The sequence below is a fragment of the Mesorhizobium sp. B1-1-6 genome, from assembly GCF_006443035.1.
GTDB lineage: Bacteria > Pseudomonadota > Alphaproteobacteria > Rhizobiales > Rhizobiaceae > Mesorhizobium.
The window spans coordinates 165,774-278,569 of record NZ_VFWR01000002.1; the positions used below are offsets into that span (position 1 = coordinate 165,774).

Annotated in this window: 104 protein-coding genes and 1 tRNA gene (2 of these 105 cut by a window edge); 44 read left to right on the forward strand and 61 right to left on the reverse strand. The window is 63.7% G+C overall.

Going from position 1 to position 112,796, the window contains the following annotated elements; translation table 11 throughout:
* Together proB and obgE are read right to left on the reverse strand one after the other, a co-directional pair.
* Positions 1-235, reverse strand: partial view of a glutamate 5-kinase gene (gene proB, locus FJ979_RS04425; RefSeq protein WP_140517608.1) — the 5' end (the start) only. It extends 905 nt beyond the left edge of the window; 235 of the gene's 1,140 nt are visible here — the first part of the coding sequence; it begins with the start codon at positions 233-235; its stop codon lies beyond the left edge, outside the window.
* A 7-nt stretch (positions 236-242) separates the two neighbouring features.
* Positions 243-1,274, reverse strand: coding sequence for a GTPase ObgE (gene obgE / locus FJ979_RS04430; protein ID WP_140580121.1), 1,032 nt, complete (start codon positions 1,272-1,274; stop codon positions 243-245).
* Positions 1,275-1,403: 129 nt separating this feature from the next.
* Here obgE and FJ979_RS04435 point away from each other — a divergent pair, with 129 nt between their 5' ends.
* Positions 1,404-2,273: an endonuclease/exonuclease/phosphatase family protein gene (locus FJ979_RS04435; protein WP_140493018.1), complete on the forward strand. Its 870-nt coding sequence runs from the start codon at positions 1,404-1,406 to the stop codon at positions 2,271-2,273.
* A 79-nt stretch (positions 2,274-2,352) separates the two neighbouring features.
* On the opposite strand, the gene FJ979_RS04440 is transcribed toward FJ979_RS04435, so the two are convergent.
* The 3 genes from FJ979_RS04440 to FJ979_RS04450 form a co-directional block, all read right to left on the reverse strand.
* Complete coding sequence (locus FJ979_RS04440) at positions 2,353-2,940, reverse strand: GNAT family protein (protein WP_181168619.1); 588 nt, start codon at positions 2,938-2,940, stop codon at positions 2,353-2,355.
* A 137-nt stretch (positions 2,941-3,077) separates the two neighbouring features.
* A complete protein-coding gene (gene rpmA, locus FJ979_RS04445; protein WP_140493012.1) occupies positions 3,078-3,347 on the reverse strand; it encodes a 50S ribosomal protein L27 in 270 nt (89 codons plus the stop codon).
* Positions 3,348-3,447: 100 nt separating this feature from the next.
* Positions 3,448-4,116 carry a 50S ribosomal protein L21 gene (locus FJ979_RS04450; RefSeq protein ID WP_140517511.1) on the reverse strand — a complete coding sequence of 223 codons (669 nt, stop codon included), beginning with the start codon at positions 4,114-4,116 and terminating at the stop codon, positions 3,448-3,450.
* Between the two features lie 574 nt (positions 4,117-4,690).
* On the opposite strand from FJ979_RS04450, the gene FJ979_RS04455 reads away from it, so the two are divergent.
* Positions 4,691-4,780: transfer RNA gene (locus tag FJ979_RS04455), tRNA-Ser, on the forward strand.
* Positions 4,781-4,924: 144 nt separating this feature from the next.
* Here the strand turns inward: FJ979_RS04455 and FJ979_RS04460 are convergent.
* The 4 genes from FJ979_RS04460 to FJ979_RS04475 form a co-directional block, all read right to left on the reverse strand.
* On the reverse strand, positions 4,925-5,380 hold the full coding sequence (locus tag FJ979_RS04460) for a hypothetical protein (RefSeq protein WP_140580123.1): 456 nt from the start codon (positions 5,378-5,380) through the stop codon (positions 4,925-4,927).
* Positions 5,381-5,423: 43 nt separating this feature from the next.
* The gene (locus tag FJ979_RS04465; RefSeq protein ID WP_140580314.1) at positions 5,424-8,633 is read right to left on the reverse strand and encodes a type I restriction endonuclease subunit R; all 3,210 of its coding nucleotides are present in this window, start codon (positions 8,631-8,633) and stop codon (positions 5,424-5,426) included.
* A gap of 409 nt (positions 8,634-9,042) precedes the next feature.
* The gene (locus tag FJ979_RS04470; RefSeq protein ID WP_140580124.1) at positions 9,043-10,407 is read right to left on the reverse strand and encodes a restriction endonuclease subunit S; all 1,365 of its coding nucleotides are present in this window, start codon (positions 10,405-10,407) and stop codon (positions 9,043-9,045) included.
* Positions 10,404-11,957, reverse strand: a complete 1,554-nt coding sequence (locus FJ979_RS04475) for a class I SAM-dependent DNA methyltransferase (protein ID WP_140580125.1) — start codon at positions 11,955-11,957, stop codon at positions 10,404-10,406. The genes FJ979_RS04470 and FJ979_RS04475 overlap by 4 nt, the downstream gene beginning before the upstream one ends.
* Before the next feature lie 485 nt (positions 11,958-12,442).
* Between FJ979_RS04475 and FJ979_RS04480 the strand changes: the two genes are divergently transcribed.
* Positions 12,443-13,045 carry a hypothetical protein gene (locus tag FJ979_RS04480; protein ID WP_210241462.1) on the forward strand — a complete coding sequence of 201 codons (603 nt, stop codon included), beginning with the start codon at positions 12,443-12,445 and terminating at the stop codon, positions 13,043-13,045.
* 549 nt (positions 13,046-13,594) lie between these two features.
* Here FJ979_RS04480 and FJ979_RS04485 read toward each other — a convergent pair.
* From FJ979_RS04485 to FJ979_RS04495, 3 genes are all read right to left on the reverse strand, one after another.
* The gene (locus FJ979_RS04485) at positions 13,595-14,161 is read right to left on the reverse strand and encodes a hypothetical protein (RefSeq protein WP_140580127.1); all 567 of its coding nucleotides are present in this window, start codon (positions 14,159-14,161) and stop codon (positions 13,595-13,597) included.
* Positions 14,162-14,429: 268 nt separating this feature from the next.
* Positions 14,430-14,792 (reverse strand): hypothetical protein, encoded by a 363-nt coding sequence (locus tag FJ979_RS04490; RefSeq protein ID WP_140580128.1) that lies wholly within the window; start codon positions 14,790-14,792, stop codon positions 14,430-14,432.
* Positions 14,793-14,827: 35 nt separating this feature from the next.
* Positions 14,828-15,424 carry an Arm DNA-binding domain-containing protein gene (locus FJ979_RS04495; protein WP_140580129.1) on the reverse strand — a complete coding sequence of 199 codons (597 nt, stop codon included), beginning with the start codon at positions 15,422-15,424 and terminating at the stop codon, positions 14,828-14,830.
* A 113-nt stretch (positions 15,425-15,537) separates the two neighbouring features.
* Here FJ979_RS04495 and FJ979_RS04500 point away from each other — a divergent pair, with 113 nt between their 5' ends.
* A complete protein-coding gene (locus tag FJ979_RS04500) occupies positions 15,538-16,263 on the forward strand; it encodes a recombinase family protein (protein ID WP_140580130.1) in 726 nt (241 codons plus the stop codon).
* 581 nt (positions 16,264-16,844) lie between these two features.
* Here the strand turns inward: FJ979_RS04500 and FJ979_RS04510 are convergent.
* The 8 genes from FJ979_RS04510 to recQ all read right to left on the reverse strand — a co-directional run bounded on the left by FJ979_RS04510 (position 16,845) and on the right by recQ (position 24,691).
* Positions 16,845-17,300, reverse strand: coding sequence for a terminase small subunit (locus FJ979_RS04510; protein ID WP_140580131.1), 456 nt, complete (start codon positions 17,298-17,300; stop codon positions 16,845-16,847).
* A 45-nt stretch (positions 17,301-17,345) separates the two neighbouring features.
* A complete protein-coding gene (locus FJ979_RS04515; protein WP_140580132.1) occupies positions 17,346-19,631 on the reverse strand; it encodes a hypothetical protein in 2,286 nt (761 codons plus the stop codon).
* A 4-nt stretch (positions 19,632-19,635) separates the two neighbouring features.
* Positions 19,636-19,947, reverse strand: coding sequence for a hypothetical protein (locus tag FJ979_RS04520; protein ID WP_140580133.1), 312 nt, complete (start codon positions 19,945-19,947; stop codon positions 19,636-19,638).
* Positions 19,944-20,138 carry a hypothetical protein gene (locus tag FJ979_RS04525; RefSeq protein WP_140580134.1) on the reverse strand — a complete coding sequence of 65 codons (195 nt, stop codon included), beginning with the start codon at positions 20,136-20,138 and terminating at the stop codon, positions 19,944-19,946. Before FJ979_RS04525 ends, FJ979_RS04520 begins: the two co-directional genes overlap by 4 nt.
* A 125-nt stretch (positions 20,139-20,263) precedes the next feature.
* On the reverse strand, positions 20,264-20,464 hold the full coding sequence (locus FJ979_RS04530; RefSeq protein ID WP_140580135.1) for a helix-turn-helix domain-containing protein: 201 nt from the start codon (positions 20,462-20,464) through the stop codon (positions 20,264-20,266).
* Between the two features lie 102 nt (positions 20,465-20,566).
* Positions 20,567-21,181, reverse strand: coding sequence for a hypothetical protein (locus FJ979_RS04535; RefSeq protein WP_140580136.1), 615 nt, complete (start codon positions 21,179-21,181; stop codon positions 20,567-20,569).
* A gap of 89 nt (positions 21,182-21,270) precedes the next feature.
* On the reverse strand, positions 21,271-22,545 hold the full coding sequence (locus tag FJ979_RS04540) for a site-specific integrase (protein ID WP_140580137.1): 1,275 nt from the start codon (positions 22,543-22,545) through the stop codon (positions 21,271-21,273).
* 304 nt (positions 22,546-22,849) lie between these two features.
* Positions 22,850-24,691, reverse strand: coding sequence for a DNA helicase RecQ (gene recQ / locus FJ979_RS04545; protein WP_140580138.1), 1,842 nt, complete (start codon positions 24,689-24,691; stop codon positions 22,850-22,852).
* A 189-nt stretch (positions 24,692-24,880) separates the two neighbouring features.
* On the opposite strand from recQ, the gene FJ979_RS04550 reads away from it, so the two are divergent.
* The gene (locus tag FJ979_RS04550) at positions 24,881-26,302 is read left to right on the forward strand and encodes a coniferyl aldehyde dehydrogenase (RefSeq protein WP_140580139.1); all 1,422 of its coding nucleotides are present in this window, start codon (positions 24,881-24,883) and stop codon (positions 26,300-26,302) included.
* 238 nt (positions 26,303-26,540) lie between these two features.
* Here FJ979_RS04550 and FJ979_RS04555 read toward each other — a convergent pair whose 3' ends face one another.
* The 7 genes from FJ979_RS04555 to FJ979_RS04585 all read right to left on the reverse strand — a co-directional run bounded on the left by FJ979_RS04555 (position 26,541) and on the right by FJ979_RS04585 (position 32,196).
* Positions 26,541-26,879, reverse strand: a complete 339-nt coding sequence (locus tag FJ979_RS04555) for a cupin domain-containing protein (protein ID WP_140525007.1) — start codon at positions 26,877-26,879, stop codon at positions 26,541-26,543.
* 10 nt (positions 26,880-26,889) lie between these two features.
* On the reverse strand, positions 26,890-27,654 hold the full coding sequence (kduD, locus tag FJ979_RS04560) for a 2-dehydro-3-deoxy-D-gluconate 5-dehydrogenase KduD (RefSeq protein ID WP_140580140.1): 765 nt from the start codon (positions 27,652-27,654) through the stop codon (positions 26,890-26,892).
* On the reverse strand, positions 27,651-28,499 hold the full coding sequence (gene kduI, locus FJ979_RS04565) for a 5-dehydro-4-deoxy-D-glucuronate isomerase (protein WP_140580141.1): 849 nt from the start codon (positions 28,497-28,499) through the stop codon (positions 27,651-27,653). The genes kduD and kduI overlap by 4 nt, the downstream gene beginning before the upstream one ends.
* Positions 28,500-28,521: 22 nt before the next feature.
* Positions 28,522-29,298 (reverse strand): FadR/GntR family transcriptional regulator, encoded by a 777-nt coding sequence (locus tag FJ979_RS04570; RefSeq protein ID WP_140525004.1) that lies wholly within the window; start codon positions 29,296-29,298, stop codon positions 28,522-28,524.
* 8 nt (positions 29,299-29,306) lie between these two features.
* Entirely contained in the window at positions 29,307-30,587 is a 1,281-nt protein-coding gene (locus FJ979_RS04575; RefSeq protein WP_140518247.1) for a TRAP transporter large permease, read from the reverse strand.
* Positions 30,588-31,139: a TRAP transporter small permease gene (locus FJ979_RS04580; RefSeq protein WP_140493500.1), complete on the reverse strand. Its 552-nt coding sequence runs from the start codon at positions 31,137-31,139 to the stop codon at positions 30,588-30,590.
* Positions 31,140-31,218: 79 nt separating this feature from the next.
* Positions 31,219-32,196, reverse strand: a complete 978-nt coding sequence (locus FJ979_RS04585; protein WP_140492983.1) for a TRAP transporter substrate-binding protein — start codon at positions 32,194-32,196, stop codon at positions 31,219-31,221.
* Positions 32,197-32,559: 363 nt separating this feature from the next.
* On the opposite strand from FJ979_RS04585, the gene FJ979_RS04590 reads away from it, so the two are divergent.
* Entirely contained in the window at positions 32,560-34,050 is a 1,491-nt protein-coding gene (locus FJ979_RS04590) for a mannitol dehydrogenase family protein (protein WP_140518246.1), read from the forward strand.
* Positions 34,051-34,103: 53 nt separating this feature from the next.
* Here the strand turns inward: FJ979_RS04590 and FJ979_RS04595 are convergent, their stop codons facing one another.
* The 7 genes from FJ979_RS04595 to FJ979_RS04630 form a co-directional block, all read right to left on the reverse strand.
* Positions 34,104-34,511: a F0F1 ATP synthase subunit epsilon gene (locus tag FJ979_RS04595; RefSeq protein WP_140492977.1), complete on the reverse strand. Its 408-nt coding sequence runs from the start codon at positions 34,509-34,511 to the stop codon at positions 34,104-34,106.
* Positions 34,512-34,625: 114 nt separating this feature from the next.
* Positions 34,626-36,212, reverse strand: a complete 1,587-nt coding sequence (atpD, locus tag FJ979_RS04600) for a F0F1 ATP synthase subunit beta (protein WP_181165201.1) — start codon at positions 36,210-36,212, stop codon at positions 34,626-34,628.
* A 70-nt stretch (positions 36,213-36,282) separates the two neighbouring features.
* Positions 36,283-37,167 (reverse strand): F0F1 ATP synthase subunit gamma, encoded by an 885-nt coding sequence (locus tag FJ979_RS04610; RefSeq protein WP_140492974.1) that lies wholly within the window; start codon positions 37,165-37,167, stop codon positions 36,283-36,285.
* 46 nt (positions 37,168-37,213) lie between these two features.
* A complete protein-coding gene (gene atpA, locus FJ979_RS04615) occupies positions 37,214-38,743 on the reverse strand; it encodes a F0F1 ATP synthase subunit alpha (protein WP_140492971.1) in 1,530 nt (509 codons plus the stop codon).
* A complete protein-coding gene (locus FJ979_RS04620) occupies positions 38,743-39,303 on the reverse strand; it encodes a F0F1 ATP synthase subunit delta (RefSeq protein WP_140492968.1) in 561 nt (186 codons plus the stop codon). Before FJ979_RS04620 ends, atpA begins: the two co-directional genes overlap by 1 nt.
* A 235-nt stretch (positions 39,304-39,538) precedes the next feature.
* Positions 39,539-39,934, reverse strand: a complete 396-nt coding sequence (locus FJ979_RS04625) for a DUF4345 family protein (RefSeq protein ID WP_140518245.1) — start codon at positions 39,932-39,934, stop codon at positions 39,539-39,541.
* Positions 39,935-40,029: 95 nt separating this feature from the next.
* The gene (locus FJ979_RS04630; RefSeq protein ID WP_140580142.1) at positions 40,030-40,725 is read right to left on the reverse strand and encodes an aspartate/glutamate racemase family protein; all 696 of its coding nucleotides are present in this window, start codon (positions 40,723-40,725) and stop codon (positions 40,030-40,032) included.
* Between the two features lie 62 nt (positions 40,726-40,787).
* On the opposite strand from FJ979_RS04630, the gene FJ979_RS04635 reads away from it, so the two are divergent.
* The gene (locus FJ979_RS04635; protein WP_140580143.1) at positions 40,788-40,994 is read left to right on the forward strand and encodes a type II toxin-antitoxin system prevent-host-death family antitoxin; all 207 of its coding nucleotides are present in this window, start codon (positions 40,788-40,790) and stop codon (positions 40,992-40,994) included.
* 6 nt (positions 40,995-41,000) lie between these two features.
* Here FJ979_RS04635 and FJ979_RS04640 read toward each other — a convergent pair whose 3' ends face one another.
* A complete protein-coding gene (locus tag FJ979_RS04640; protein WP_140580144.1) occupies positions 41,001-43,184 on the reverse strand; it encodes a primosomal protein N' in 2,184 nt (727 codons plus the stop codon).
* 90 nt (positions 43,185-43,274) lie between these two features.
* Between FJ979_RS04640 and fsa the strand changes: the two genes are divergently transcribed.
* Positions 43,275-43,931: a fructose-6-phosphate aldolase gene (gene fsa, locus FJ979_RS04645; protein WP_140518241.1), complete on the forward strand. Its 657-nt coding sequence runs from the start codon at positions 43,275-43,277 to the stop codon at positions 43,929-43,931.
* A 73-nt stretch (positions 43,932-44,004) separates the two neighbouring features.
* Here fsa and FJ979_RS04650 read toward each other — a convergent pair whose 3' ends face one another.
* From FJ979_RS04650 to leuS, 3 genes are all read right to left on the reverse strand, one after another.
* Complete coding sequence (locus tag FJ979_RS04650) at positions 44,005-46,566, reverse strand: DNA translocase FtsK (RefSeq protein WP_140580145.1); 2,562 nt, start codon at positions 46,564-46,566, stop codon at positions 44,005-44,007.
* A 263-nt stretch (positions 46,567-46,829) separates the two neighbouring features.
* Entirely contained in the window at positions 46,830-47,408 is a 579-nt protein-coding gene (gene lptE, locus FJ979_RS04655; RefSeq protein ID WP_140518239.1) for an LPS assembly lipoprotein LptE, read from the reverse strand.
* Entirely contained in the window at positions 47,395-50,019 is a 2,625-nt protein-coding gene (gene leuS / locus FJ979_RS04660; RefSeq protein WP_140524996.1) for a leucine--tRNA ligase, read from the reverse strand. The genes lptE and leuS overlap by 14 nt, the downstream gene beginning before the upstream one ends.
* A 153-nt stretch (positions 50,020-50,172) precedes the next feature.
* On the opposite strand from leuS, the gene FJ979_RS04665 reads away from it, so the two are divergent.
* The 3 genes from FJ979_RS04665 (at position 50,173) to FJ979_RS04675 (ending at position 52,357) form a co-directional block, all read left to right on the forward strand.
* The gene (locus tag FJ979_RS04665; protein WP_140524995.1) at positions 50,173-50,835 is read left to right on the forward strand and encodes a YggS family pyridoxal phosphate-dependent enzyme; all 663 of its coding nucleotides are present in this window, start codon (positions 50,173-50,175) and stop codon (positions 50,833-50,835) included.
* Between the two features lie 46 nt (positions 50,836-50,881).
* Entirely contained in the window at positions 50,882-51,073 is a 192-nt protein-coding gene (locus FJ979_RS33430) for a type II toxin-antitoxin system Phd/YefM family antitoxin (protein WP_348640413.1), read from the forward strand.
* A gap of 234 nt (positions 51,074-51,307) precedes the next feature.
* Complete coding sequence (locus FJ979_RS04675; RefSeq protein WP_140524993.1) at positions 51,308-52,357, forward strand: aldo/keto reductase; 1,050 nt, start codon at positions 51,308-51,310, stop codon at positions 52,355-52,357.
* A 154-nt stretch (positions 52,358-52,511) separates the two neighbouring features.
* Here the strand turns inward: FJ979_RS04675 and FJ979_RS04680 are convergent, their stop codons facing one another.
* Complete coding sequence (locus tag FJ979_RS04680; protein WP_140580146.1) at positions 52,512-53,417, reverse strand: LysR family transcriptional regulator; 906 nt, start codon at positions 53,415-53,417, stop codon at positions 52,512-52,514.
* Positions 53,418-53,541: 124 nt separating this feature from the next.
* On the opposite strand from FJ979_RS04680, the gene FJ979_RS04685 reads away from it, so the two are divergent.
* Together FJ979_RS04685 and FJ979_RS04690 are read left to right on the forward strand one after the other, a co-directional pair.
* Entirely contained in the window at positions 53,542-54,723 is a 1,182-nt protein-coding gene (locus tag FJ979_RS04685) for an MFS transporter (protein ID WP_140580147.1), read from the forward strand.
* 58 nt (positions 54,724-54,781) lie between these two features.
* The gene (locus tag FJ979_RS04690; protein WP_140580148.1) at positions 54,782-55,816 is read left to right on the forward strand and encodes an aldo/keto reductase; all 1,035 of its coding nucleotides are present in this window, start codon (positions 54,782-54,784) and stop codon (positions 55,814-55,816) included.
* 231 nt (positions 55,817-56,047) lie between these two features.
* On the opposite strand, the gene FJ979_RS04695 is transcribed toward FJ979_RS04690, so the two are convergent.
* Positions 56,048-56,320, reverse strand: coding sequence for an usg protein (locus FJ979_RS04695; protein ID WP_140492921.1), 273 nt, complete (start codon positions 56,318-56,320; stop codon positions 56,048-56,050).
* A 304-nt stretch (positions 56,321-56,624) separates the two neighbouring features.
* Here FJ979_RS04695 and acs point away from each other — a divergent pair, with 304 nt between their 5' ends.
* Together acs and FJ979_RS04705 are read left to right on the forward strand one after the other, a co-directional pair.
* Positions 56,625-58,580: an acetate--CoA ligase gene (gene acs, locus FJ979_RS04700; protein ID WP_140580149.1), complete on the forward strand. Its 1,956-nt coding sequence runs from the start codon at positions 56,625-56,627 to the stop codon at positions 58,578-58,580.
* 8 nt (positions 58,581-58,588) lie between these two features.
* Positions 58,589-59,329, forward strand: a complete 741-nt coding sequence (locus FJ979_RS04705; protein ID WP_140492915.1) for an MOSC domain-containing protein — start codon at positions 58,589-58,591, stop codon at positions 59,327-59,329.
* 1 nt (position 59,330) lies between these two features.
* On the opposite strand, the gene FJ979_RS04710 is transcribed toward FJ979_RS04705, so the two are convergent.
* The 3 genes from FJ979_RS04710 to FJ979_RS04720 form a co-directional block, all read right to left on the reverse strand.
* On the reverse strand, positions 59,331-60,593 hold the full coding sequence (locus FJ979_RS04710; protein ID WP_140492912.1) for a cyclopropane-fatty-acyl-phospholipid synthase family protein: 1,263 nt from the start codon (positions 60,591-60,593) through the stop codon (positions 59,331-59,333).
* A gap of 365 nt (positions 60,594-60,958) precedes the next feature.
* Positions 60,959-62,437, reverse strand: a complete 1,479-nt coding sequence (locus tag FJ979_RS04715) for a TadE/TadG family type IV pilus assembly protein (RefSeq protein ID WP_140580150.1) — start codon at positions 62,435-62,437, stop codon at positions 60,959-60,961.
* A gap of 287 nt (positions 62,438-62,724) precedes the next feature.
* A complete protein-coding gene (locus FJ979_RS04720; RefSeq protein WP_140524987.1) occupies positions 62,725-63,594 on the reverse strand; it encodes a transglutaminase family protein in 870 nt (289 codons plus the stop codon).
* 213 nt (positions 63,595-63,807) lie between these two features.
* Here FJ979_RS04720 and FJ979_RS04725 point away from each other — a divergent pair, with 213 nt between their 5' ends.
* Complete coding sequence (locus FJ979_RS04725; protein ID WP_140580151.1) at positions 63,808-64,482, forward strand: HAD-IA family hydrolase; 675 nt, start codon at positions 63,808-63,810, stop codon at positions 64,480-64,482.
* A 60-nt stretch (positions 64,483-64,542) separates the two neighbouring features.
* Here the strand turns inward: FJ979_RS04725 and FJ979_RS04730 are convergent, their stop codons facing one another.
* A complete protein-coding gene (locus FJ979_RS04730; RefSeq protein WP_140518225.1) occupies positions 64,543-64,761 on the reverse strand; it encodes a DUF1674 domain-containing protein in 219 nt (72 codons plus the stop codon).
* A 118-nt stretch (positions 64,762-64,879) separates the two neighbouring features.
* Between FJ979_RS04730 and htpX the strand changes: the two genes are divergently transcribed.
* The 4 genes from htpX (at position 64,880) to purH (ending at position 70,953) form a co-directional block, all read left to right on the forward strand.
* Positions 64,880-65,893 (forward strand): zinc metalloprotease HtpX, encoded by a 1,014-nt coding sequence (htpX, locus tag FJ979_RS04735; RefSeq protein WP_140580152.1) that lies wholly within the window; start codon positions 64,880-64,882, stop codon positions 65,891-65,893.
* Positions 65,890-67,272, forward strand: coding sequence for an RsmB/NOP family class I SAM-dependent RNA methyltransferase (locus tag FJ979_RS04740; RefSeq protein WP_246679273.1), 1,383 nt, complete (start codon positions 65,890-65,892; stop codon positions 67,270-67,272). The genes htpX and FJ979_RS04740 overlap by 4 nt, the downstream gene beginning before the upstream one ends.
* Before the next feature lie 249 nt (positions 67,273-67,521).
* Positions 67,522-69,246: a heparinase II/III family protein gene (locus FJ979_RS04745; RefSeq protein WP_140580154.1), complete on the forward strand. Its 1,725-nt coding sequence runs from the start codon at positions 67,522-67,524 to the stop codon at positions 69,244-69,246.
* A gap of 90 nt (positions 69,247-69,336) precedes the next feature.
* Positions 69,337-70,953, forward strand: a complete 1,617-nt coding sequence (gene purH, locus FJ979_RS04750; RefSeq protein WP_140580155.1) for a bifunctional phosphoribosylaminoimidazolecarboxamide formyltransferase/IMP cyclohydrolase — start codon at positions 69,337-69,339, stop codon at positions 70,951-70,953.
* Between the two features lie 139 nt (positions 70,954-71,092).
* Here the strand turns inward: purH and FJ979_RS04755 are convergent, their stop codons facing one another.
* A complete protein-coding gene (locus tag FJ979_RS04755; protein ID WP_140518061.1) occupies positions 71,093-72,469 on the reverse strand; it encodes an MFS transporter in 1,377 nt (458 codons plus the stop codon).
* A gap of 254 nt (positions 72,470-72,723) precedes the next feature.
* Positions 72,724-77,556, reverse strand: coding sequence for an NAD-glutamate dehydrogenase (locus FJ979_RS04760; RefSeq protein WP_140580156.1), 4,833 nt, complete (start codon positions 77,554-77,556; stop codon positions 72,724-72,726).
* Between the two features lie 136 nt (positions 77,557-77,692).
* On the opposite strand from FJ979_RS04760, the gene FJ979_RS04765 reads away from it, so the two are divergent.
* A complete protein-coding gene (locus FJ979_RS04765; protein ID WP_140580157.1) occupies positions 77,693-78,256 on the forward strand; it encodes a peroxidase-related enzyme in 564 nt (187 codons plus the stop codon).
* 126 nt (positions 78,257-78,382) lie between these two features.
* On the forward strand, positions 78,383-78,706 hold the full coding sequence (locus FJ979_RS04770) for a YciI family protein (RefSeq protein WP_140492873.1): 324 nt from the start codon (positions 78,383-78,385) through the stop codon (positions 78,704-78,706).
* A gap of 3 nt (positions 78,707-78,709) precedes the next feature.
* Here FJ979_RS04770 and FJ979_RS04775 read toward each other — a convergent pair whose 3' ends face one another.
* Positions 78,710-79,324 carry a LysE family translocator gene (locus tag FJ979_RS04775; RefSeq protein ID WP_140580158.1) on the reverse strand — a complete coding sequence of 205 codons (615 nt, stop codon included), beginning with the start codon at positions 79,322-79,324 and terminating at the stop codon, positions 78,710-78,712.
* 383 nt (positions 79,325-79,707) lie between these two features.
* On the opposite strand from FJ979_RS04775, the gene FJ979_RS04780 reads away from it, so the two are divergent.
* Positions 79,708-80,334 (forward strand): DUF1062 domain-containing protein, encoded by a 627-nt coding sequence (locus FJ979_RS04780; RefSeq protein ID WP_140492870.1) that lies wholly within the window; start codon positions 79,708-79,710, stop codon positions 80,332-80,334.
* Between the two features lie 61 nt (positions 80,335-80,395).
* Here FJ979_RS04780 and typA read toward each other — a convergent pair whose 3' ends face one another.
* Positions 80,396-82,225, reverse strand: coding sequence for a translational GTPase TypA (typA, locus tag FJ979_RS04785; RefSeq protein ID WP_140492867.1), 1,830 nt, complete (start codon positions 82,223-82,225; stop codon positions 80,396-80,398).
* A gap of 253 nt (positions 82,226-82,478) precedes the next feature.
* On the opposite strand from typA, the gene FJ979_RS04790 reads away from it, so the two are divergent.
* Entirely contained in the window at positions 82,479-82,706 is a 228-nt protein-coding gene (locus FJ979_RS04790) for a hypothetical protein (protein ID WP_224684559.1), read from the forward strand.
* An 87-nt stretch (positions 82,707-82,793) separates the two neighbouring features.
* On the opposite strand, the gene FJ979_RS04795 is transcribed toward FJ979_RS04790, so the two are convergent.
* On the reverse strand, positions 82,794-84,077 hold the full coding sequence (locus FJ979_RS04795) for an MFS transporter (protein WP_181168541.1): 1,284 nt from the start codon (positions 84,075-84,077) through the stop codon (positions 82,794-82,796).
* Positions 84,078-84,151: 74 nt separating this feature from the next.
* Between FJ979_RS04795 and FJ979_RS04800 the strand changes: the two genes are divergently transcribed.
* Positions 84,152-84,769 (forward strand): TetR/AcrR family transcriptional regulator, encoded by a 618-nt coding sequence (locus FJ979_RS04800; RefSeq protein ID WP_140566696.1) that lies wholly within the window; start codon positions 84,152-84,154, stop codon positions 84,767-84,769.
* Positions 84,770-84,813: 44 nt separating this feature from the next.
* Entirely contained in the window at positions 84,814-85,407 is a 594-nt protein-coding gene (locus tag FJ979_RS04805) for a hypothetical protein (protein ID WP_140554860.1), read from the forward strand.
* Positions 85,408-85,522: 115 nt separating this feature from the next.
* On the opposite strand, the gene FJ979_RS04810 is transcribed toward FJ979_RS04805, so the two are convergent.
* Positions 85,523-85,690, reverse strand: coding sequence for a hypothetical protein (locus tag FJ979_RS04810; RefSeq protein ID WP_140492852.1), 168 nt, complete (start codon positions 85,688-85,690; stop codon positions 85,523-85,525).
* A gap of 308 nt (positions 85,691-85,998) precedes the next feature.
* Here FJ979_RS04810 and FJ979_RS04815 point away from each other — a divergent pair, with 308 nt between their 5' ends.
* A complete protein-coding gene (locus FJ979_RS04815; protein WP_140518068.1) occupies positions 85,999-86,916 on the forward strand; it encodes an SMP-30/gluconolactonase/LRE family protein in 918 nt (305 codons plus the stop codon).
* A gap of 23 nt (positions 86,917-86,939) precedes the next feature.
* Complete coding sequence (locus FJ979_RS04820) at positions 86,940-87,146, forward strand: 4-oxalocrotonate tautomerase family protein (protein WP_013892236.1); 207 nt, start codon at positions 86,940-86,942, stop codon at positions 87,144-87,146.
* A 3-nt stretch (positions 87,147-87,149) separates the two neighbouring features.
* Here the strand turns inward: FJ979_RS04820 and FJ979_RS04825 are convergent, their stop codons facing one another.
* The 8 genes from FJ979_RS04825 to FJ979_RS04860 all read right to left on the reverse strand — a co-directional run bounded on the left by FJ979_RS04825 (position 87,150) and on the right by FJ979_RS04860 (position 94,481).
* Entirely contained in the window at positions 87,150-87,680 is a 531-nt protein-coding gene (locus tag FJ979_RS04825; RefSeq protein WP_140492845.1) for an NADPH-dependent FMN reductase, read from the reverse strand.
* A gap of 30 nt (positions 87,681-87,710) precedes the next feature.
* On the reverse strand, positions 87,711-88,331 hold the full coding sequence (locus tag FJ979_RS04830) for a pyridoxamine 5'-phosphate oxidase family protein (RefSeq protein WP_140492842.1): 621 nt from the start codon (positions 88,329-88,331) through the stop codon (positions 87,711-87,713).
* Between the two features lie 23 nt (positions 88,332-88,354).
* Positions 88,355-89,029 (reverse strand): septation protein A, encoded by a 675-nt coding sequence (locus FJ979_RS04835; RefSeq protein WP_140492839.1) that lies wholly within the window; start codon positions 89,027-89,029, stop codon positions 88,355-88,357.
* Between the two features lie 51 nt (positions 89,030-89,080).
* Entirely contained in the window at positions 89,081-90,916 is a 1,836-nt protein-coding gene (ftsY, locus tag FJ979_RS04840) for a signal recognition particle-docking protein FtsY (RefSeq protein WP_140580161.1), read from the reverse strand.
* A gap of 12 nt (positions 90,917-90,928) precedes the next feature.
* Positions 90,929-92,254, reverse strand: coding sequence for a tRNA (N(6)-L-threonylcarbamoyladenosine(37)-C(2))-methylthiotransferase MtaB (mtaB, locus tag FJ979_RS04845; protein WP_140580162.1), 1,326 nt, complete (start codon positions 92,252-92,254; stop codon positions 90,929-90,931).
* A complete protein-coding gene (dapF, locus tag FJ979_RS04850) occupies positions 92,254-93,138 on the reverse strand; it encodes a diaminopimelate epimerase (protein WP_140518073.1) in 885 nt (294 codons plus the stop codon). Before dapF ends, mtaB begins: the two co-directional genes overlap by 1 nt.
* A 72-nt stretch (positions 93,139-93,210) precedes the next feature.
* Positions 93,211-93,372 carry a DUF1328 family protein gene (locus FJ979_RS04855; protein WP_140518074.1) on the reverse strand — a complete coding sequence of 54 codons (162 nt, stop codon included), beginning with the start codon at positions 93,370-93,372 and terminating at the stop codon, positions 93,211-93,213.
* Between the two features lie 89 nt (positions 93,373-93,461).
* Positions 93,462-94,481 carry an MBL fold metallo-hydrolase gene (locus tag FJ979_RS04860; protein ID WP_140524971.1) on the reverse strand — a complete coding sequence of 340 codons (1,020 nt, stop codon included), beginning with the start codon at positions 94,479-94,481 and terminating at the stop codon, positions 93,462-93,464.
* Positions 94,482-94,610: 129 nt separating this feature from the next.
* Here FJ979_RS04860 and FJ979_RS04865 point away from each other — a divergent pair, with 129 nt between their 5' ends.
* The 3 genes from FJ979_RS04865 to zapE all read left to right on the forward strand — a co-directional run bounded on the left by FJ979_RS04865 (position 94,611) and on the right by zapE (position 97,017).
* Positions 94,611-95,054, forward strand: a complete 444-nt coding sequence (locus FJ979_RS04865; RefSeq protein ID WP_140492821.1) for a hypothetical protein — start codon at positions 94,611-94,613, stop codon at positions 95,052-95,054.
* Between the two features lie 136 nt (positions 95,055-95,190).
* Complete coding sequence (locus tag FJ979_RS04870) at positions 95,191-95,730, forward strand: protease inhibitor Inh/omp19 family protein (RefSeq protein WP_140492818.1); 540 nt, start codon at positions 95,191-95,193, stop codon at positions 95,728-95,730.
* 27 nt (positions 95,731-95,757) lie between these two features.
* Entirely contained in the window at positions 95,758-97,017 is a 1,260-nt protein-coding gene (gene zapE, locus FJ979_RS04875; protein WP_140566682.1) for a cell division protein ZapE, read from the forward strand.
* A gap of 21 nt (positions 97,018-97,038) precedes the next feature.
* Here the strand turns inward: zapE and FJ979_RS04880 are convergent, their stop codons facing one another.
* Positions 97,039-97,467, reverse strand: coding sequence for a GNAT family N-acetyltransferase (locus FJ979_RS04880; protein ID WP_140492811.1), 429 nt, complete (start codon positions 97,465-97,467; stop codon positions 97,039-97,041).
* Between the two features lie 236 nt (positions 97,468-97,703).
* Here FJ979_RS04880 and mdh point away from each other — a divergent pair, with 236 nt between their 5' ends.
* From mdh to lpdA, 12 genes are all read left to right on the forward strand, one after another.
* Positions 97,704-98,672 carry a malate dehydrogenase gene (gene mdh, locus FJ979_RS04885; protein ID WP_140492808.1) on the forward strand — a complete coding sequence of 323 codons (969 nt, stop codon included), beginning with the start codon at positions 97,704-97,706 and terminating at the stop codon, positions 98,670-98,672.
* Between the two features lie 30 nt (positions 98,673-98,702).
* Entirely contained in the window at positions 98,703-99,896 is a 1,194-nt protein-coding gene (gene sucC, locus FJ979_RS04890; RefSeq protein WP_140492804.1) for an ADP-forming succinate--CoA ligase subunit beta, read from the forward strand.
* Between the two features lie 4 nt (positions 99,897-99,900).
* Positions 99,901-100,272: a cupin domain-containing protein gene (locus FJ979_RS04895; protein WP_140524969.1), complete on the forward strand. Its 372-nt coding sequence runs from the start codon at positions 99,901-99,903 to the stop codon at positions 100,270-100,272.
* Between the two features lie 3 nt (positions 100,273-100,275).
* A complete protein-coding gene (locus FJ979_RS04900; protein ID WP_140566676.1) occupies positions 100,276-100,773 on the forward strand; it encodes a DUF1579 family protein in 498 nt (165 codons plus the stop codon).
* A gap of 83 nt (positions 100,774-100,856) precedes the next feature.
* Positions 100,857-101,162: a hypothetical protein gene (locus tag FJ979_RS04905; protein WP_140492797.1), complete on the forward strand. Its 306-nt coding sequence runs from the start codon at positions 100,857-100,859 to the stop codon at positions 101,160-101,162.
* Complete coding sequence (locus tag FJ979_RS04910; RefSeq protein WP_033838548.1) at positions 101,089-101,505, forward strand: PIN domain-containing protein; 417 nt, start codon at positions 101,089-101,091, stop codon at positions 101,503-101,505. The genes FJ979_RS04905 and FJ979_RS04910 overlap by 74 nt, the downstream gene beginning before the upstream one ends.
* A gap of 26 nt (positions 101,506-101,531) precedes the next feature.
* Positions 101,532-102,434, forward strand: a complete 903-nt coding sequence (sucD, locus tag FJ979_RS04915) for a succinate--CoA ligase subunit alpha (RefSeq protein WP_140518080.1) — start codon at positions 101,532-101,534, stop codon at positions 102,432-102,434.
* Positions 102,435-102,572: 138 nt separating this feature from the next.
* Positions 102,573-105,557 carry a 2-oxoglutarate dehydrogenase E1 component gene (locus FJ979_RS04920; RefSeq protein ID WP_140566674.1) on the forward strand — a complete coding sequence of 995 codons (2,985 nt, stop codon included), beginning with the start codon at positions 102,573-102,575 and terminating at the stop codon, positions 105,555-105,557.
* A 47-nt stretch (positions 105,558-105,604) separates the two neighbouring features.
* On the forward strand, positions 105,605-106,891 hold the full coding sequence (gene odhB / locus FJ979_RS04925; protein WP_140580163.1) for a 2-oxoglutarate dehydrogenase complex dihydrolipoyllysine-residue succinyltransferase: 1,287 nt from the start codon (positions 105,605-105,607) through the stop codon (positions 106,889-106,891).
* 86 nt (positions 106,892-106,977) lie between these two features.
* The gene (locus FJ979_RS04930) at positions 106,978-107,436 is read left to right on the forward strand and encodes a hypothetical protein (protein ID WP_181168550.1); all 459 of its coding nucleotides are present in this window, start codon (positions 106,978-106,980) and stop codon (positions 107,434-107,436) included.
* The gene (locus FJ979_RS04935) at positions 107,433-108,188 is read left to right on the forward strand and encodes an SDR family oxidoreductase (protein WP_140554849.1); all 756 of its coding nucleotides are present in this window, start codon (positions 107,433-107,435) and stop codon (positions 108,186-108,188) included. Before FJ979_RS04930 ends, FJ979_RS04935 begins: the two co-directional genes overlap by 4 nt.
* Before the next feature lie 26 nt (positions 108,189-108,214).
* Complete coding sequence (gene lpdA / locus FJ979_RS04940; protein WP_140566666.1) at positions 108,215-109,618, forward strand: dihydrolipoyl dehydrogenase; 1,404 nt, start codon at positions 108,215-108,217, stop codon at positions 109,616-109,618.
* A 557-nt stretch (positions 109,619-110,175) separates the two neighbouring features.
* On the opposite strand, the gene FJ979_RS04950 is transcribed toward lpdA, so the two are convergent.
* Both FJ979_RS04950 and FJ979_RS04955 read right to left on the reverse strand, forming a co-directional pair.
* Complete coding sequence (locus tag FJ979_RS04950; protein WP_140580165.1) at positions 110,176-111,243, reverse strand: TraB/GumN family protein; 1,068 nt, start codon at positions 111,241-111,243, stop codon at positions 110,176-110,178.
* Positions 111,244-111,417: 174 nt separating this feature from the next.
* Complete coding sequence (locus FJ979_RS04955; protein ID WP_140580166.1) at positions 111,418-112,356, reverse strand: tyrosine recombinase XerC; 939 nt, start codon at positions 112,354-112,356, stop codon at positions 111,418-111,420.
* A gap of 282 nt (positions 112,357-112,638) precedes the next feature.
* On the opposite strand from FJ979_RS04955, the gene rimM reads away from it, so the two are divergent.
* A protein-coding gene (rimM, locus tag FJ979_RS04960; RefSeq protein WP_140492758.1) for a ribosome maturation factor RimM crosses the window boundary here: on the forward strand, positions 112,639-112,796 show its 5' end (the start). Its footprint extends 442 nt past the window's final position; only the first 158 of its 600 coding nucleotides appear in the window; it begins with the start codon at positions 112,639-112,641; the stop codon falls past the right edge of the window.

The following is a 112,796-nucleotide window of genomic DNA, read 5'->3' on the forward strand; positions in this document are numbered from 1 at the left end:
CGGCCGCCTGGCTCTCCTCGAGCTTCAGCGCCCTTTTTCCAAGATCCAGAATGGTCCGGCCCAGCGCGATGGCGCCCGACGACACGACCAGGATTTCCGCGCCGCCTTGAGCCAGCACGGCGATGTCGTCGGCCAGCGACGCCAGCCAGTCGCGCTTCAGCCCAGCGGTGCGGTCGACCAGAAGCGCCGAACCGATCTTGACGGTGATGCGTCGGTATTTCTTCAGCGACTGCACGGTCATGCTATTTTTCCCAGCGCGTGTCGACCGGCGCCGCGATCGCGTCGCGCGCTTCGGCCACCACCGCCATCAGCGCGCGCAGCACCGCTTCGACCCCTTCGCCGGTGACCGCCGACAGAAGCATCGGCGCACGGCCGGCGGCGCGCTTCAGCGACGCGACCTTCTTCTTGCGCTCATCCGCATCAAGCGTGTCGACCTGCGAAAGGGCCAGTATCTCGGCCTTGTCGGTCAAGCCATGGCCATAGGCTTCGAGTTCGGCGCGCACGGTCTTGTAGGCCTTGCCGGGGTTCTCCTCCTGCGCCGACACCAGGTGCAGCAGCACGCGCGTGCGCTCGACATGGCCAAGGAAGCGATCGCCGATGCCGACGCCCTCATGCGCGCCTTCGATGAGGCCGGGAATGTCGGCGATGACGAATTCGCGCGCATCGATGCGTGCCACCCCCAAGCCCGGATGCAGCGTGGTGAAGGGATAGTCGGCGATCTTCGGCTTGGCGGCGGTGACGGCGGCGAGAAAGGTCGACTTGCCGGCATTGGGCAGCCCGACCAGCCCGGCATCGGCGATCAGCTTCAGCCTGAGCCAGATGTTGAGCTCCTCGCCGGGCTGACCCGGATTGGCGCGGCGCGGCGCCTGGTTGGTCGAGGTCTTGAAGTGCTGGTTGCCGAAGCCGCCATTGCCGCCCTTGGCCAGCAGGAAGCGCTGGCCGACCACGGTGAGGTCGCAGATCAGCGTCTCGTTGTCCTCTTCGAACACCTGCGTTCCAGCCGGCACTTTCAGCGTGACGTCGGCGCCCTTGGCGCCGGTCATGTTGCGGCCCATGCCATGAGTGCCGGTCTTGGCCTTGAAATGCTGCTGGTAGCGGTAGTCGATCAGCGTGTTCAGCCCGTCGACCGCTTCCAGCCAGACGTCGCCGCCGCGGCCGCCATCGCCGCCGTCCGGTCCGCCAAACTCGATGAATTTCTCGCGCCGGAACGACACGGAACCCGCGCCCCCGTCGCCGGAGCGGACATAGACCTTGGCTTGATCGAGAAATTTCATCGGACAGCAGTTTCTTTATTGGCCTTGCGGCATTGCTCTAAACCTTGCGCCTTGCTCTAAACCAAGGCGCGGCGAAGGGCGAGGCCGTTTTGTGACAGTGGCCGCGTGGGGTTGGCCGGAGATGTCGGCATGAAGCTTGTAACCTACAACATCCAGTACGGCATCGGCCTCGATGGGCAGTACGATGTCGGGCGTATCGCCGACGCCGTGCGCGGCGCCGATGTCATCGCGCTGCAGGAGGTCACCCGCAACAATCCCAGGAACGGCGGACGCGACATGGTCGCCGAGATCGGCGAAGCGCTGCCCGACTATTTCGCCGTCTATGGCAGCAATTTCGAGGCCAATATCGGCTCGCGCATCGAAAACGGCCGCGCCATCACCACCACCTTCCAGCTCGGCAACATGGTGTTGTCGAAGACGCCCATTCATCTGTCGCGCAACCTGCTCCTGCCGCGCAGCCGCAGCTTCGAGATGATGAACTTCCAGCGCGGCGCGCTGGAGGCGCTGATCGAGACGCCGCTTGGTTTCATCCGCTTCTATTCCATCCATCTCGATCACCGCAGCCCGGTCGAGCGCGCCAGCCAGATCCAGTTCCTGCGCCGGCGCCTGTTGAACTATGCGCTTGAAGGCGGCGCGCTGTCCGGCGTCGCCGAGATCGGCCTGCCGGAACTGCCGCACCCCGAGGCCTTCGTCGGCATGGGCGACTTCAACATGCTGGCCGGATCGCCCGAATATGTCGAACTCGCCGGCCGGCCGGACCACGAATTCGGCATGCCGCTGACCGCTGATTTCGCCGTCGACGCCGCCGTGCGCCTCAATGTCGCCGGCGACGATCTCGTCAGCTGGGTCGACCCCAAGGACCCCGGCAATACCGACCGCCACAAGCGTATCGACTATATCTTCACCAGCGCCTCGCTTGCCCGGTCGCTGAAGCGCCTGTGGGTCGACCGAAAGGCTGTTGGCTCGGACCATCTGCCGGTATGGGCCGAACTGGGCTGAGCCCAAATTCTCGATCTGGCCGTACCCGATATGTGTTGAGATTCAGGTCAGGCCGGCCTCACCTGAATATCGGCACACATTAAAAATGCACCCAGTTGCGCAGGCTGGTCCATGTCTTCCGGTCGAGGCGGTAACGTTCGACCGGCACCTGGCCGGCGACGATCGAGTTCAGCATGCCCTGGCCGGCGTACTGGAACCCGCATTTGTGGATCACCCGGCGCGAGGCCGGATTGATGACCCGCGTCGAGGCATGCAGCACCTGGATGTTTGTCCGCTGGAACGCGAGATCGACCAGGGCGTGCGATGCCTCGGTGGCGAAGCCGCGCTTCCAGTAGGGTTCTCCGATCCAGTAGCCGAGCTCCAGTCCGCGGTCGGTGGTGTTCAATCCGGCGCAGCCGACGAAGCTTTCGGTGCCGGCCAGCGTCAGCGCATAGGCGATGCCGGCGCGGCGCGACTTGGTCATGGCCAGGAAAGCGCGTGCCTCGGCCTCGCCATAGGGATGCGGCATGCGCGCCAGCATCTCGGCGACATGACGGTTGTCGGCGAGCTCGACCAGTTGCGCGATATCGCTTTCGCGCGGAGCCCGCATCACCAGCCGCTCGGTGGCCAGCACCGGGCAATCGATTGCATAACTTTCGTCTTCTGAGTCTTCCGCTTCGGCAACCATGTCAAAGTCCTCCAGGCACAAGAAAAAAGGGAGATGGAAACCCATCTCCCCTGATCCTTTTCCTGGCTTTGCCAAACCTTCTGGCTTCCAGACACCGGTTCCCGAGATGGGCTGCCGGTGTTGTGGTGCGGAACCGGCTACTCCGCTGCTTTGGTAATCGGGTTGACCGATACGTAGGTTCGGCCGTTGGCTTTTTTGTTGAACGTCACGGCGCCGGCTTCGAGCGCGAAAAGCGTATGGTCGGTACCCATGCCGACGTTGACGCCGGGATGCCAGGTGGTGCCGCGTTGACGAATGATGATGTTGCCCGGGATGACGGCTTCGCCGCCGAACTTCTTCACGCCCAGACGCTTGGAATGCGAGTCGCGACCGTTGCGCGACGAGCCGCCAGCTTTCTTGTGTGCCATCTAACTAACTCCGATGCGCCCAGGGGCGCTTGAATGGTCTTATGAACGCGTTCGCGTTCCGTTTCAAGTCCGATCCGGCGACGTTTCGCGCCGGTTCGCCTTACTTCTTCGCCAGTTCCTTGGCCTGCTCGCGCCAGTCCTTGATCTGGTCGGCGCTGAACGGCATGTTCTCGTCGATCTTGGCCACATCCTTCTCGGTCAGCTTGGCGAGCTGCGCGAAGGTGATGATGCCCTGTTCGTTGAGATCCTTGGCGGCGACCGGGCCAATGCCCTTGATCACGGTCAGATCGTCCGGCTCGCCCTTCGGCGCCTTGAACAGCGGCGCTGCCGCGGTCTCGGCCTTTGCCTCTTCCTTCGGGGCGTCCTTCTTGGCCTTGGCTTCCTTCGGCGCCGCGTCGGCGGCTACCTCGGCCTTGGCTTCCGCCTTGGCAGCGGCCTTCTTGGCCGGCTTGGCGCCACCCAGCAGGATCTCGGAGATCCTGACCGTGGTCAGCAACTGGCGATGGCCGATCTTGCGGCGCGAATTCTGGCGGCGGCGCTTCTTGAAGGCGATGACCGTGCGGTTCTTGCCCTGCTCGACGACCTCGGCGGTGACAACCGCGCCGTCGACGAACGGTGCGCCGAACGTGACATTCTCGCCCTCGCCATGCGCGAGCACGTGGCCGATCTCGACGATATCGCCGACATTGGCTTCGACTTTTTCGATCTTCAGGAGATCGTTGGCGGCGACGCGATACTGCTTGCCGCCCGTTTTGATGACTGCGAACATTTTTTGCCTTTCGCTGTTCGGTCGGCCTCGATGAACCGCCTGTGGCGGTTCGGCCGTCTTTTTGTCAGTCTGCGGGTTCAAAAAACAAGCGGCGCGGAAGAACCCTCCACGCCGATTGCGCGCTGTCCCTAACCGAAGGTTTGTTGCGAGTCAAGGCAAACGGCCAGATTCTCAGGGCAACGAATCCGGGCTAACGGGTTCCTTCGGAGCTTTCGTCGGCGCGCTGTTGATGGAGCCTTGAACGGAAAAACCCGCTTGTGCGGCGGGTCCCTGGCGCAACTCAGCACCATAACCAGATCTCTACCATAGTTGCCTTCATCCCGTCAAGAAAAAATTCCTATCAGGAGGTCGCCGGCACCGCCGGACTGGCGTCCCTATGCCTCGTTAATCGGAGTTCGAAATCTTGGCCGGTTTCCTGGCCGGCGCAGTGTCCGGCATCGTCTACCGCGGTCGGGACGGCGTCGCTCCGGGCCAGCCTCTGACGCAAGCTGAGTTTCCAGCCGATTTGGCCTTGTAACCTGCCCGTTCAGCCGTTATCTAGTGCGCCGCGCCGGCAACGGCTGACCATGACCGCGGAGAGGTGGCAGAGTGGTCGAATGCACCGCACTCGAAATGCGGCATGGGTGCAAGCCCATCGGGGGTTCGAATCCCTCCCTCTCCGCCATTGATCTTCCATAACGTTTTGTTTTTGTTTTGGTTTTCGGGATAGGTCGAATTCGGCTCCCACTCCTGTTCCTACTTTACTGTCGCGTTGTACGCTGTTTTTTGCCATCAACCGCGACAGCCTGCCGCACCCTCAGGGCAGCAGTTAGCTTCGTTTCAATGCGCCTTGTTCAGACAGCACCGCTTCCGCCTGCTCGATGGTCTCGTACACGCCCCCCAGCGAGGGATCATCCTGCTGGCAAAGAAAGGTGGCGTAACCCGCAATCTGGCCTTCCAACCTGATCGGAACGATCCAGACAGGCCAAACGCCGTCCGCACCAGTCTCGACCTGCCGGTCGCAATACGCACGTCGCCACTCGCCATATTCCTCGGACGTAAGATCTGCACCGGCATCGATCTGCGCGACACGTCGTGATTTCCACGAGAGATTTAAGCCCTCAAGATCACCGTCGAACTGGTCGACCGCAGGAAAGGGGCAGAAGAAATAGCCGATCCTGCCCTGCGTCCGAAAAAGGAACGACCATCGTTCATCATTGTTGCGGGTGGCGGTCGCTCGGTTCCACGCGATACGCTCCAGCCTTTGCCGTTGAACGGTGTCCATTGACTTGCGGAACTCCCCTTCGGCTTGCCTCGTACGGCTAACCCTATTTCGCCGGAACCATCACTTCGCGCAGAAGCGTTTCCGCCTGCGCCAGCACGGTCTGCACAGCCTCCTGTTCGAGGTCAGGCGGGTAGCCGTATTTCTTCAAGATGCGCTTGACCAGCACGCGCATGCGGGCGCGGGCTGTCGCCTTGTGCTGCCAGTCGACGGTCGCTGACCCGCGCATCTGCTCGACAAGCTCATGGGCGATGACGCGCAATTGGGCACTGCCCATTGCTTCGACGGCACTCTCATTCTCGGCAAGGGCGTCATAGAAGGCCAATTCTTCCGGCGAAAGTCCATGTTCCTCCCCGCGTGCGGCGGATGCCTTGATGTCTTTCGCCAGCGCGATCAGTTCTTGGATCATTTCCACCGTCGAGATGGCGTTGGCATGGTAGCGGGAGACAGCCTCTTCCAGCCGTTGTGAAAAAGACCTTGCCTCCACCACGTTTGATCGCGACCGGCTTCTGATTTCGCCGTTGAGGAGCTTCTTCAGGGCCTCCAGCGCAAGGTTCTTCTTCTCCAATTTCTGGATATCGGCCAAGAACGCATCCGACAGGATCGAGATGTCCGGCGACTGGATGCCGGCCGCCTTCAGTATGTCCACGATCTCGGCATTGGCGACGGCTTGGTTCAACAATTGCTCCACAGCGAAGCTCTTGGCCCGGTCAGACATCTTGCCGGTGGCCGTGGTCTTGACCAGCGCAGCCCGGACGGCCTGAAAGAAGCCGACCTCGTCACGAATGGCTCGTGCCTTGTCGCTGGCCGACGCCAGTGCATACGCTTTGCTCAGTTCCAGCACGGCGTCAGAAAAGCGGCGGTGAGCCCTTTTCTTGTCGTCCGCGCTCGTGAGCTTGGCAGCCTCCTGCTGCTGCCATTTCAGTATCCAATCGATGGCATCCGCCAGCGCGACGAGCCGCTGCTGAGGCTGGCCACTAATCCCGAGGCTATAGTCGTGGCCATGAAACATGCCGCGCACGACCTCGTACTTCTCCATCAGGACGGCGACGGCTTCCTCCTCGTCGATGCCGGTCTTTTCCTGATCGGACTGGGTGTACTGGCCAAGCGCGTTCTTCAGGTTCTGGGCGATGCCGATGTAGTCCACGATCAGGCCGCCTGGCTTGTCCCTGAATACCCGGTTGACGCGCGCAATCGCCTGCATCAGGCCGTGGCCGCGCATCGGCTTGTCGATGTACATGGTGTGCATGCAGGGCGCGTCGAAGCCGGTCAGCCACATGTCGCGCACGATCACCAGCTTGAGCGGATCGTCGGGGTCGCGGGCTCGCTTGGCGAGGTCGTCGCGCCGCTTTTTGTTGCCGATATGCGGCTGCCATTCCAGCGGGTCGGATGCCGAACCGGTCATGACGATCTTGATCGCGCCCTTGTCGTCATCGTCGGAGTGCCACTCGGGCCGCAGCGCGACGATCTGCTTGTAGAGGTCGACGCAGATGCGGCGGCTCATGCAGACGGCCATCGCCTTGCCGTTCATGCCGGCGATGCGGGACTCAAGATGTGCGACCAGATCGGCGGCGATCTGCGACAGCCGCTTTTCGGCACCGACGAGCCGTTCGACGGTCGTCCATTTGGCCTTCTGCTTTTCCTGCTCCGATAGCTCGTCGTCTTCTAGGATGGCCTCGATTTCGGCGTCGATGCGCGGTTTCTCATCCTCGTCGAGTTCGATGCGCGCCAATCGGCTCTCATAGAAGATCGGAACGGTCGCCCCATCCTCCACCGCCCGGCTGATGTCATAAACGTCGATGTACTCGCCGAAGATCGCGGGCGTGTTCACGTCATCGGCCTCAATCGGAGTGCCGGTGAAGCCGATGAAGGAGGCGTTGGGCATCGCTTGCCGGATGTAGTGCGCGTAGCCGTAGCGGCGTTTGCCCGTCGCCTTGTCGAGCTTGGCATCGAAGCCATACTGGCTGCGATGCGCCTCATCGGCGATCACGATGACGTTGCGCCGGTCGGTCAGCATTGGAAAACTCTCCTCCCCGGCGTCGGGAGAGAATTTCTGCACCGTGGTGAAGATCACGCCGCCAGACGAGCGATTGAGGAGGCGGCGCAGTTCGTCCCGGCTGTCAGCCTGCTCCGGCTTCTGGCGGATCAGGTCGCGGCACAGGCTGAAGGTGCCGAACAACTGATCGTCGAGGTCGTTGCGGTCGGTCAGCACCACCAGCGTAGGGTTCTGCAACTCCTTCGACCGCACGATGAGGCCGCCGAAGAAGGCCATCAGCAGGCTCTTGCCGGAACCTTGCGTATGCCAAATCACGCCGATCTTGCGATCACCGCCGGGACGAGCCGCTTCAACGGTGCTGGCGAGCGCCTTGGTCGCGCCGTGGAACTGATGGTATCCGGCGATGATCTTGAAGGGCCCCTCGCCCCTGTCGCCAAAGACGATGAAGTCACGCAGCAGGGACAAGAACCGCTGGCGGTCGAACACGCCGCGCAACAAAGTTGCCATCTCGCGCGGGCCATGCGGCGTGAAATCGCCATCCGCGCCCGTGACCGTGCGCCAGGGCATGAAGCGCTCCTCGTCGGCGGTCAGCGAGCCGATACGGGCCAGCACGCCGTCTGAGGCGAGCAGCACCGCGTTGGTGCGGAAAAGTGACGGCACCTGCGCCTTGTAGGTCTGAAGCTGGTTGAAGGCAGCGCTGATGTCCGCTGTCTCGTCTCCTGCGTTCTTCAACTCGATGATGACAAGCGGCAGGCCGTTAACGAACGCGACAATGTCGGGCCGGCGCTTGTGGCGGCCCTCAACCACGGTGAACTGGTTCGTCACCAGCCAGTCGTTGTTGTCCACATTGTCGAAATCGATCAGCCAGACCTTGTCGCCCTTGATTTCCCCGTCGGCCACAACGAACTCGACATCGACGCCTTCGGTGAGAAGGCGATGGATGCGTCGGTTTTCCTCGACCAGCGATGGCGTGACCGTCACGAAAAGCTGCTTGATGGCGGACGCACGCGGCTCGGCCGGGATGTTGGGGTTCAGGCGTTCGACCGCAGCCGTCAACCGCGATGTCAGGATGGTGTCGGAGTAAGCCTCACGCTCCGGCGCGGAGCCGTCGGGCGCGATCACGGCAGCAGGTGCGTAGACGTAGCCAAGCTCCTCGAAAATGGCGATGGCAGCATCCTCGACGATATCCTCGCGGAAGCCGGACCGGGAGTAGTCGGCCTCGATCTGCTCGTAAACGATGTCTTTGCCCCCCGGCCCCATCACGGCGGGCTCCGGCCGGCAAGCGCGTCCAGGATGCGATCCACTTCCCCAATGGTTTCGGGCACGAACCTGAGTGCGTCCCCTCGGTGGAGACGGTCGAATGTCTTGAGCGCGCTGTGCCGCCCGTAACGCCGGTTGCCGCTCCCATTGTCGGTCGAGTATGTTTCGCTGCCAGGGCGCTTTTCTGGTCGGAGCCCGCTTAACCTTGATAGGTCCACGCCATCCGCCTCACACCAAATCTGAAGCTTACTGTCAGGCTTGACGATGATGGCGACCTCCATCGGATCAGCGCCGGTTCTTGGCAGCAGGTACCGACGGGCGTGAACATTCTGATGGCCGGAGCCGTGAATCGCAGCGTCGCAATCAAGGCGGTCTTGGCAGTATTTCTGCAGCGCTGATTGGGGGGCCATCACTGGGCCGCCTCAAGCCGTCTTTCGGCCTCGCGGAGGCGAATTTCGCCTGACATCAGCTTTGGCAGCAGCAAGTCACGAGTGGCCACGAGAATACGGTTCTGGTCGCTATTTGACGACGACAGCTCTCGCATCGGCATGATGAAGTTCTCGAATGAGCGTTGCACCTCCGGCGAGGGAACTGCGAGGGCAAGTGCACCAAGTGATGCGGGACTTAGTTCAGTCTGCCCCGTTGAACCCTGTCCCATTCCTGCAATCACGTCTTCACTGGCCTCTAGAAACAGCGATACAAGGGCAGGTGAGATTTTTGTGCCGTCCACCCTGCAAATCGTTACATGGCTGTCGGCCGTGGCAGGCCCTGGCAATTGTCGCACGGTGGCAACGCGACCAAGCGTGCCAACTCCCGTGGAGTTTACCAGCACGTCACCCAATTGAAGCAGCCGGTCTTTTGGCACTGGCCTGTCAGCTCCGTGCTGACGAGCGAAGCTGAGGTCGACACTTCTATCGCGTATGCATCGCTGGTTAACAACCGGGATACCTTCGTCTGCGTACTTTGGTGCCAGACCACGCTTTAACATGGCAGTCACCGACGATATTTGGGCCAATCGCCATCCCTTCGGAAGCCCATTTTCATCCATGAGCGTTGGAAAAAGATCTGCCAGTTGTCGCGCCACGTTGGGATCGACGACCAGGCCACCCATGATGACGATGGGATCGGTCGCGCCCTCGATCTTCCGGCGTGTCGGGCCGAAATCCACAAACCAATCGCAGAAGATGGCCTGCGCCATCGCCTCCAGCGTTTCGTTTATGCGGCGGTTCAGTTCGATCTTGTCGTCAAGATCGTCGAGCATGGTTGCCATTTGAGTTTGCAGTTCAAACGGCGGCGTAGGAACGGCAATCCGTTTGATGATGCCCTCATTCAGGTTCGGCATTGTTGCGCCGATGGCCTGCGCCCGTATCCATGCAACCGCTTCTGGTGACGAAAGGAAATGAGAGAGGAAGGCTGGAAGGAGCGAGGATTGTTTTCCTCGGACCCGAAGCCGGATAGCTCCGGTCCCGCATATGGCGCCGGCATCCTCTTCACGAACGATGGCCGTCTGGCCGGTAGCTTGTGCTCCCCGTCTCGCGAACAGGATGTCACCTAGAACGAGCTTATGCTTCGAAAGGCGGTCTGCCGTCGCACGAGCCACTCTCGGCAAAGCATCAGGCACGATCCGTCGGTCTTTAATAGCTTCCGTCGGAACAACAGCCACACCGTCCTCGACATAGTCGTATGAATGCAGTTGTGAGCCAAACGGGCCGGTTTGCAACTCGACAATACCTTCACGGCAAAAATCTCCAATGAGCTTTTGTGGGTAGCTCATAACAACATTCCCAATGACTGCTCGATTCGCTCTTCCAGCGCTCGCCCTTCTACGAACTGTTCCTGTAGTCGCTCCCGCAGTTCCGCGAACTTCTCGGCGAACGATATGCCGTCATCTTCGATGTCACCCGCGCCGACATAGCGTCCGGGCGTCAGAATGTGTCCGTGCTCGCGGACCTCAGCCAGCGTGGCGGATTTGCAGAAGCCAGACTGGTCGACATACTCGGCCCAGCCTTTCGCCGCCCGTGTCTCTGGCTTGGCTCGCCAGCGATGGTAGCCCCCTGCGATTTTGTCGATATCCTCGGCGCTGAACTCACGGCGCACGCGATCCACCATGAAGCCCAACTTTCGGGCGTCGATGAACAGGATTTCGCCGCGCCGGTCACGGTGCCCATTGGCGCTCTTGTCGCGCGCCAGTATCCACAGGCAGGCTGGGATTTGCGTTGAGAAGAACAACTGCCCCGGCAGGGCGACCATGCAATCCACCACGTCCGCCTCGACCATCGCCTTTCGGATGTCGCCTTCGCCGGACTGCTGCGACGACATCGAGCCGTTGGCCAGCACCACGCCGCCCGTGCCACGCGGGGCGAGATGGTGCAGGATGTGCTGGAGCCAGGCGAAATTGGCGTTGCCCTTGGGCGGGGCGCCATATTTCCAGCGGGCATCGCCCGCCAGCCGCTCCCCACCCCAATCCGAGATGTTGAACGGCGGATTGGCGAGGATGAAATCGGCCTTCAGGTCGGGCAGTTCGTCGCGGTGGAAGCTGCCCTCGTTGTTCCAGCGGATATCGGCATCAATCCCCTGCACCGCGAGGTTCATCTTGGCCAGTCGCCACGTCGTGTGGTTGATCTCCTGTCCATAGACGGCGATGTCATGCTGCCGCCCGCCATGCTCTTCGATGAACTTTTCCGACTGCACGAACATGCCGCCGGAGCCACAGCACGGATCGTAGACGCGGCCCTTGTAGGGTTCGAGCATTTCGACCAGCGTGCGCACGACAGAACGGGGCGTGAAGAACTCGCCGCCGCGCTTTCCTTCCGAGCTGGCGAAGCCCGACAGGAAATACTCGTAGACCCGCCCAAGCAGGTCTTTCGCCTTGTCGGTGCCGTCATGCATGCCGATGTTGGAAAACAGGTCGATCAGTTCGCCAAGCATCGTCTTGTTCAGCGTCGGGCGGGCGTAGTTTTTCGGAAGGACGCCCTTTAGCCCTTCATTCGACGGGGCCTTCTCGATGGCCTCCATCGCCTCGTCGATCAGCTTGCCGATTTCAGGTCGTTTGGCACTGCCTTGCAGGAATGGCCAGCGGGCCTCCTTCGGCACCCAGAACACGCTTTCAGCCAGATATTCCTCGGGGTCTTCCGGATCGGCGTATTCGTCCGCCGCGAGCTTCGCCCGCTGCGCCTCGAAGGCGTCGGAAATATACTTGAGGAAGATCAGACCAAGCGCAACGTGCTTGTATTCTGACGGCTCCAGATTGCCACGCAGCTTGTCCGCCGCCTTGAATAGCTCCGCCGTGAATGCCAGATCGCCGTTGCCGTTGTTGCCAGCCATGTGGCCCCTCCCTGAAGCACTCGTCCGATACCTACCGACGGACATGTGCAATCGCAACCAGTCTGACGGACATTAGTTTCCCAAGTCCTGCTGGTCCTCCTATTGATGAACGGTCACAACCTGTGCCTTCAGAAGGGAAGCCATCAATGAACGGCTCAACCCCAGCGATGCTGGTTCAACGGACAAGCCTCTTCCCGCGCGTTTTTCGCCAACGAAAGCTATTCCATCCAGGAAAGCGCCCGGCGCAGCGCTAGTCTGCCGTCTTGGGAAGTCGTCAAGAGCCGCCCAGGCCACCGCGCTCTTCATAGTTCCTGTGTTCCTCGCCTGACTGAATCCAACATTGCGACGGCCTCCTCGGCGCTAACAAATAAACCCCTTCTGGGGTTTTCGCTTGACGAACCGCCATTAAAAACCCTAATTGGGGTTCAATGACGGGCGAATCGACATATCGGCGAAAGGAGATGGAACTAGCGGCTTGGAACGCGATGAGCTACCGAGCCAATGAGCCGGACGCGCAGATGCCGCCCCGTGTGTTCCTCAATCGGATAAAGCGGCTTCTTGACCTTGACGACGATGTAACCGCCCCGATCTTCCCAGTGAGCGCTGCGGTCGGCAGGGGCAAGTCAGCCGAATACACCCAGTTCAGCGTTTTCCTCATGGTCCTTGGGCTGTATTTCATCGATTCCGGTTTGACCCAAGGCGATGCGATTTACATCCTGCATAACCTAGAGGCGACGCTTCGGGAGCACTACGAGAAAGCCCTCGAAAAGTCAGTTTTGGCGGAAGATGGGAACGACGACACACCGGTGTTCTTCCTGCTTAGGAAAGCCGAGTTGCGCGAGTGCTGGTCGGACCTTGAAGATGGTCCTCTCTTTCTCAATCCGCGCTTTTGCTACGGGCTAAACGAGTTAGATGATGCAATGCGCGAGCTGGGCCGCAATGATCCGACGCGATTGGTTATCCAGATTTCCGACCTAGCCGTGATGGTTCGGCGCTATCTCAGCCGCAACAAGATCGTCGACATGGTCAAGCAAGCTTCGGAGCGGGAATTGAAGAAAAAAGGAAACGCCGCCAAGCCCGAAGGCTGACGGCGTTTTCAAGATCACCGGCGAAGTTGACGCTTCGCCAGAAAGTTCACCCCGCGTCGTCCACGGCGCACAGAAGAAAGGAGAGACAGCATGATCTGGCAAATCATCCGGAGATTACCGATAGCCGCCTAACGGCGGACTAGGCCACGCTGCCCCCTTCCATAAGGGGTAAAAGAGATAGCGTCGGAGCGTCCATAGCTTCGGCGCTTTCGTGCGTTCATATAGCAATCGCGGTCGATTCCGTCTATAGGGGATGGGAAGCTAACTCTCGCTGAAGCCATAAGAACTAACAGGCTGGAAGCTTCATCCGCCAGCAAGAAACCGCTGGTGCCGGCCCCGTCGATGAGCCGAATTTTGTCGGCCGCTTCAAAAGTCATCAAACACGAATGCGTCTCGCCCGCCGTCGCCCACCCTGCCATGGTGGCGAAGTCCACGTCGAGCCGCGATTAGCTTCGCATCATCGAGCGCAGGATCGCCTGAAGATGTTCTTCCAGATCAAGTTCGCCGCGAGCCTCGACGGCGAGCAAATATTGACCAAGATCGTTGCGGCTAGTCCAGTTGGTCTGACGGTACCATGATGCCTATGGACGAAAACATCTCAGTCTCTTTGACAGTCCCGTACACATGCACGACGTAGAACATGTCGGCGGGCGACCGAGACTTGAACATGTTGAACGTTTGAAAACCCTGTTGCTCAGTGTGCGGATAGGCCGAACCGACGAGGCGCTTTACATACTCAGCCACTAACTTCCCGCGTGCGAAATTGCCGACCACAGAACACATCTTAACGGAAGCCCCCAGATAGATGCCTTCGGACAGCGACACGACCACGGGATTGCCCGCCAGCGACGAAGCGACCCATCCCGCTATGACCTTCGTATTCGGGTCCGACGCACCACCAAATCGCTGCAGGTCGTCCACTGAAAGCTTCTTTTTCGCTTCGGTTTCCAATAATTCCGACGTGCGAGCGAAATTCGATCTTGTTTGAAAACAAAACCCGTCGAAGGCTAGAACAAGATCACGAGCAAGGTCGGTTTCTTCAGCCGCTGCCGCGTGGCTTACATCTGTCAGTGCCATGGTTGCAATCAGAGCGACCGAGGAGATTAGCTTCTTCATCCACACCTTGCCCTACTTCTCCAGCACATCCGCAGCATCAAACGAGCCACGAAGGCCGCGCTCGTTGGCATGGAACATGCCACGTTACAAGACAGAACAATTTGAATGTCAAAATGCCGCGCCGTACGATGGCCGCTCCTGGCTGCGGGTTAAGCGCATCGCTGGCCGAAAGCGCCGAAAATCACATCGAGCGCCGGAACATGGGGCCCCCCAACGCCACCCCACCCCGGCCGCCGACAAACCCCGGCGGGCCGGTTACTGGGGCGCTTCACAACTCGTCCCTCGGATAGAGCCGCGCAATCTCAGCCGGTGTCAGATCGTCGAGTGCGACGAGCGCCGGGCCGTCGTGACGAAACACCATCAGCGACCGCTTGCCGTCGACCGTGCCTTTAAAGTCTGCATGGGTGCGTCGCCAAGCAGCCTTGAGGCCCTCGTCGCGCTCGATGATGTGCGGGGTTATCCCGGCAGCGTGCAGAGCCACGAAGCTCCCTTCCTGGACGTGAACTGGGATGGTCGCCATCGCCACCAAGTCCCGCTCCGTCACCGCCGTGCCGAGCGCTTTTGCCACCGCCTCAGCATCCTTACCGAAAGCCTCCAGAAAATCACCGCGGCGCTGCAAAATCACGTTCATCCTGTGTTTCGTCGCTCAACGTTCGAACCGGCGCGCTAAGCTTCACGGTCCGCGATAACCTGTAGATGGGTTGGCAATGGCTTGGCCGGCCGACCGACGCGGCGTTTCTTTGGCAGTTCGGATTTAGGCTGGGCTGAGTTCACGACGTCGCCCAAAGGTTCGTCGGCGGTCTTAAGCAGTGCGTCAATCTGCCGTTCTAGCAACCCCGCAAGCTCCGGTTTTCGGGACCGCAACTCTGCGAGGCGTGCATCGATACCGGCGCCATCGTTGCCACGCTTGGCGAGCGTGGCCGAGGCGGCCAGCGCAGCCTTCTTGGCCGCCTTCTTGGCGTCAATTGGGTCGATGCCTTGGGAAAGCTGGACGCGTACCTTGTCAGCGGCAAGGCGGGCGGCCTTGAGGCCCACCGAGACGGTCGAGCCCTTGCCAGTGAAAGAGCCCAAGCCCAGCTCACGCTGCTTGCCATTGGCGGCGCGATAAATGAAAAGCCATGACTTCGCGCCGGTCGGCGAGACGAGCAGCCAGAGATTGCGGCCGTCGCCGTAACGGCCAGGAGCCGGGCTACTGGCCTTGAGCGCCGAAGCGAGACGGGCGGCGCGGTCTTTGGAAAAAACCGTCTGGTTCCCAAGTTTCATGACATCAATTGCCTCCTCGTTAGAACAATTCTGTAAACGCGTTAAAGGGCCTTTACAAGCGGGTCGCCGGCCTCGTATACAGAACGCACGTTAACACGTTTACAGAGGCGACAATGACCGTTTACGCCTACACCCGTGTCTCTACCGCCAGACAGGCGAGCGAGGGCGAAAGCCTCGATGTGCAGCAGCGCCAGATTAGCGGCTATGCACTCATGCACGGGCTCACAGTCGACGAAACCGTCATCGAGGAAGGTGTGTCGGGGTCGGTCCCAGTTTCGGACCGCCCGGCAGGCGCGACACTCTTCGCCAAGCTGAAGGCCGGAGACGTTGTGATTGCCGCGAAGCTTGATCGCCTGTTCCGCTCGGCGCTCGACGCACTGCAAGTCGTCGACGACCTCCGCAGCAAAGGAGTTAAGCTGCATCTGATCGACCTTGGCGGCGACATCGCCGGCAACGGCTTGTCGAAGCTGTTCTTCACCATCGCCAGCGCATTTGCGGAAGCCGAACGGGACCGCATCCGCGAACGCATCAGCCAGGTCAAGGCGGACCAGCGCGAGCGCGGCCGGTTCCTTGGCGGAGCGCGGCCATTTGGCTATCAGATCGCCGCCGACGGCGAGTTGGTCGAGGACGCAACCGAGCAAAGGACCATCGCCAAGATGCGCGCCCTGCGCGACGACGGCCTCTCCCTCCGCGCCATCGCCGAAGCCTTGGCCGAAGATGGAATTTCGCTTTCGCACGTGGCGGTTAAGAAGGTGCTGGAACGCAGCAGCGGCGGCGAGACAACTGCGCCGGAACAGACGGTCACAGCAGCGCAAGCGCCTCTCGGAAGTCGCTGGTAAGCCCTAACTCGCGGCGCTGCCGAGTACCGCCGCTCTTGACCTTGACGCTCAACGGGGGAACCCGGATTGCCTTGTTCAATAGGTGTTGCAGGTCACGCTGTTTCCAAAACGGTTGCACGTTGTCGTGGCGGGGGTCGTTCTTACCACCACGGGCGGCTGAGGCCCTCTAAATGGGAAACTGGGCATGCGTCCGTCTGATGGACCACACTGGTACGTCATTCGGTACCATGTGACCGGGCCGGGGATCACGTCAGCGATCAAGCCGCCCGCGTTGCTGGAACTGTCCAAAACCTGATACGGCCCTTTGCAAGTTGCAGCCGCTTGTTTCAGGCAGACGTTTGGCGAGCCGTTGCATTTGGCTTCTTGCATGACTTTGCCGCTTGGGCCTTGGATTGCCTCGCCCGATGAAACACACCCAGCAATTGCCAAAGAGGCTGCTAGCGCCAACAATGAAGTGGCAAATCTCATCTGCATGGCCGACAGCCCCCGTCTCACCGCGTTTTTCACAATAGGCAAGATTCGGGAAACGACCGCAAGACTTCCGCCAGATAATGGTTACTGCGCAGCGTCCTATCGTCTGCTTACTGTAGCGTCCCCTCGTCGTCGCGCTTCGGAGCAAACTTTGCCGTCCACTCCTCTAGGGTCATTTGCTTGACTTCACCGGGTTCGCGCATCGGGCGGCGGGGCATCGAGGCGACTTCGGCTCTATCGATGATCAGCCCGAGCAGCTTCGCTTTGCCCATAACAGCGGTCACGCCAGCGGCAGGGTTCTTCGTTGCCAGCGCGAGCTTGAACATAAGGTTAAGGTCTGCAACCAGATCGTCGACCGTAATCTCTGACCGCTTTGCGGCCTCAGCTCGCAACTCGTCGACTCGAGCCGCCACCTTAGGATTTCTTAGAAGCTGGGAGGCGCTGGCCTCGGCCGCATTGGCGCGCGCCGAGTAGCCAGCCTCCTTATAGGCGCGAGATTGGGAAAGGCCTTCGGCGAGGCCAAGGCAGAAACGCTCCTGCCGTATATTCAACCTGTCCTTCGGCATTGTGGTGCCATAATACCGCAACGGCAAAGATCGCGCTATAGCGGCCTAGTAACCGTGGTAGGCCTTGTCGTCCTGAGATGGTCCGTTTTCTTGCCCTGCTTGCCCCGCCTGACCCGCCACGCTGACCGACGGCGGGGATGGCGGGGATGGCGGGACTGAAATGCCAGCTTTCTCAGGAGGACGTATCGTCCAGGTCACCACACCGTCCTTGTTGCGACCCTCGTCATTCTCGATATGCCAACCGGCCTTTCGCATAACTGGCGCTTGGCGTTTGAGATGAACCGTGGTCAATCTTGCATTGGCGGGCCAGCCTTTCGGCAGCTTCTCGGGTTTCGTTACCACTTCCAGCAGAAGGGCTGCCGTGCCCTCGAACTCCTTTCCAAGAACTGCAACCGCCATGATGAACGGATCGGCTGTCAGGGTATCTGCTGCCAGTGACCCCTGCTTGGAAAGGTAGCGATCCAAACCACGAGTGCCCAACAAGCGATCCACAGCCGCAAGGATATCGGCGAAGTCAGCCATACGGGGTTTTCGGTCCAGACGGACAGAGGGAAGGATACGTTTCACACCCGCTGTCAGATCGAGGAGCGCGCCCAGAAGGCGAGGATGCACCGCATCCCACTTCGGCCACAAGTCGGTCTCGTTGAGCCGCTCATCGTCGGGTATGACCCTAAGATCGATAGACAGCAGCCGGTCCGCCAGATCGCCGCGAATCGCTCCAAGGTCGATGCCGTTTAGGATCACGCATCGCCTAAAGGCGAACACGTACAGCCCGCCATCGGTGTAGAGCCTGCGCCTCACGTCTCCATCGCCGGTTACAGCACGGCAAAGCGCGTCGGACAGCCAATCAGGCACGACTGACAGGTTATCAAGCCCGACCACCCATGAGCCGGACGCTGCAGTCACCCACGCCTCGACGTCGCGAGGCGGTTTGCGCAGCGGCACGGGTGATGGATCGATCAGTCTGGTGAGGACGCCCGAAAAGCTGCTTTTGCCCGCCCCCTGCTCTCCACCAAGCGAAAGGATCGGGTGCGGTATGTCGAAATACAGCGCCGCGACTAGCCACGCCGCCACAAGCGGTTTGTCTTCATCCGGGACATTTAGCCAATCCCAGAGTTCATCGAGCGAGCCGCCCCTCACCGGCTCCGGTAGCGCAGCTGTCACCTCGGTACGCTTGAACAGCACTGGCACATGGTCTTCGACGGACCAGCCGTCGCTGGTGACGACAACTGCCCGCCCGGTTCCATCGCCGAGGTCGAGCCATTGCGCCTCAGCGCATCGGGCAACCCGAATGTGCAGGACCTGCGGCTCATTTTCCTGTGCGATGCCTTCTAGCACGAGCAGCGCATCGGCCAACGCCTGCTGGGGAGCGGCGCGCCGGGTCCTCCGGAAATACTCACGGGACAGTTGGCTACGCAACGACATCTTTCCGCCGCGCAACATCTGCACCACCTTGGCACCGGAGCGCGGAACCCCGAAAGGCTCACCCTCGACGCTTATGCCGAGGTCGTACAGTTCCTCCGCGATCTTCACCAAAACGGTCGCCGCCGATGCTTTCGGCTCTTCGCGTTCTGCATTTCGGCCAGCACTCTCGGTATCAGGCTCCGCGTCAGGCTGCCTCACCTCTTCCGCCTCGGCCAGGATTGCCGCAAGATCACCATATTCCACCCCTTCAGGAAGGGCGTCGGCCAAGTCCCACCCCACAGGCAAGCCTTCCATCAGCTTGACCAAGCGAACCGATGCCGCTCCCGACTGGCGAAGCATCTCGGCCGCGTCACCAGCAAAGGCCGCGCCGGGAGCGTCGGCGTCGGGCCAGATAGTCACGCTGCGGTTGGCGAGCGGGCTCCAGTCGGCCTTCTTCGCGGACTTCGATCCGTTTGGCGGAGATACGGCTACATGGTCGGGGAAGAGTTTGTTCGCGGCCTCGGCCTTCTTCTCGCCTTCCGTGACGATGACCGGCGCGTTGGGTCGCCCAGCGAGGCGATCAAGCCCATAGAGGGGTCTAGGCTCCGGGAAGCCTTTGCATCGCCACTCGCGCCTGCCCTGTCTCTGGCAGTAGGTGAACGGTCTGAACTCCTTCGTCGGCTTCGCACCATTTACAGGGCGGTCGTAACGCGCGATTTGGCCGAGCAACCTCCCCTCGGCGTCGCGGTAGGCCCAGCTCACGGTAAGGGACGCGCCTTCCGGTCCCAAGCGTTCAATCAGGGCATTTGTGAGGTTCGGCGCGTTGGCCGGGACAGGGAGCATGGGTGCCCACTCGGCCTCAGATATGGGATCAAGTTTTCGACGTGCGAGCTCATCGCCCAAGGGTGCGAAGGGGTCATCGCTCATAGCGTTATGTCCCGTGGGCAACGCCAAGCATAGCGGCTATGCGTTTCGCCGCTTCCGATTGGCTGAGCTTGTGGAGATATGCCGCCAGCGCAACGACATCGCCGCCGGCATCTCCGGTGGCGAAGTCGGCCCAACGGCCCGTGGTAAGGTTGATCCGGAACGAGCCTACGCTGCGATCATTGCGGGTGGGGTTTCGCACGACATACTCGCGACCCTCAATGCGGCCACCGGGAACCCATCGGTCCAGCAGTGAAGGCAACACCGGGAGCGCGGCGCTATTGATGGCGACAAAATCGATGACGGCGCGCTTGCTCATTGCAGGCGCTCTAAAATCGCTTCACGGGCCGCCTCGATGCGGCCAGCGGACAGCAGGAAGTCGAGCAGGACCAGAAAGGCTTCGCTTTCCGCATAGAGCTTGTCCACATCGCGCTCGCGCAAATCGAGCAACGCCTGATATGTCTCAAGCCGCTTTTGCAGAAGCGTTTGATCTGGATCTGGTGCGCGCATGGCTCGGTTCTCCTTGGAAGGAGGCCGGCTTCTTGACGCGGCATCTAGCTGGACTTACGTTCCGGCTCGCCTAAGCCTGAAAACTGAAATCCGAGCCCGCCGGTAGCGACAAGTGCCGGCGGGTCTCAGGCTGCTTCGTTGCTGCGGTCAATCTCAGCGCGTGGAAGACTGTCGTGCAGGTGCTCTATGCTAGCGACCGAAATCAGGGTGCGGCGGCCAAGCTTGCGGACCTCCAGCTGACCAGCCTTGATCAGTTTGTAGATTTTGTCGTGCGAGGCCGGGATTGCCGCCTTCGCCTCTTTCACCGTCAGGAAGCGACGTTCCATATGACCGTCTCCAGATCAAAAATGACGGTCAATGATGACGACGAGGCAGCACGGAGTAACTAAACCTAATTTGCGTAATTATGTTCACCGGCGTCATCATGTTCACTGGCGTCCAGATCGCCTGACCAACGGTTCCGGTCGGTACTCCTTCCAGCATCGGTAGACGTACTCGCGCGATTTGCCATAAAGCTGCAGGGCCTCCTCGACGCCGGCTTCCACACCTCTGCCATCAAGCACGGCAGTCTCCACGATCCCAGCGATCTGCGCTCTGGTGTAGGTATTTTCCGGGCGACCTGCGCCGCGACGGCTGATTTCCGCGATGAAATACGTATGCGCAAGCGGGTGCCCACTGTTGGGAACGAAAAGCGCGGCTACCCCTTGAATGATGTCCCTCGGCGGATTTTTCGAGCGCAGAACCTCGGCCAGAGCCCATCGGCACTCATATTCGAGGAAGCTACCGCGTTCCGGGAAGCGATGTTGAGGAAGCCCCTCAGCCCCTTCTTCAAGCCAGCCTGTAAGGAGCAGCCGAGCCTTCTGCTCGCGGGATTTTAGGAAGTGGTGCCGGTAGGCATTCTCTTCAGCTTGCTTAATCGCTGCGATCTTGACCTCAATGGCCTCGAAACGGAGGATGTCACCCTTTGCGCGCGCTTGATCCCGACGCGCAACCAGCGCGGCAAAGGTCGTCGACTTGCCTTTCAGGGGCGGTTTCTTGCCCATGGACGTGTACCTTAACGCGCACCTCGGAGGACGCAGGAAGGCCAGCGGTGCAGGCCCGCGTTTCGGATCGCCGTCCTATCCTTGCGCGCTCATTCTGCCGTCGCCCTGCGCCGTCCGGCAAGCCGTATCACCTTACCCTTGGCGCCGTCGCTGGCAAGGAAGCTGGCCCACGCTTCCATCAGCTTACGGCGACGCTCCAGTGCGGTCCCGCGCCGGTAAGCCTGTTCGGCCTTGTCGCCGATGACATGCGCCAAGGCCGCCTCGGCCACCTCGCGCGGGAAATTTGTGCGGTCTCCCGCCCAGTCGCGGAAGGCACTGCGAAAGCCGTGGATGGTCGTCTGGTCCTTGACCCTCCAACGCCGCAGCAGCATTTCCATCGCAGCCGCCGAAACCGGGCGGCCCTTGCGCTGCCCGGGAAAGACATGGGGATTATCGTCGCGGCGCAGCTCGGCCAGTTCCTTCAATATCTCGAGGGCGCGTGGTGACAACGGCACCTCATGCTTGCGGAAAGCCTTCATGCGCTCTGCAGGGACAGTCCAGAGCTTCTTGTCGAGGTCCACCTCCGACCATTTCGCGCCGACCGTCTCCCCTGACCGAGTGGCTGTCAACAACGCAAATTCCAACGCCTTCGCATCCATGCCGCTGGCAGCTCGCAGCCGCTTCGCGAACGCCGGCGCGTCGTCGTAAGGCATCGCACGGTGATGGCCGCGCACCAGTTTCCTCGGCTTCGGCAACAGCGCGTCGAGGTGGCCGCGCCAAAATGCTGGGTTCTCGCCCTGACGCCAGCCCCTAACCTTGCAAAAGCTCAACACGCGCTCGATGCGGCCCCTGAGCCGCGAGGCCGTTTCCGGTCTGGTTTGCCAGATCGGTTTCAGGACGGCCAGTACGTCCTCAGTAGTGATCACGGAGACGTTGAGCTTGCGCAGGTTCTTGCAATAGTCGCCAGCCTGTTGACGCTTTCCCTTTGCTTCGCCGGGGCCAAGGAGTGTCGTCCGCCACTGCGCCCTATGCTTTTCGTTACGCCAGCCGGCTTCGCGGTCGGCGAGGAACAGCTCGATGGCTTCGCCGAAGGTCGGCTCGGCTTCCGTGCGGCTTTCGGCCAGCGGATCACGACCGGCGCTCAGCACTTCTCGGCATTTGCCGGCCTTGCCGCGCGCCGTCGCTAACGACACCAAACCGTTCCCATTGCCGTAGGGACCAAGGCCCATCTCGCGGCGTCTGCCGTCGCGGGTCCACATGAAAGTCCAAGACTTGCCCCCGGTAGGGCCGATCAGCAGATAGAGCCCACCGCCATCGGAGAGGCGGCCCGGCTTTGTGGCAGCCTTGATGGCAAAATCGCTCAGCTTATTGAGAGTGCGCGCCAAAGTTCGCTCCTACTTTCACTCCTACTTTTAAAGTAGGAAGATAGCGAATATTGGCTGACAACGAAAGATCGTCAGGTAGCGAAAAAGCCCAGGTTTCCTAGGTTTTCATACGACGACTGACAGTGACAGAATGGAATACGGCGGACTCCCTCTCCGCCATCCTGCTTCGCTCTTCGAGCTTCGCAGGAGCGGTTCAGTCAGCGGAGCGAAGCAGGGCGGGTTCGAATTTCTGCTTTGTAGGTCCGGAGAGATGGGTAACAGTTTACCCGCTGTAGCCTGGGCGTGACGCGCCAACCGGTTCAGCTCAATTCGGGTGATGTCCCGCGATTGCGCCCAGAAAAATCTCCCCGAACTCCCTAAGCTTTGCCGCTCCCACGCCATTCACCTCGGCGAACGCGTCGAGGTCGCGCGGGCGGCGTTCGGCCATGTCGATCAGCGTGCGGTCGGAGAACACGACATAGGCCGGCACCTGCCGCTCCTTGGCCAGCCGCAGCCGCAGCGCCTTGAGCGCGCCCAGCAGCGATGCATCCACACCCTCGGCGCTGGCGGCGGAGCCTTCCCCGGACCGCTTCCTGCCGCGCGCGAGAGGGTCCCGCATCTCGACGCGATAATGGAACGCAACCTCGCCGCGCCCGAGGGCGCGGCCGCTTTCGGAAATGGCGAGGCCGCCATGGCCGTCCGGATCCGGCACAAGGAATCCGCCGGCGACCAGTTGCCGGATAAGTGACAGCCAGACCGTTTTCCTGTGCGCCGCGCCGGCCCGGAAACTGGTCAGCGCTTGATGGCCTCTCGCCAGTACTTTCTCCGTCTCGTGGCCGAGCAGTATGTCGATGACATGGGCGGCGCCGAAGCGCTCGCCGGTCTGCGCGACTGCCGTCAGGATGATCCGCGCTTCCGCTCCGCCATCGGCGCGCGGCACCTGGTCGAGGCAATTGTCGCAATTGCCGCAGGGCGCTGCCTGTTCGCCGAAATAGCCGAGCAGGATCTGGCGGCGGCACTGTACCGCCTCGCAGTAGCCGATCAACGTATCGAGCCGGCGATGCCCGCGTCTCTTGTGTTCAGGTGATGATTCTTCGTCGTCGATGAACAGGCGCCGCATGCGGATATCGCCGAGCCCGTAGAGCATATGCGCCTCGGCTGCCCGCCCGTCGCGGCCGGCGCGGCCGATCTCCTGATAGTAGGCTTCGAGGCTGCCCGGCAGGTCGGTGTGGAAGACATAGGCGACGTCGGGCTTGTCGATGCCCATGCCGAAGGCGATGGTCGCCACCATGACGACGCCGGAGAGCGTCATGAAGGCGTTCTGATTCGCCTCACGCGCCTCCTTGCTCATCCCGGCGTGATAGGCGAGCGCGGTCACGCCGTTCTTCTCGAGGAAAGCCGCCATCTCCTCGGTCTTCTTGCGCGACAGGCAGTAGACGATGCCGCTTTTGCCCGCGTGACGCTCGACGAAGCGCAGCAACTGGCGCTTGCTGTCCTGCTTGGCCTCGAGGGCAAGCTTGATGTTCGGCCGGTCGAAACCCAGCACCACGGTTTCGGCGCGCCCGGCGAACAGACGCGCTTCGATATCGATGCGGGTAGCCTCGTCCGCCGTCGCCGTCAGCGCGATGATCGGCACTTGCGGGAAAATGGAGCGCAGCCGCGACAGATCCTCATATTCGCGCCGGAACGCCGGACCCCATTGCGAGATGCAATGCGCCTCGTCGATGGCGATCAGGCTGACGTCGAGCCTGGCCAGCGCGTCGAGCATCCGCTCCGTCATCAGCCGCTCCGGCGCGAGGTAGAGCAGGCGCGTCTGGCCGGAGGCGACACGGCGCCATGCCGCGACATTGGCCTCGCGCTCGATCGAGGAGTTGATCGTATCGGCTGCCACGCCGGCAAGGCGCAACGCCGCGACCTGATCCTGCATCAGCGCAACCAGCGGTGAGACGACGATGGCAAGGCCGCCCAGGACCAGCGCCGGAACCTGGTAGCAGAGCGATTTGCCCGCACCCGTCGGCATGACGGCCAGCACATGGCGTCCGCCCAGCAGCGCGTCCATGATTTCGGCCTGGCCGGGACGAAAATCGTCGAAGCCGAACACGTCCTTCAACACGCGTTGCTTGGGGTCTGGTGCATCCGGCGGAACGCTCGCCGTCGATATTGGCATCTCGCAATGGTCCCCGTTTGGCTGAGGCAACGTTCTTAAAGCGAAGATCGCCGGAACGCTATCCGCGGATGCGCGGGGTGGCATGTCCACCGGCCCCAATTCGTGCCTTCCCTTCCGACATCAGCACCCCTGCTGGATTCTCTCACGTGCTGCGATGTAAGCTTGCCCGGGACGACCAGGGAGAGAGCGATGCTGCAGACCAGACAGGATGCTCTCGGCGAACGCTTCAAGCAGCAGCGCGCCGCCTTCGAGGCGCAGCCCTTTCCGGGCCTCGATGTCCGCAAGGATCGCCTCGCCCGGCTGCTGGCGCTCACGGAGAGGCATGAGGCCGACATCTGCGCGGCAATCGACACCGACTTTGGCGGCCGCTCGGCTCATGAGACCCGCCTTGCCGAGCTGTTCGTGGTGCGGGCCGGCATACGCCACGCACTGTCCCACCTGAAAGGCTGGATGCGGGAACGGCGCGTCGCCACCACCTTGCCGTTCCTGCCGGGCAGGAACCGGCTCGTCGCGCAGCCGCTCGGTGTCGTCGGCATCGTATCGCCCTGGAATTACCCTTTCCAGCTCGCCGTCGCGCCGGTCACCGCGGCGCTCGCCGCCGGCAATCGCGTGCTGGTCAAACCCTCCGAATTGACGCCCGCCTTTTCAGCGCTGCTGGCGCGCCTGGCCGCCGAGCATTTCGCACCGGACGAACTCGGCGTCATCACCGGCGACGCGGAGGTCGGCAAGGCTTTCGTGTCGATGCCTTTCGATCACCTGCTGTTCACCGGTTCGACGGCCGTCGGCCGCCAGGTCGCACTGGCCGCCGCGGCCAACCTGACCCCGGTTACGTTGGAACTCGGCGGCAAGTCGCCGGCGATCTTCGACCCCTCATGCGACCTCGATGCGGCGGCGGCCAGCGTCGCCTATGGCAAGCTCCTCAATGCCGGGCAGACCTGCATCGCGCCGGACTACCTGCTGGTGCCCAAGGGACAGTCAGGCATCGTGGCAGAGAAACTCGCGGCGGCTATGGCGAAGCTCTACCCCAGCCTGCGCGACAATCCGGACTATACCGCCATCGTCAGCGACCGACATTATCAGCGCCTGCGGGCCATGATCGCGGAAGCCCGCGACGCCGGCGCCGATGTCACCGAAATCAACCCGGCCGGCGAGGCGTTCGGCGCCACAGGCCGCAAATTGCCGCCGACCCTGGTCAGGAACGCCGATCCCGACCTGCGGCTGATGCGCGAGGAGATTTTCGGGCCGGTGCTGCCGATCCTCGAATATGCCGGGATCGACGACGCCATCGCCCATGTCAACCGGGCCGACCGGCCGCTGGCGCTCTACTGGTTCGGGCGAGACGGCGGCAACCGGCAACGCATCCTGCACGAGACCATCGCCGGCGGCGTCACCATCAACGATTGCATGCTGCATCTGGTGCAGGAGAACCAACCCTTCGGCGGCGTCGGCGCCAGCGGCATGGGCGCCTATCACGGGGAATGGGGCTTTCGCACCTTCAGCAAGGAGAAGCCGGTTTTCCTGCAGTCGCGCTTGAGCGCGGGAAGCCTTCTGCGTCCGTCCTACGGCAAGACCTTCGAACGGCTTTTCGGCCTGCTCAGGCACATGACTTGAACGACGTGCACCGCCCGCCGCCGGCAACGCGATCACATGCCGGCGCGATCACATGGCGTCCGCGCGTTAAGCCTATCTTCACCATGATTCGGCAGGCTCCATTTCCTGCGGCCACGTTTCGAGTACCGCGGCGCGCAAGCGCCCAGGCAACAGACCCGCGCCTCTCCGGAGGCGCGGGTTTTTCATTTGGAAACAGCGCGTCAAAATGAGCATCCATCGCTCATCGCATGGCCGGCCCTCAGGCGAGGAAATCGGCGCGGTGCGGCGTAAAGCTGTCGACGAGCCGGCCGGCTTCGAGCGCCTTGACGCCGTGCACCAGGCCTGACGGCACGATGAAGCTGCCGCCTGTCTCGAGGATTTCGGTCCGGCCGTCGATGGTCACCTCGAAGCGGCCTTCGGCGACGTAGCTTGCCTGTACATGCGGATGCGAATGCAGGGCGCCGACGCCGCCCTTGTCGAAGGCGAACTCGACCATCATCAGTTCATCCGTGTGCAGGAGAACGCGCCGCCTGTTGCCGTCCGGCGTCGCCGTCCAGGCGCCCGCGCCGGCCTGCGAGAAGATTTTCGTTTCGCTCATCGCAATATCCTCATCGCGCCAGCCAGCCGCCATCCACCGGCACCACCGCGCCATGCATATAGTCCGACGCCGGCGCCAGCAGGAAGGCCACCGCATCGCCAACATCTTCCGGCCGGCCCCAGCGGCCGGCCGGGATGCGCGCCAGGATCGAGGCGCTACGGTCGGGATCGGCGCGCAGCGCCTGCGTATTGTTGGTTTCGATATAGCCCGGCGCGATGCCGTTGACGTTGATGCCTTTCGCTGCCCATTCGCAGGCGAGCAGCCGGGTGATGCCGAGCACGCCGTGCTTCGAGGCGGTGTAGGACGCGACGCGAATGCCGCCCTGGAAACTCAGCACCGAGGCGATGTTGACGATCTTGCCTTTGCGTCCGCCGGCAAGGACGCGCCTGGCAAAGCCTTGGCAGAGCAGAAAAGCCGTCTTCAGGTTGAGGTCGAGCACCTCGTCCCAATCGGCCTCAGAAAGGTCGATTGCATCGGCGCGCCGGATGATGCCGGCATTGTTGACCAGCCCGTCGAGCGGCCCGCTTTCGTCCCACACGCGCTCCAGCATCGGACCTGCGGCAGATGTGTCGGCAAGGTCGGCCGCGACCGCCTCGAACCGCCCGCCCGCCGCGGCGATCCTTGCGGCCGTCTCATCCATCGAGGAACGGCCGACGCCGACGACCATGCCGCCGGCGCGCGCGATCGAAACGGCGATGCCCTGGCCGATGCCGGTGTTGGCGCCGGTGACGAGGATGCGCCGACCGGTCAGGCTGAAGGCGGAAAGATCGCTCACCGCAGGTCTTCCATCGCAACCGGATCGACATCGGTGTAGTCGACATTGTCGCCGGCCATCGCCCAGATGAAGGCATAGCTGGAGGTGCCGGCGCCTGAATGGATAGACCAGCCCGGCGACAGCACGGCCTCCTCGTTGCGCATGACGATGTGTCGGGTCTCGTCCGGCTCGCCCATGAAGTGGAAGACGCGCGCCGTCTCCGGCAGGTCGAAATAGAGATAGGCCTCCATGCGCCGGTCGTGCACATGGCACGGCATGGTGTTCCAGATTGAGCCCGGCGCAAGTTGCGTCATCCCGACGACGAGCTGGCAGGTGGCCCCGTCGGCATGGATGAACTGGAAGATGGAGCGTTCGTTGCAGGCCTCCTTGCTGCCGAGATCGATACGCCTGGCGTCACCGATGCGGATCAGCCGGCTGGGAAAGGTTTGATGCGCCGGCGCGCTGAGCAGATAGAACTTCGCGGGCGTCGCCTTGTCGACTGAGGCGAATGACACGTCCTGCGTGCCCATGCCGAGATAGAGCATGTCGCGCGCCTGCAGCTCATGGAGCTGGCCGCCGGCTTCGATCCTGCCGGCCCCGCCGATATTGACGGCGATCAACTCGCGGCGATCGAGAAAGCCGTTCGTTCCGGTCGGCTTGATTGCCTCCAGCCGAAGCGCCGCGCCGGCCGGCATCGCGCCGCCGACGATCATGCGGTCATAATGTGTGTAGGTCAGGCTGATGCGGCCGGGCTGGAACAGGTCTTCGATATGGAAATTGTGGCGCAACTCGTCGGTCCCCATGGCCGCGGCGGCGGCGGGGTCGATAGCGAAGCGCGATGTGTAGTCGGTATGGTTCTGGCTCATTGCTGTCCTGACTTGAGATGGATCATTCGCCGCCGGCCGCCTTGACCGAGTCGGAATAATAGACCTGCCGCGCGTGCAGGCGCTCGCGATAGCGCTGCTGGCTGGCCGAGAGATGCGTGCGCATCGCCTCGCGCGCGGCTTCGGCATCGCCCGATGTGATCGCGTTCAGGATCACCAGATGCTCACGCTGCAGCCCGCGCTGATAGCTGTCGGACTGCACCAGCTCGGTCGACCAGGGCGAGGTCACGTCGCACGGAATGGCGCGCCGGCCGAGCACGTCAAGCATCTCGACATAGAACGGGTTGTTGGTGGCGCTGGCGATGGCGCGATGGAAGGCGAGGTCGGCCGGACCGGTCGGCTCGCTGGCGAGCAGCAGCCGTTCGAAGTCGAAGAAAGCTTCCTGGATCGCCGCCTCCTGGGCCGCGTTGCGGCGGATAGCGGCAAGCCCGGCCGATTCGATCTCGATGGCGAGCCGCACTTCGAGCACGTTGAGTGCGATCGAATCCTTGCTGCCCATATCGGCCGCGAGCGCCCCGAACATCGTCGAGATGTGCTCTGTGACGAAGACGCCGGCGCCCTGCCGCGGCTCGACCAGGCCATCGGCGGCGAGCTTGGCCAGGGCTTCGCGGATGACGGTGCGGCTGACGCCGAAGGTTTCGGTCAGCTGGCCCTCGGTCGGCAGTTTGTGGCCGGGCAGGATCTCGCCGGCCTGAAGCTGCCTGCGGATTGCCGCGACGACGGTCTCCGACAGTTTGGGTTTTCTCTCGACCCTGAGGTCGGTTGCGCTATCCAACGCCATGTCGTCCTCTATTTGAACACGCTCGGCAACCAGAGCGAGATGGCCGGAATATACGTCACCAGCCCGAGAACCACGATACCGGCGCCATAGAACGGCCAGATCGAGCGCATCGCTTCCCAGACCGTGATCTTGCCGACGGCGCAGGCGACGAACTGCACCGTGCCGACCGGCGGCGTGTTCAGCCCGATGCCGAGATTGAGGATGGTGATGACGCCGAAATGCACGGGATCCACGCCATAATGCGTGACCAGCGGCAGGAAGATCGGCGTGCAGATGATGATCATCGGTCCCATGTCCATGAAGGTGCCGAGCACCAGCATCAGGACATTGAGCAGCAGCAGCACGACGAGCGGATCGGTGGAGATCGCATTCATGCCGGCGATCAGCAGCACCGGCACTTTGAGATAGGCCATCAGCCAGCTGAAAGAAGCCGCCGTACCGATGATCAACAGCACCATCGAAGTGGTGCGCACGGCGCCCTTGGTGGCGTGGACGAAATCGCTCCAGCCCATCGAACGGTAAACGAGGACGGTAACAAGCAAGGCGTAGAGAATGGCGATGCACGAACTCTCCGTCGCTGTGAAGATTCCGGAGCGGACGCCGCCGAAGATGATGCCGATCAGGAGCAGTCCGGGAATAGCGATGAGCGCCAGCTGCCCGACGCGCGAAAAACCGGGGAAGGCCTCGACCGGATAGCCGCGGCTGCGGGCGACGAAATAGGCGGTGACCATCAGCGAGGCGGCGAACAAAAGGCCCGGTAGTATGCCGGCGGTGAACAGGTCGGCGATCGAAATCTTGCCGCCCCCGGCGATCGAATAGATGATCATGTTCTGCGATGGCGGCAAAAGCAGCGCGATCAGCGCCGCCATCGAGGTGACGTTGACGGCATAGTCGGCGCCATAGCCGCGTGCCTTCATCTGCGGGATCATCAGCCCGCCGACGGCCGCGGCCTCGGCCACGGCCGAGCCGGAAATGCCGCCGAACAGCGTGCCGGCGATGATGTTGACCTGGCCGAGACCGCCTCGGACATGGCCGACCAGGGAGCCGGCAAAGGAAACGATGCGCTGCGCGATGTCGCCGCGCACCATCAGATCGCCGGCATAGATGAAGAACGGGATCGCCATCAGGGAGAACGCGCTCATGCCCGACTTCATTTGCTGGAACACGACCAGGGGCGGCAGGCCGAGATAGAGCACGGTGGCGAAGGAGGCCGCACCGAGGCAGAACGCGATCGGCGTGCCGCCGAACATCAGCAGCGTGAAGACGCCGAACAGGATCCAGAGCTCCATCTAGGCCTCCTGCACCGCCGGCATCTCCGGCACGTCCTCGAGATTGATGTCCTTGTCGATATCGACGCCCGACCAGCGCAGCGCGATGCGCTCGGCCGAGAACAGGCAGATCAGCACGCCGCCGGCGACCAGCGGCAGATAGTCGAAGCCGCCCGGCAGCTCGAGCGCCGGGATGATGGTGTGCCAGGTCAGGCCGACAAGCTTGCAGCCGTACCAGACCATGCCGAATCCGAAGCCGAGCACGATCAGGTCGGACAGCGTGCGCAACGCTCCCTTGCTGCCTTTCGGCAGGACATAAAGCAGCACGTCGAACCCCATATGGTAGTTCTCCCGCACGCCGACGGCGGCGCCGAGGAAGATGAACCAGTTCATCAGCATGATGGCGCTGGTTTCGGTCCAGCTCGGCGACGAATTGAGCACGAAGCGGAAGAAGACCTGATAGGCGACGAGCGCGGTCATGGCGACCAAGCCGATGCCGGCCAGGTAGAGTGCCCCGTCGCAGATCCTCGAAAGCACGACGCTGAACCGTGGCGGCGCCGCGCTGCTTGTCATTGTCGCCATCTGATCCTCCCGATCGCCGGCCGGTCACGAAGGCGCGGGACGGCGTGCATTGCCCGCCCCGCGGCCGACTTCACTTGGTTGCCTGGACGCGGGCGGCGAGGTCCTTCAGCGCCGGCGTCGACAGGTATTTGTCGTAGACCGGCTTCATCGCGTCGATCAGCGGCTGCTTGTCGATCTCGCTGACCTTGACGCCTGCCTTTTCGACGATGTCGCGGGATTTCTTCTCCTGCGCGTCCCACAGTTCGCGCATCTTGACGACGCTGTCCTTGGCCGCCTGGCGCACGATCGCCTGGTCTTCCGGCGAGAGCTTGTCCCAGCTCGCCTTCGCCATCACCAGCACTTCCGGAACGATCTGGTGCTGGTCGAGCGTGTAGTGCTTGGCGACCTCATAGTGCTTGGCGGATTCGAAGCTCGGCCAGTTGTTTTCCGCGCCGTCGATGACGCCGGTCTCAAGTGCCGAATAGACTTCGCCATAAGCCATTGGCGTGGCGTTGGCGCCCAGTGCGTTGACCATGTCGACGAACACGTCCGACTGGATGACGCGGAATTTCATGCCCTTCAGATCGGCGATCGAGGCGATGTCCTTCTTGGTGTTGTAGAAGGAGCGCGCGCCGGAATCGTAGAAGGCCAGACCGACCAGGTCATGTGCCTCGAAAGCTTTCAGGATGTCGTCGCCGATCGGCCCGTCCATGACATGGCGCATATGTTCGACCGAGCGGAATATGTAGGGCAGCGACGGCACCGCGGTTTCCGGCACGATGCCGTTGAACGGCCCCATCGAGACACGGTTGAGGTCGATGACGCCGGTCTGGGTCTGCTCGATCGTGTCCTTCTCCTCGCCGAGCTGCGCCGAATGATAGACCTCGACCGAATAGCGGCCATCGGTGCGCTGCTTGATCAGCTCGCCCATGTATTTCACCGCCTCGACCGTCGGATAGCCGTCGGGGTGCGTGTCGGCCGACCGCAGCACGGTTTGCGCGTTGGCGATGCCAATCAGCAGCGAGCCGAACGCGAATGTAGCCGCCGTCAATTTCGAAAAATGCAACATGCTTTCCTCCCTTTTTCAAAAATCAAGGCGCCGGCTCAGAGCCGGCGCATCACCAGCCCGTCATCCCTGCTCAATCTTGGCCATTTCGGTCAGCATCCGGTGCGGGCGAGCGAGCGTGGACGCGCGTCGGTGCTAAGCAGCAAATCCGCATCTGTCAGTGCCACGGTGATCCTCCCAAGAGGCGCTATCGGTAGGGTCGCAAGGAAATAATGTCAACATACAAAAAATGGATTGTTGTATGATGACTTTGGATCGGCAACCGGCCATTGTGTGGGACGGCAGTGGATGTTACGCCGCTGCCGTTTCTCCTTCGCCGACCTTACGGGGCGGCTCCCAAAGGCCAATCGGGGACTTCGCACAGCAATGAACAGGCGTCTTTCGAAGGATACGATCACGACGTTGCCGGCGAGGATCGCCGTGCCGCGTTTTGATCGCGCATCGGTCACGCAAGGCATCGTGCATCTGGGGGTCGGCGCCTTTCATCGCGCCCACCAGGCAGCCTATGTCGACGATTGCCTGGCTGCCGGAGAAACGGATTGGGGCATCGTCGGCGTGTCGCTGCGCAGTGCCGAGACGCGCGATGCGCTGGCGCCGCAGGACGGGCTCTACACGCTGGCGATCCGCAGCGGGGGCGAGGAAAGTCTTCATGTCATCGGCTCCATCGGCGCGATGCTGGTGGCGCCGGAAGATCCCGCCGCCGTGCTGGCCGCGCTGACCGATCCGCGCACCCGCATCGTGACGCTGACCATCACCGAGAAAGCCTATCTGCGGGCCGCCGGCGGCGGGCTCGACGCAGCCCACCCTGATATCGCCCACGATCTGGCGAACCCGCATCTGCCGAAGACCGCGCACGGTTTTCTGGCCGAGGCGCTTGCACGCCGTCGCGCGACCGGCTTGCAGCCCTTCACCGTGCTCTGCTGCGACAACCTGCCTGCCAACGGGGCGACCTTGCACAGGCTGCTGGTGGAATTCGCCACGCTGCGCGATGCCAGCCTCGGTGAGAAGGGCGCTACCAGGCTTGCCGGCCATATCGCCGACGAGGTCGCGTTTCCCTCGAGCATGGTCGATCGCATCGTGCCGGCCACGACCGATGCCGACCGGGCGCGGATCGCTCTCGAGCTCGGCGTCGACGACGCCTGGCCGGTCATGACCGAGCCGTTCCGCCAGTGGGTGGTCGAGGACAATTTTCCGGCAGGCCGCCCGGCCTGGGAAAAGTTCGGCGTCACCATGGTCGGGGATGTCAGGCCCTTCGAGGACATGAAGCTGAGACTGCTCAATGGAGCGCATTCGGCCATTGCCTATCTCGGCCTGCTCAGCGGACACGCCACCGTCGACCGCGCCTTCGCCGATCCGGCGATCAGGCGCTTTGTCGATGCGCTGTGGGCCGAGGCAATCCCGACGCTGCCCACCGATGCCGGGCTGGATACCGCGAGCTATACGGCAGAGCTTGCCCAGCGTTTCTCCAACACAGCACTTGCCCACCGCACCGCGCAGATCGCCAATGACGGCAGCCAGAAACTGCCGCAGCGCATCATGGCCTCCGCGATCGAGCGCCTCCATTCAGGCGCCGCGCCCGGACATCTCATGCTGGCGGTTGCCGCCTGGATCGCCGCCTGCGAAGCGCGCGGCAAATCCCTGCCCGACGGCCATTTTACCGATCCGCTTGACATGCCGATGACGGCGATCATTGACCGGAATCTGCCCGCTGCCGAAACCGTCGCGGCAGTGTTCGATCTCGCCGGCTTCGCGACCGGGGCGCCTGAGCGGCCAGGATTGATGGACCTTGCGGCCGTCCATCTCGAGCAGTTGCGCCGTGGCGGACCGGCTCAGGCCTTCGCGGCATTGGGCATTTAAAAACAAAAAAGCGAGGCAAGGCCCCGCTTTTCAGTCGACTACTGGTGCCAGCCTCAAGCCGGCAGGATGGCGCCTTCCAGCGTGGTGAGCTGGCTGAGGAATTGTTCGGCCTTCGTGCGCGACCGGTCGTCCTTGGCGTCGGCGGCGTCTTCCCTGGCTTCCTGGATGCGGCGCGCGAGATCGGCGCGGTCGACATCCTTCACCGCGACAGCCGATTCCGCCAGCAGCGTGCAGCCGGCCGGAACGATGTCGGCGAAACCGCCGAAGACGACGTAACGCTCTTCACCGCCCGATGCGGCCTTCACCGTGACGACCCCCGGCTTGATCGTGGTCATGACCGGTGCGTGATGCGCCATGACAGTCATCTCGCCTTCCGCACCCGGAATGACGACTGCCTCGACCTCTGCGGAAACCAGCAGGCGCTCCGGCGAGACCAGTTCGAACTTGAAAGCTTCTGCCATGATCAATTTAGCGAGTAGGGAATAGTGAGTAGGGAAGTAGGGAGAAAGGGCAATTGCCCCCGGTCACCTGCCTGCCATTCACTACTGACTACTGACTACTCCCTATTCCCTTGATTAAGCCGCTTCAGCCGCGAGACGCTGTGCCTTCTCGACCGCTTCCTCGATGCCGCCGACCATGTAGAAGGCGGCTTCCGGCAGGTGGTCGTAGTCACCGTTGCAGAGGCCCTTGAAGCCCTTGATGGTGTCGGCGAGGTCGACCAGCTTGCCCGGCGCGCCGGTGAACACTTCGGCGACGAAGAAGGGCTGCGACAGGAAGCGCTCGATCTTGCGGGCGCGGGCCACCGTCTGCTTGTCCTCTTCCGACAGCTCGTCCATGCCCAGGATGGCGATGATGTCCTGCAGCGACTTGTAGCGCTGGAGGATCGACTGCACCTGGCGCGCGACGGCATAATGCTCTTCGCCGACCACCAGCGGGTCGAGCATGCGCGAGGTCGAATCCAGCGGATCGACGGCCGGATAGATGCCCTTTTCGGCGATCGAGCGGTTGAGCGTCGTCGTCGCGTCGAGGTGGGCGAACGAGGTCGCCGGCGCCGGGTCGGTCAAGTCGTCGGCCGGCACGTAGATGGCCTGCACCGAGGTGATCGAGCCCTTGGTGGTGGTGGTGATGCGTTCCTGCAGGGCGCCCATGTCCGTGGCGAGCGTGGGCTGGTAGCCCACGGCCGACGGGATACGGCCAAGCAGCGCCGACACTTCCGAACCGGCCTGCGTGAAGCGGAAGATGTTGTCGACGAAGAACAGCACGTCCTGGCCCTGGTCGCGGAAATATTCGGCGACCGTCAGGCCGGTCAGGCCGACGCGGGCACGCGCGCCCGGCGGCTCGTTCATCTGGCCATAGACCAACGCCGCCTTGGAGCCTTCGCCGCCGCCCTTCTTGTTGACGCCGGATTCGATGAACTCGTGATAGAGGTCATTGCCCTCGCGGGTGCGCTCGCCGACGCCGGCGAACACCGAATAGCCGCCATGCGCCTTGGCGATGTTGTTGATCAGTTCCTGGATCAGCACCGTCTTGCCGACGCCGGCGCCGCCGAACAGGCCGATCTTGCCGCCCTTGGCGTAGGGCGCGAGCAGGTCGAGCACCTTGATGCCGGTGATCAGGATCTGTGCTTCCGTCGACTGTTCGATATAGGCCGGGGCCGGCTGGTGGATCGAGCGCAACTCGACCGCGTCGACCGGGCCTGCTTCGTCGACCGGCTCGCCGATGACGTTGATGATGCGGCCGAGCATGCCCGGACCGACCGGCACGGCGATCGGGCCGCCGGTGTCGCGTACTTCCTGGCCGCGCACCAGGCCTTCGGTGGAATCCATGGCGATGCAGCGCACGGTGTTTTCACCCAGATGCTGGGCAACTTCGAGAACCAGGCGGTTGCCGACATTGGTGGTCTCGAGCGCATTCAGGATCGGCGGCAGGTGATCGCCGAACTGCACGTCGACCACGGCGCCGATGACCTGCCGGACCTTGCCGACGATGCCGGTGGCCTTGCTGGCCACGGCCGGGGTTTTTACCGCGGCGGCCCTGGTCGGCGCTGCCGCTTTCTTGGCCGGAGCCGCCTTCGCTGCTGCGGCCGGAGCCTTTGCCGGTGCCGCCTTGGCCGGGGCTGCCGCCTTGGGAGCCGCCGTCTTGGGGGTCGCTGCTTTCGCCATCGTCTTTACCCTTTTCGTCCTTTGTTTCTCGCGCGGTCGGATCGAGGTCGTTGACCCCGGGAAACCGCGCCTAGAGCGCCTCGGCGCCCGAAATGATTTCGATCAGTTCCTTGGTGATCTGCGCCTGGCGCTGGCGGTTGTAGGTGATCGACAGCTTGTTGATCATCTCGCCGGCGTTGCGCGTGGCGTTGTCCATCGCACTCATCTTGGCGCCCATTTCGCCAGCCGCGTTTTCGAGCAGCGCGCGGAAAATCTGCACCGCGATGTTGCGCGGAATGAGCTCGGACAGGATTTCACCCGGCTCGGGTTCGTATTCGTAGACGGCGCTGGCGCCGTCAGCAGCCTCGGCCGGAGCGGACGAAGCAGCGGCCGGAATGATCTGCTGCGCGGTCGGAACCTGGCTGATCACCGACTTGAACTGCGAATAGAACAGCGTGCAGATGTCGAAGCCGCCCTCATTGAACAGGTGGATGACCTTGCGGGCGATCGTGTCGGCATTGACGAAGCCGAGCGTCTTGACCTCGCGCAGGTCGATCCGGTCGAGGATCATCGACGCATAGTCGCGGCGCAGGATATCGAAACCCTTCTTGCCGACGCAGATGATCTTGACCTGCTTGCCGTCGGCCAGGAGCCTGCGGATGTGGTCGCGGGCAAGACGGGCGATCTGAGAATTGAAGCCGCCGCACAGGCCGCGCTCGGCCGTGCAGACAACGAGCAGGTGCACGTCGTCCTTTCCGGTGCCGGTCATCAGCGCCGGGGCATCGCCACCGCCGCCGATCGCCTGGGTGATGTTGGCCAGCACGGAACCCATGCGCTCCGAATAGGGGCGCGCCGCTTCCGCGGCCTCCTGTGCACGGCGCAGCTTCGCCGCGGCGACCATCTGCATCGCCTTGGTGATCTTCTGCGTCGCCTTGACCGAGGCGATACGGTTACGAAGGTCTTTTAATGAAGGCATGCTTCAAACCTGATCCCGTCTTGTCTCATCCGGACTGGCGCTTCGCTCAGGCGAAGGTCTTGGCGAAAGCGTCGATCTCGGCCTTCAGCTTGCCGCGCAGATCGTCCGACAGCGCCTTTTCCTTGCGGATGGCGTCGAGGACGTCCTTGCCGGCCGAACGCATGTGGCTGAGCAGGCCATGCTCGAACTTGCCGACCTGGTTGACCGGCAGCTTGTCAAGATAGCCGTTGACGCCGGCGAAGATCACCGCGACCTGCTCTTCCGTCTTCAGTGGCGAGAACTGCGGCTGCTTCAGGAGCTCGGTCAGGCGCGAACCGCGGTTGAGCAGGCGCTGCGTGGCGGCATCGAGATCCGAGCCGAACTGCGCGAAGGCCGCCATTTCGCGGTACTGCGCGAGCTCGCCCTTGATCGAGCCGGCAACCTGCTTCATCGCCTTGATCTGCGCCGAGGAGCCGACGCGCGACACCGACAGGCCGACATTGACGGCTGGACGGATGCCCTGGAAGAACAGGTTGGTTTCGAGGAAGATCTGGCCGTCGGTGATCGAGATCACGTTGGTCGGGATATAGGCCGACACGTCGTTGGCTTGGGTTTCGATGACCGGCAACGCCGTCAGCGAACCGTTGCCCATGTCGTCATTGAGCTTGGCGGCGCGCTCGAGCAGGCGCGAGTGCAGGTAGAAGACGTCGCCCGGATAGGCTTCGCGGCCCGGCGGGCGGCGCAACAGCAGCGACATCTGGCGATAGGCGACGGCCTGCTTCGACAGATCGTCGTAGCTGATCAGCGCATGCATGCCGTTGTCGCGGAAATACTCGCCCATGGTGCAGCCGGCGAACGGCGCCAGGAACTGCATCGGCGCCGGATCGGAAGCGGTGGCGGCGACGATGATCGAATATTCGAGCGCGCCGCGCTCTTCCAGCACCTTGACGAACTGCGCCACGGTCGAGCGCTTCTGGCCGACGGCGACATAAACGCAGTAGAGCTTTTCCTTCTCGGGGCCGTTGTCGTGCACCGACTTCTGGTTGAGCATCGTGTCGAGGATGATGGCGGTCTTGCCGGTCTGGCGATCGCCGATGACCAGCTCGCGCTGGCCGCGGCCGACCGGGATCAGCGCGTCGATGGCCTTGAGGCCCGTCGACATCGGCTCATGCACCGACTTGCGCGGAATGATGCCGGGCGCCTTGACGTCGACGCGCTTGCGTTCGGTCGCCTTGATCGGGCCCTTGCCGTCGATCGGGTTGCCGAGCGCGTCGACGACGCGGCCGAGCAGGCCCGGACCGACCGGAACGTCGACGATCGCGCCGGTGCGCTTGACGGTGTCGCCTTCCTTGATGTCGCGGTCGGCGCCGAAGATGACGACGCCGACATTGTCGGCTTCGAGATTGAGCGCCATGCCGCGGATGCCGCCGGGGAATTCGACCATCTCGCCGGCCTGGACATTGTCGAGGCCGTAGACGCGGGCGATACCGTCACCGACGGACAGCACCTGTCCGACTTCGGAGACCTCGGCCTCCTTGCCGAAATTCTTGATCTGGTCTTTCAGAATTGCGGAAATTTCCGCGGCGCGGATGTCCATCAGCCGACCTCTTTCAGTGCAAGCTTGAGCGAATTGAGTTTGGTTTTGAGCGACGTATCGATCTGGCGCGAGCCCATCCTGACCACCAGCCCGCCGAGCAGCGACGGATCGACGGTGACGGAGATGGAAACGTCCTTGCCGGCAACGCTCTTCAGCGCCGCCTTGAGTTCAGTCTGCTGGGCAGCGCTCAATTGGTGAGCCGATGTTACCTCGGCGGTCGTCTCGCCACGATGCTCGGCGGCGATCTGGCGGAATGCCCTGATCATGCCGGGCACGGCGAACAGCCGGCGGTTCTTGGCGACGACGCGCAGGAAATTGCCGGTCAGGCCGGTGATCCCGGCCTTGTCGGCGATCGCCGCGATGGCCTTGGCCTGGTCCTCGCTGGAGAACACCGGGCTGTTGATCAGCCGGGTCAAGTCGGCGCTGCCCGCGAGCATCGCCTCGAAACTGTTGAGGTCGGCTTCGACCTTGGCGACGGAATTCGCCTGCGATGCCAGTTCGAACAGCGAACCCGCATAGCGTTCTGCGACACCTGAGATTGGCGATGACGATTGGGCCACGGACCGTCTTTTCTCTTGTCTGACAGGCCGCAGATTGTTGGCGCGAGCGAAAACTCTGGCTAAATCTTTGACCTTACTGCATTTTTTCAAGCACGGAGGCGCGGCTTCCGCTATCCCCGGCCGAAAGTCGATTGCCGTCTAGCACAGGCCTTTTAAGACCGCAATGCGTCGTTCCGCATGGTTTTCAGGCACTATTGTCGCATCCGGGGACGAAGTCCCTGGATTGCCTGCGGATTCAGGGCAGGAAGCCGAAGGCAAAGGCAAGCGGCAACGCCGCCAGTGCCAGTTCCACGACGATGGAAACCCAGTTGAAGGGCGTGTTGGCGCCATCCGACATCATCGACAGCAACCGGCCGAAGGCGGTGAACAGCCAGGAGAAGCCGAGCGCCATGTAGATCAGCGGCTGCGCCAGCAGGATGCAGCACAGGCCGACGCCGAGATAGAAGCCCGACATGCGGCCGCGCCCTTCGGCGATCGCCGCCGCCTTCTCCGGCTTGACCTGCAAGCGCAGAATGCGGAAGGCAAGCCCCGGCGCCAGGAAAAGCACCAGGCCGAGCAGCACCGTGACGACGGCGCTCGACCAGGCCAGCCATTCGCCCTGGCTCACCGGCCATGGAAACGCAAAATCCATAGTGTCCCCTCGTAAATGCCGCTCTGAAATCGCGGGCATTCTAGCGGAGGAAAAGCCGCGCGCCAGATGGCGGCCAGCACTTTAGGCCAAACGCATCAGGAGAGCGCGAAGGCGACCGCCGCTTCAGCATGGATGCGCGTCGTGTCGAAGACCGGAATGTCGAAATCCTGCTGGCCGATCAACATCGTGATTTCGGTGCAGCCCATGATCACGCAGTCGACATTTTCATCGCGCAGCAGGCGGTTGATCTCGGCGATATAGGCGGTTTTCGATGGCTCGGTGACGATGCCCTGGCAGAGCTCGTTATAGATGATGCGATGGACCATGTCGCGTCCTGCCTGGTCCGGCACGATCGGCTGCAATCCATATTTGTCGGCAAGCCGGCGCTTGTAGAAATCCTGCTCCATGGTGAACCGCGTTGCGAGCAGCGCCGGGCGCCGCATGCCGGCCGCCTTGACCGCGGCTGCGGTGGCGTCGGCGATGTGGGTCAGCGGGATCGACACCGAGGCCTGCACCTGGTCGGCGAGCTTGTGCATGGTGTTGGTGCACAAAAGCAGGCCTTCCGCGCCGGCTGACTCGAGCTTGCGCGCGGCATCGACCAGAAGCGCGCCGGCGCCGTCCCAGTCCCCGTGATGCTGCAGCTCGGCGATCTCGGCGAAGTCGAAGGACCACAGCAGCAATTTCGTCGAATGCAGTCCGCCGAGACGCTGCCTCACGAGATCGTTGAGCAGGCGATAGTAGATCGCCGTCGATTCCCAACTCATGCCGCCCAGAAGGCCAAGGGTTTTCAAAACGGTTTCCTTTCCTTGCAGCGACTTATGATACAGTCCAAGGCGATGTTGAGGGCTACTCGATGAAAACAAAATCCAGCAGCAAAGCACGCAGCGAACTGTGCGCCGTGGTCGCTGAAGCCAGCAAAGGCAGCCCGACAACAATCACCAAGCGGGGACGCCCCGTGGCCATAGTGATATCGATCGAGGACGCCCGTCGACTCTATCCTGAAGAGTTTAGGCAACGTCCCGAACTGAAGGACACGACCAGCAATCCGCGCGAAAGCTGAGCGACCTTACAAAAAGCTCTGCGGATCAATGTCGACCTGCACCCGGACCGAGCCGCGCTGCTTCGGCCCGTTGGCGAGCATGGTCCGGATAAACCTTTGCATGTCGGCGCGGCGCTCGCCCTGGATCAGCAGGCGGAAACGGTGACGGCCGCCGAGCAGCGACAGCGGCGCTTCGGCCGGCCCGAGCACGAACAGGTCGGATGCCTCCGGCGCGGCACGGCGCAGGCCGCGTGCATGGCCCTCGGCTTCCGCCCGCGTCACCGCGCTGACGATGACGCCGGCCAGCCGGCCGAAGGGTGGCAGAGCCGCCCGCTCGCGCTCGGAAATCTCGCGCTCGTAGAACGCGTCGGCATCGCCGGAGACGATCGCCCGCATCACCGGATGGTCGGGCTGGAAGGTCTGCAACAGGCCGAGGCTCTTCTTGCCGGTGCGCCCGGCGCGGCCGGTCACCTGGCTAAGCAGCTGGAAGGTGCGCTCGGCGGCGCGCGGATCGCCATTGGCAAGGCCGAGATCGGCATCGACGACACCAACCAAGGTCATGTTGGGGAAATTGTGCCCCTTGGCGACGAGCTGCGTGCCGATGACGATGTCGGCCTCGCCATTGGCGATGGCTTCCAGCTCCAGCCGCAGCCGCCGCACGCCGCCCATCAGATCCGACGACAAAACGATGGTGCGCGCATCCGGGAAATGGGTGACGACTTCCTCCGCGATGCGCTCGACGCCCGGCCCGCAGGCGACCAGATGATCGAGCGTGCCGCATTCCGGACAGGCTTCCGGACGGCGCTCATTGTGCCCGCAATGGTGGCAGACCAGTTGGCCGCGAAAGCGGTGCTCGACGAGCCAGGCCGAGCAGACCGGGCAACCGAAGCGGTGACCGCAGACGCGGCACAGCGTCAGCGGCGCATAGCCGCGCCGGTTGAGGAACAAAAGCGATTGTTCCTTCCTCTCCAGCGTCCGGCGCATATGGTCGAGCAGCACCGGCGACAGGAAGCCGCCGCGCGCCGGCGGCGCGCGCCGCATGTCGATCGCTTTCAGGTCGGGAAGTGCCGCCTCGGCGAAGCGGGCGGACAGCACCGCCCTGGCGTAGCGGCCCTGGCTGGCATTGACGCGGCTCTCGACCGATGGCGTCGCCGATGCCAGCACCACGGGGAAGCCACCTATATGGCCGCGCACGACAGCCATGTCGCGGGCATTGTAGAAGACGCGGTCTTCCTGCTTGTAGGCGGGGTCGTGCTCCTCGTCGACGACGATCAGGCCAAGCTCCTTGAACGGCAGGAACAGCGCCGAGCGCGCGCCGGCCACGACCCGCACGCCGCCTTCCGCCACCTGCCGCCAGACGCGTTCGCGCATCCTCGGCGGCAGGTCGGAGTGCCATTCGGCGGGCTTGGCGCCAAAACGCTGCTGAAAACGTTCGAGGAAAGCGTGGGTCAATGCGATTTCGGGCAGCAGGATCAGCACCTGCTTGGCGCGGTCCAGTGCCGCCGCCACCGCCTCGAAATAAACCTCCGTCTTGCCCGAACCGGTGACGCCGTCGAGCAGTGCGACGTTGAAGCCGCCGCCCGCGACATTGGCGCGCAGCAGCCTTGCGGCTTCGTTCTGGTCGGGCATCAATTCCGGCGCGGCGTAGGCTGGATCAGGCTCCGCCACCACGGGCCGCGGCGGGATCATCACCGTTTCGAACACGCCTTGCGCCTTCAGCCCTTCGATTACCGTCGACGACACGCCGGCCGCATGGGCAAGGCCGGATCGCGTCCAGGCCAGTCCGCCTTCGGCCGTCTCCAGCACGCGGGCCCGCGCATCCGTCATCCGGTCCGGAACGGCCGCGGTTCGCTGCAATCCCTCGATCCACGGTTCCGGATCGAAGGCCTCCGGCGCCCTCAGCAGCATGCGCGCCACCATGCCCGGCGCCGACAGCGTATACTGCGCCACCCAGTCGACGAAACGGCGCATCGCCCGATCGATCGGCGGACAGTCGAAGACCTGTTCGATCGGGCGCAGCTTTTTCGCGTCGACCGTCTCGACCGCGCCGTCCCACACGATGCCGGCGACCTGGCGGGGGCCGAGCGGCACGCGCACGATCGAGCCCGGCACCACCCGCATGCCGGCGGGCACGGCATAGGTGTAGGGGCGTTCGGCCGGCATCGGCACCAGCACCGGTGCGGCTGCGACAAAGGGCGAATCTTCGATCATGAGGCGTGACCTTGCCCCGACTTTGCTCTAGATCAAAGGGCAACGCTGAACGTGCCTTCCCAAGCACGAGGAAATCGTCAGGAGACCGCCATGAAATTTTTTGCCGACACCGCCGACATCAAGGAAATCCGCGAACTGATTGATCTGGGGCTGCTCGACGGCGTCACCACCAACCCGTCGCTGATTCTCAAATCGGGCGGCAAGATCTCCGAGGTCACCAAGCAAATCTGCGACATCGTCGAAGGTCCGGTTTCGGCCGAGGTCGTGGCCACCGAATACAAGCAGATGATGGCGGAGGCCGAGGTGCTGGCCAAGATCGCGCCGAATGTCGCCATCAAGGTGCCGTTGACGCTGGATGGATTGAAGGCCTGCAAGACGATCCGCACCCAGATGAACCGCATGGTCAATGTCACGCTCTGCTTCTCGGCCAACCAGGCGCTGCTCGCCGCCAAGGCCGGCGCCTCCTTCATCTCGCCCTTCGTCGGCCGCATCGACGATACCGGCTCGGACGGCATGGAAGTGATCCAGGAGATCCGTCAGATCTACGACAATTACGATTTCCAGACCGAGATCCTGACGGCTTCCGTGCGCACCGTGAACCACGTCAAGCAGGCGGCGCTCATCGGCGCCGATATCGTCACCGCGCCGCCCGCGACACTGAAGGCGCTGGTCAACCACCCGCTGACTGACAAGGGCCTTGCCGCCTTCCTCGCCGACTGGGCCAAGACCGGCCAGAAAATCGGCTGAGCGAGCTTATATCCGACACGAAAAAAGGCCGGGCAACCGGCCTTTTTTCGTGCGCTGCGGATCAAGAGGCCGGTCAGTCCGTGCCGTCATCCTCAGCTGCGGTTACCGGCGGGCGCCGGCCCATGATGATCTCGCGCTTGCCGACATGGTTTGGTGCACCGACCAGACCCTCCTTCTCCATGCGCTCGACCAGGGACGCGGCGCGGTTATAGCCGATGCCGAGGCGGCGCTGAATGTAGGACGTCGAGCACTTCTTGTCGCGCAACACCACCTTGACCGCCTCGTCATAGCTGGTATCGCCGTCCTCCGACGCAACGGCGCCCTTGTCGAATACCGCGCCCTCATCGCCTTCGTCTTCCTCTTCCTCCTCGTCGGCCGTCAAGGTTTCCAGGTATTCGGGGCGACCCTGCGCCTTCAGATGCGCCACGACATGCTCGACCTCCACGTCGGAGACAAACGGGCCGTGCACGCGGGCGATGCGCCCGCCGCCCATCATATGCAGCATGTCGCCCTGACCCAGCAGCTGCTCGGCGCCCTGCTCGCCAAGGATGGTGCGGCTGTCGATCTTGGAAGTGACCTGGAAGGAAATCCGGGTCGGGAAATTGGCCTTGATCGTGCCCGTGATGACATCGACCGAGGGGCGCTGCGTCGCCATGATCAGGTGGATGCCGGCCGCGCGCGCCATCTGCGCCAGGCGCTGGATGGCGCCTTCGATCTCCTTGCCGGCGACCATCATCAGGTCGGCCATCTCGTCGACGATGACGACGATGTAGGGCATTGGCGCGAGGTCGATTTCCTGCTGCTCGAAGAGCGGCTCGCCGGTGCCTTTTTCGAAGCCCGCCTGCACTGTCATGACGACCGTCTCGCCGTTTTCGCGGGCAGCGGCGGCGCGTTGATTGTAGCCGTCGATATTGCGCACGCCGAGCCGCGCCATCTTGCGATACCGGTCCTCCATCTCCCGCACCGCCCATTTGAGCGCGGTGACGGCCTTTTTTGGATCGGTGACGACCGGGGTCAGAAGATGCGGGATGCCGTCATAGACGGAGAGTTCGAGCATCTTGGGATCAACCATGATCAGCCGGCATTCCTCCGGCTTCAGCCGGTAGAGCAGCGACAGGATCATCGTGTTGATGGCAACCGACTTGCCGGAACCGGTGGTGCCGGCAACGAGCAAGTGGGGCATCTTTGCCAGTTCGGCGATGACAGGCTCACCGCCGATCGTCTTGCCGAGGCAGAGCGCCAGCTTGCAGCCGGTCTTGCGGAAGCCCTCCGATTCGATCAGCTCGCGGAAATAGACGGTTTCGCGCGCCTCGTTCGGAAGCTCGATGCCGATGACGTTGCGGCCCGGCACGACGGCGACGCGCGCCGAGATCGCCGACATGGAGCGGGCGATGTCGTCGGCGAGACCGATGACGCGGGAGGATTTCACGCCCGGCGCCGGCTCGAATTCATAGAGGGTGACGACCGGACCGGGGCGAACATGGATGATCTCGCCGCGCACGCCGAAATCCTCGAGCACGCTTTCCAGAAGATCGGCATTCTGCTCGAGCCGCTCCTGCGACATGTAGAAGCCTTGTCCCTCCGGCGGCTGCTGCAACAATTCTTCCGAGGGGAGTTCGTACGTCTCGCCCGTCGCGGTCGGCACGATCCTGCCGACCAGTGGCGCTCGCGACGATGCGCGCGCAGCCGGAGCCGGGACGGCTTGCTCCAGACTTTGCGTGACCTGGGCCGGAAGGGCGTTGCTCGCGACGGCGGCAATTGCGGCCTTCGCCCGGGCTTGCTGCGGCACACGGTTCGCCGCCGTCTGAACCGCGGCCTGGTTGGAGTTGGCCGGACGGACATCCGGCGCGGCGGACGGAGCTGGCGACCCGGGAAGGCATTCGATGACACGGAACAACGCGGTCGGATCGGCCGTTGGCGCGGGGCGGTTGTCGGTCCGCTCGGTGACCACGGGCGCGGTCGTGCGTGCAACCGGAACGGCCCGGGGCGCGGGTGACGGGCCTTCGACCAAATAGGGCGCCATGACCTCGAAAAAGACGTGATCCGACAGATAGGGCCAGCGCACATTTTCGCGGCCTGTCGTCTTGACCGGGGCTGTCGCTGCTTGGGCGGACGCTGCCGGTGCGGACGCCCGCGCCGCCGCAGTCATCCTGTGGCCCGCAGGCGTAGCGGCGGCCCGCGCCTTTTCGCCGGCATGCCCTGACGGAACGGGGGCCGGGGCCGGTTGCACCACCGCTCTGTTGCCGACGGGCGGCCTGGCGGCGCCCGAAGAAAGGTTTCGGCTTGGTATCGGCGCCGATGAAGACGTCCCAGCCGCGGTGGATTGGCCAGGTGCCTGCGGTGCTGGTGATTCGCTTTGCTCGACGGCAATCGCCTCGTCCCGCGGACGGCGCGTGCTGGCTTCATAGTCCGGCGTGCGCGTAAACCGCACATTGGGCGCCAGGAAGAAATAGTCTTGCCAGGCAGGGCTTTCGTTGCCGCCGAGATCGACAGGGGATGGGGAAGGGCCGGCTCCTGCTGCTCTTGCCCGCTGGCTGTCCGCCTTGTTGTCCACACCCGTGAAACGCTTCACCCCGGGGTCATCGGGCGACGCTGCCTTCAATGAACTGACCCGAGGAAAACGCTTGGATTCCATGCTCAAGACTCACGCTGAAATGTCTGCTGAGCAATAGAGAGCGAGTGGTTAACAGTTGCTTCCCGTCGGCCCCCCAAGAGCGGCGAAGCGTGACTTTCACAGCGGTGTCGGACGATCGGATCCGTGCGGCCGATCGTCATCCCACGATCCTCAACACACCCGCGCGCTTCGGCTAAAGGCGAACGGAGAACCGGCTCCGGAGCCGTGGCAAAGGCGGCCTTCAGGCACCAGATTGTTATGCCACCATGAAACGGAGAGCGGCGCTAACCGGCCGTCTTGCCGTGCCGTGCGAGATCCTGGGCGATGGACAGTTGCAGCGCGTTGGCAAGCTCGCGCGCGGCGCGGTTCTCGGCATCGATCTGTGCCCGGTACGCGGCGAATTCCTGGCGCGGCCTGTCGAAGGACGAAGTGATCGCCCGCTTGCCGGTCGCGATCACCGCCCCGGTTTTGGCATCGGTCAGCCTGTAGCCGGCGGTCAGCGTCACCGAACCGGCGGTCGGCTCGTCCTGGTCGGTTCCGACCTGCACGAGCGCCGAGGATTCAACGGCTTCGGTCACGCCGAGGTCGAGCGAGTAGGCCGGCGATGCCGGTTCGCCGGCGCCGCGCCCAAATCCGAAGATCAAATTGTTGCGCACCTGCTGGCCGTAACGCGTCCTGACCGGTTTGATGGCGATCGACGCCAGTTCGGCATTGGCGCTCGAGCCGGTCGACAGCGGCGCGCTCGAGTAGAGCGGCCGCACCTGGCAGGCCGAAACGAGCGCAAGCGAGCCGACAAGGCCGGCAAGCGCGGCACGGCGCAGCAAACGGCTCAGCTCTGTCTTTTCCCGATCAGGCAACGACATTGACGATCCTCTGCGGCACGATGATCACCTTGCGCGGAGCCTTGCCTTCGAGCGCCTTCTGCACGAAGTCGAGAGCGAGCACGGCTTTTTCGACCGCACCTTGGTCCGCGTCGCGGGCAATTGTCAAATCCCCGCGCTTCTTGCCGTTGACCTGGACCGGATAGGTGACCTCATTGTCAACGACCAGCGCCGGGTCGAAGATCGGCCACGGCCGTTCGGCGACCAGATCGGCACCGCCGAGCGCCTCCCAGCATTCCTCGGCCAGATGCGGCATGATCGGCGCGATCAGGTGCACGAGCACCTCCACGGCCTCCCGGCAGGCGCCTTTGAGCGCGGTATCGGCCTTGCCTTCGGCCACGTCATTGAGCGGCGTGGTCAGCACGTTGGCGAGTTCATAGATGCGGGCGATGGCGCGGTTGAATGCGAGTTTCTCGATGTCCTCGCCGACCGCTTTCAGGATCTTGTGCGTGGCCTTGGAAACCGCCCCGGCTTCACCGCCACCGCCCGCTATGGGTGCGATGCCGGCCAGCGATTCGGCCGCGGTCGAGACCAGGCGCCAGATGCGCTGCATGAAGCGATGCGCGCCGGCGGCGCCATCGTCGGTCCATTCGACGTCGCGTTCGGGCGGCGAATCCGACAGCATGAACCAGCGCGCGGTGTCGGCGCCGTAGCCGTCGGTGATGTCTTCCGGGCTGACCGTGTTCTTCTTCGACTTCGACATCTTTTCCAGGGAGCCGATCTCCGCCGTCTCGCCCGTGGCGATCTCGACGGCGCGGCGCTTGCCGTCGACGTCCTCCAGCCGCACCTCGGTCGGCGCCAGCCAGCGCCCGTTCGATGCCGATCCCACGCGATAGGTCTCGTGCACCACCATGCCTTGCGTGAACAGGCCCTTGAACGGCTCGGCCAGGTCGAGATGGCCGGTCTCGCGCATGGCCCGGGTGAAGAAGCGCGAATAGAGCAGATGCAGGATCGCGTGCTCGATGCCGCCGATATACTGGTCGACGGCCAGCCACTCGTTCGCCGCCTTCGGGTCGGTCGGCTCGTTCGCCCAGGGCGCGGTGAAGCGGGCGAAATACCAGGACGAATCGACGAACGTGTCCATCGTGTCGGTTTCGCGCCGCGCATCCTTGCCGCATTGCGGGCATTTGACGTGCCGCCAGGTCGGGTGGCGGTCCAGCGGGTTGCCTGGGCGGTCGAACTCGACATCGTCGGGCAGCTTCACCGGCAGGTCTGCCTTCGGCACCGGCACCACGCCGCAATCCTCGCAATGGATCATCGGGATCGGGCAGCCCCAGTAGCGCTGGCGCGAAATGCCCCAGTCGCGCAGGCGGAAGTTGACCTTGCGCTCGGCCATCGGCCGGTTGCCGATCGTCTTCTGCTCCAGCAGCTTCGCCACCTCGTCGAACGCCCGCTCCGGCTTCATGCCATCGAGGAAGCGCGAATTGATCATCACGCCGTCGTCGACATAGGCTTCCTCGATGACCTGGAAGGTCTTGGGCTCAGCCCCTTCCGGCATCACCACCGGGATCACCGGCAGGCCGTATTTGTTGGCGAAGTCGAGGTCGCGCTGGTCGCCGGACGGGCAGCCGAAGATGGCGCCGGTGCCGTAGTCCATCAGCACGAAATTGGCGACGTAGACCGGCAGCGTCCAGTTCTCGTCGAACGGATGCACGACGCGGATGCCGGTGTCGAAGCCCTTCTTCTCGGCCGTCTCCAGCGCCGCCACCGAAGTGCCCATATGGCGGACTTCGTCAATAAAGCTCGCCAGCGCCGGATTGGTCTCGGCGGCCTTCCGGGCCAGCGGATGGTCGGCGGCGACCGCCATGAAGGAGGCGCCGAAGATGGTGTCGGGCCTGGTCGTATAGACTTCCAGCTCTTGCTCGCCGGCGACGGGAGCCGCCAGCGGCCAGCGGATCAGCAGGCCTTCCGAACGGCCGATCCAATTGTGCTGCATCAGCTTGACCTTCTCGGGCCATTCGTCGAGGCGATCGAGCGAATCCAGGAGATCCTGCGCAAAGTCGGTTATCCTGAAGAACCATTGCGTCAGCTCGCGCTGTTCGACCAGCGCGCCCGAGCGCCAGCCGCGCCCGTCGATGACCTGCTCGTTGGCGAGCACCGTCATGTCCTCCGGATCCCAATTGACCTTCGAGGATTTGCGCGTCACCAGGCCTTTCTCGACAAAGTCGAGGAACAGCATCTGCTGGCGGTGGTAGTAGTCGACATCGCAGGTCGCGAATTCGCGCGCCCAGTCCAGCGACAGGCCCATGACCTTGAGCTGCTCGCGCATGGTGGCAATATTCTGATAGGTCCATTCCTTGGGATGGACCTTGTTCTGCATCGCCGCGTTCTCGGCCGGCATGCCGAAGGCGTCCCAGCCCATCGGATGCAGTACGTTGAAACCCTTGGCCCGCTTGTAGCGCGCCACCACGTCGCCCATCGTATAGTTGCGCGTATGCCCGATATGGATGCGTCCCGACGGATACGGGAACATCTCCAGCACGTAGTATTTCGGGCGCGGATCATCGTTGTGCGCCTCGAACAGCTTCCTGTCGGCCCAGGCCTTCTGCCATTTGGGCTCTGACGCGCGCGGATTGTATCGTTCGGTTGCCATGGGACGTTTTTCACTTAAAAAGCATGCGGACTGCGGGCGACAGCTCGGCAGTCCATTGGATGTGGTCCGGGTGTTCACCATGGTTTGGCAAACCCGTCAACCATATGGGTATCGCGTCTGGAAAAAACGCGGTCAAAACAGCGGGATTTGGACATGGACGATGCCGTTCAGCAGTTTTTCGCGGTCAAGGCGCAGATCGCCGCCGCCGAGCGCGAAGCCCGGCGCGACGCTGGCGCGGTGACGCTGGTCGCCGTTTCCAAGACCTTTGACGCCGCCGACATCAGGCCCGTCATCGAGGCCGGCCAGCGCGTCTTCGGCGAGAACCGGGTGCAGGAAGCGCAGGGCAAGTGGCCGGCGCTGAAAGAGGCTTTCCCCGATGTCGAACTGCATCTGATCGGACCGCTGCAATCGAACAAAGCCAGGGAAGCCGTGGCGCTGTTCGACGTCATCGAGACGGTCGATCGCGAGAAGATCGCCGCCGAACTCGCCAAGGAGATCGCCCGACAAGGCCGGGCACCAAAGCTCTACGTCCAGGTCAACACCGGCTCCGAGCCGCAGAAGGCCGGCATCGAGCCGCGCGACGCCGTGACCTTCGTCGCCCGCTGCCGCGATGTCCACGGCCTCGCCATCGAAGGCCTGATGTGCATCCCGCCGGCGGACGAGAACCCCGGCCCGCATTTCGCCCTGCTGGAAAAATTGGCGCGGGAGGCAGGCGTCGCCAAACTGTCGATGGGCATGTCCGGCGATTACGAGACGGCCATCGCCTTCGGCGCCACCAGTGTCAGGGTCGGTTCGGCGATCTTCGGCAGTCGATAAAGCCGTCCGCCCTGGGTTGGCCCTGTCGTCTGTGAGTTCTAAGCCCATGATACACAGACGAACTGAACACATCTTGCGAGTTAAGCGAGGAGTAGTCTTCTTGAGCTGGCAGCTGCGGGACGCAAGAAACAACCTCTCGAAGCTGGTAAGACAGTCGCGCGAAAAAGGGCCGCAAACCATTACGGTGCGAGGGCAGCCATCTGCCGTGGTGCTAGCGGTTGAGGACTACGAACGGTAGGTTGGCGCAAAGCCCTCCCTTGCGCAATATCTTCTCTCCGGCCCCGTCTGGGATGACGAGTTTGTCGAGGAGGTCAATCGCCGCCCGAACACAATGATCCGAGCGGTCCATCTCTGACAAGTTTCTGTCACCGGCAAGATGGTCCAGTTCTACCGGCTGATTACGCCAGCGCTAGAAACGAAACGTACCGTTCCTATTTGATCTGTGTCATCACAAATCTTTGGAGCCTTCGCCATGCGTTACAACCAGCTTGGAAATACCGGCCTGTTCGTCTCCGAACTCTGCCTCGGCACCATGACCTTCGGTGCAGCCGGCCAGAATGCCCAATGGGGCCTGATCGCCAGTCTCGACCAGAAAGGCGTCAACGAGATCGTCGGCCGCTCGCTCGCCGCCGGGGTCAATTTCTTCGACACGGCCGATGTCTATTCCTTCGGCGAATCCGAGCGCCTGCTCGGCCAGTCGCTCAGGGATCTCGGCGTTGACAGGTCGAGCGTGGTCGTCGCCACCAAGGTTCACGGCGCCATGGGCGAAGGCCCGAACCAGCGCGGCTCCTCGCGCGGCCACATCATGGACTCGGTCGATGCCAGCCTGGAACGGCTGCAGCTCGATCATATCGATCTCTATCAGTTGCACGGAACCGACGCGGTGACGCCGATCGATGAGACGCTCAGGGCACTGGACGATCTCGTCGCCAGCGGCAAGGTCCGCTATGTCGGCGTATCCAACTGGCAGGCCTGGCGCATCGCCAAGGCGCTTGGCATAGCCGACCGCAAGGGCTTTGCCCGCTTCGAGACCATCCAGTCCTATTACTCGATCGCCGGTCGTGATCTCGAGCGCGAGATCGTGCCGCTGATCAACGAGGAGAAGCTCGGTCTGATGGTCTGGTCGCCGATGGCCGGCGGCCTGCTGTCCGGCAAATACGGCCCTGGTGCGCCCGGCAATGGCCAGGGCCGCCGCGCCTCCTTCAACTTCCCACCGGTCAACGAGGACCGCGCCTGGGCGGCGGTCGCGGTCATGCGCGAGATCGCCAAAAAGCATGACGTCAGCGTCGCTACCGTGGCACTAGGCTATGTCCTGGCCAAGCCCTTCGTGATGAGCGTGATCATCGGCGCCAGCCGCATGGATCAGCTCGAACAGAACCTTGCCGCCACGAACCTCAAACTTGATACCGATGATCTCGCCAGACTGGACGAGGTGAGCGCGCTGCCGGCCGAATATCCCGGCTGGATGCTGGAGCGGCAGGCGGCCGGCCGGCGGCCGGCGCCGTTCGTGCCGAAGGCCTGATCGCTTTTCGAGCTTGCTTCGAAGCCGCGTGCCTTAGGTACGCGGCTTCTCAGTTAGAGCAATTCCAAGAAAAGTGTGTGCGGTTTTCTGTCCAGAATTGCGTCAAAACAAAGAGTTAGAGCGGTTCGCCGTTTCCACGAAACGGTGAACTGCTCTAGAGGCGAACGGCCTCCGAGAGAAAATCGAGAAAAGCCCGCACCCGCGCAGGCAGATGCTTGCCCTGGCCGACATAGACGGCATGGGTGGCCTCCTCGTCGCCTGGGTTGAATTCCTCCAGCAACGGGACGAATGCCCCGGCGTCGATGTCCGGCCGGACATGCCAGCGCGCCAGCCTAGCGATTCCGCCTCCCGCCAGCGCGATCCGCCGCATCGCCTCGCCGTCGGTCAGCGTTGCGTTTCCGACAACCGGGACGATGACCGGCGCACCTGCCGCATCGACAAAAGGCCAGCCGTCTATATGCCGCGCAAAGCCGAAGGCCAGCATATTGTGACGCCCGAGATCGGCCAGCGTGCGCGGCGTCCCACGCGCTTCGACATAGGAGGGTGCCGCGACCAGCACCATCCGGCTCTGCCCCAGTTTGCGCGCTACCAGCCGTGACTCGCGCAAGGGCCCGGCGCGTATCGCCACATCGGCGCGCTCCTCCAGAAGGTCGATCACGCTGTCTGTCAGCACGGCGTCGACGGAAATCTCGGGATAACGCTCCAGAAACCGAGGCAGCAGCGACATCAGCCGGTGGTGGCCGAACGGCACGTAGCTGTTGACCCTCAACCGGCCGCGCGGCGCCGCCCCGGCGGCCGCCTCGCGCTCGGCCGCGTCCATGTCGGCGAGGATGCGCATGCCGCTGTCGTAGAAAGCAGTGCCTTCCGGCGTCAGTTGCAGCTTGCGCGTCGAGCGGGTGACCAGCCGCGCGCCGAGCCTGGCCTCCAGCCGCGCGATCAATTTGCTCACCGCGGACGGGGTCATGCGCAAGGCACGTGCCGCCGCCGAAAAGCTGCCCGCCTCGACGACGCGCACAAACACTTCGATCTCGCCGGAACGGTTGATGTCGGATCTCGCCATCTGTGAATCTATTTCACAGAAAGTATGCCTGGAGCAAGTCTGGTTCACATCGCATGGCCACACGATCTTCCCGGTCGGGGCGCGGCCTGGACAGGGCGCCCGTCACCGCCGAAGTGGAAACATCATGCCTCTCGCTCTCTATGCTCTCGCCGCCGGCGCCTTCGGCATCGGCGTCACCGAATTCGTCATCATGGGCCTGCTCATCGACGTCAGCAAAGATCTCGGCGTCTCGATCTCGGCCGCCGGCCAACTGATTTCCGGCTATGCGCTGGGCGTCGTCATCGGAGCACCTCTGCTGACGATCGCCACCGGCAACTGGCCGCGCAAGACGGTGCTTCTGGCGCTGATGGCGATCTTCACCATTGGCAATCTGGCCTGTGCGCTGGCGCCTGATTATTGGACGTTGATGGGCGCGCGCGTCATCACCGCCTTTGCCCATGGCACCTTCTTCGGCGTCGGCTCGGTGGTCGCCACCGGATTGGTCGCTCCCAACAAGAAGGCGTCGGCGATCGCGCTCATGTTCACCGGCCTGACCATCGCCAACATTCTCGGCGTTCCCTTCGGCACCTGGCTGGGCCAGGCTTTCGGCTGGCGCGCCACCTTCTGGGCGGTGACCGCGGTCGGTCTCGCGGCCTTTGCCGTCATCCTGGCATTGGTGCCGCGCAATCGGACAGCTCCCGAGAAGAGCGACCTGCGCGCCGATCTCGCCGTGCTGCGCCGCACGCCCGTCCTGCTCGGCTTCGCCATCACCGTGCTCGGCTATGCCGGCGTCTTCGCCGTCTTCACCTACATCGCCCCGTTGCTGACCGAGATCAGCGGCTTCAAGGAAGCGGCCGTTTCGCCGATCCTGCTCGTCTTCGGCGGCGGCCTCATCGCCGGCAATATCGCCGGCGGCAAGATCGCCGACCGCTGGCTGGTGCCGGCGGTGCTCGGCAGCCTCGTGGTGCTCGCCCTGGTTCTGGCGACCATGAGCTTTGCTATCCACAGCCAGGTGTTGGCCGTGATCTATGTCGGCCTGCTGGGCGCCGCCGCCTTCGCCACCGTGGCGCCTTTGCAGATGTGGGTGCTGGAAAAGGCCCAAGGTGCTGGCCAGAGCCTCGCCTCGTCCTTCAACATCGCCGCCTTCAACCTCGGCAACGCCGCCGGCGCTTGGCTCGGCGGCGCGGTCATTGCCCAAGGTCTTGGCCTGGGTTCGCTCACCTGGGTCGCCGCCCTGCTGCCGGTCGCGGCACTCGCCGTGGCGGGACTGGCCCTGCGTCTCGGCCGCGGCACCGCGCTCGGCGCGCCCGTCTGCGTCCGGTCGTGAAGCTCGCCGGCAAAGCCGGATCGATTCGACTTCTTTCAAAATCACAAGGAGTAAGAAAATGGATTATCGAAATCTTGGCGCATCGGGCCTGAAAGTGCCGGTGCTCTCGTTCGGAGCGGGAACCTTCGGCGGTTCCGGCCCGCTGTTCGGCGCATGGGGCAACAGCGACGCCAGGGAAGCGCGGCGGCTGGTCGACATCTGCCTCGAGGCCGGCGTCAATCTGTTCGACACCGCCGATGTCTATTCGAACGGCGCCTCGGAAGAGGTGCTCGGCGAGGCGATCAAGGGCCGGCGCGATGCCGTGCTGATCTCGACCAAGACCTCGCTGCCGATGGGCGACGGGCCGGCCGACTATGGTTCCTCGCGTTCGCGGCTGATCAAGGCCGCCGACGCCGCGCTGAAGCGGCTCGGCACCGATTACATCGACCTGTTGCAGTTGCATGCCTTCGATGCCGGCACGCCGATCGAGGAGGTGCTGTCGACGCTGGACGGCCTCGTGCGCGCCGGCAAATTGCGCTATGTCGGCGTCTCCAATTTCTCCGGCTGGCAGGTGATGAAGTCGCTCGGGCTGGCCGACAGGCACGGCTATCCGCGCTATGTCGCGCATCAGGTCTACTATTCGCTGGTCGGCCGCGACTATGAATGGGAGCTGATGCCGCTCGGCCTCGACCAGGGCGTCGGCGCGCTGGTCTGGAGCCCGCTCGGCTGGGGCCGCCTGACCGGCAAGATCCGTCGCGGCCAGCCTCTGCCGGAGAAAAGCCGGCTGCACGACACCGCGAGCTTCGGACCGCCGGTCGAGGACGAGCATCTCTACCGGGTCATGGAGGCCCTCGATGCGGTGGCGCAGGAGACCGGCAGGACCGTGCCGCAGATCGCCATCAACTGGCTGTTGCAGCGCCCGACCGTGTCGTCCGTCATCATCGGCGCCCGCAACGAGGAGCAGTTGCGCCAGAACCTCGGCGCCGTCGGCTGGACGTTGACGCCGGAGCAGATCGGGAAGCTCGATGCGGCAAGCGAGCTCACCGCGCCCTACCCTTATTTTCCCTACCGCCGCCAGGAGGCCTTCGCCCGGCTGAGCCCGCCGGCGGTTTGAGCGTGTCCGACCGCTAGAGCCGAAGGTTAGCGGGGCAGCGCCCCCCTCTGTCTTGCCGGACATCTCCCCCACGGGGGGAGATTGGATGTCACCTCGGCTTTCGCCAATTTCCAACGTGGAGGGATGGCGCTGTTAGCAAAGCTGCCGATCTCCCCCCACGTGGGGGAGATGTCCGGCAGGACAGAGGGGGGCGCCGTAGAGTGCCGACCTTACGGCCTCGAAGCAGCGACCCTAATGCAGCACGAATTCGCCGTCGACCTTGCGCCACTCGTTGGGCGCGATGAGCTTCTGGTGCGTGTAGCTGACCGAATGCAGCGGCCCCTCGAGCTTGGTCTTCCAGAACTCGATGAAGCGGATCAGCACAGGAAACTTCGGCGCGATGTCGTAGTCCTGCCATATGAAGCTCTGCAAGAGATGCGGATGGTCTGGGAAATGATAAAGGATATTGGCCGTGGTCAGGCCATAGCCCCGCAGCATCAGGTCCATTTCAAGCTGGTCGCGCATTTTTGCTCCCCGGGTTGATTCTCCTTCCTCCCAACAATGGATTGTGCGCGCGGTTGCTTAACCGTCTATTGATTTTTTCTTGATCGAAACTGGCTTTAGCACGCGAAAACATGAAGTTAGCAGCGGTCCGGTGCAAGTGCTGACAGCGGCCGCGGGCCCATGTGCGGCATCCCGCCGCGCAAACCCAACGTCTAATGTTGCCGTCATCGCGGAACTGTTAATAATGCGCGCGAATTCGCGGCCGCGTCGCCGCGATCCCGCTGGCGGTTCAAGCCGGCGTTAGTTTCGGGAGGAAAAGCAGGAAATGTCCGAGGTTCATGTCCACCGCGTTCAGCCGGCCTGGAAGAAGAATGCGCTGATCGACAACGACACCTATCTCAAATGGTACGCCGACAGCGTGAAGAATCCGGACAGGTTCTGGGGCAAGCACGGCAAGCGCATCGACTGGTTCAAACCCTTCTCCAAGGTCAGCAACGCCTCCTTCGACGGCAAGGTCTCCATCAAATGGTTCGAGGACGGCCAGACCAATGTTTCCTACAACTGCATCGACCGCCACCTGAAGAAGCGCGGCAACCAGACCGCCATCATCTGGGAAGGCGACAACCCCTACGACGACCGCAAGATCACCTACAATGAGCTCTATGCGCATGTCTGCCGCTTCGCCAACGTGCTGAAGAAGCACGGCGTCAAGAAGGGCGACCGCGTCACCCTCTATATGCCCATGATCCCGGAAGCGGCCTATGCGATGCTCGCCTGCACGCGTATCGGCGCCATCCACTCGGTCGTCTTCGGCGGCTTTTCGCCCGACGCGCTCGCCGGCCGCATCGACGATTGCAAGTCGACCATCGTCATCACCGCTGACGAGGGCCTGCGCGGCGGCAAGCCGATCCCGTTGAAGGAGAACACCGACAAGGCAATCGAGATCGCGGCAAAAGCCGGTACCAGGGTCGAAAAGGTGGTGGTGGTCCGCCGCACCGGCGGCAAGATCGGCTGGGCGCCGGGCCGCGACGTCTGGTACCACGAAGAGGCCGCGACCGTTAAGGCTGAGTGCAAGCCGGAGAAGATGAAGGCGGAGGATCCGCTGTTCATCCTCTATACGTCGGGTTCGACCGGCAAGCCGAAAGGCGTGCTGCACACCACGGCGGGTTATCTCGTCTACGTCTCGATGACGCACCAATATGTCTTCGACTATCATGATGGCGACATCTACTGGTGCACCGCCGATGTCGGCTGGGTCACCGGCCACAGCTACATCGTCTACGGGCCGCTCGCCAACGGCGCCACCACGCTGATGTTCGAGGGCGTGCCCAACTACCCCTCGCAGTCGCGCTTCTGGGAAGTCATCGACAAGCATCAGGTCAACATCTTCTACACCGCGCCGACGGCGCTGCGCGCCCTGATGGGCGCCGGCGACAATCATGTGAAAAAGGCGTCGCGCAAATCGCTGCGCGTGCTGGGGTCGGTCGGCGAACCGATCAATCCGGAGGCCTGGGAGTGGTATTTCAACGTCGTCGGCAACGCCAAGGTGCCGATCGTCGACACCTGGTGGCAGACCGAGACCGGCGGCATCATGATCACGCCGCTGCCGGGCGCCACCGACCTCAAGGCTGGCTCGGCCACGCGGCCCTTCTTCGGTGTCAAGCCGCAACTGGTCGACGGCGAGGGCAAGGTGCTTGAAGGAGCCGCCGACGGCAATCTATGCATCACCGAGTCATGGCCCGGCCAGATGCGCACCGTCTATGGCGATCACGACCGCTTCGTGCAGACCTATTTTTCGACCTACAAGGGCAAGTACTTCACCGGCGACGGCTGCCGCCGCGATGCCGACGGCTATTACTGGATCACCGGCCGGGTCGATGACGTCATCAACGTCTCCGGCCACCGCATGGGCACGGCCGAGGTCGAATCCGCATTGGTCAGCCACGACAAGGTTTCGGAAGCCGCCGTCGTCGGTTATCCCCACGACATCAAGGGCCAGGGCATCTACTGCTACGTCACGCTGATGGCCGGCGAGACGCCGAGCGAGGACTTGCGCAAGGAGCTCCTCGCCCATGTCCGCAAGGAGATCGGCGCCATTGCCACGCCCGACAAGATCCAGTTCGCACCCGGCCTGCCCAAGACCCGCTCGGGCAAGATCATGCGGCGCATCCTGCGCAAGATTGCCGAGGACGATTTCGGCGCCCTTGGCGATACCTCGACGCTCGCCGATCCGGCCGTCGTCGACGACCTCGTCGCCAACCGCCAGAACAAGAAAGGCTGACACCGGCCATGGCCGCGATAGGCAGCGTTGCCGAACTCTGGCGCTATCCGGCGAGTTCGCTCGCCGGCGAACGCCTGGAGACGATCGCGGTCGGCACCGAGAGCATCGAGGGCGACCGGATGTTCGGCCTGGTCGATGCCTCCGACAATGAGATCGCCCGTCCCGATCGCGAGCCGAAGTGGCACAAGGTGCCGCGCATCCGCACCCGGCTGACTGGCGACCGCAGGCTCGAGATCGCGATTCCCGGCGCGGATTGGCTGGCGGCGCCCGGCGCCGAAAGCGACCGTGCCGTTTCCGACTATCTAGGCTTTCCGGCCTCGATCCGTCCGTTCGGCCTGGAGAACGCTCCGCCGGCCTATTCCGGCCCGTTGACCGAGGCGCGCTACCGCAAGGCGCCGATCCATCTGTTGACCACCGCCTCCCTGGCGCGCCTGAAGGCGCTGCATCCGCAAGGCACTCCCGATCCGCGCCGCTTTCGTCCCAACATCGTCATCGACATGGCGGCGGTCGAAGGCACTTTCCCCGAAACCGAATGGATCGGCAGGAAACTCGCCGTCGGCGACCTGCTGTTGACCATTTCCGAGCCGTGCCGCCGCTGCGGCTTCACCATCATCGCCCAGGACGGTTTCGACGACGATCCGGCGATCCTGCGCAATCTGGTGCGTCATAACGCGCACAATCTCGGCGTCTACTGCACCGTCGACCGCGCGGCCAGCGTCAAGGTCGGCGACGGGATGCGATTCGCCTGAATTACCGGTAAAGGTCCGCCCGCGTCGGCGGCAAGCCGCTCGGGCCCCGCGTCCGCTTGGTGGCGACCGTCTGGAAAATCTGCGCCGAGGCACGATCGAAGGCGATCGAACAGCCGGCCAGGTAAAGCAGCCACAGCCGCGCCTTGGCTTCTCCCACTTCGGCGATGGCCTCGTCGAAGCGCGCATGCAGGCGCTCTGCCCACAGCCGGCAGGTGCGGGCGTAGTGCTCGCGCAGATTCTCGACGTCGTGGACGAGGAAGCCGTGTGCTTCCAGATTGCCGCACGTCATGCCGATCGTGTCGATCTCGCCACCCGGGAAGATGTATTTGATCAGCGCCTTGTATTCCGAGCCCTTGCGCAAGGTCTTCTTCATGCTGCCCTTGCTGCGCCTGGTGATGGCATGATGCAGATAGATGCCGCCCGGCTTGAGCAGGCGATGGACGGTCGAGAAGTAGGCGGCGTGGTTGGCCAGCCCCAGATGCTCGAACATGCCTATCGAGGATATCTTGTCGAAGCTTCCGGTGAGCTCGGCATAGGATTTTATCTCGATTGTGATCCGGTCCTCCAGCCCCTCGGCCCGAATGCGTTCGCGGGCGAGTCCGGTCTGGGCCTCCGACAACGAGACGCCATGGCCGACGACGCCATGATGCTTCGCCGCATGGATCAGCATCGCGCCCCAGCCGCAGCCGATATCGAGCAGGCGGTCGCCGGGCTTCAGCCGGAGCTTGCGGCAGATATGCTCGAGCTTGTCGGCCTGGGCCTGGTCGATGTCATTGGCGAAATCCTTGAAATACCCGCAGCTGTAGACCATGCGCTCGTCGAGGAAGAGCCGGTAGAAGGCGTTCGATATGTCGTAGTGATGCTGGATCGCCTGCTTGTTGGAGCCGCTGACAAAGGGATTTTGCCCGGCGAGATCGGCGCGTTGCGTCATCTGCCTTCGCGAGAACAGCACGGCCGGCAGGTCGCGCATGATCGCGAGCTTCGGCAGCGCCTTGAACCGCAGCTTGCCTCGTGAAGGCAGCGCGTAGAGGTCAAACAGCGACCCCTCCTCCACGTCGACCGCCTTGGAAATCCACATCTCGACCAGCGTCGAGAAATTTGGCCGGCGGGCCAGTTGCCAGACGATGTCCTGGTCGTTGATGGCAAGCACCGGGCCGCCGGCCGGACCGATGCGCTCGCCGGTCCAAAGCCTGACGGCAAAGCCCGGCTTCAACGCCTCGACGACCGTGCGAACGATGCGTGCTGCTCTTTCGGTAGCGTCCATGCCGTCCCCCCTGCATTCGGTAGGCCGATCTTGTCCGCTTGAACCCCTGGCCGCAACCCGCTTGCACGAAAGGACGCGGCCAAGCCGGAAAAACGTCTTTTTCCATCCGGCGTCTTGTCTTTTGCTGCAACGCACCCCATCATCAGTGCGTGTTCAACAAACTGAAAGGAGGTGATCCGATGTCGAGTGATTTCGTTTTCCAGAACGTGGCCTCAGCGGATTGCACTTTCGGGAAGCAGTCTTCCCGTTAAGGCGCGAGATGCGCGGCGGGCGACCCCTCGGGTTGCCGCCAGGAGCCGCGCCATGGACGGAAACACGGAAGGCCGCCGGCTTCGAAAGAAGCGGCGGCCTTTTCCTTGTGCGGCCTACTGCGTCAGCGCGACCTTTTCGGTGTTGCGGATGATTTCCTGAAAGGCGGCGTCCAATTCCACCCCGGTCGACACCTCGAAATAATGTTTTTGAGCGGCGGAGGCATCTTTCGACGAACAGTCCTTCAGCACCGCCTTTGCCTGATCCCGCTCGGTTGCCGACATGTCCTTGTTGTTCAGGTCGAAGCCGATGGTGAAAATCTCGATGCCGTCATTTTTCATGTTGCCGCACAGCGTTTCGGCGTTGCCGCGCGCAAGATTGCCCTGGCTGTTGTAGCGGCCCCCGGCACCGGCGAAGGCGGTATTGAACTGGCCATCGGTCATCAGGATCGCGACCTTGGCGATCTTCTTCGCGTTGACGTCCGAGGCGCCGTTGCCGAGGCCGGCATTCTTGATCGCAGCGCGCCATTGCGGCGACAGCATATAGTAGGTCCACTGAATGGCGATCGCGCCGGCGGTATAACCGTCAGCCTGGAAGTCGTCGATCGAATCAAGCAATGCGCCGGAATCGGCGGTCAGCGGGATCACTTCCGCATCGGGGCACTTGTTCATTCCGCCGCCATCGAGATGATCATCCCGGTTGACCAGGGCGTAGTACTTCTTGCCGTTCTTGTCCGTGCGAACCGTATCTGGGCCGTCGGCAGTCAAATCCGCATCGCCGTTTTTGTCCTTGCGCTCCGTGGCGCAATTATCGGGGCGTGGCATCGCCGCGCCAACAATGGAAATGTAGTCGCTGAAGGACGGCAGAAGAGTTTTGCCCGTCTTGGCGACGAGAAGCGAACTGCCGGCCACGGGTGGCAGCTCAGAGCTCGCCGGCTTCTCGGCATAGACGTTTTCGGCCAGCTTGCCGGCGTTCACGCCGGAGGCGTAAGGCACAATCGCGACGCGGATGCGGGGGTTCTTCGGATCCTGGTTCCGGAGCATCGTCCGAACGGCGTTTTTCGCTGCTGCTTTCAGATCGCCGATCTTGTCGACCTTGCCCCGCTTCGCCATCGAGCCTGTTATGTCGAGCATCATGGCCACCTCGATCTGCTTGTCCGAATAGAGCGCTGTCGTCGAGGCGGGAACGCGCTGCATGTCGCGCGTGCCGAACAGCGGGAAATAGAAGGCGACGTCGGCATGGGCCTCCGCCTGCACCGTCCTGGCGGTCCTGTCGACCGTCAGCCTGTCGAGCACGATCTGGTTGGCCTGCAGGATGCCGGCCGTGCTGTTGGCGTCGAGGAAGGCCTGCACCGATTTGTTGGCATCGGCCTCCTTGATGACGCCGGTCGTCAGGTCCCGCGCCGTCGACGTCACCGCGGCGTCGACCACGCTCTGCAGGCTCGATTTGGCGTTGTAGAGCTGGGTGATGTTGACGGCGAAGCCGACGCCCAGCACCAAGACCGAGGCGGCGAATCCGAACAGGATGGCGAAATTCCCGCCGCGGTGCCTGGCAAAGTCGCCGGCCGCGTCCACAAGACCCCCGAAAATCCGCATCGTTCTCTCTCCGCTCGCCCCGGCCTCGTCGCCGGGCGGATCGATGCAGGATTCCGGCCGGGCGCGGCCAGCGGCCGCGCACCAGGGACTAGACTCTTGTTTTTACTTCGCTTTCAAGGATGGAAAGGTGAATGGCCGGTAAACGCCAATGCTGCGTTCGCGCGGCATTTACGAAGCGCTTACCAAGATCCTGCATGTCGCGGCACAGGGCGCGCGGCCGTGTCCCGCCGCGGCACAGCGGCACCTGTGCCAGAGCGAGGCAGTATGGGGATGCATGGAAACCCGGATCAGGCCAGCATCTGCGCGGTGACCGTCCTGTCGATGGCGTGGTAGGGCGGGTTGAACAGATTGTTCTCCTGTTCGTAGGTCCATACCTTGAACAGGCTGAGCCGGTGCGGCCCGAAACTGTGCAGCAACGGCACGTCGGTGGCATCGCGTCCGCGCGCGATGACGATGCGGCCGATCCTCGGAACATTGTGGCGGGGGTCGAACGTGTACCACTTGCCGTCGAGAAACACTTCCATCCAGGCCGAGAAATCCATCGGCGCCGGATCGGCCGGCACGCCGATGTCGCCGAGATAGCCATTCACATAGCGTGCCGGAATGTTCATGCAGCGGCAGAGCGTGATCGCCAGATGGGCGAAGTCTCGGCAGACGCCGACCTGCTCCTCATGCGCCTGCGCCGCGGTGCGGGTCGAGCGGGCATAGCCATAGCCGAAGGACAGCCGGTTGTGGACGTAATCGACGATCGCCTGCACCCTCGCCCAGCCGGACGGCAAACGGCCGAAAAGCTCCCAGGCGAGCTGGCTCAGGTGATCGGTCTCGCAATAGCGGCTGCCCAGCAGATAAAACAGCACCTCGTCGGGCAGCTCGGCCACCGGCACCTCGCGTGCCAGCGTGTTGACCTCGTCCGTCTCGCCGCTGTCCTCGACCACGGCATCGTAGAGGATGCGAAAAGTGCCGGCGGGTGCGGTAAAGCGGCGGCACGAATTGCCATGCAAATCGCTGTAGAGCCTGGTCGGAACCGCGGGCGACGTCAGCATGCGCGTCTGCCGCTTGATGTCGGCCTGCCTGTCCCTGTGGATCTCGAGCATTGAAATCACCGGCGTGGCTCCAGCGCATTCAATGGCCATTTCGTAGCCGAGCCGAATCAGCATCGCGTCCCCCTTCGATGGTCGTGGAAAAGCAGCGAAGTTGAAACGCCGGAGGCGGATCGCGGTTCCCTGACTTGCGGAAAAGGGGACTTGCCGAAAAGGGAAATGGCCGAAAAGGGGAAATGCCGAAAAGGTGGCCGCGCGGCTTCCAATGCCGGCGCCGGGACGTTACCATCGGCGCTCCCTCGAAAGACCTCCCCGAAATCAAGGAAAATCATGTACGCAGGCAGAAAATTCGCCGCCTTCCTCTTCGACATGGACGGCACGCTCATCAATTCCATTGCCTCGGCCGAACGGGTGTGGAGCGACTGGGCGCGGCGGCAAGGGCTCGACGTCGCCGCCTTCCTGCCGACGATCCATGGCGTGCGGGCGATCGAGACGATCGCCGGTCTGGCGCTCCCCGGCGTCGATCCGGCGCATGAGGCCGACCTCTTGCTCAAGGCCGAAGCCGCCGATCTGGAGGGCATCGTTCAGATCGCCAGCGCCGCCGCGTTTCTCAACGCGCTCCCGCCGGAGCGCTGGGCGATCGTAACCTCGGCGCCGCGGGAACTGGCGCTCTTGCGCATGAAGGCTGCCGGCATCCCCGTCCCGGCCGTGCTGATCGCGGCGGAAGATGTTTCACGCGGCAAGCCGGCGCCCGACTGCTTTCAGCTCGGCGCAACGCGGCTCGGCGTCGATGCGCGTGATTGCCTCGTATTCGAGGATGCCCCGGCGGGCATCACGGCGGCCGAGGCGGCGGGCGCAGCGGTCATGGTCATAAACGCCACGCACCGACATCCCCTGGCGACGCAGCATGCCGCGATCGCTGGCTACGACGCCATCGGCGTCACCGTCGACGAGCGCGGCTGGATCGCGCTCGAGCCGCAGCGGGCGGCGGCAACGGCCTTCTAGGCTGTGGGGACAGTCAAACACCCGATTGCCGGCAAATGAGCTGTTTGCTGGGCCGGCATATTAGAAATCGCTGGTCAGGCCCTTGATCTCCCAGTCGCCGTAGCGGCCGGGCTCCTTGCCGCCGCGGCCGCCGACTTCCTTCGGCACCGCGGCTTCCTTGCGGCGGTAGTCCTCGCGCCGCGCCGCGGCCTCTTCAAGCGCGCGGCGGGCGGCGGGCGTCAGCGTCTTCAGCCGCGCTTCGTCATCAGTGGCAGGTGTTTTACTGGTCTCGTCGTTCATGCGATATTCCGGCGGATTGAAACAGGCCGATTGAAACGGGTACCGGCGTTTCCCATCATATAGCGATGAGCCCACGAGGATCGACCCCCTTACATCACGACCAGGACGGGAGCAGACGATGAACACACTTCGCACCGCCATGCTTCTTGCCGCGATGACCGCGCTGTTCATGGGCGTCGGCTTCCTGATCGGCGGCACGGGCGGCATGATGATCGCCTTCCTGATCGCCGCCGCCACCAATCTGTTCAGCTATTGGAACGCCGACAAGATGGTGCTGTCGATGAACCGCTCCGTCGAGGTCGACGAGAAGAACGCGCCCGAATATTACGCCATCGTGCAGGCACTGGCCGAGCAGGCAGGCCTGCCGATGCCCAGGACCTACCTGATCGACAATCCGCAGCCCAACGCCTTCGCCACCGGCCGCAACCCGCAGAACGCGGCTGTCGCCGCTTCCACCGGCCTTTTGCAACGGCTGACGCATGAGGAAGTGGCCGCGGTGATGGCGCACGAGCTCGCCCACGTCCAGCACCGCGACACCTTGACGATGACGATCGTCGCGACCTTCGCCGGCGCCATCTCGATGCTTGGCAATTTCGCCTTCTTCCTCGGAGGCAACCGCGACAACAACAGCCCGTTCGGTTTTGTCGGCGTGCTGGCGGCGATGATCGTGGCGCCGTTTGCCGCGATGATCGTGCAGATGGCGGTCAGCCGCACGCGCGAATACGAGGCCGACCGGCGCGGCGCCGAAATCTGTGGACACCCGCTATGGTTGGCCTCGGCGCTTGACAAGATCGCCCGCGGCGCCGAACGCATACCCAATCCCGATGCCGAGCGTAACCCGGCGATGGCTCATCTCTTCATCATCAACCCGCTGCACGGCGAGCGCATGGACAGTCTGTTCTCCACCCACCCGAGCACCGAGAACCGCATCGCCGCGCTGCAAGCGATGGCGCAGCGCATGGACGGTGGTGTATCGCGGTCCCCGCAGCGCCAGGCGCCAGTGCCGCCGCAGGCCGACGAGCCGCAATCGGCAGGACCGTGGGGCAAGCCGGCCGCGCCGGAACCGCCGGCAGAGCCCAAATCCAATCCATGGGGTCGCAATCCGACCGGGCCCAAGGGCCCGTGGTCGTGAGCGCGGCGGGCAGAGCACCTCGACGCACAGGTGGTCAGGAACACAAAAAGGACGGCGAGTTCGTTGCCGGCCTTGCCGCCCGCAAGGCGGCTGCGCGGCTGCTGGCCGCCGTCATCGATGCGAGGACGCCGCTCGACGGCCTGACCGACCATGAAAACGGCCATCCGCAATACAAGGCGCTGGACCTGCGCGATCGCGGTCTCGTGCGCGCCATTCTGGTCACCGCGCTGCGCTATCGCATGACCATTGCCGGGCTGCTGGCGCGGCGTTTGGAAAAACCGCTGCCGGCCAATGCCACCGCGCTGTCGCATATTTTGCATGTGGCGGCCGCGCAGATCCTGTTCCTCGACATTCCCGACAGCGCCGCGGTCGACCTCGCCGTCACCCATGCCAAGTCCGATCCCCGCACATTGCGCTTTGCCGGCCTGGTCAACGGTGTGCTGCGCACGCTCGCGCGGATCAAGGAGGCTGAACTTCCAGAGGCCCTTGCTACCACCGACGAAGCGCCGAAATGGTTTTCCGACCGTTTGAAGGCCGCCTATGGCGTGGACGAGGCCGGACGGATACTCGCCGCCCACCGCCAGGAGGCCCCTGTCGATTTCTCGGTCAAGGCCGATCCGGAGCACTGGGCCGAAAGGCTCGGCGGCATTGCCCTGCCGACCGGCACGATTCGGGTGGAGAAGCTTGCCGGCCCGGTCACCGAACTGCCTGGCTTCGCCGAAGGCGCCTGGTGGGTCCAGGATGCCGCAGCCGGCCTGCCTGCCCGGTTGCTCGGTGATGTCGGCGGGCTTCGCGTCGCCGATCTCTGCGCCGCGCCCGGCGGCAAGACCGCCCAATTGATCGTGGCCGGCGCACGCGTCACCGCGATCGACACCTCGAAGAACCGGCTGGCGCGGCTGGCGCAGAATCTCGAACGCCTCCGCCTGTCGGCGGATATCGTGCAGGCCGACCTCCTCCAGTACGAGCCGGACGAGCTGTTCGACGCCGTCCTCCTCGACGCGCCCTGCTCCTCGACCGGCACAGTGCGGCGGCATCCCGACGTGCCATGGACCAAGACTGTGGCTGATGTCGAGAAGCTCGCCGATCTCCAGCGCCGGCTGCTCGCGCGCGCCGTCACCCTGGTTAAGCCGGGCGGAAGGATCGTCTTTTCGAACTGTTCGCTCGACCCACTCGAAGGCGAGGAGCTTTATCGTGGCTTCCTCGCCGCGACGCCTGGCGTCGTTGCCGACCCGCTTCGCACCGGCGAGATCATCGGCATCGATCCCTTCCTGACGCAGGAAGGCACGCTGCGCACCACACCTGCCGACCTCGATCTCGGCTCGCCGCAACGTTCCGGTCTCGACGGCTTTTTCGCCGCGCGCATGCGTCGCGCCAGCTAAGGCAAGTCCACGAAAGCTGCGTGACGATTCTCCGTCCGGAATTGCGTGGAACAAGGATCTGGAGCGGAGTATGGATGCCCATCGGGCGCTGAACCGCTCAGGCGTTTAAGCATAGGAAGTTGCTGACTTTTTTGGGGAGCATCCGCGGCCAAGCCAGGCGCAGCGTCACCGCTCGCGGGAATTCGCCTTCGCATGAATCGTTGAATCAGATAAGCTTGCCCTTGGGATAGAGGACGATCAGGAGGGGTTTTGGCACTTGCTGCCGGCAACACGACGCGTCTGTGGGCGCTTGTCGCGAAGGAGTTTTGGCGCAAAACGCGCCGGCGCCTGCGTGCCGGACCGGTTTATCGCTGGCGCTATTCCGGCCGCACGCCCGAACGGGTGCTGATCGCGCCGCCGGACCTGCGGCTGGCCGACCCGCAGATCGCGCTCGAGATCTACTATGGCCGTTATCCCTTGTCGGGACATATGGTCGAGACCGGCGGCAAGTCGCCCTTCCAGATCAGCGTTCCCAATTACGGCTGGCAGAAGACGCTGCATGGCTTTCGCTGGCTGCGTCACATGGGCGCCGCCGGCACCGAGCTTGCCGCCGCCAATGCGCGTGCGCTGGTGTCCGACTGGATCGCCACGCATGGAAACAACATTTCCGGCATTGCCTGGGAGCCCGGCACGGCCGCCAAGCGCATTATCGCCTGGCTGCAGCATTCCTCGATCGTGCTGCAAGGCGCTGAATTCCCGTTCTACCGCGCCTTCCTGAAATCGCTGGCCGTCCAGATCCGCTACCTCAGGTCGATGGCGCGCGAAATGCCTGACGGCAAGGACAGGCTGCGCGCCCGCATCGCCCTCGCCTTCGCCGCCCTGTCGCTGCCGGCGCCCGCATCGGCGCTGCGCGGCGCCACCCGCAACCTCGCCGAGGAACTGGACCGCCAGATCCTTCCCGATGGCGGCCACATCTCGCGCAACCCGATGGCGGTGCTGGAAATCCTCGCCGACCTTTTGCCGCTGCGGCAGACCTACGCCAACCAGGCGGAAGCGCCGCCACAGGCCCTGATCGGCGCCATCGACAGGATGCTGCCGGCGCTGCGCTTCTTTCGCCACCAGGACGGCAGCCTCGCCCGCTTCAACGGCATGGGCGCCACCATCCATGACCGCATCGCCAGCATCCTGCGCCACGACGACACCGCCGGCTCGCCGCTGCTGCATGCACCGCATTCGGGCTATGAGCGGCTGTCCATGGGTGGCGTCACCGTCATCGCCGACACCGGCCTGCCGCCGCCCGTCCACGTCTCCAATGCCGCCCATGCCAGCTGCCTTGCGTTCGAGCTGTCGTCGGGCCGCCAGCATTACATCGTCAATGCCGGCATCGACACCTATGGCGCCGCCGAATTCCGGCCCCTGGCCCGCGCCACCGCCGCGCATTCGACCGCCACCATCAACGACACCTCGTCGGCGCGGTTCAGCCATTCGCTGCGCATCAACGATCTTCTGGGGTCGCCTTTGATCGGCGGCCCGCAGCATGTGCAGTGCAAGCGTATCGACCAGAAGGGCGTTCAAGGCTTCATCGCCCGCCATGACGGCTATATCCAGCGCTTCGGTTTCCTGCACGAGCGCGAGCTGAAACTGTCCTCGAACGGCAATGTGCTGACCGGCAGGGACCGCTTCCAGCGTCCTGGAGGTGCGGCGATCCGCAACAATGGCCGCGATTTCGTCACCGTGCGCTTCCACGTCCATCCCGACATCAACCTTTTGCAGGACGAGCATGACCGCCTGGTGCTGACCGCCGAGCAGGCCGACAGCTGGGTGTTCACCTGCACCGAGATGGTGCCGGAGGTCGAGGAATCGATCTACTTCGCCGGTCTCGGCGGCCCGCGCCGAAGCCGGCAGATCGTGCTTGCCTTCAAGCCGTCCGACATCGCCGAAGTCCACTGGCAGCTCACCCGCACCTCTGTCGCCGGCTATCCCGAAAACAACTGACCGCGCCTGCGCTGACCGAGCTTGCGCCTTGATTTCCTGATCTCATATGATACGGCGCGGGCCTGCCCCTCCAGCCGTGAAAGCACGCCCATGGCCGTCGCCGCCAAGAACATTCCCGCTCCCGACCTCGTTCCCGTGCGTCGCGCGCTGCTCTCCGCCTTCGACAAGACCGGCCTCATCGATCTCGCCAGGGCGCTCGCCGCTTCCGGCGTCGAGCTGGTGTCGACCGGCGGCACGGCAAAAGCGATCGCCGATGCGGGCCTGGCGGTCCGCGACGTCTCCGAGCTCACCGGCTTTCCCGAGATCATGGATGGCCGCGTCAAGACTCTGCACCCGTCGGTGCATGGCGCCCTGCTCGGCGTTCGCGATGATCCCGATCACGCCGCGGCGATGCACAAATATGGCATCGAGCCGATCGACCTGGTCGTCTGCAATCTCTATCCGTTCGAGGAAGTCCGCCGCTCCGGCGCCGACTACGCGGCGATCGTCGAGAACATCGACATTGGCGGCCCGGCGATGATCCGCGCCTCGGCCAAGAACCACGCCTATGTCGCCATCGTCACCGATCCCGGCGACTATGCCTCCGTGCTCAATGCGCTGGAGATGAATATCGGCTCGCTTTCGCTGGATTTCCGCAAGAAGCTCGCGGCCAAGGCTTTTGCCCGCACCGCCAGCTACGACGCGGTAATCTCGGGCTGGTTCGCCGAGGCGCTGGAGATCGAGCACCCGACCTGGCGCGCCTTCGGCGGCAGGCTGGAGACCGTGATGCGCTATGGCGAGAACCCGCACCAGGGCGCCGGCTTCTATGTCAATGGCGACAAGCGGCCGGGCGTGGCCACGGCGCGCCAGCTCCAAGGCAAACAGCTTTCCTACAACAACATCAACGATACCGACGCCGCCTTCGAGCTGGCCGGCGAGTTCGACCCGGCGCGCTCGGCCGCCGTCGCCATCATCAAGCATGCCAACCCGTGCGGCGTCGCCGAGGGTTCGACGCTGAAGGCCGCCTACGCCAGGGCACTGGCCTGCGATCCGGTCTCGGCCTATGGCGGCATTGTCGCTGTGAATCGCATCCTGGACGCCGAGGCGGCCGAAGAGATCGTGAAGACCTTCACCGAGGTCATTATCGCGCCCGGCGCCACCGACGAGGCGGCAGCGATCGTGGCCGCGAAGAAGAACCTGCGCCTGCTGGTCGCGGGCGGCCTGCCGGATCCGCGCGCGATCGGCACAACCGTCAAATCCGTCGCCGGCGGCCTGCTGGTGCAGGGCAGGGACAACGCCGTCGTCGACGACCTCGAGCTGAAGGTGGTGACGAAACGGGCGCCGACGCCGGCCGAACTGGCCGACCTGAAATTCGCCTTCCGCGTCGCCAAGCACGTCAAGTCGAACGCCATCGTCTACGCAAGGGACAGCGCCACGGTAGGCATCGGCGCCGGGCAGATGAGCCGCGTCGATTCCTCGCGCATCGCTGCCCGCAAGGCACTCGACGCTGCGGAAGCGGCGGGCTGGGCCGAGCCGCTGACCAAAGGCTCTGTCGTCGCCTCCGACGCCTTCTTCCCCTTCGCCGACGGCCTGCTGTCGGCCATCGAGGCCGGCGCCACGGCGGTGATCCAGCCCGGCGGCTCGATGCGCGACGACGATGTGGTTGCCGCCGCCGACGAGCATGGCATCGCCATGGTGTTCACGGGCGTGAGACACTTCAGACATTGAGCGCCTCACCCTCCCCCTTGTGGGGAGGGTCGGCGAGCGATGTTTGCGAAGCAAAGCTCGTGAGACGGGGTGGGGCCAGCGCCGTCCCCCACCCCGCTCCGCTTCGCGGATCGACCCTCCCCACAAGGGGGAGGGTAAATCACTCCGCCGCCCGGTCCGCCGGATACGGCGTCCTGATCAGGATCGCCATGCCTATGGCCAGGAACAGGATGATAACCGCCATGCCGAGCCGCGCCGAATCGCTCACCGCCGTGATGGTCGCCACCAGGAACGGCGCCAGGAAACTGGTCGCGCGCCCGGCCAGCGCATAGATGCCGAAATAGCGGCCGGATTCCGACGCCGTAACGCTGCGCGCCATATAGGACCGCGATGACGCCTGCACCGGCCCGAAGGCGAGCCCGATCAGCAATCCATAGAGGATGTAGGCCTTTTCCGCGGCGGTGCCGAACAGGCCCCCGGAATCGGTGGTCGAGAGCTGGATAAGCCCGAGCAGCGTGAAGCCGGGGCCGGTCGAGACGACGCCGATGGTGGCGACCGAAAGCATGACCAGCGCGATCATCACCACCGCCTTGGAGCCGAGCGCGGTGTCGAGCCGCGCAGCGATCCAGCAGCCGAAGATGGCGACGACGTTGAGGATGATGCCGAACATGCCGATCTCGGTGATCGACCACTGGAACATGCCGGCCGCGAAGGTGCCGCCGAGCGCCAGCAGCGCATTGACGCCGTCCTGATAGATCATGCGGGCGACGAGGAAGCGGAAGATGCCGCCGCGCCTGCGCACCTCGACCAAGGTCGACTTCAGCTCCGACAGGCCTTCGCGCACCGCAGGCTTGATCGGGATGCCTTTGATGGCATCGGGAGTGAAGAGGAACATCGGCAGGATGAACAGGAAATACCAGCCGGCCGACAGCGGCCCGGTGGCGCGGGCATCCTCGCCGAGCTTCGGGTCCAGCCCGAACAGCGGGTCGAGGCCGATGATGGTCTTGCCGGTCTCCTGCGATCCGGCCAGGAACAGCACGACGAAGATCAGCGCGATCATACCGCCGAGATAGCCAAGCCCCCAGGCCATGTTGGAGATGCGGCCGATCTCGCTCTTCGGCACCAGGCGCGGCATCATGGAATCGTTGAAGACGGTGGAGAATTCAGCCGCCACCGAGGCCAGCGAGAACAATGCCACGATCAGGAACAGGTTCGAGCCGGGCGCGGCGAGCCACAGCAGCGCCAGGCTGGCGATCTTGATCGCCGCGAAGAAGGCGATCCACGGCTTGCGCGGCCCGGTCTGGTCGGCGATCGAACCGAGGATCGGCGACAGCACGGCGATGACCAGTCCGGCCGCGGCGATGCCGTAGCCCCAGACGGCCTGGCCGGTGGTCGGATCGCTGGCCATGCGCGAAACGAAATAGGGGCCGAAGATGAAGGTGGTGACGACCGTGAAGAAGGGCTGCGCCGCCCAGTCGAACAACATCCACCCCCAGATGCCGCGCCCGGACGCCCGCTGCACTGCTACTTCGGCCATGTCCCCTCCGGTCGCCTTCGTTTCGTTGGGCGGTTCACCCCATGTCTGCATGTTTTCCGCTGGTCATGCAAACGAACACGAGTCGCGCGGCCGTTCTTTGGCTTACCCGCCTTCATTCCGACGAGAGCAAGGGCGCCGACCCTAGCTCCCCCCTTGTGGGAGGTCGGACCGAAGGTCCGGGTGGGCGTCCGGCGCCGCCCCTCCCGCTGCTTCGCAGGGCCCCCCCGCCTGGGAAGGGTAAGTCAGGCGATGGCTCACATCCCTGTCAGATCGCTCATCAGGCCCGATGCCACCGACAGCCGCGACACGGTGATGTCGCCGCCCTCGGTCAGCGCCTGCAGCCGTTCGCGGGTGCGGCCGATCCTCTCCCCGCCGGCCTCCAGCCACGCCGCCACCGGGTCGGCTGCCCCGGCGTGGTTCACGAGTGCCGCCACCGCGATGCCGCGCCGCGCGATCCCGATCGTGTCGGTGGCGCGCGACAGGGCGAGCTGGTCGTAATAGTCCGCCGGTGTGATGGAGCGGGCCGCCTCCTCGACGCGCGGGATACGGAAGGCGTCGCTGACCGCGAAGAAGGCCTTCGCCGCGGCGACGATGTCGGCGCCTGCCGCTCGCGCCGCCAGCGCGATGTCGGGGATCAGCTCCGCCACATCGGCCAGCGCCAGTTGCGCTGCCAGCCTGTCCGGCGCCCCGGCCTTGAACAGTCCATGCCGCTTCTCGTCGATCCGTTCGCGCGAATAATCGGGGAGCAGCGAAACGAGTTTCGGCTCCAGCGCCTTGCGCGCCTCCTGCAATTCGGCGATGCGCTGGGCAAGCGGCGCCGTGCCGGCGTCGTTCTTCAAGTACCAGCCGCTGGTCACGTAGATCAGCCGGCTGACCGCCTGGTAGAGATCGAGCTGCATCTGGCCGTCGATCTGATTGTCGAGCGCGTCGATCTCGCGGTAAAGCGCCGGCAAGGCAAAGCCGTCGCGCACCACGGCGAAGGTGCGCACCACGTCGGCGGCGGTGCGCCCCGTTGCTTCCCGCAACCGGTTGACGAAGGAGGGACCGCCGCGGTTGACCAGCTCATTGGCTACGACCCGGGCGATGATCTCGCGGCGCAGGCGATGGCCGTGTATCTCGGCGGCATATTTCTTCGCCATCCGGTCGGGGAAATAGCCCATCAGGTCGCGGTCGAAATGCGGCTCGTCAGGCACGTCGCTTGCGACGATGTCGGAAAACAGCACGATCTTGGCATAGGCGAGCAGCACGCCGAGCTCGGCCCTGGTCAGCGGCTCGCCGCGCGTCTCGCGCTCGGCAAGGGCCGCCGGCGAGGGCAGCGTCTCGACCGTGCGGTCGAGCAGGCCGCGTGCTTCCAGCGCCGACATGAAGCGGGCCTGGTGGGCGATGTCGGCGAGGCCGCGCTTGCGGGCGATGGAGAGCGCCAGCGTCTGCTGGTAGTTGTTGGACAGGACCAGCTCGCCGACCTCGCCGGTCATCTCGGCGAGAAGCTTGTCGCGCGCAGGCCGGGTCAACGACCCTTTGCGCATGGCGGACGCCAGCGCGATCTTGATATTGACCTCGACGTCGGAACAGTTGACCCCGCCCGAATTGTCGATGGCGTCGGAATTGCAACGCCCGCCATTCATGCCGAATTCGATGCGCGCGCGCTGCGTCACCCCGAGATTGGCGCCCTCGCCGATCACCTTGGCGCGCACGTCGAGCGCGGTGATGCGGACGGCGTCGTTGGCGCGATCACCGACCTCGGCGTTGGTCTCGGTCGAGGCCCGCAAATACGTGCCGATGCCGCCGAACCACAAGAGGTCGACGGGCGCCTTGAGGATGGCGCTCATGATCTCGACCGGCGTGGCGGTCGTCTTGTTGAGGCCGATCGCAGCAGCAGCAGCGGCCGGCAAGGTGATCGATTTCTGGCCGCGCGAGACGATGACGCCGCCCTCGGAGAGCTTGCTCTTGTCGTAGTCCTGCCAGCTCGAACGGGGAAGAGCGAACATGCGCTGGCGCTCGGCCATCGATGCCGCCATGTCGGGATCGGGATCGATGAAGATGTCGCGGTGGTCGAAGGCTGCGATCAGCCTTGTCTTCGGTGACAACAGCATGCCGTTGCCGAACACGTCGCCCGACATGTCGCCCACCCCGACGACGGAGAAGGGCGTGGTCTGGATGTCGCGGTTCATCTCGCGGAAATGCCGCTTGACCGCCTCCCACGCGCCCTTGGCGGTGATGCCCATCTTCTTATGGTCGTACCCGGCCGAACCGCCGCTGGCGAAGGCATCGTCAAGCCAGAAGCCATGGCTTTCGCTGATGGCGTTGGCGGTGTCCGAGAAAGTTGCCGTGCCCTTGTCGGCGGCAACGACGAAATAGGGATCGTCCTGGTCGCGCCTGACAACGCCGGCCGGCGGGATGACGCCGTCGAGGCCGATATTGTCGGTGATCGACAAAAGGCTGGAAACGAAATTCTTGTAGGCCGATGTGCCGGCTTCGAAGATGGCGTCGCGGCCGGCGCTCATCGGCAGCTTCTTCGGATAGAACCCGCCCTTGGCGCCGACCGGCACGATGACCGCGTTCTTGACCTGCTGTGCCTTGACCAGGCCGAGCACCTCGGTGCGGTAATCCTGGGCGCGGTCCGACCAGCGCAGGCCGCCGCGCGCCACCGGACCGAAGCGCAGATGCACGCCCTCGACCTCAGAGCCGTAGACGAAGATTTCCCGCCACGGTCGCGGCTCGGGCAATCCGTCGACCGAACGCGAATCGAGTTTGATCGCCAGCGACTGGCCCTTGGCTTTCGTATCGGCAACGAAATGATTGGTGCGCAGCGAGGCTTCGATGAGATTGAGGTAGCGGCGGATGATGGCGTCGTCGTCGATGTTGGGAACGTCTTCCAGCGCGTCCCTGATCTTGGCCTTGAGATGCTTTGCCGCCACCACGCCTTCCGTCTCGGCTGTCGGGCCGAGCCGGGCGATGAACAGCGCGTGCAGGCCGCGTGCGATCTCGGGATAGCGGTTGAGGGCCGCGGCGATGAAATCCTGGCTCTGCGGAATTCCGGCCTGCTGCAAATACCGCCCATAGGCGCGCAGGATGGTGATTTCGCCCGACCACAGGCCGGCGGTCTGGGCAAGGCCGTTGTAGCCGTCATTGTCGACGTCGCCGCGCCACACCGACAGGAACGCGTCCTCGAACAGCGCGCCGCCATTGCTGAGGTCGATCGGCTTTCCGTAGCTGTTCTCCAGCTCCATGTCGTGGATGAAGACGGTGCCGGGCTGATCACTATTGATCATGCCGGGCTGATCCCTATTGCCGGCCTTGTCGTCGCCGGCCTCGAAGGTGCGCTCGCTGATGACGCGGAAGCCGATATTTTCCAGCACCGGAACGCGCCGCGACAGCGCCACGGGGCTGCCATGGTGATAGATTTTCAGCGCCGCCTGGTGCGGCTTCTGCTCGGCATGGCGATAGTAATCGATGGCGATCGGATTGCTGGCGCTGATCTTGGCGATACGCCCGGCATCGACCAGCGCCACACCGGCGCTGAAGGAGTCCCGGTAGCTTTCCGGAAATCGTGCCGCGATCCTCTTCAGCGCCGGGTCGCTGCCGCTGGTTTCCGCCGCCTCGGAAAGGGCATCCTCCCAGGTGCGCACGATGTCGCGGATCGCCGCCTCGATCGTCGCCTGTTCGACCTTCGGCGTCTTGCCGCCGGAGCGGCCGATGATGAAATGCACACGCGCCAGCCCGCCTTCCGGGAAGGCCGGGTAGTAGGCCGACAGCCGGCCTTCGAACACGGTCTTGAGATAGGTGCCGACCTTCTCGCGCACGACGCTGTCGTAACGGTCGCGCGGCACGAAGACGAGGATGGAGACGAAGCGGTCGAACTGGTCGGCGCGCACCAGTGCCCGCACGCGCGGCCTCTCGACGAGGCCCAGAATGGCCGCGGCATGCTTCCTCAGGATCGGCACCGGCACCTGGAACAGCTCGTCGCGCGGATAGCTCTCCAGCACGTTGATCAGCGCCTTGCCGGAGTGGTCGTGCCGGTCGAAACCGGATTTGGCGATGACGGTTTCGGCCTTCGACCTGAGATAGGGGATCTTCATCACCGAGCGCGTGTAGGCGGTCGACGTGAACAGGCCGACAATGCGCAGTTCGCCCGCCAGAGCGCCCTTGGCGGTGTAGGTCTTGATGCCGATATAATCGAGATAGATGCGCCGGTGCACGGAAGACTTGGCATTGGCCTTGGTGACGATCAGCGGCTCCGGCCCATGCAGGAAGGCTCGAATCTCCGGCGTTGTCGTCACCGCTTCGGTGCCGCGCCGCAGCACCAGCACGTCCAGGTCGGACAATATGCCCAGGCCAGGCTTGTCGGCACGCTCCAGCGTGCCGCTTTCCTCGCCGCCGACATATGTGAATTCGCGCATGCCGAGGAAAGTGAAATTGTCGTCGCGCAGCCACTCCAGGAAGGCGATCGCCTCGGCCACGCTCTTCTTGTCCAGGGGTACCGCCGAATAGCGGAACTCCGAGATCGCCTGGTCGAGGCGGGCCAGCATCGGCTTCCAGTCGCTGACGGCTGAATGGACCTGGCCGAGTATCTTGCGCAGCCGCTCTGCCAAGCCGTTCGCCTGCTCCGGGGTCAGCCGGGGAATATGGACATGGATGACGCTCAGCCGGTCGTGGCTGCCGTCGTCCCTGGCGAAATTGCCGTCGCCGAGAATTTCCTCGACGCCGTCCTTGCCATGGCGGACGGTGATGACGGGATGGGTGACCAGGGTCGGCTCGCCGGCACTCTCGGTGATCTCGCCGAGTATGGAATCGAACAGGAAAGGCATATTGTCGTTGACGACGGTGACGATCGTGACGGGTCGGCCCTCGCGAACGACGCCGGAATCGGTATCGACGGCGACGGCGCACGCACCCTTCTTGTGACCGGCGACCGCGCGGCCGGCGAGATCCGCGGCGCGTTCGAGGTCCGCCACCTCATAGGCGGCAATGTCTTCCGCCGGCGCGCGGGCGAGCAGGTAGTCGGCAAGCCTGGCTGGCCTTTCCTGCGTCTTCGGCATCGCCGTGGCTTTCTTCTTCGACCTGCTCGCCGATTTCACGCTGGCCATGACGCTTCTTTCCTCCCGTCGTATGCTTTTGCGGACATCTGTAGCAGATGACCGCTATTTGGCGACAAAGGTTTGACGGCGTGCCAAGAATTATCGCAATTCGGCGGCAGCCGGCGACAAACGAGGAGGAATGCCCATGACCGACAAGATCACCGCGCTCGATCTCGCCGCCGCTGAACTGAGCGATGCGACCAGGACCTATTTCGCCAAATGCGAGGAGAAGCTCGGCCTGGTCCCCAACGTGTTGCGCGCCTATGCCTTCGACGACAAGAAGCTGCGTGCCTTCACCGACATGTACAATGATCTGATGCTGGGTGATTCAGGCCTGTCGAAGCTGGAGCGCGAGATGATCGCGGTCGCTGTCTCCTCCATCAACCATTGCTACTACTGCTTGACGGCGCATGGCGCCGCCGTGCGGCAGCTGTCGGGCGACCCTTCGCTCGGCGAGATGATGGTAATGAATTTCCGCGCCGCCGATCTTTCATCGAAGCAGGTCGCGATGCTGGAATTCGCGGTCAAGCTGACAGAGGAGCCGGCCAAGATCGTCGAAGCCGACCGCGCGGCCCTGCGTATGGCCGGCTTCACCGATCGCGACATCTGGGACATCGCCTCCACGGCCGCCTTCTTCAACATGTCGAACCGGGTGGCGGCGGCAATCGATATGCGCCCGAACTCCGAGTACCACGCCATGGCAAGGTGACGAGCAGGCTACCTGCTCATATATTAGCCACCTCTCATTCTCATTGCTTGTTTGCCGGTTTGGTCCGATGATCGCCGGGCGGCATGACCGCATGCCGGTTCGATGCCGCCGACAAGGGAGGAGAACATGGCGAAATTTCTCTATGTCTATCACGGCTCCGGCAAGATGCCGACCGAGGAGGCCGAACGCAAAGCCGCGATGGATGCCTGGAACGGCTGGTACGGCAAGCTCGGCTCGGCCGTGGTTGACGGCGGCAATCCGGTCGGCATGTCGAAGACGGTGCTGCCCGACGGCAAGGTCGAGAACAATGGCGGCAGCAACCCGACCGCCGGCTACACGATCGTGGAAGCCAGGGACATCGACGATGCCGTCGCCAAGGCCAGGGATTGCCCGATCCTGATGAACCCGGCCTTCAGCGTCGAGATCGCGCCGATCGTCGAAATGATGTGACGGTCACGAGCGCGCCGCGATCGCCGCGGCTGCACCGGCCATGGTGGTGGCGCTGACGCGGTTGGCAATTCTCATGGCGCGCTTGCTCTTCAGGAGCTTGCGCGCCTGGGCGGCGGCAAGCACCCAGGCAAGGTCGATGATAACAAGCACCACCGCCATGGTCGCCGTCAGCTCGATCCAGCCAACCACCGTCACCGAAGCAAGGTCGATGATGGTCGGCAGCAAGGCCAGGTAGAACATCATGATCTTGGGGTTGCCGAGCGTCACGGCCATGCCGGCGAAGAACAGTTTGCCGGGCGAATCCTCCCGCGGCATCTCGCCTTCTTTCGCTTCGACAGGCGCGGTCCACATCTTCCAGGCGAGGTAAGCGAGATAGGCGACGCCGACCCATTTGACGATGACGAAAGCGAAATGGAAAGTCTGCGCCACCACCGCCAGCCCGAACACCGCCAGCGACAGCCAGATGCCCTCGCCGATCCACATGGCGAGCAGGAATGGGAACACGTCGCGAAATCCCTTGGCGATGACGCGGGCGACGAGTGCCGCGATCGAAGGGCCCGGCGAACCGGCGGCCACGAAAAGCGCGGCGGCGAAGATCACGAGCGAGGTGAGGTGCATGGGGAGGATCTCGGCTTGAAAACCTTCAATGCCAGATATTAGCGCAAGCTATCGAGCTTCGGTAGCATCAACATGCTTGCCGGCCCGGCATCTCGCGGCTAGATAGATCGCCGCGAAACAATTTCGAGCTTCACTTTGCCTACGTAACTGCCGGTCTCGTCAACTCCCCCGACACAATGCATGGCGCCGCCACAACGGTGCCTTTTTTCATTTCATGTGTTCCTCTGGGCGGCGGTTCGAGACCGGTTTGGCACTGCTGAACCGCTGCCGCGCGCGCCGCGACGCCTGATCCCAAGAACCGCAGCCTACCGCCACGCCGTGCCCGCCTGGGCATCTCGACATCGCCGACCTGATGAACTTCCCGATGGGAAGGGCTTATCGGCATGTCTTCTATTCTGCGCATCCGCTGGACGGTCGCGCCTCAAATCGCACCACGTCCCCTCACCACCTGCAATCGCTGCGGCGGCATCAAAGCCTATCGCAGCAGCGGAAAGTTCCGCGTCAACGCCAACGGCAAGCGCATTGACGCCTGGCTGATCTATCGTTGTATCAACTGCGACAATTCCTGGAATTTCGGCATTTTTGAGCGCCGCAACCGCCGCGACATCGAGCCGGCGCTGCTGCGGGCGCTGGAGAGCAACGATGCAGCACTTGCCCGGCGCCATGCATTCGATGTGACCGCACTGCGCGGCCAGGTGGGGCGTGTCGAGGAGTTTCCCGACGTCGACGTGCACAAGACGGCGCTTGGCGGGACAAGCGAAGCTGCAAGCGTGCTGGAGCTCCGGCTCGGGCTCGAAATGCCGATATCGCTGCGGCTCGATCGTTTGCTCGCCAACGAACTCGGCATCTCACGGTCGCGTCTTCAAGCCCTGGAGGAGAAAGGCCTGTTGGTTGTCGATTGCGACGGGGCCAAGGCTTTGCGCAAGCCGGCACGCGACGGGACGACGGTCCGCGTCGATCTGGCCGGCAAACCCGACCGGCAGGCCATCATATCTGCCGCCAGGGGATGAACGGCAGAGGGGCGAAGCACCTGGTGCTCCGCCCCTCCCGGATACGATCAGAAAGCAGAAATTACGCGGCGCCGACGGCCTTGGACGATTTCTCGAAGCGCTTGCGCTCGTTGGGATCCAGATAAAGCTTGCGCAGGCGGATGGTCTTCGGTGTCACCTCGACCAGCTCGTCGTCCTGGATCCAGGCCAGCGCGCGCTCCAACGTCATGCGGATCGGCGGTGTCAGCTTGACCGCCTCGTCCTTGCCGGCGGCGCGGATGTTGGTCAGCTTCTTGCCCTTCAGCACGTTCACTTCCAGGTCGTTGTCGCGGGAGTGGATGCCGATGATCATGCCCTGATAGACCTTGACGCCCGGATCGATGACCATCGGGCCACGATCCTCCAGGTTCCACATGGCGTAGGCGACGGACTCGCCCTGCTCGTTGGAGATCAGCACGCCGTTGGTGCGGCCGGGCAGTTCGCCCTTATAGGGCTCATAGGCATGGAACAGCCGGTTCATCACGGCGGTGCCGCGCGTGTCGGTCAAGAGTTCCGACTGGTAGCCGATCAGGCCGCGCGTCGGCGCGTGGAAGACGAGGCGCTGGCGGTTGCCGCCGGAGGGGCGCAATTCGACCATCTCGGCCTTGCGCTCGGACATTTTTTGCACGACGACACCGGCATGCTCCTCGTCGACGTCGATGACGACTTCCTCGACCGGCTCCAGCAATTCGCCGTTCTCGCCCTTCTGCATGACGACGCGCGGCCGCGACACGGCGATTTCAAAGCCCTCGCGGCGCATGGTCTCGATCAGCACGGCAAGCTGCAATTCGCCGCGGCCCGACACGAAGAAGGAATCCTTGTCGGGCGATTCCTCGATCTTGAGCGCGACATTGCCCTCGGCTTCGCGCAGCAGGCGGTCGCGGATGACGCGGCTGGTCACCTTGTCGCCTTCCGTGCCGGCCAGCGGCGAATCGTTGACGAGGAAAGACATGGTCACGGTCGGCGGATCGATCGGCTGCGCGTGCAGCGGCTCGCTCACGCTCAGGTCGCAGAACGTGTCGGCGACGGTGCCTTTGGACAGGCCGGCAATGGCGACGATGTCGCCCGCCTGCGCTTCCTCGATCGGCTGGCGCTCGAGGCCGCGGAAGGCCAGTATCTTGGAAATGCGGCCGGTTTCGATCTGGGTACCGTCATGATGCAGCACCTTGACCGCCTGGTTGGCCTTCAGCGTTCCGCTCTCGATGCGGCCGGTGATGATACGGCCGAGGAACGGATTGGCTTCCAGGATAGTGCCGATCATGCGGAACGGGCCGGGATGCACGGTCGGCGCGGGCACATGCTTGAGGACGAGGTCGAACAGCGGCGACAGGCCCTGGTCCTTGGGACCTTCCGGATTTTCCGAGACCCAGCCGTCGCGCCCCGAACCATAAAGGATCGGGAAGTCGAGCTGCTCGTCGGTGGCGTCGAGCGCGGCAAACAGGTCGAACACCTCGTTGACCACCTCGACATGGCGGGCGTCCGGCCGGTCGATCTTGTTGATGACGACGATGGGCTTCAAGCCGACCTTGAGCGCCTTGCCGACGACGAACTTGGTCTGCGGCATCGGGCCTTCGGCGGCGTCGACCAGCACGATCGCCGAATCCACCATCGACAGGATGCGCTCGACCTCGCCGCCGAAATCGGCGTGGCCGGGGGTGTCGACGATGTTGACGCGGGTACCCTTCCAGTCGACCGAGGTCGCCTTGGCCAGGATGGTGATGCCGCGTTCCTTTTCGAGGTCGTTGGAATCCATGGCGCGTTCGGCGACGCGCTGATTGTCGCGGAAGGCGCCGGATTGTTTCAGAAGCTGGTCGACAAGGGTGGTCTTTCCATGGTCGACGTGCGCGATGATCGCGATATTGCGGAGGTTCATGATCTGGTCTCGGGAGCGTTGCAGGCAGCAGGCCAAAAGGCGCCGCCTCTTTCGTGTTGCGCGGCTCATACAGGGTTTTTCGCATTTGCGAAAGAGGAAGCGCGACACCAAATAATCATCAAATCTTAAGCATCGCCATGTGAAATGGTTTTGTTAACCAAGGCGGGAACCTTTTGCGGGCCCGGGCAGTTCGAACACCATGACCAACGCAGTCGTCAAATTTCGGCCGATTCTCGCAACTGCGGCTCTCGCCGTGCTGCTGGCTGCCGGCGCCGCTCAATCCGCGGCGACGCTCAAGGAAGCGCGGCCCGCTCTGCCGAACGATGTCCCGAGCGCCGAACAGGTCTTTGCGGATGCGCCCGATGGCGTCGATCCGGTGGTGACGGGGCCGGTCAGCGCGGCCTTCAAGCAAAGGCAGCAAAGCGCCAACTGCGATAGCGCGGTTTGGCCCAACGTTCCGATAGTCTGCTATCCCGACTGATCGGCTGCGCCGTCGGCGAACTGCCAATCTCCCCCTTTATCGAAAGATCGCCAATCCAAACCGACGGCACACTCGTTCGAAGGCGCACTATGCCGCTTGCGGCTCCGGGTCGAACGCCGGCCGGCTGGTGTTGATCAGGAGCGAGATACAGGCGGCGGCAATCGCGGTCATGCCGGCGATCAGGAAGGCCAGTTCGTAATTGCCCTGCAGTTCGCGCATGGTGCCGCCGAAGAAAGCGGCGGTTGCCGCGCCCACCTGATGGCCGGCGACGATCCAGCCGAACACGATCGGGCCGCTGCGGTCGCCGAAGGCTTCATTGGCGAGCCGCAGCGTCGGCGGCACGGTGGCGATCCAGTCGAGACCGTAAAGCACGGCGAAGATGATCAGACTGGTCGCCGAAAAGCCGGAATAGGGCAGATAGATCAGCGAAAGGCCGCGGATCGCATAATAGACGCCGAGCAGCTTGCGCGGATCGAAACGGTCGGTGAGCCAGCCCGACAGCGTGGTGCCGATCAGGTCGAAAATACCCATCATCGACAACAGGCCAGCCGCCTGCACCTCGTTGATGCCCATATCGCCGCAAAATGCGATGAGATGCGTGCCGACCAGCCCGTTGGTGGTGAAACCGCAGACGAAGAAGGTGGCGAACAGGTACCAGAAGACGCGCGTGCCGGCGGCGCGGCGCAGCGTGGTCAGCGTGTGGGTCAGGAAATTGCCTTGTGCCGCCGGCGGTACCGGCGGCACGTCGTCGGCTTCCGCGCCGTAGCGCACCATGCCGATCGATGCCGGGCGTTCCGGCACCAGCAGCAGCACCAGCGGCACCAGACAGGCCGTTGCGAGGGAGATGGCGGTGACGACCGGCTTCCAGCCGCCCGACTGCGCCAGCGAGGCCAGCAGCGGCAGGAAGACCAGCAGACCGGTGGCGCTGGAGGCCGACATCAAGCCCATGACGAGGCCGCGGTTGGTCTTGAACCAGCGGTTGACGATCGTGGCGCCGAGCACGGTGGCGACCGCGCCGGAGCCGACGCCGGAAAACACGCCCCAGGTGATCAGCAGATGCCATGGCTTGGTCATCAGCAGGCTGAGCGCGGTGGAGGCCGACATCACGACAAGCGCGGCAAGCAGCGTGCGCCGCAGCCCGATCCGCTCCATCAGCGCGGCGGCAAACGGTCCGGTCAGGCCGTAGAGGAAGATGCCGACCGCGGCAGCCAGCGACACCACGTCGCGCCGCCAGCCGAAACTTTCCTCCAGCGGCAGCATCATGACGGCTGGCGCGGAGCGCAGGCCGGCCGCGATCAGCAGGCAGAGAAAGATGACGGCGACCACGACGAAAGCGTAGTGCTGGCCAAATGGACGGGATTGAGCTAGCATGTTACTGACCGGTACGTTGCAGGATGGAAACATGTATACGTACCGATCGGTAACAGTGTCAACCGAGACCGCGAATGCCACCAGACAATAAAATTGAACCGTCCATCAGCAGCGCTCACGCGTCGGGTCCGCCAAAGGCGGCGGAAAAGATACTCGGCGTGGCGCGCGACCTGTTCTACCGGCGAGGCATCAGGGCGATCGGCGTCGACGAGATCGTCCGGCGCGCCGGGGTCACCAAGCCCAGCCTCTATCGCAGCTTTCCCTCCAAGGACGAATTGGCCGCCTCTTATCTGCGCCGATACGACCTCGAATTCTGGGAACGCTTCGACGAGGCGGTGAACGCCCATCCCGGCGATCCGCGCGCGCAAATCCGAGCCTTCCTGACCCGCGTCGGCAAGCGCACGCAGAAGCCTGACTATCGCGGCTGCGGCATGACCAATGCGGCCGTAGAATATCCCGAGCGCGGCCATCCGGCACGCGTGGTGAGCGAGGACAACAAGCAGGAACTGCGCCGCCGCCTGCGCGCCATGGCCGCCGCAATGAATGCCGCCGACGCCGACACGCTGGGCGACGGTCTGCTGCTTCTGATCGAAGGCGCCTATATCAGCGGCCAGTTGTTCGGCGCCGGCGGCCCGGCGGCGTCGGTAGCCGTAAACGCCGATCTGCTGATCGAGGCGAGCTTGAAGAAATAGCATTTGGCGATAGGCTGCTGCGACCTCCAACGGAGATGTCCGCGATGCGCAGCCTGGTTCTTCCGCTCGTTCTCGCCAGCGTCTGCCAGGCAGCGCATGCCGGCGAGATATCGAGCGCCTACACCGATCTCGACTGGAAGAACGACTGCGTCACCTATGCGCAAGCCGGGGACGGCGATGGCGACTGGGCCGACCTCGCCTGTTCGGGCTATCGTGGATATCCGGTGCTGATCGCCTATGACGATGCGCGCGAATCGCTGTTTTATGGTTTCCCGCCCGGCGGCGACATGACATCGGTGTGGGAAAGTTTCTCCGGCTTCAATTCCTCAGGCGCCAGGATCGAGTGGCGCATCGAGACCGACGGCGACAAGGCGGTGCCGTTCGCGGTCATTCACCGCCGCTCGATCAGCAATCCGGAAGACGAGAAGAAACCCACCGACGTGCTGCTCGTCTCCAAGGTCGCGCAAATGGATGCGCGCGACGGCTGCACGGTCGCACTGGTGCTGGCTACAGGAAATCCTGCCGCCAACGATCAGGCGCGCAAGCTTGCCGACGAGAAAGCACGGTCCTTCGCCTGCGGCAAGGACCGGCGCACCGTCATCGGCGAGGTGCCGGCTTTCGGGCGCGTCGACAATTGAAGGACAAGCGTTCGCCGCTCGCCGACGTGTCAAATGCTTCTGTTTTCACGCGCCCTCGTCATCACCGTTGAGGAACAGCAATGTCCCGGAGCGCGCGAATCTGCTTGTTGTGGGCTCAGCCGTAGATCTGCTTGTGGACCTGATAAAGCATTTCCGAGCGGTCGGCGCGCATGTCGGCCAGATCGCGGCTGGAGAAGCTGTCGATTTCAGCGACGAGGCGGTTGTAGTTCTTGCGCTTGGCGATGCTGCTGCGGGCGCGGGTCAAGAGGCTGTCGAGGATCATAGCGAGTTTCCTTCTGGGCCGCATTTGGCGGCCGGTTTCTTCCTCCCTTGATCGATACGGAGCATGACATAGGAATAGTGCATCGCAAAAAGAAGATGTTGCAATGCACCATTGCGCTATGTGCATAGCCGGTTAATGGCGCCTGAACGCCACCCCCGGCGCCGGCGCATTGCCCTTCCGTGATGGGAATGCCGGTTCCTGTCGTTTTGTCTTACAAATTGCGGAAATGTCATCGCCGCCGACCTTGCCATATCGATCTCCTGCTGGCTTGATCGCCGCCGGATCGCCAACGTTACCGGGAGGAAAGAATGGCCGCCGCCGACTACGAAATTCTCGATCCGCGTTTTGCGCGGCTGTTCAACGGCAATGCGCAAGTGGATAAGCTCTTCACCGGCTGCCGATGGGCGGAAGGGCCGGCCTGGTTCGCCGCCGGCCGCTATGTCGTCTGGTCCGACATCCCGAACAACCGCATGATGCGTTACGACGAGACCGACGGCAGCGTCAGCGTGTTTCGGCAGCCATGCGGCAATTCCAACGGCAACACCGTCGACCGGCAGGGCCGGCTGGTGACCTGCGAGCATTCGGGGCGCCGCGTGAGCCGCACCGAGTTCGACGGTTCGGTCACCACCATCGCCGCCAAATGGAAGGGCAAGCGGCTGAATTCGCCCAATGACGTGGTGGTCAAGTCGGACGGCTCGATCTGGTTCACCGATCCAACCTACGGCATCGACACCGATTACGAGGGCGACAGGGCCGAGAGCGAGATCGGCGCCTGCCATGTCTACCGGGTCGATCCCGGTACCGGCGATGTCGAGGCTGTCATCACCGACATGGTCAGGCCGAACGGGCTGGCTTTCTCGCTCGACGAGAGCAAGCTCTATGTCGTCGACACCGGCCGCACGCATGGCGCGCAGAACCCGGCGCATATGCGGGTATTCAATGTCGGCGAGGGCGGCAAGAAGGTCTCGGGTGAAAAAGTCTTCGCCGACTGCACCGCAGGCCTGTTCGACGGCTTCAGGCTCGACGATGCCGGGCGCATCTGGACTAGCGCCGCCGATGGCATCCATTGCTACGATCCGGACGGAACGCTGATCGGCAAGGTCAAGGTGCCCGAGGTGACGGCCAATTGCGTGTTCGGCGGCGCCAAGCTGAACTGTCTCTACATCGCCGGCACCACCTCGCTCTACATGGTCCGGCTGATGGTGAACGGCGCCAAGACCTACTGAGCTGAATTAAAGGGGAGGACGTCATGCCATTCGTCAACATCCGCATCGTCAAGGAAGTGATCGCCGCCGATCCGGCCGGCAAGAAAGCCGACATCGCCAAAAAAGTCACGGCGGCGATCATGGACGCCACCGGGCTCGGCAATGACGATGTCTGGGTGGTCTTCGAGGAGGTCAACGCCCGCGACTGGTATGTCGGCAAGACCGATGTCGAGACGCTGAGAAAAGGGTAGGCGCTAACGCGCGCGAATGAAATCCGCGAAAGCGGACAACGCATCTCGCATTGCCAACGCGTTCGCCTGCTCCCCCAGGACGGCCTCCACCTCAGCTGGCTTCTTGCCGAGCAGCCCGATCTCCAGCCCGCCGTCATGAAGCGCGAAGGACATGGTGCGCATGATCTCCGCCAATGCGGCGCGGGCATAGAGCGAGCGCGGCGAGGCGTGCACCAGCATGGCCGGCTTGTCGACGGCGGCATCGCGCGAGACCAGCCAGTCGAGCGCATTCTTCAGGCCGCCCGGCACGCCATGCGCATATTCCGGGCATGAGATGATGACGCCGTCGGCGGCGGTGACGGCATCGATCAGCCTGGACGCTTCGGACGGCGTCCGCTCACCCTCGTCGTCGGGGTTGAAGATCGGCAGCAGGCCGAGTCCTTCATGGATGGCGACGCGGCAGCCCTCTGGCGCGTTCCACGCCAGTGCCGCGACCAGGCCCGAATTGGTGGAGGCCGCCCGCAGGCTGCCGGAAATGGCAAGGAGGTTCAGCAAGGCGACGCTCGGACGAATCTTCCGCGCAGGCTACCACATCGTCTGCTTGTATTCGTCGTCCAGCCAGCGGTCGGTCGCCTCGGCCGAATCGGCGAGCGCCAGTTGGTCGCGCAGGATCTGACCGAGCGTCGGCAGCGTGGCGCGGTCGTACCAGCTGTTGGGCTTCCACAAGTCGGAGCGCATGAAGGCCTTGGCGCAATGCATGTAGGCGGCCTTGACGGCGACCACGACGACGCTCTGCGGCTCCTTGCCGTCGACGGCCAGCCGTTCGCGCAAACCCGCGTCGACGGTGATGCGGGCGTCGCCGTTGACGCGCAGCGTCTCGTTCATGCCGGGAATGAGGAACAGCAGCCCGACCGACGGGTTGAGCAGGATGTTCTCCAGCGTATCCAGCCGGTTGTTGCCGGGCCGGTCGGGGATGGCGATGGTCCTGTCGTCAAGCACGGCGGCGAATCCTGGCTTGTCGCCTTTGGGCGTCACATCGGCATTGCCTTCGCCGTCGGAGGAGCCGATCAGCACGAAGGGGCTCTTGCCGATGAAGGAGCGGCAATGGCCGTCCAGCGCCTTCAATTCCTTGCGGATCGAACCATCCGTCGGACGCGGCGTCTTGTAGATCGTCCGCAGCTCTTCGCGCGTGGTAACGAATTCCATGGCACTCCCCCAATTTGCAGGCCTTACTTGCCGGCCTTCTCTTCGCCGCCGGTCTTGTCGTCCAGCGAATGGCGCAGGATCAGCGGCATCTGGCTGAAGGTGAACAGAAGCGTGATCGGCATGATGCCCCAGACCTTGAAGGTAACCCAGGCATCGGTCGAAAAATTCCGCCACACCACCTCGTTGACGAGGGCCAAGAACAGGAAGAACAGACCCCAGCGGAAGGTGAGTTTTCTCCAGCCCTCGGCATCCAGCCTGAAGGCGGAATCGAAGACGTAGCCGAGCAGCGATCTGCCGAAGAACAGCCCACCGAGCAGCACGCCGCCGAACAGCGTGTTGACGATGGTCGGCTTCATCTTGATGAAGATGTCGTCCTGCAGGTAGAGCGTCAACGCGCCGAAGATGAAGACGACGACGCCCGACACCATCGGCATGATCGGCAGGGTGCGGGTGAGTAGCCACGACGCGACCAGCGCGATCGCGGTGGCGGCCATGAACAGGCCGGTGGCGACGAAGATCGGGCCGCCGAATTCAGCCAGCGCCGGGAATTTCTGCGTCAGCCATTCGCCGCGCGCATTGGCGAAAAAGAACACCAGCAGCGGCCCTAGCTCGAGAACGAGCTTGAGCAGCGGGTTGACGCCTTCCTTCTTCTCTTTCTGCGGGTCGGACGGATCGCGTTCGAGAATGGGTGGGTTCATATCTTCCTTCTTACGCACGATCCGGTTGAAGCAACTTCCGGGATCATGCCGTTAGGCAACGCCAGCGATCGCCCTGGCGAATTCGCTTGCCGAGAACGGTTCGAGGTCGTCGACCTGTTCGCCGACGCCGATGAAATAGACCGGCAATCTGTGTTTTGCCGCGATCGCCACCAGAATACCGCCACGCGCCGTCCCGTCCAGCTTGGTCATCACCAGGCCGTTGACGCCGGCGATGTTGCGGAAGATCTCCACCTGGTTGAGCGCGTTCTGGCCGGTGGTGGCGTCGACCGTCTGCAGCACGGTGTGCGGCGCTTCCGGATCGAGCTTGCCCAGCACGCGCACGATCTTCTCGAGTTCCGCCATCAGCTCGGCCTTGTTCTGCAGGCGGCCGGCGGTATCGATGATCAGCACGTCGGAGCCTGCTTCCTTCGCTTTCTCGAAAGCATCGTAGGCGAGGCCGGCGGCATCGGCGCCGAGCTTGGAGGCGATGACCGGCGATTTCGTCCGCTCGCCCCAGATCTTGAGCTGCTCGATAGCGGCGGCGCGGAACGTGTCGCCGGCGGCGAGCATCACCGACAGGCCGCCATCGGTCAGTTTGGCCGCCAGCTTGCCGATGGTCGTGGTCTTGCCGGTACCGTTGACGCCGACCACCAGGATGACATGCGGCTTGTGGCTGAGATCGAGTTCCAGCGGCAGGGCGACGGGGGTCAGCACCTTCTCGACCTCCTGCGCCATCACGGTGCGGACCTCGGCGTCGGAGACATCCTTGCCGTAGCGGCTGGCGGCCAGCGAATCGGTGACGCGCAAGGCGGTCTCCAGCCCGAGATCGGCGCGGATCAGCACGTCTTCCAGGTCCTGCAGCGTGTCGTCGTCGAGCTTGCGCTTGGTGAAGACGCCGGCAATGTTGCCCGACAATTCGCGCGAGGAGCGGGCAAGCCCGTCCCGCATGCGCTGGAACCAGGAGCGCCGCGGCGCCGGCGCCGGCGCCTTCTGCGGCTCGGCCTTCTGCTCCACCTTTCTGGCGACCGTTACCTTTCCGGGGGCGGGCGCAGGCTTCGGCGGGACGGGAACTGCCTCAGGTTCCGGCGCGATTTCGGCGCGTACAGGCCGCGGCTCGATGGGCGCAGGCTGGCGAATTGGCGGCGAGATTTCGGCGGCGGTTTCGGCACTGGGTGCCAGGTTCTCGATAGGCTGGCGCTGCCCCTCACCCTTACCCTCTCTCCGTGAAGGACGGGGAGAGGGAGGCGTTGGCGTTGCAGCTTCTTCCTTCTCCCCGTCACTATACGGGGAGAGGGTGCCGGCAGGCGGATGAGGGGCGGCGCCGGCCTGTGAAGGCTGCGCGGAAGACGGTGTCGCAGGAATCTCGATTGGCGCCGGCGTCTCGACCGGAACTTCGGCGGGCGTCGGTACTTCGGCGGGTGCCGGTTCCGGCAGCTGCTCCGGGCGCGACGGGACAATTTCCGGCTCGGCGGGCGCTGGTTGCGGTACCTCCTGCGGCCGCGGTTCGGGCGCAGGCTCCGGAATGGCCGGGGGTGTCGGAATTTTCTCAGGGGCCGGCGGCTCCGGGCGCTCTGGCGCCGGTGCCGGTTCCTCCTCCGGCAGCGGCTCCGGCAGCGGTTCCGGCTCGGGCGGAATGGTCGGCTCCGGCACCGGCGGAATGGCCGGGGCAGGCTTGGGTGTCGGCTCCTCGGGCGGCGCGGGCTCGACGGGAGGCTGAGCCTGGGTCTCCTCCCGCTTCAGGAATTCCGGAACGGCCTGCTCGGCCGCCGGCTTCAGCGTGTCGAGCTGATCCCATTTGATCGGCGGCAGCGGGGCGGTCTCGTCGACGCGCTCCTCGACGACCTCCTTCTTGCCGAACGAAAATATCTTCTTGAAGAACCCGGCCATCTCTTGCGTTTCTCAGGCGGCACGGGCGGCAAGCGGAGCCGCGATCAGCCGGGCGCCGTCATGACCGGTGACTGTTGCTTCGACGATCTCGCCCGGCGCGCCGGTGGCGAGCGCGGCGAGCGTAAACCCTTCGGTGCGGCCGAGCCCGTCGCGCTCGATCAGGATCGACTGGCGCGTTCCGGAGAGCGACGACAGATGGCGGCGATATGCCGTCTCGCCGGCGGCGCGCAGGCGGGCGGCCCTCTGCTTGATCACTTCGCGGCGGACCTGCGGCATGCGCGCGGCGGGCGTGCCTTCGCGCGGCGAAAACGGAAAGACGTGCAGGTGGGTCAGCCCGCATTCCTCGACGATCTTTGCCGAATTTTCGAACATCGCCTCCGTCTCGGTCGGGAAGCCGGCGATGATGTCGGCGCCGAAGACGACGTCAGGGCGCAGCTTGCGCACGTCTTCGCAGAAGCGGATCGACTGATCGCGCAGATGCCGACGCTTCATGCGCTTCAAAATCATGTCATCGCCGGATTGCAGCGACAGATGCAGATGCGGCATCAGCCGCGGCTCGGTGGCGATGGCGTCGAGCAAATCGTCGTCGGCCTCGATGGAATCGATGGAGGAGAGGCGCAGGCGCTTCACGTCCGGCACCTGGCGCAGGATCGTCTTCACCAGCCTGCCGAGTTTCGGCGCACCCGGCAGGTCGGCGCCGAAACTGGTCATGTCGACGCCGGTCAGCACGATCTCGGCATAGCCGTTGCCGGTGAGCCGCTTGACCTGTTCGACCACGGCGCCCATCGGCACCGAGCGTGAATTGCCGCGGCCATAGGGGATGATGCAGAAGGTGCAGCGGTGGTCGCAGCCATTCTGCACCTGCACGAAGGCGCGTGCCCTGCCCTCGATGGCATCGACCATATGGCCGGCGGTCTCGCGTACGGAGAAGATGTCGTTGACGCGCGCCTTCTCGCTGTCGTTGACGCCGAAATCCGGCAGCGCGCGATAGGAATTGGCCTTCAGCTTCTCCTCATTGCCGAGAACGAGATCGACCTCGTCCATGGCAGCGAAATTCTGCGGCTCGGTCTGCGCCGCGCAGCCGGTGACGATGATGCGAGCCTCGGGGTTGTCGCGGCGCGCCTTGCGGATCGCCTGTTTGGCCTGGCGGACCGCTTCGCCGGTGACGGCGCAGGTGTTGAAGATGATGGCGCCGCCAGCCAGCCCACCGAGGCCCGCAGTTTCGGCCTCGCGCCGCATCACCTCGGATTCATAAGTGTTCAGCCGGCAGCCGAAGGTCACCAGTTCGATGCGATTGGGGCCCTTCCCCACATCGCCATCCTTGAAAGGAGCGGGCATCAGGCCGCGCTTTCGGTGTCGCGCGCCCAGGCGCCGCTCGAGGGATCGAAGCTGCCGGAAAACTCCCATTCGGCCGCACCGGTCAGGATGACATGGTCGTTTTCAAGCCATTCCACGTGCAGCGAGCCGCCGCCGGGGGTCAGTAGATTGACGCTGCGCCCGGTGCGCCGGGTGCGGGCCGCAGCCACGACGGCGGCGCAGGATGCCGTGCCGCAAGCCTTGGTCAGGCCGGCGCCGCGTTCCCAGGTGCGGATGATCATGCTGTCGGGCGAGGTCACCTGCGCGATGGTGATGTTGGCGCGCTCGGGGAAGATCGGATGGTTTTCGAGCAGCGGTCCGAAGCGGTCGAGTTCGTAGGACCAGACGTCGCGGTCGACCCAGAAGATGGCATGCGGATTGCCCATGGAGACGACCGAGGGCGAATGCAGCACCGGGGCGTCGATCGGGCCGACCTGCAATTCGATCATGCGGGTATCGCGAAACTCCTCAGCGAGCGGAATGTCCCGCCAGCCGAAGCGCGGCGTGCCCATGTCGACCGAGATCGAGCCGTCGGCATGTTCCTGCGCGTTGAGGATTCCGGCGACGGTCTCGAAGGTGAATGTCTTTTGTCCGGTCTCGGCCGCCAGCGCCTGGACGACGCAGCGCATGCCGTTGCCGCAGGCCTGCGCGCCCGAGCCGTCCGAATTCAATATGTCGATGAAATAGGCCGTACCCGGCGTCCGCGCCTCATGGATCGCCATGATCTGGTCGAACCGCGTCGAGGCATCGGCGTTGAGCGCGATCGCAGCTGTCGGCGTCACCCGGTCGGCACGGCCGCGCATGTCGGCAACGATGATCTCGTTGCCGATGCCGTTCATCTTGGCGAAAGGGGCGGTGCCTGCCATTTCTTCCGGTCATTCCGTACTGTTTGCCGCTATATGGCGGAAAAGGGCGGGAATTACCAGTGCATCGCGCCTTCAGGTGACGGCGAAGACGCCGAGCACGATCAGCAGGAATATGATCAGCACGATACCGATCAGGATGCGCGCGCCGGTGGCGGCCGCACCTGCTAATGCCGGCATGCCGAGCAGGCTCGCAGCGGCGGCGATAATCAGGAGAATGATGATCCATTTAAGCATGGAAATGCCTCGCAAAGCGATAGAAATCGAAGCCCCTTCAACAAACGCGCCGGTGGCGCTCGGGTTCCGCCGGCCGCGGCCGGCCCCGGTCAAAGCGCCGCTTCCTGCGGCACGTCCCAGACCTCACCTGGCCGCAAGGCGCGAAAACGTTCGCGCGGCAGGCCCTCGGCCTCCAGCGCCTCGTCGAGCTTGCGTGCCGGCTCGTCGATCGGTTCGTCGGTGAGCTGGAACGTGCCCCAATGGCAGCCGGCCGCATAGGCGGCGTTGCACAATGTCATGCCTTGCACCGCCTCCTCCGGGTTTTGATGCTGCGAGGCCATGAACCAGCGCGGCTCATAGGCGCCGATCGGCAGGATGGCGAAGCGGAAGCCGCCGTGCTTGTGAGCCATGAGCCGGTAGTTGATGCCGTCATGGAAGCCGGTATCGCCCGCGAAATAGATCCGGCCGGCCGGCGTCTCGATGACGAAGCCGGCCCATAGCGCCATGCGCCGGTCGCGTGTGCCGCGCGCCGACCAGTGATGCGCCGGCTCGACATGGACGGCCACGCCATCGCCGATGTCGACCCTGTCGCCCCAGTCATGCGCCGAGAGCCGCATGCCGGGAACCGCCCCGCCAATCAGGACGTCATTGCCGAACGGGGTCACCACCAGCGGGTCGTGCCTGGCCTTGAGCTGCTTCAGCGTCGCGATGTCGAGATGGTCGTAGTGATTGTGGCTGACCAGCACGAGATCGATCGGCGGCAGGTCGGCCAGGGCGATGCCCGGCGCGTTGACGCGTTTCGGCCCGACGAAGGAGAACGGCGAGGCCCGCAGCGACCATACCGGATCGGTGAGGATGTTCAGGCCCGCGGTCTGGACCAGCAGCGTGGAATGACCGACCATGGTCACGGTCAGGCCGGCGCCCTCGACACGTGCAGGCGGCTTTGCCTGCGGAAAGGGGCTCGGATTGGTGGCCGGCCATTTCGAGCGTTGGCCATTGAACTGCCATTTCAGCAGATCGGCGAAACGCGCCGGCGGCTGGCCGCCGGGATTGAAGAACAAGATTCCGTCGAAATGATCGCTGGGCGGGCCGTTATAGTAGCGATTGGCGGCTTTCGGTCTCGCAGCCAATTTGCGGCTCCAGCGAATTTCGTCTTGATAGACATAGCCCTTGTGCCGGCTGGCGCAAGCGTTTGCCGGCCGAATGCCAACGGCCCGGGCGGCCGGCTTGAGTAGGATCGGATTGGGGAGGACGATGCCATGGCGATGAAGCGGACCAGGACACCATGGATGAAGGCCGGGGATTTCGGCCGCTCGCTGGCGCGCGGCATCGGCGTCAACCTGCTGGTGAGCGACATGGCGGCCATGGAAGCCTTCTGCCGCGACGTGCTCGGCGCCGATATCATCTATGCCGACGAGGATTTCGCGGCGATCGAGCTGCTGGGCTCGGTGTTCATGCTGCACGCCGACCATTCCTATCTCGACAATGCCATGACAGGGACGATCGCCGGCGCCGAGACACGCGGCGCCGGCATCGAACTGCGCCTTTACGGCGCCAATCCGGATGCGGTCGAGGCCGCCGCGCGCGATCACGGCCACATCGTGCTGGCCGGAGCGATCGACAAGCCGCACGGCCTGCGCGAGAGCTATGTCGTCGGACCGGACGGCTATATATTCGTGCCGAGCGCTCCGCTGGCCGGATGATAGCGACAAATTTGCAACAATTCTTGGCGCAAACCCTATTTTAACCATATCGGGTTGAAATTTCGCCACCTTCTCCATCTTGGTGGAGGGCGACATTGTGCGGACGGCAGCCCCGCCGGATCCGACGGAGGTTGAAATGACTTTTTCGAAAACAGCCCTGGTGGCCGTATCGCTGGCGGCGCTCGTTGCGAGCGGCTGCTCAACCTCACGGTTTTCCTCGATGGATGACCAGCAGCCGGCGCCGCTGCAGCCGGCGCCGTCCGGTCAGGTGACGGCCAACCAGTTGCCGCCCCCGGCCTCCCCCGGCACCACGGATCCTTCGCAATTCCCGACCGCCCCGCAGAACAGCCAGGTCGCCTCCTTGCCGCCGGACGGTTCGGCGCCGGCGGGTGCGCCGGACCTGACCGCGGCCAGTGTCGCCGGCGTATGGAACGCCAGCGTTTCCGGCCAGAGCTGCAAGGTGGCGACGCCGCAGACCAAATTCGGCGCCGGTTTCCGCGCCGGACCGCTGCATTGCCCGGCGCCGATCGACGGCATCAAGTCATGGAACGTCGCCGGCAAGCAGTTGACGCTTTACGATGAGAATGGCGGCACGCTGGCACGGCTCTATTCCTCGGGCGGCTCGAAATTCGACGGCCAGACTTCCAATGGCCTGCCGATCTCGCTTACAAGGTAAGCCAATCCCTCGACAACGACGTGACCTATGCATCTGCGTGACGGCCTCCAGACCCATGTGACCGTCAGGCAGCGTTACGACCATCTGGTCGACACCGGTGCCATCGAGCGCGATCCGGCGCAGGAGCGGATCGTCACCGCTCTCGACCGGCTGATATCAGAGATTTCGGTGAAGCGGCTGGCGCACAAATCGAGCGCGCTTGGCTGGCTCTTCGCCCGAAGGCGCGAGACGCACGAGGCGGTCAAGGGCCTCTACATCCATGGCGGCGTCGGCCGCGGCAAGACCATGTTGATGGACTTGTTCTTCGAGCTGCTGCCGGTGCGGCGCAAGCGCCGCGTGCATTTCAACGACTTCATGGCCGAGGTGCAGGACCGCATCCAGAAGCACCGGCAGGAGCGCAAGGACGGCACGGTGAGGGAAGACGATCCGATTCCGCCGGTGGCGCGGGCGCTTGCCGAACAGGCCTGGGTACTGTGTTTCGACGAGTTCTCGGTCACCGACATCGCCGATGCGATGATCCTGTCCCGGCTGTTTTCGGCGCTGTTCGCCAGCGGCGTGGTGCTGGTGGCGACGTCGAACGTGGCACCGGAAAATCTCTATCGCGACGGGCTGAACCGTCAGCTTTTCCTGCCCTTCATCGGCATATTGGAACGGCACGCGCAGGTGCTCTCGCTCGATGCCGACAAGGACTATCGGCTGGAAAAGCTTGCCCGTACGCCGGTCTATGTCACGCCCACCGATGCGGCGGCCGATGAGGCGATGGACGCGGCTTGGCAAACGATGACCCGCGGCGCGCCGACGGCCGAGACGTTGCTTGCCGTCAAGGGCCGGCAGCTGGCCGTTCCGCGCGCCGCCGGCGACGCGGCGCGTTTTTCCTTCGCCGATCTGTGCGAGAAACCACTCGGCGCGCGCGACTATCTGGCCCTTGCCGACCGCTTCTCGACCATCTTTATCGACCACATTCCGGTGCTGGGTGAAGGCCGGCGCAACGAGGCCAAGCGCTTCATCCTGCTGGTCGACACGCTCTACGACCATCACATCAGGCTGGTGGTAAGCGCGGAAGCGCCGCCGCAGCAACTCTATGTGGCCAAGCGCGGCGTCGAGGTGTTCGAGTTCGAACGCACGGCTTCGCGGCTGATCGAGATGCAGAGCCGCGACTGGCTGGAGGATTGGGCGGAGCGGCGGAAGGCGAAGACGACGCCGGAGGCGCGGCAGGCGCCGGCTACGCCGCCTTCGTCCCAGGGCGGAGCGACGCAAAGCGAAGCGCGCACCCTAGGACGAAGATAGGCCGAACTCCTGTCAGCCTCGCTACAGTTGATAAACATACATGAGGAAGCTCTCTGCTGACTCGTGCGTCTCCTCGCGCGACTCGTAAAGCGCGCGGGCGGCACGGTTGTCCGGCTCGGTGCCGACCCAGGCTTCTTCGCAGCCATTCTCCCTGCCGATCGCAAACATCGCGTCGAGCATCTTTCGCGCGATGCCCTGGCGCTGGAAGGCCGGCGATACGCCGACCTCGTCGATGTAGAGCTCCGTCGCCTTGTCGGGATGACGGTGAATGATGGCGGCGCATTGACCGACGGTCACGCCGTCGGCGAGCGCCACGACCATGAAGTGGCCGGGTTCCCTGAGATAGACTGCCAATCGATCTGGCCTGACCGGTTCGTCGAACACATCCTCGGCGACCCGCATCACAAGGGCGTCATTGCCGGCATCAAGTCTTACGATCTCCATCTTCATCGTGTAGATTTTCCCCAGTCGAGTTTTCAAACTTTTACGTTTACGTAATTCCCGGTCACTCTAACCGATTGAAAACGCTCGCTCCAAAATAATCGTTTGAATTTACGCGGCGCCGGGGCTATTGGGTGCGGCGAAATCTCGCGGGATCCCCGCAGCATTCCGGTCTCTTCCTCGACGCCGTCATCAGATCGTCAGCGATTTGAGCGACATCACGAACAAAGGGAAACTATCCTGACATGGCACGCAACAAGATAGCGCTTATCGGCTCTGGCATGATCGGCGGCACGCTCGCTCACATGATCGGCCTCAAGGACCTCGGCGACGTGGTTCTGTTCGATATTGCCGAAGGCATCCCGCAGGGCAAGGGGCTCGATATTGCGCAATCGTCGCCGGTCGACGGGTTCGATTCCAGGCTGACCGGCGTCAACGACTATGCCGGGATCGAAGGGGCGGACGTCTGCATCGTCACCGCCGGCGTGCCGCGCAAGCCGGGCATGAGCCGCGACGATCTGCTCGGCATCAACCTCAAGGTCATGGAACAGGTCGGCGCCGGCCTGAAGAAGTACGCGCCGAAGGCCTTCGTCATCTGCATCACCAATCCGCTGGATGCGATGGTCTGGGCGCTGCAGAAGTTTTCCGGCCTGCCCAACACCCATGTCGTGGGCATGGCCGGCGTGCTCGACAGCGCTCGCTTCCGCTATTTCCTGGCCGAGGAGTTCAAGGTCTCGGTCGAGGACGTCACCGCCTTCGTGCTCGGCGGCCATGGCGATTCCATGGTGCCGATGATCCGCTATTCGACGGTTGCAGGCATTCCTCTGCCCGATCTCGTCAAGATGGGCTGGACCTCGAAGGAGAAGCTCGACCAAATCGTGCAGCGCACCCGCGACGGCGGCGCCGAGATCGTCGGCCTGTTGAAGACCGGCTCGGCCTATTATGCGCCGGCCGCATCGGCGATCTCGATGGCCGAAGCCTATCTCAAGGACAAGAAGCGTGTGCTGCCTTGCGCGGCCCACCTTTCCGGCCAGTATGGCGTGAAGAACACCTATGTCGGCGTTCCCGTGGTGATCGGCGCCGGTGGCGTCGAGCGCGTCATCGAGATCGAGCTTTCCAAGCCAGAGCAGAAGATGTTCGATAGCTCGGTGGCGGCGGTGCAAGGCCTGACCGAGGCCTGCGTCAAGATCGCGCCGCAACTCGCCTCGAAGTGAACCCCAGCAGCTGATCCGGAGACGATCCAGATGAACATCCATGAATATCAGGGCAAGGCGCTGCTGAAGGGCTTTGGCGCGCCGGTGGCCCAAGGCGTGCCGGTGTTCAAGGCGGATGAGGCGGAAGCCGCCGCCAAGGCGCTGCCCGGCCCGCTCTATGTGGTGAAGAGCCAGATCCATGCCGGCGGCCGCGGCAAGGGCAAGTTCAAGGAGCTCGGGCCTGACGCCAAGGGCGGCGTGCGGCTGGCCAAGTCGGTCGCCGACGTCGTCGCCAACGCCAACGAGATGCTCGGCCACACGCTGGTGACCAAGCAAACCGGCCCGGCCGGCAAGCAGGTCAACCGGCTCTATATCGAGGATGGCGCCGACATCGAGCGCGAGCTCTATCTGTCTGTTCTGGTCGACCGTTCGGTCGGCCGCATCGCCTTCGTCGTCTCGACCGAAGGCGGCATGGACATCGAGGCGGTCGCCCACGACACGCCGGAAAAGATCATCACCGTCGCCATCGATCCGGAAAAGGGCGTTACCGCGGATGACGTGAAGAAACTCAATGGCGCGCTGAAGCTCGACGGCGATGCTGCCAGGGACGGCGGCACGCTGTTCCCGATCCTCTACAAGGCCTTCGTCGAGAAGGACATGAGCCTGCTCGAGGTCAATCCCCTGATCGTCATGAAAAACGGCCGGCTGCGCGTCCTCGACGCCAAGGTGTCGTTCGACAACAACGCGCTGTTTCGCCATCCGGATGTGCTCGAGCTGCGCGACACCACCGAAGAGGACGAGAAGGAGATCGAGGCGTCGAAATACGACCTCGCCTATGTCGCGCTCGACGGCAATATCGGCTGCATGGTCAATGGCGCCGGCCTCGCCATGGCGACGATGGACATCATCAAGCTCTACGGCGCCGAGCCGGCCAACTTCCTCGATGTCGGCGGCGGCGCGTCGAAGGAAAAGGTGACGGCGGCCTTCAAGATCATCACCAGGGATCCGGCGGTCAAGGGCATCCTGATCAACATCTTCGGCGGCATCATGAAATGCGACATCATCGCCGAGGGCGTCATCGCCGCGGTCAAGGAAGTCGGCCTGAAAGTGCCGCTGGTCGTGCGCCTGGAAGGCACCAATGCCGAACTCGGCAAGAAGATCATCAACGACAGCGGCCTCAACGTCGTGTCAGCCGACGATCTTGACGACGCGGCCAAGAAAATCGTGGCGGCGGTGAAGGGCTGATCAAGTGCCTCCACGCAAGATAAACCTCGTCGAGGCTGCGGATGCGAAGATCGCGGATGTCTTCGATCCGCATATCGCCGGCGACGTCAATGACAGCCAGGCGAAGGTCGCCAAGTTCGGCGCGGTTTTCGACTGGCACGCCCATGACAACGAAGACGAAGCCTTCCTCGTGCTGCGCGGCCGCATCGCCATCGATTTCCGCGACGGTCCGGTCGAGCTCGGCGAAGGCGATTTCATCGTCGTGCCGCGCGGCGTCGAGCACCGGCCGCGTTCGCTGACACCGGAACCGGTGGTGCTGATGTTCGAGCCGGCGACGACGCTCAACACCGGCAACGCCAAGAGCGCTCTCACCGTCACCGACCTGAAGCGGCTCTGAGCCATGAACGCGGCCTCCTTCTCCTCGCTCTCGCCTGATCACCAGCGCCTGCAGGCGCTGGTCGGCGCGTGGCGTGGCGAGGAAGAGGTCGCGGACACACAATGGGCCGATGGCGGCTCAGCGACTTCGGAAGTACTGGCAGAGGCACAGTTCGGCGGCCTGTTCGTAGTGCAACGCTATCGCCAGCGCCGCGACGGGACGATTTCGTTCGGCGCGCACAGCGTGTTCGGCTTCGACCGGCAAAACAGCCTTGTCACCATGCATCAGTTCGATTCGATGGGCTTTGTGCCGGCCTCGCCGGCCTCCGGCACGTGGGAGGGCAACACACTGACGCTGTTGCGCTCGTCGCCGCGCGGGGCCGCACGCGTGACCTACGCTTTCGACGGCAGCGACAGCTATCGCATGCGACTGCAATTCCAGCTCGTCGGCAGCGACGGCTGGCAAGACATGATGAGCGGCCTTTACCGGCGCGTCCCGCCTTCCGTTTTGGGGGATGGCTGAGCGATGGAAATCCTGGGCAAAGCGGTTGAAGAAAGACACATAATCACACATATATTGGCTGTGTGTTTATGTGGAGACGAGCGATGAAGAACGTCACCCTGGCCATGGACGAGGCACTGCTTGAGAAAGCGCGAGGCCTTGCCGGACGTCGCAAGACGACGCTCAACGCCCTCATTCGTTCACTGCTTGCGCATGAAGTCGAGCAGGAAGATCGGATTGCCTGGGCCAAGGCGGGAATGAAGCGGCTTATGGACGAGGCTGCGAAACGGAGCGACAGCGCCGACACCCCCTACAAGTGGGATCGAAGGGACGCCTATGCCGACCGGGAAGATCGACTGCTTTCTCGACACGAACGTCCTGATCTACGCGGCTTCGGAGAAGAATCGTGACCCACGTCGCGCGCCAATCGCAGAAGACCTGGTATCGAGCACTGTCTTTGGCGTGTCGGGGCAAACCTTGGCCGAATTCACAGCGGTGGCGCGAGGAAAATCCCTTCTGGGGGATGATCTGCTCGACCAATGGCTGGTCCTCCTCGGCACTTGTCCGCTGGTGCCTGTCGACGAAAGCTATGTTCGCGCAGGACTGGACCTCGCACGCCGCTACGGAATTCACTACTACGACGCCGCGCTTCTTGCCGCAGCCGGATATCTCGGCGCGCCGATTTTCTACACCGAAGATCTCAACCACAACCAGGTTTATGGCTCGGTGCGAGCCGTCAATCCTTTCTTGTAATCGCTGAATTCAGAGGCGTTCTCACCATGTCCATTCTCGTCGACAAGAACACCAAGGTGCTCGTGCAGGGCCTGACCGGCAAGACCGGCACCTTCCACACCGAACAGGCGCTGGCCTATCACGGGACCAAGATGGTCGGCGGCATCCATCCCAAGAAGGGCGGCGAGACCTGGACCGGCGCCAAGGGCGAGAACCTGCCGATCTTCGCCACCGTCGCCGAGGGCAAGGCCAAGACCGGCGCCAACGCTTCCGTCGTCTATGTGCCGCCGGCGGGTGCTGCCGAAGCCATCATCGAGGCCATCGAGGCCGAAATCCCGCTCATCGTCTGCATCACCGAAGGCATTCCCGTCATGGACATGATCAAGGTCAAGGCGCGGCTCGACCGTTCGACGTCGCGGCTGATCGGCCCGAACTGTCCCGGCGTGCTCACCCCCGACGAATGCAAGATTGGCATCATGCCCGGGAACATCTTCCGCAAGGGTTCGGTCGGTGTTGTTTCGCGCTCGGGAACGCTTACCTATGAAGCCGTGTTCCAGACCACCAATGTCGGCCTCGGCCAGACCACCGCTGTCGGCATCGGTGGCGATCCCGTCAAAGGCACCGAATTCATCGACGTGCTCGAAATGTTCCTCGCCGACGACGAGACCAAGTCGATCATCATGATCGGCGAGATCGGCGGCTCGGCCGAGGAAGACGCCGCGCAGTTTCTCAAGGACGAGGCCAAACGCGGCCGCCGCAAGCCGATGGCGGGCTTCATCGCCGGACGCACGGCGCCGGCCGGCCGCACCATGGGCCATGCGGGCGCGGTTATCTCGGGCGGCAAGGGCGGCGCCGAAGACAAGATCGCGGCAATGGAATCGGCCGGGATAAAAGTTTCGCCATCGCCGGCCCGGCTGGGCACGACGCTGGTCGAGGCAATTAAGGGCTAGTGAGTAGTCAATAGTGAGTAGTGAAAAGGGAAGAACGGGTGAGTAGCAGCTGAACGGGAAAGTCTTCATTTTTCCTACTCCTTACTGACTACTCACTATTCCCCTCGAAAGGAGACGGAGCCAGGCTCCGCAGACAAAATGGCACGACAAGATCAGGCCAACGACCAATTTTCGCTCACCTCTTTCCTCTATGGCGGCAATGCCGATTATATCGACGCGCTCTATGCGGCGTATGAGGACGATCCAGCCTCGGTCAATCCCGAATGGCAGGAGTTCTTCGCCGGCCTGAAGGACGATGCCGGGGATGTCCGCAAGAACGCCAAGGGCGCCTCGTGGGCCAAGCCCTCCTGGCCGCTGCAGGCCAATGGCGAGCTGGTGTCGGCGCTCGACGGCAATTGGGGCCTGGTCGAGAAGCACATCGAAAAGAAGGTCAAGGAGAAGGCAGCCGTCAACGGCGCCGTCCCCTCCGACGCCGACGTGCACCAGGCGACGCGCGATTCCGTGCGCGCCATCATGATGATCCGCGCCTATCGCATGCGCGGCCATCTGCACGCCAATCTCGACCCGCTCGGCATCGCCACGCTCGAGGATTACAACGAGCTGTCGCCAGAGAATTACGGCTTCACCGAAGCCGACTACGACCGGCCGATCTTCCTCGACAATGTGCTCGGGCTCGAATTCGGCACCATCCGCCAGATGCTCGACATCCTGACCCGCACCTATTGCTCGACGCTGGGCGTCGAGTTCATGCATATCTCCGATCCGGAAGAGAAAGCGTGGATCCAGGCGCGCATCGAGGGCGCCGACAAGGAGATTTCCTTCACCGCGACCGGCAAGAAGGCGATCCTGCAGAAACTGATCGAGGCCGAGGGCTTCGAGCAGTTCGCCGACGTCAAGTTCAAAGGCACCAAGCGCTTCGGCCTCGACGGCGGCGAAGCGCTGATCCCGGCGCTGGAGCAGATCGTCAAGCGCGGCGGTCAGCTCGGGCTGAAGGAGATCGTGCTCGGCATGGCGCATCGCGGCCGCCTCAACGTACTCTCCCAGGTGATGGCCAAGCCGCATCGCGCCATCTTCCACGAATTCAAGGGCGGCTCGGCCGCACCCGACGAGGTCGAGGGCTCGGGCGACGTCAAATACCATCTTGGCGCCTCGTCGGACCGCGAGTTCGACGGCAACAAGGTGCATCTGTCGCTGACCGCCAATCCCTCGCATCTTGAAATCGTCGACCCGGTGGTGATGGGCAAGGCGCGCGCCAAACAGGATTATCTGTTCGGCCGTGGCCGCGAGGAGATCGTGCCGCTGGAAGAGCGGGCCAAGGTGCTGCCGCTTTTGCTGCATGGCGACGCCGCCTTTGCCGGCCAGGGCGTCATTGCCGAAATCCTCGGCCTGTCCGGCCTGCGCGGCCACCGCGTTGCCGGCACGCTGCATTTCATCATCAACAACCAGATCGGCTTCACCACCAATCCGCGCTTCTCGCGCTCGTCGCCCTACCCGTCCGACGTCGCCAAGATGATCGAGGCGCCGATCTTCCACGTCAACGGCGACGATCCGGAGGCCGTGGTGCACGCCGCCAAGGTGGCGATCGAATTCCGCATGAAATTCCACAAGCCTGTCGTGGTCGACATGTTCTGCTACCGCCGCTTCGGCCACAATGAGGGCGACGAGCCGGCCTTCACGCAGCCGATCATGTACCGCAACATCCGCAACCATAAGACAACGGTGCAGATCTATGCCGACCGGCTGATCGCCGAAGGCCACTTGACGCAGGCCGAGTTCGACAAGCTCAAGGCCGACTGGCGGGAGCATCTGGAATCCGAGTGGGAAGTCGGCCAGCATTACAAGCCCAACAAGGCCGATTGGTTGGATGGCGCCTGGTCGGGCCTGCGTACGGCCGACAACCAGGATGAACAGCGGCGCGGCAAGACCGCGGTGCCGGCCAAGACACTGAAGGAGATCGGCAAGAAGCTGACCGAGGTGCCGAAGAATTTCGAGGCGCACAAGACGATCATCCGCTTCCTCGAAAACCGCCGCCAGGCCATCGAATCCGGCGAAGGCATCGACTGGTCGACGGCCGAGGCGCTGGCTTTTGGCGCCATCCTGCTCGACGGCAACCCGATCCGCCTCTCCGGGCAGGATTCGGAGCGGGGTACCTTCTCGCAGCGCCATTCCGTGCTCTACGACCAGCGCGACGAGACCCGCTACATCCCGCTCAACAATCTGTCGGCGGCGCAGGCCGGCTATGAGGTCATCAACTCAATGCTGTCCGAAGAAGCCGTGCTCGGCTTCGAATATGGCTACAGCCTGGCCGAGCCTAAGGCGCTGACGTTGTGGGAAGCTCAGTTCGGCGACTTCGCCAACGGCGCCCAGGTGGTGTTCGACCAGTTCATATCCAGCGGAGAGCGCAAGTGGCTCCGGATGTCGGGCCTCGTCTGCCTGCTGCCGCATGGCTATGAAGGCCAGGGACCGGAACATTCGTCTGCCCGGCTCGAGCGTTTCCTGCAGCTCTGCGCCGAGGACAACATGCAAGTGGCCAACTGCACGACGCCGGCCAACTACTTCCATATATTGCGCCGGCAGTTGAAGCGCGACTTCCGCAAGCCGCTGATCCTGATGACGCCGAAGTCGCTGCTGCGCCACAAGCGGGCGGTGTCGACGCTGCCGGAAATGTCGGGCGAAAGCTCGTTCCACCGGCTGCTGTGGGACGATGCCCAGCTCTTGCCCAACCAGGCCATCAAGCTGACCAAGGATTCCAAGATCCGCCGTGTCGTGCTGTGCTCGGGCAAGGTCTATTACGACCTCTACGAGGAGCGTGAGAAGCGTGGCATCAACGACATCTATCTGCTGCGCGTCGAACAGCTCTACCCGTTCCCGGCCAAGGCGCTGATCACCGAACTGTCGCGCTTCCGCAATGCCGAAATGGTGTGGTGCCAGGAGGAACCCAAGAACATGGGCGCCTGGTCGTTCATCGACCCGTATCTGGAATGGGTGCTGGCGCATATCGACGCCAAGCACCAGCGGGTGCGCTACACCGGCCGGCCGGCATCCGCCTCGCCGGCGACCGGGCTTATGTCCAAGCATCTCGCCCAGCTCGCCGCCTTGCTCGAAGACGCGCTCGGCGAGTAGGCAGAGTTGAGCGAATAGAACAGACAGACAACAAACGGACAGGCACAATGGCTACCGAAATCCGCGTTCCCACTCTCGGCGAATCCGTCACCGAGGCAACCATCGGCAAATGGTTCAAGAAGGTGGGCGATGCCATTGCCGCCGACGAGCCGCTGGTCGAGCTCGAAACCGACAAGGTGACGGTCGAGGTTCCCTCGCCGGGCGCTGGAACCTTGGGCGAGATCGCCGCCAAGGAAGGCGAGACGGTCGGGGTCGGCGCGCTTCTGGGCTCGATTTCGGCCGGTGGCGCCGCCGCACCGGTCACCAAGCCGCAAGCCGTGGCGCAGGCATCGAGCCCCGACGCCGCGCAGACCACCAAACAGGCCGCCGCCGAGACCGCCAAGGTCGCCGGCGACGCCGGTCCGGTCGAGCCGCGCACCATGCCCCCGGCGCCGGCAGCGGCGAAACTGATCGCCGAGAACAATCTGTCGGTCGACCAGCTTTCCGGCTCCGGCAAGCGCGGCCAGGTGCTGAAGGGCGACGTGCTCGACGCCATCTCCAAAGGTGCGCCGTCGCAGCCGGCCGAGACGCCGAAGGCGGCCCCGGCCCCGGCAGCGCCGGTTGCTGCCCGTGCGCCGTCCTCAGGCGACGACGCGGCGCGCGAGGAGCGCGTGCGCATGACCAAGCTGCGCCAGACCATCGCGCGCCGGCTCAAGGAAGCGCAGTCGACCGCCGCCATGCTCACCACCTTCAACGAGGTGGACATGGGCGCGGTGATGGCGCTCAGGACCAAGTACAAGGACGTGTTCGAGAAGAAGCACGGCGTGAAGCTCGGCTTCATGGGCTTCTTCACCAAGGCCGTCACCCATGCCTTGAAGGAAATCCCCTCGGTCAACGCCGAGATCGACGCCACCGATATCATCTTCAAGAACTACGCCCATATCGGCGTCGCCGTCGGCACTGAGAAGGGCCTTGTCGTCCCGGTGGTGCGCGATGCCGACCAGATGTCTATCGCCGAGATCGAGAAGGAGATCGGCCGGCTCGGCATCGCCGCGCGCGACGGCAAGCTGTCGGTCGCCGACATGCAGGGCGGCACGTTCACGATTTCCAATGGCGGCGTCTACGGGTCGCTGATGTCCACGCCGATCCTCAACGCGCCGCAGTCGGGTATTCTGGGCATGCACAAGATCCAGGACCGGCCCGTGGTGGTCGGCGGCCAGATCGTGATCCGGCCGATGATGTATCTGGCGCTGAGCTACGATCACCGCATCGTCGACGGCAAGGAAGCGGTGACCTTCCTGGTGCGCGTCAAGGAAAGCCTGGAGGATCCGGAACGGCTGGTGCTTGATCTGTGAGGCGGTCGGATGGTGGCTCGCGGTCGGAGTAGCCAATAATGGCCCTGTTCCCTGGGCCTGCCAGACCGATAGCGCTGGCGGCCGGTATGGCATTCGCCGCTGTCCACGCTAATGCCGCATGCCCGGCCGAACTCGCCGTCTACGGCGATGCCCAGAGCGGCAGTGAGATCAATTTTACGCCGACCGGCACGTCGGCGACCGTCACCAACACGTTCCGCTTGATCCTCGACAACGATGTGCTGCTGAACGGCATCGTCCAATGGAACGAAGGTGTTTCGCGACCGAACGGGGCGCTGATGTACAAATGCCCGGGAGGCGACGTTACCGGCACCGAGCTTGCCGCCTGCACCTTGTGGAACGGCGTCATCTATACGTCGGATGAAAAGGGCAGCATCGGCCTGTTGCCGGCCGAAGGCGTCGAAGCACCGAAGACGCTGATCCTGCCCGATCTCGGTCCGGTGTTGCATCAATCCACCGCCTATGGCGGCGCCGGGTTTTCGAAAGTGCCGTCGGACGTGTTTGCCTTGAAGGGATGCCAGGAATGAGCGGGACGCAAAAGGTGCTGCTGGTCACCGGTGGCAGCCGCGGCATCGGCGCCGCGATCTGCCGGCTCGGGTCGAAGGCTGGCTATCGCGTAGCGGTCAACTACACCTCCCACCAGACCGCCGCCGAGGCACTGGTCGGCGAAATCAAGGCCGCAGGCGGCGAGGCCTTTGCGGTCAGGGGCGATGTCGGCGTCGAATCCGATATCGTTGCCATGTTTGAAGCCGTCGACCGCGGCTATGGCCGGCTCGATGCTTTCGTCAACAATGCCGGCATCGTCGACGTCAAGGCGCGGGTCGATGAGATGGATGTTTCACGGCTGGAGCGCATGATGCGCATCAATGTCGTGGGGTCGTTCCTCTGCGCCCGCGAAGCGGTGAAGCGGATGTCGAGCCGTCACGGTGGGTCGGGTGGATCCATCGTCAACATCTCGTCGGCTGCGGCAGTTCTGGGCTCGCCGGGCGAATATGTCGACTACGCCGCGTCCAAGGGCGCGATCGACACCTTCACCATGGGGCTCGCCCGCGAGGTGGCGCTGGAAGGCATCCGCGTCAATGCGGTGCGGCCGGGCATCATCGATACCGAAATCCATGCCTCGGGTGGACAGCCGGACCGGATAGAACGCTTCCGCGATCTTCTGCCGATGAAAAGAGCCGGCACCGCGGATGAAGTCGCGGGCGCGGTTCTCTACCTGTTGTCCGATGCCGCGTCCTATACGACCGGCGCGATCCTGAACGTCAGCGGCGGCCGCTGAGCGCCCCAAGAAAAAGGGAAACAAACATGGCTTATGACGTCGTAATCATCGGCTCGGGACCGGGCGGCTATGTCTGCGCCATCAAGGCGGCGCAGCTCGGGCTGAAGGTCGCGGTGGTCGAGAAGAACCCGACCTTCGGCGGCACCTGCCTCAACATCGGCTGCATTCCGTCCAAGGCGTTGCTGCATGCCTCCGAGATGTTCGCCGAAGCCGGCCACTCCTTCGACACACTGGGTGTCGAAGTGACACCGAAGCTCAATTTGAAGAAGATGATGGCGCACAAGGACGCCACGGTGACGGCGAACGTCAACGGCGTCGCCTTCCTGTTCAAGAAGAACAAGATCGATAGTTTTCGCGGCATCGGCACGGTGGTCGCGGCGGGCAAGGTGTCGGTGACGAGCGAGGACGGCAAGGTCGAGGAAATCGAGACGAAGAACATCGTTATCGCCACCGGCTCGGATGTCGCCGGCATTCCTGGCGTCACGGTCGACTTCGACGAAAAAGTCATCGTGTCCTCGACCGGCGCGCTGTCGCTGGACAAGGTGCCCGGCCATCTCGTCGTGGTCGGCGGCGGCGTCATCGGGCTCGAGCTCGGCTCGGTCTGGGCGCGGCTCGGCGCCAAGGTCACCGTGGTCGAATTCCTCGACACCATCCTCGGCGGTATGGACGGTGAGGTCTCCAAGCAATTCCAGCGGCTGCTCTCCAAGCAGGGCTTCGAATTCAGGCTCGGCGCCAAGGTCACCGGCGTCGCCAAGGCCAAGAAGGGCGCCAGCGTCACTTTCGAGCCTGTGAAAGGCGGCGCGGCCGAGACGATCGAGGCCGACATGGTGCTGATCGCCACCGGCCGCCGCGCTTTCGCCGACAGCCTGGGCCTGAAGGAAGCGGGCGTCGAGGTCGATGAGCGCGGCCGGGTCAAAACCGACGCGCACCTCAGGACCAACGTACCAGGCATCTATGCCATCGGCGATGTCATCGCCGGGCCGATGCTGGCGCACAAGGCCGAGGATGAGGGCGTGGCAGTGGCCGAGACCATTGCCGGCCAGGCCGGCCATGTGAACTATGACGTCATTCCGAGCGTCGTCTACACCAGCCCGGAGATCGCTTCGGTCGGCAAGACCGAGGAAGAATTGAAGAAGGCCGGCATCGACTACAAGGTCGGGAAATTCCCGTTCACCGCCAATGGCCGGGCGCGCGCCATGCTGCACACCGACGGCTTCGTCAAGATCCTGGCCGACAAGGCCACCGACCGCGTGCTCGGCGTTCACATCGTCGGCTTCGGCGCCGGCGAGATGATCCACGAGGCGGCGGTGCTGATGGAATTCGGCGGCTCGTCGGAAGATCTCGCCCGCACCTGTCATGCCCATCCGACCATGTCGGAAGCAGTGAAGGAAGCGGCATTGGCGACGTTCTTCAAGCCGATCCATATTTAGAACGATCCAGGAAAACCGTGACACGGTTTTCCCGGGAAAAGCGCGTAGCGCTTTCCCTGAGGGAATTGCCTCCTTGCCTGCCCAAACAGAACGGCCCACCGGAAGGCGGGCCGTTCTTCGTTGAAAGCCGTGGCCCGGATTACTGGGCCGGTGCGGGAGCTGGGGCCGGGGCAGGAGCCGGTGTCGCCGGTGCAGGAGCAGGCGCGGGTGCCGGGGCAGGCGCGGGTGCCGGTTCGGCGGGCTTCATCGGTTCCGCGGGCGCTGGGGCCGGGGCCGGTGTGCTCGCGGCCGGCGGTTCGGTCGCCGGATGCTCACCACTTCTTCCGAAAACATAATACGCGACAATCGCCAGAATAACGACGACCAATGCAATCAGCCAAGGGCTGCCGCCGCCACCTGATCTGGGCGTGTCGTTTGATGGATTCGCCATAAAAGTGTCCTCCGTGGATGAAAATGATCAATCAACAGCCATCAACGCGCAACCGTTGATGGGGTTTCACGCTAGGGAAGGAAAGCGCCGAAAACGCGGCGCACGGTTCCTCCGCTGCCCACGCGACTCAATCGACAGCGGTGACAGTATAGCCGGCTTTGCGGAAATCCTCGACCAGGCCCTCGGGACCGGGCAGATGCAGCGCGCCGACGGCGATGAAGGCACTGCCTTTGGCGAGGAATGGTCCGGCATGATCGACCATCGCCTTGTTGCGGCTGGTGATCATGGTCTGCTCGAACGCCGCGTAGCCTGTCGCGTCGCCCGTCTCGCCGGGCAGCACGGCGCGAAACAGCGGCCAGAACATGCCGGTCTCGCCGCGCTGGTAGAGCACGATCATGGTTTCGTTGACGTCGTTCATCCTGTCGCCGAGCTTCAGCGTGTCGACCAGTCCCTTCATGTGGAACGCCATCGGCAGCGAAGCCATGGCGCGCAGCTGGTCGGCGACGGTTTCCAGCCCTTCGACGGATTTGCCGGAGGCCTTGGCATCCTCGGCAAGCTTGACGTCGAGCACCGGCGCGCCGCCCGCCTTGCGGGCGAGCTCGCAGGCTGGAAGCGCCACCATGGCCGACAGCATCCACGGCTTCATCTTGGCGACGGTTGCCGGCGGGATGCCGCGTTCGTCGAGCGCCTTGTCGACCGCCGCAGCGTCGTCGGGCGACAGCAGCGACGACAGCGTGGTGCTGTCGGTGAACATCATCAGCTCCGGCTGCTTGAGCAGGGCCGCCATCATCTTCTGCTGGTCGAGCACTTCGGTGGTCTCGATGACGATGGTGCCGGCGCCGTCATAGGCCTTCTGCGCGGCCGGCGGCAGCGCTGTGACGCGCGGGTCGGTCATATGCATGGTGCCGAACAGGAAGGAGGGCTGTTCGCCCGTCTTCTCCAGCTTCCACAGCAGGCCCTTGCCGTTCGGCGTTGCGGCGGCTTCCGCCTCGATCTTGCGGTAGGTGGACGGGTCACTTTTCTGCAACGCCGACAGCATGTCGGCGCCGGTGCAGGACGGGATTTCGGCATGCGCCTTGCCCGCCGCGAACAGCAGGACGGAGAGCAGAGACAGGAAAAACAGCACATGGAACGCCAGGAGCAGCTTCAGCGAGAAGAGCGCAGCGCGGTCGGCGATGACGATGACCCGTTTCATGGTCCTTTCCTAAGCTGGAAAAACGGCAAAACGGTTAACCCGGAGAACGAAATTGTCTTCGATTCAATCAGTTTTGACTATCGCTCGAATTACTGAACGGCTTGCAGTTGGTTGAGCCGCCCACCCCTCATCATCCCGTGGCGAAGTCCGGAAGCCTCGCGCAACCCCAATACTTCACGCCCTCGGGTGAGCCGATTCATAGATCTCCAACAGCCTCGCCGTATCGACGCCGGTATAGATCTGCGTGGTCGACAGGCTGGCATGGCCGAGCAGTTCCTGGACGGTGCGCAGGTCGCCGCCGCGGCCGAGCAGATGCGTGGCGAAGGAATGGCGCAAGGCGTGCGGCGTTGCGGTGTCCGGCAGGTTGAGCGCCGAGCGCAGCTTGGCCATCTCGCGCTGGACGATGGCCGGGTTGAGCGGGCCGCCGCGCGCGCCGCGAAACAACCGGCCCTTGGGGTCGAGATGGTAGGGGCACAGCCGGCGGTATTCGGCAACCGCCTTGAGCGCCACCGGCAGCACCGGCACCAGCCGCGTCTTGCCACCCTTGCCGGTGACGCGCAGCACCGTGTCGGCCTCCGACGCCAGTTCGGCGCCGGCAAGGCCGAGCGCCTCGGAAATGCGCAGGCCCGAGCCGTAGAGCAGCGTCAGCACGGCGGCGTTGCGGGCGGCGATCCAGGGTTCGTCCGCCAATTGACCCTCGACGGAAACGACATGTTTTGCGTCACTGGCCGTCAGCGGTTTCGGCAGTGACTTTGGTTGGCGAGGCGCGCGCAGGGCCGCCGCGCCCGCTGCGTTGGCGAGACCACGCCGTTCCAGAAAGCGCAAGAGTGAGCGAATGCCGGCCAGCCCCCGGCCGAGCGTGCGGGCGCCTGCGCCTTCGTTGCGGCGGGCGGCGAGAAAGCCGCGCAGGTCGGCCGGGCGCAGATCGGCGATGTCGGCTATGCCGGGCGGGCCGCCATTATGACCCGTCAGGAAATGCAGGAACTGCCTGGTGTCGCGCTCGTAGGCTTCCACCGTCTCGGGCGACAGCCGACGTTCTCGCGCGAGCATCTTGAGCCAGCTTTCGCGCGCCGCCTGGAGGTCGGGCTTTGCCGGGATAAGGAATTCCTGCATGGCGTCGTTCCGGTTCGCCGTCATTTTCCGGCAGCCGGGTTAGGAAGCGGTGAAGAGGCGTCATTGAAATGACAATCCGGTGGGGCTAGGAGTCGACCGGCGGCAAGTCAAAACCGTGGTGATTGGCCAAACGGGGTATCCGCAAATAGAGAGTTGCAGGAACGAAACCCGTGAGCCTTTCTGAACTGCCGTGGGTTTGATCACCGTAACGAATGGGTCCTCGGGTCTGCGCAGTCGCTTCGCGCCTGCTCCGCCCGTGGATGACGAAGGTAAAAGCGCGCCATGAGCAAGCCCCAGAACCCCGTCCAGATGGCCGTGATCGGCGCCGCTCACGGCATCAAGGGCGAATTGCGCGTCAAAACCTTTACCGGCGATCCGCTGGCGCTCGCCGACTACGGGCCGCTTTACGCAAGGGACGGCCGCGCCTTCCAGATCATCGA

What these genes read in the sequence shown, in the direction of transcription:
- FJ979_RS04530 (WP_140580135.1), bottom strand. Translation starts at nt 20,464, where the DNA reads ATGGAACGTCGCTTCCTGACGGTGAAAGAGGCGAAGGCGGCAATCCCG.
- recQ (WP_140580138.1), bottom strand. Translation starts at nt 24,691, where the DNA reads ATGCCAATATCGACGGCGAGCGTTCCGCCGGATGCACCAGACCCCAAG.
- FJ979_RS04855 (WP_140518074.1), bottom strand. Translation starts at nt 93,372, where the DNA reads ATGCTTAAATGGATCATCATTCTCCTGATTATCGCCGCCGCTGCGAGC.
- zapE (WP_140566682.1), top strand. Translation starts at nt 95,758, where the DNA reads ATGCATCTGCGTGACGGCCTCCAGACCCATGTGACCGTCAGGCAGCGT.
- FJ979_RS04705 (WP_140492915.1), top strand. Translation starts at nt 58,589, where the DNA reads ATGGCCGCGATAGGCAGCGTTGCCGAACTCTGGCGCTATCCGGCGAGT.
- FJ979_RS04520 (WP_140580133.1), bottom strand. Translation starts at nt 19,947, where the DNA reads ATGAGCAAGCGCGCCGTCATCGATTTTGTCGCCATCAATAGCGCCGCG.
- FJ979_RS04695 (WP_140492921.1), bottom strand. Translation starts at nt 56,320, where the DNA reads ATGCGCGACCAGCTTGAAATGGACCTGATGCTGCGGGGCTATGGCCTG.
- FJ979_RS04690 (WP_140580148.1), top strand. Translation starts at nt 54,782, where the DNA reads ATGGATTATCGAAATCTTGGCGCATCGGGCCTGAAAGTGCCGGTGCTC.
- FJ979_RS04800 (WP_140566696.1), top strand. Translation starts at nt 84,152, where the DNA reads ATGCCACCAGACAATAAAATTGAACCGTCCATCAGCAGCGCTCACGCG.
- FJ979_RS04650 (WP_140580145.1), bottom strand. Translation starts at nt 46,566, where the DNA reads ATGGAATCCAAGCGTTTTCCTCGGGTCAGTTCATTGAAGGCAGCGTCG.
- atpA (WP_140492971.1), bottom strand. Translation starts at nt 38,743, where the DNA reads ATGGACATCCGCGCCGCGGAAATTTCCGCAATTCTGAAAGACCAGATC.
- ftsY (WP_140580161.1), bottom strand. Translation starts at nt 90,916, where the DNA reads ATGGCCGGGTTCTTCAAGAAGATATTTTCGTTCGGCAAGAAGGAGGTC.
- FJ979_RS04685 (WP_140580147.1), top strand. Translation starts at nt 53,542, where the DNA reads ATGCCTCTCGCTCTCTATGCTCTCGCCGCCGGCGCCTTCGGCATCGGC.
- lpdA (WP_140566666.1), top strand. Translation starts at nt 108,215, where the DNA reads ATGGCTTATGACGTCGTAATCATCGGCTCGGGACCGGGCGGCTATGTC.
- mtaB (WP_140580162.1), bottom strand. Translation starts at nt 92,254, where the DNA reads ATGCCCGCTCCTTTCAAGGATGGCGATGTGGGGAAGGGCCCCAATCGC.
- FJ979_RS04550 (WP_140580139.1), top strand. Translation starts at nt 24,881, where the DNA reads ATGCTGCAGACCAGACAGGATGCTCTCGGCGAACGCTTCAAGCAGCAG.
- FJ979_RS04575 (WP_140518247.1), bottom strand. Translation starts at nt 30,587, where the DNA reads ATGGAGCTCTGGATCCTGTTCGGCGTCTTCACGCTGCTGATGTTCGGC.
- FJ979_RS04725 (WP_140580151.1), top strand. Translation starts at nt 63,808, where the DNA reads ATGTACGCAGGCAGAAAATTCGCCGCCTTCCTCTTCGACATGGACGGC.
- FJ979_RS04815 (WP_140518068.1), top strand. Translation starts at nt 85,999, where the DNA reads ATGGCCGCCGCCGACTACGAAATTCTCGATCCGCGTTTTGCGCGGCTG.
- FJ979_RS04760 (WP_140580156.1), bottom strand. Translation starts at nt 77,556, where the DNA reads ATGGCCAGCGTGAAATCGGCGAGCAGGTCGAAGAAGAAAGCCACGGCG.
- FJ979_RS04675 (WP_140524993.1), top strand. Translation starts at nt 51,308, where the DNA reads ATGCGTTACAACCAGCTTGGAAATACCGGCCTGTTCGTCTCCGAACTC.
- FJ979_RS04535 (WP_140580136.1), bottom strand. Translation starts at nt 21,181, where the DNA reads ATGGGCAAGAAACCGCCCCTGAAAGGCAAGTCGACGACCTTTGCCGCG.
- FJ979_RS04595 (WP_140492977.1), bottom strand. Translation starts at nt 34,511, where the DNA reads ATGGCAGAAGCTTTCAAGTTCGAACTGGTCTCGCCGGAGCGCCTGCTG.
- htpX (WP_140580152.1), top strand. Translation starts at nt 64,880, where the DNA reads ATGAACACACTTCGCACCGCCATGCTTCTTGCCGCGATGACCGCGCTG.
- FJ979_RS04635 (WP_140580143.1), top strand. Translation starts at nt 40,788, where the DNA reads ATGAAAACAAAATCCAGCAGCAAAGCACGCAGCGAACTGTGCGCCGTG.
- FJ979_RS04730 (WP_140518225.1), bottom strand. Translation starts at nt 64,761, where the DNA reads ATGAACGACGAGACCAGTAAAACACCTGCCACTGATGACGAAGCGCGG.
- FJ979_RS04485 (WP_140580127.1), bottom strand. Translation starts at nt 14,161, where the DNA reads ATGAAGAAGCTAATCTCCTCGGTCGCTCTGATTGCAACCATGGCACTG.
- FJ979_RS04710 (WP_140492912.1), bottom strand. Translation starts at nt 60,593, where the DNA reads ATGGACGCTACCGAAAGAGCAGCACGCATCGTTCGCACGGTCGTCGAG.
- FJ979_RS04510 (WP_140580131.1), bottom strand. Translation starts at nt 17,300, where the DNA reads ATGCCGAAGGACAGGTTGAATATACGGCAGGAGCGTTTCTGCCTTGGC.
- FJ979_RS04900 (WP_140566676.1), top strand. Translation starts at nt 100,276, where the DNA reads ATGAACGCGGCCTCCTTCTCCTCGCTCTCGCCTGATCACCAGCGCCTG.
- FJ979_RS04440 (WP_181168619.1), bottom strand. Translation starts at nt 2,940, where the DNA reads ATGGTTGCCGAAGCGGAAGACTCAGAAGACGAAAGTTATGCAATCGAT.
- FJ979_RS04910 (WP_033838548.1), top strand. Translation starts at nt 101,089, where the DNA reads ATGCCGACCGGGAAGATCGACTGCTTTCTCGACACGAACGTCCTGATC.
- FJ979_RS04865 (WP_140492821.1), top strand. Translation starts at nt 94,611, where the DNA reads ATGGCGATGAAGCGGACCAGGACACCATGGATGAAGGCCGGGGATTTC.
- atpD (WP_181165201.1), bottom strand. Translation starts at nt 36,212, where the DNA reads ATGGCGAAAGCAGCGACCCCCAAGACGGCGGCTCCCAAGGCGGCAGCC.
- FJ979_RS04920 (WP_140566674.1), top strand. Translation starts at nt 102,573, where the DNA reads ATGGCACGACAAGATCAGGCCAACGACCAATTTTCGCTCACCTCTTTC.
- FJ979_RS04835 (WP_140492839.1), bottom strand. Translation starts at nt 89,029, where the DNA reads ATGAACCCACCCATTCTCGAACGCGATCCGTCCGACCCGCAGAAAGAG.
- FJ979_RS04935 (WP_140554849.1), top strand. Translation starts at nt 107,433, where the DNA reads ATGAGCGGGACGCAAAAGGTGCTGCTGGTCACCGGTGGCAGCCGCGGC.
- FJ979_RS04775 (WP_140580158.1), bottom strand. Translation starts at nt 79,324, where the DNA reads ATGCACCTCACCTCGCTCGTGATCTTCGCCGCCGCGCTTTTCGTGGCC.
- FJ979_RS04580 (WP_140493500.1), bottom strand. Translation starts at nt 31,139, where the DNA reads ATGACAAGCAGCGCGGCGCCGCCACGGTTCAGCGTCGTGCTTTCGAGG.
- FJ979_RS04475 (WP_140580125.1), bottom strand. Translation starts at nt 11,957, where the DNA reads ATGGCTGGCAACAACGGCAACGGCGATCTGGCATTCACGGCGGAGCTA.
- FJ979_RS04930 (WP_181168550.1), top strand. Translation starts at nt 106,978, where the DNA reads ATGGCATTCGCCGCTGTCCACGCTAATGCCGCATGCCCGGCCGAACTC.
- FJ979_RS04490 (WP_140580128.1), bottom strand. Translation starts at nt 14,792, where the DNA reads ATGAACGTGATTTTGCAGCGCCGCGGTGATTTTCTGGAGGCTTTCGGT.
- FJ979_RS04500 (WP_140580130.1), top strand. Translation starts at nt 15,538, where the DNA reads ATGACCGTTTACGCCTACACCCGTGTCTCTACCGCCAGACAGGCGAGC.
- FJ979_RS04610 (WP_140492974.1), bottom strand. Translation starts at nt 37,167, where the DNA reads ATGCCTTCATTAAAAGACCTTCGTAACCGTATCGCCTCGGTCAAGGCG.
- FJ979_RS04780 (WP_140492870.1), top strand. Translation starts at nt 79,708, where the DNA reads ATGTCTTCTATTCTGCGCATCCGCTGGACGGTCGCGCCTCAAATCGCA.
- FJ979_RS04640 (WP_140580144.1), bottom strand. Translation starts at nt 43,184, where the DNA reads ATGATCGAAGATTCGCCCTTTGTCGCAGCCGCACCGGTGCTGGTGCCG.
- FJ979_RS04525 (WP_140580134.1), bottom strand. Translation starts at nt 20,138, where the DNA reads ATGCGCGCACCAGATCCAGATCAAACGCTTCTGCAAAAGCGGCTTGAG.
- FJ979_RS04830 (WP_140492842.1), bottom strand. Translation starts at nt 88,331, where the DNA reads ATGGAATTCGTTACCACGCGCGAAGAGCTGCGGACGATCTACAAGACG.
- mdh (WP_140492808.1), top strand. Translation starts at nt 97,704, where the DNA reads ATGGCACGCAACAAGATAGCGCTTATCGGCTCTGGCATGATCGGCGGC.
- FJ979_RS04770 (WP_140492873.1), top strand. Translation starts at nt 78,383, where the DNA reads ATGGCGAAATTTCTCTATGTCTATCACGGCTCCGGCAAGATGCCGACC.
- FJ979_RS04950 (WP_140580165.1), bottom strand. Translation starts at nt 111,243, where the DNA reads ATGAAACGGGTCATCGTCATCGCCGACCGCGCTGCGCTCTTCTCGCTG.
- FJ979_RS04680 (WP_140580146.1), bottom strand. Translation starts at nt 53,417, where the DNA reads ATGGCGAGATCCGACATCAACCGTTCCGGCGAGATCGAAGTGTTTGTG.
- FJ979_RS04515 (WP_140580132.1), bottom strand. Translation starts at nt 19,631, where the DNA reads ATGAGCGATGACCCCTTCGCACCCTTGGGCGATGAGCTCGCACGTCGA.
- FJ979_RS04470 (WP_140580124.1), bottom strand. Translation starts at nt 10,407, where the DNA reads ATGAGCTACCCACAAAAGCTCATTGGAGATTTTTGCCGTGAAGGTATT.
- FJ979_RS04765 (WP_140580157.1), top strand. Translation starts at nt 77,693, where the DNA reads ATGACCGACAAGATCACCGCGCTCGATCTCGCCGCCGCTGAACTGAGC.
- leuS (WP_140524996.1), bottom strand. Translation starts at nt 50,019, where the DNA reads ATGGCAACCGAACGATACAATCCGCGCGCGTCAGAGCCCAAATGGCAG.
- sucD (WP_140518080.1), top strand. Translation starts at nt 101,532, where the DNA reads ATGTCCATTCTCGTCGACAAGAACACCAAGGTGCTCGTGCAGGGCCTG.
- typA (WP_140492867.1), bottom strand. Translation starts at nt 82,225, where the DNA reads ATGAACCTCCGCAATATCGCGATCATCGCGCACGTCGACCATGGAAAG.
- fsa (WP_140518241.1), top strand. Translation starts at nt 43,275, where the DNA reads ATGAAATTTTTTGCCGACACCGCCGACATCAAGGAAATCCGCGAACTG.
- FJ979_RS04805 (WP_140554860.1), top strand. Translation starts at nt 84,814, where the DNA reads ATGCGCAGCCTGGTTCTTCCGCTCGTTCTCGCCAGCGTCTGCCAGGCA.
- FJ979_RS04450 (WP_140517511.1), bottom strand. Translation starts at nt 4,116, where the DNA reads ATGTTCGCAGTCATCAAAACGGGCGGCAAGCAGTATCGCGTCGCCGCC.
- FJ979_RS04555 (WP_140525007.1), bottom strand. Translation starts at nt 26,879, where the DNA reads ATGAGCGAAACGAAAATCTTCTCGCAGGCCGGCGCGGGCGCCTGGACG.
- FJ979_RS04480 (WP_210241462.1), top strand. Translation starts at nt 12,443, where the DNA reads ATGAGCTACCGAGCCAATGAGCCGGACGCGCAGATGCCGCCCCGTGTG.
- FJ979_RS04715 (WP_140580150.1), bottom strand. Translation starts at nt 62,437, where the DNA reads ATGCGGATTTTCGGGGGTCTTGTGGACGCGGCCGGCGACTTTGCCAGG.
- acs (WP_140580149.1), top strand. Translation starts at nt 56,625, where the DNA reads ATGTCCGAGGTTCATGTCCACCGCGTTCAGCCGGCCTGGAAGAAGAAT.
- sucC (WP_140492804.1), top strand. Translation starts at nt 98,703, where the DNA reads ATGAACATCCATGAATATCAGGGCAAGGCGCTGCTGAAGGGCTTTGGC.
- FJ979_RS04460 (WP_140580123.1), bottom strand. Translation starts at nt 5,380, where the DNA reads ATGGACACCGTTCAACGGCAAAGGCTGGAGCGTATCGCGTGGAACCGA.
- FJ979_RS04795 (WP_181168541.1), bottom strand. Translation starts at nt 84,077, where the DNA reads ATGCTAGCTCAATCCCGTCCATTTGGCCAGCACTACGCTTTCGTCGTG.
- odhB (WP_140580163.1), top strand. Translation starts at nt 105,605, where the DNA reads ATGGCTACCGAAATCCGCGTTCCCACTCTCGGCGAATCCGTCACCGAG.
- lptE (WP_140518239.1), bottom strand. Translation starts at nt 47,408, where the DNA reads ATGTCGTTGCCTGATCGGGAAAAGACAGAGCTGAGCCGTTTGCTGCGC.
- rpmA (WP_140493012.1), bottom strand. Translation starts at nt 3,347, where the DNA reads ATGGCACACAAGAAAGCTGGCGGCTCGTCGCGCAACGGTCGCGACTCG.
- obgE (WP_140580121.1), bottom strand. Translation starts at nt 1,274, where the DNA reads ATGAAATTTCTCGATCAAGCCAAGGTCTATGTCCGCTCCGGCGACGGG.
- dapF (WP_140518073.1), bottom strand. Translation starts at nt 93,138, where the DNA reads ATGGCAGGCACCGCCCCTTTCGCCAAGATGAACGGCATCGGCAACGAG.
- FJ979_RS04880 (WP_140492811.1), bottom strand. Translation starts at nt 97,467, where the DNA reads ATGAAGATGGAGATCGTAAGACTTGATGCCGGCAATGACGCCCTTGTG.
- FJ979_RS04905 (WP_140492797.1), top strand. Translation starts at nt 100,857, where the DNA reads ATGAAGAACGTCACCCTGGCCATGGACGAGGCACTGCTTGAGAAAGCG.
- FJ979_RS04820 (WP_013892236.1), top strand. Translation starts at nt 86,940, where the DNA reads ATGCCATTCGTCAACATCCGCATCGTCAAGGAAGTGATCGCCGCCGAT.
- FJ979_RS04955 (WP_140580166.1), bottom strand. Translation starts at nt 112,356, where the DNA reads ATGCAGGAATTCCTTATCCCGGCAAAGCCCGACCTCCAGGCGGCGCGC.
- FJ979_RS04810 (WP_140492852.1), bottom strand. Translation starts at nt 85,690, where the DNA reads ATGATCCTCGACAGCCTCTTGACCCGCGCCCGCAGCAGCATCGCCAAG.
- FJ979_RS33430 (WP_348640413.1), top strand. Translation starts at nt 50,882, where the DNA reads ATGATACACAGACGAACTGAACACATCTTGCGAGTTAAGCGAGGAGTA.
- kduI (WP_140580141.1), bottom strand. Translation starts at nt 28,499, where the DNA reads ATGAGCCAGAACCATACCGACTACACATCGCGCTTCGCTATCGACCCC.
- FJ979_RS04720 (WP_140524987.1), bottom strand. Translation starts at nt 63,594, where the DNA reads ATGCTGATTCGGCTCGGCTACGAAATGGCCATTGAATGCGCTGGAGCC.
- FJ979_RS04435 (WP_140493018.1), top strand. Translation starts at nt 1,404, where the DNA reads ATGAAGCTTGTAACCTACAACATCCAGTACGGCATCGGCCTCGATGGG.
- FJ979_RS04495 (WP_140580129.1), bottom strand. Translation starts at nt 15,424, where the DNA reads ATGAAACTTGGGAACCAGACGGTTTTTTCCAAAGACCGCGCCGCCCGT.
- FJ979_RS04870 (WP_140492818.1), top strand. Translation starts at nt 95,191, where the DNA reads ATGACTTTTTCGAAAACAGCCCTGGTGGCCGTATCGCTGGCGGCGCTC.
- FJ979_RS04465 (WP_140580314.1), bottom strand. Translation starts at nt 8,633, where the DNA reads ATGGGGCCGGGGGGCAAAGACATCGTTTACGAGCAGATCGAGGCCGAC.
- FJ979_RS04590 (WP_140518246.1), top strand. Translation starts at nt 32,560, where the DNA reads ATGAACAGGCGTCTTTCGAAGGATACGATCACGACGTTGCCGGCGAGG.
- FJ979_RS04585 (WP_140492983.1), bottom strand. Translation starts at nt 32,196, where the DNA reads ATGTTGCATTTTTCGAAATTGACGGCGGCTACATTCGCGTTCGGCTCG.
- FJ979_RS04625 (WP_140518245.1), bottom strand. Translation starts at nt 39,934, where the DNA reads ATGGATTTTGCGTTTCCATGGCCGGTGAGCCAGGGCGAATGGCTGGCC.
- purH (WP_140580155.1), top strand. Translation starts at nt 69,337, where the DNA reads ATGGCCGTCGCCGCCAAGAACATTCCCGCTCCCGACCTCGTTCCCGTG.
- FJ979_RS04570 (WP_140525004.1), bottom strand. Translation starts at nt 29,298, where the DNA reads ATGGCGTTGGATAGCGCAACCGACCTCAGGGTCGAGAGAAAACCCAAA.
- FJ979_RS04665 (WP_140524995.1), top strand. Translation starts at nt 50,173, where the DNA reads ATGGACGATGCCGTTCAGCAGTTTTTCGCGGTCAAGGCGCAGATCGCC.
- FJ979_RS04755 (WP_140518061.1), bottom strand. Translation starts at nt 72,469, where the DNA reads ATGGCCGAAGTAGCAGTGCAGCGGGCGTCCGGGCGCGGCATCTGGGGG.